This window comes from Duganella sp. GW821-FHT01E12 (assembly GCF_059422325.1).
Window position 1 is genome coordinate 286626 of the sequence record NZ_JBWKWR010000005.1, and the last position, 113165, is coordinate 399790.

Here is a 113165-nt window from a genome sequence, read left to right on the forward strand (position 1 = left end):
TGTTCTTCTTGCCCGATTGGTGCGTCACCTGCGGACGCTGCGCGGACGGGATCAGCGCCAGCGCGGCCGGCAGGTTGTCGTTCAGCGCCTTGGCGCCCAGGCTGCCGCCCACCACCAGGATGCGCAGCGGGCCTTCTCGGCCGAAGAAACGCAGGTCCGGCGCGGGCAGGTCGAGGATCTCCTTGCGCACCGGGTTGCCGGTGACGACGGCCTTGCTGGCGGCCTTGCCGAAGTTGGCCGGGAAGCCGAAGCACACGCGATCGGCGAACGGCACCAGCGTTTTATTCGACAGCAGCAGCGCGGCGTCGGCGTTGACCAGCACCAGTGGCACGCCGCGCAGGCGCGCCATCAGGCCGCCCGGCACGGTGACGTAGCCGCCCATGCCCAGCACCACGTCCGGCTTGCGGCTGCCGATGTAGCCGAAGCAGGCAGCGAAGGCCTTGACCATCTTCAGCGCGCCGCCCAGCGTGTGCGCCAGGCCCTTGCCGCGCATGCCGGTGAAGTCGATGCTGTCCATCGCGATGCCGTGCTTGGGCACCAGGTCCTGTTCCATGCCGGCGGCGGTGCCCAGCCAGGTCACTTCCCAGCCGCGCGCGCGCAAGGTCTGCGCGATCGCCAGGCCGGGGAAAATGTGGCCGCCGGTGCCGGCCGCCATGATCATCAGTCGTTTCATAATCTGCCACCACGCATCAGGACCCGGTTCTCGTAGTCGATCCGGAGCAGGATCGCGAGTCCGATGCAGTTAATAACCACGCCCGTGCCGCCATAGCTCATCAGCGGCAGGGTCAAGCCCTTGGTCGGCAGCAGGCCAAGGTTGACGCCCATATTGATAAATGTCTGCACGCCGATCCAGATGCCGATGCCCTTGGCCGTCAGGCCGGCGAAGGTCTGGTCGATGGCGATGGCCTGGCGACCGATGTCGAAGGCACGCTTGATCAGCCAGTAGAACATGGCGATCACCACCAGCACGCCGGCCAGGCCAAGTTCCTCGCCGATCACCGCCAGCAGGAAGTCGGTGTGCGCTTCCGGCAGGTAGTGCAGCTTCTCGACGCTGCCGCCCAGGCCAACGCCAAAAATCTCGCCGCGCCCGAAGGCGATCAGCGAGTGGGTCAGCTGGTAGGCCTTGTTCAAGGCGTTGTCCTCTTCCCACGGATTGAGGTAGGCGAAGTAGCGCTCGCGGCGGAATTTCGACAGCGCGATGATGGAGCCGAAGATCACCACCAGCACCGCGCCGATGCCGCCGAACCAGATGGCGTTGATCCCGCCCAGGAACAGGATGCCCATGGCGATGCAGACGATCACACCGAAGGCGCCCAGGTCGGGCTCGAGCAGCAGCAACAGGCCGACGAAGCCGACCGCCGCCGCCATCGGCATGAAGCCCTTGGTCAGCTTGTGCATATACTCCTGCTTGCGCACGGTGTAGTCGGCGGCGTACAGCACCGCCACGACTTTCATCAGTTCCGACGGCTGCACGTTGATCACCTTGAGCGAGAGCCAACGGCGGCCGCCGTTGACCACCACGCCCAGGCCGGGGATCAGCACCAGCACCAGCAGCACCAGGGTGCCGATGAACAGGTACGGCGCGGCCTTCTGCAGGTCGCAGATACGGATGCGGAACACGAACAGGCCGGCCAGCAGCGACACGCCGATGAACATCGCCTGCCGTTGCAGGAAGTAGGTGTTCTGCCAGCGCGCGTAGTTGGCGAACTTGGGCGAATCGGGCAGCGAGATCGAGGCCGAATACACCATCACCATCCCGAGCAGCATCAATAGCAGCGTGACCCAGACCAGCGGCTGGTCGTACTCCATCATCTTCGATTGCCGCGCGCGGCTGTCCATCGACGGGGGCGTCGACTTGTCAGCAAAGCGGAACGGCATCTGGAAGGCCATCAGAGCTCCTGTCCTGCGTCGAGGGCGATTTCGCGCACGGTGTCGATGAACACCTGGGCGCGATGCGCGTAGTTCTTGAACATGTCCATGCTGGCGCAGGCTGGCGAGAGCAGCACGGCGTCGCCGGCTTGCGCCAGTTCGCCGGCGCGCTTGACGGCTTGCGGCAGGTCGGTGCCGCAGTCTTCGATGTCATAGCCCAGGTCCGCCGAGGCTTCCAGCGCGGCGCGGATCTGCGGCGCGTCGCGGCCGATCAGCAGCACGGCGCGCACATAGCGCGATACCGGCTCGGCCAGCGGCGCGAAGTCCTGGCCCTTGCCGTCGCCGCCCATGATGACCACCAGGCGCTGGCTGGCGCCGGTGAAGGCCTTGCCCAAGCCGTTCAAGGCGGCCACGGTGGCGCCGACGTTGGTGCCCTTGCTGTCGTCGTAGTATTCGACGCCGTTGATGGCGCTAACCAGTTCCACGCGGTGCGGCTGGCCGCGGTACTCGCGCAGGCCATGCAGCAGCGGCGCCAGCGGAAGGTCGATGGCGCGGCACAGCGCCAGCGCGGCCAGCGCGTTGGACGCGTTGTGCACGCCGCGGATCTGCAGCGCGTCGGCCGGCATCAGGTTCTTGACCATGCATTCAACCGGTGGCGGCGGCGGATCGTTCTTCTTGCGTTTCTTCGGTTCGCCCTCTTCCTCGGCCGGGACGGCGGTGGCGAGCCACAGCACGCCGCGTTCGCTGTTCAGGCCAAAATCGTCGCGCTGCGTGGGTGCGTCGATGCCGAAGGTGACGTTATGGCCGGTGGCGCTGGCCATGCGCATCACGGTGGCGTCGTCACGGTTCAATACGCGCACGGTGTCGGCGGCGAAGATGCGGTGCTTGGCGGCGGCGTAGGACGGCATGTCGCCGTGCCAGTCCAGGTGGTCCTGGGTCACGTTCAATACGGTGGCGGCGTCCGCCTCCAGCGTGAAGGTGGTCTGCAGCTGGAAGGACGACAGTTCCAGCACCCACACCTCGGGCAGCTCACCGGCGTCGATCACTTCGCGCAGTACGTCCAGCGCGGCGGGACTGATGTTGCCGGCCACGCGCACGGTCTTGCCGGCGCGTTCGCACAGCTGGCCGACCAGCGTCGTGACGGTGGTCTTGCCGTTGGTGCCGGTGATGGCGATGACCTTGGGCGTGTAGCCGCGCTCCTGCTCCAGCGCTTCCAGCGCCTGCGCGAACAGTTCGATCTCGCCCCACACCGGCACGCCGGCGGCGGTGGCGGCGGGCGCGATCTCTTTCAGTTCGCGGTACGGCGCCAGGCCGGGGCTGACGGCGACGAAGTCCACGCCTTCGAGCAGCGCGGCGCCGAACGGGCCGGCGACGAAGTCCGCCTCCGGCACGGCGGCGCGCAGCGCCGGCAGGCGCTCGGGCGCTTCGCGGGTGTCGGCCACGCGCACGCGCGCGCCGCTGCGGGCGAGCCACAGCGCCATCGCCAGACCGGATTCACCCAGTCCCAGTACCAGTGCGTTTTTGCCTTCGTAGATCATCAGCGCAGTTTCAAAGTAGAGAGTCCGACCAGCACCAGCATCATCGTGATAATCCAGAAGCGCACGACGACCTGGGTCTCTTTCCAGCCTTTTTGTTCGAAGTGGTGGTGCAATGGCGCCATCAGGAACACGCGGCGGCCGACGCCGAAGCGCTTCTTGGTGATCTTGAACCAGCCCACCTGGATAATCACCGACACCGTCTCGGCGACGAAGATGCCGCCCATGATGAACAGGACGATTTCCTGGCGCACGATGACGGCGATGGTGCCCAGCGCGCCGCCCAGCGCCAGCGCGCCGACGTCGCCCATGAACACCTGGGCCGGGTGGGTGTTAAACCACAGGAAGGCCAGGCCGGCGCCGGCCAGCGCGCCGCAGAAGATAATCAGTTCGCCCGCGCCGGGAATGTGCGGGATGAACAGGTACTTCGAATAGGTGGCGCTGCCGGTCAGGTAGGCGAACAGGCCGAGCGCCGAGCCGACCATAATCGTCGGCATGATCGCCAGGCCATCCAGGCCGTCCGTGAAGTTAACGGCGTTGCTGGTGCCGACGATGACACAGTAGGTCAGCGCGATGAAGCCCCACACGCCCAGCGGGTAGCTGATGGTCTTGAAGAACGGGACGATCAGGTCGGCCTTGGGCGGCAGGTCCATCGAGAAGCCGGACTGCACCCAGGCGAAGAACAGCTCGAACACCTTGCCGGCGTTGGGCGCGGACACCGAGAACGCCAGGTACAGCGCGGCGCCGATGCCGACCAGCGACTGCCAGAAGTATTTTTCCGCCGAGCGCATGCCTTCCGGGTCCTGACGCACCACCTTGCGGTAGTCGTCCACCCAGCCGACGGCGCCGAAGCCCAGCGTGACGATCAGCACGGGCCAGATCAAGCGGTTCGACAGGTCGCACCACAGCAGCGTGGAGACGCCGATGGCGATCAGGAGCAGCACGCCGCCCATGGTCGGGGTGCCGTGTTTTTTCAGATGGGTCTGGGGACCGTCGGTGCGCACGGCCTGGCCGTACTTCATGGCGGTCAGCTTGCGGATCACGGCGGGACCGGCCGACAGGCCGATGAGCAGCGCCGTCGCGGTGGCGAACACCGCGCGGAAGGTGATGAAGTTGAAGACCCGGAGCGGCCCGAGGTCCTGCTGAAAATACTGAGCGAGCCAAAGCAGCATGATTAGTGACTTTCCTTGTTAGCTTGTTGCGATCCAATCAAATGCTGCACGACCCGTTCCATTTTCATGAAGCGGGAGCCCTTGATTAATACGGTTGCATCCGGCGTGACGGCTGCTTCCACAGCAGCCAGCAAATCGCCGAAGTTTTCAAAATGACGGATGGCGTTCCCACGCATGTGGGACGCCAATTCGCCGGTTACCAGCACCTGTTCGATGCCTTTGCTCTGCGCGTAAGCGCCGATTTCTTCGTGAAACTCGCGGCCCTGGGTGCCGACTTCGCCCATATCGCCCAGCACCAGCACGCGCGGGGCGGCGGCTTTGGACAGCACGTCGATGGCGGCGCGCACCGAATCCGGGTTGGCGTTGTAGCTGTCGTCGATGACGACGGCGCCGTTGGCCGCGGCCTTTTTCTGCAGTCGGCCGCTGACCGGCGCGAAGGTGTCGAGGCCCAGCTTGATCTTGTCGAGCGCGATGCCGGCGGCGTAGGTGCAGGCCACGGCGGCCAGCGCGTTGCGCACGTTATGGTCGCCCGCCGCCTGCAGGTTGACGAAGAACTGTTCGGCCTCGCCCGCGCCTTCGCGGATGGTGACGAACATCTCGTTGCCGAAATCGTTGGCGCGGAAGGTGCAGCTTACTTCCGCCTCCTTGGTCAGGCCGAAGCGCAGCACGCGGCGGCCGGCCGACAGTTCTTCCCACACCGGCGTGAACTCGTCGCCATGCGGGAACACGGCCACGCCGTCGGCCGGCAGGCTGGCCAGCACGGCGCCGTTCTCGCGCGCCACCGCTTCCACGGTGTGCATGAATTCCTGGTGCTCGCGCTGGGCGTTGTTGACCATGGCGATGGTGGGCGCGGCGATGGCGCTCAGGCGGCCGATCTCGCCGGGATGGTTCATGCCCAGTTCCACCACGGCCGACTGCTGCCTCGCCTCCATGCGGAACAGCGTCAAAGGCACGCCGATTTCGTTATTCAGGTTGCCGCGCGTGGCCAGGCGGCCTTCTTCGCCGTGGGCGGCGGCCAGGATGGCGGCGATCATTTCCTTGACCGTGGTCTTGCCGTTGCTGCCGGTGACGCCGATGACGGGCATGGCGAACTGGCGACGCCAGTGGTTGGCGATCTGGCCCAGCGCGACCAGCGTGTTGGGCACGACGATGGCCGCGACCTTGGCCGCATCCCAGCCTTCCGGCAGTTCTTCAACAACGACGGCGGCGGCGCCCTTCTCCGCGACCTGCGCGAGGAAGTCGTGGGCGTCGAACACCTCGCCGCGCAGGGCGACGAACAGCGAACCTGCAAATACGTTGCGGCTGTCGGTGGAGACGCCGCTGAATACAACTTCGCCGGAGCCGATCAATGCGGCGCCGGTTACGGAAGGCAGAATCTGTGCGAGTGCTGCACGCATCAATTCGTCCTCATCATGGTTAAGCGGGCCGACAGCGCCAGCTGCGCGTGGTCGGCGTCGGAGAATGGCAGTTTCTTGCCCTTGATTTCCTGGTACGGCTCGTGGCCTTTACCGGCCAACAGGATCACGTCCGGTTTGCCGGCGTGCTTGATGGCCGACAGGATGGCGGCGGCGCGGTCGTCCAGCGTCTGCACGGTCGATGCCGGGTTGCTGCGGTCCATGCCGGCGACGATCTGCTCGATGATGGCGTGCGGGTCTTCGCTGCGCGGGTTGTCGCTGGTGACCAGCACGTGGTCGGCCATCTGCGCGATCCTGCCCATCTGCGGGCGCTTGCCCGGATCGCGGTCGCCGCCGCAGCCGAACACGCACCACAGCTGGCCGCCGCGGTCGGTGGCCACGGGGCGCAGCGCGGCCAGCGTTTTTTCCAATGCGTCCGGCGTGTGCGCGTAGTCGATGACGATCATCGGCGCGTCCTGGCCGCCGACCTGCTGCATGCGGCCCGGCGCCGGCTGCAGCGCTTCGACCGCCTCGATGGCGGCGCGCAGGCCCAGGCCCTTGGCCAGCATCGCGCCCATCACGCCCAGCGCGTTGCTGATGTTGAAGTTGCCGACCAAATGCGTCTTGATCAGCGCCACGCCGAGCGCGCACTCCAGGTGGAATTCGGTGCCCAGGCTGCGGCTGGCGCGCATCTGGCTGGCGCGCAGCATCAGCACGCCCTCGATGTCCGGCTGCGCGGCGGCGTCCTGCAGCGTGTAGCCGATCAAAGGAATGTCGCCGGCCAGCGGCGCCTTCGCCTTCAGGTGCGCGATCAGGCGCAGGCCCATCGGGTCGTCCAGGTTGACCACCGCCGTCTTCAGGCCGGGCCAGTCGAACAGTTTGGTCTTGGCGGCCTCGTAGGCCTCCATGGTGCCGTGGTAGTCCAGGTGGTCGCGGGTCAGGTTGGTGAACAGCGCGACGTCGAAGTGCATGCCGGCCACGCGGCCCTGTTCCAGCCCGATCGACGACACCTCGATCGCCAGCGAGGCCGCGCCCTGCGTGCGCAGGTCGGCCAGCGTGCGCGCCAGCAGCACCGCGTCCGGCGTGGTGTAGCCGGTGACGTCGTATTCCACGTCGCCGCGCGCGCGGAACAGGCCCACGCCCAGCGTGCCGACGGCGGCGGCCGGCTCGGCGCCGCGCGAGAGCGCGTGGCCCAGCCACACGGCGCTGGAGGTCTTGCCGTTGGTGCCGGTGACGCCGACGGTGAACATCGCCGCATCCGGCTGCTCATAAAACGCGTGGGCGATCACGCCGGCGTGCCGCTTGAGTTGCTCGACGGTGATGTAGGGGACGGTCCAGCCGGCGTTCCATGTGAAGCCGGCCGGGTCGAGCACCACCAGCGCGGCGCCCTGCTCGATGGCGCTGTCGATGAAGCTGCGGCCGTCGCCGGCGTCGCCGGGGTAAGCGAAAAACACATCGCCCAGCTTGATGCGGCGCGAATCCGAAGCCAGCTGCGCGGTCGGCGCGAGCTTGCGGATGGCGGCGGCGATTGCCAGCGGGTCGAAGTCAGAAGTGGTCACTGGTTCTCCTGTGATGCATTATCAGGAATGATGATATGGGTAAGGGTCGAATCGGGCGTGATGTTCTTGGCGCGCAGCGCGTTGGCGGCCAGCGCGGAGAACACGGGGCCGGCCACGTCGCCGCCGACGTGCACCGGGCCGCCCGGCTCGTCGATCATGACGGCGATGATGAAGCGCGGGTTCGACATCGGCGCCATGCCGACGAAGTTGCCGATGTATTTGGATTGCGAATAGTGCCCGTTCAGGAACTTCTGCGCGGTGCCGGTCTTGCCGCCCACGCGGTAGCCCGGCACCTGGGCCTTGACGGCGGAGCCGCCCGGCTGCGTGACCATCTCCAGCATCTCGCGCATCTCGGCCGCGGTCTTGGCGCTGACCACCTGGGTGCCGTGCGGTGCCTCGGTCACCTTCTGGAACGACAGCGGGATGATGTCGCCGTCGCGGGCGTAGATCATGTAGGCGCGCGCCAGCTGGATCAGCGACACCGAGATGCCCTGGCCGAAGCTCATGTTGGCCTGCTCGATCGGGCGCCACGATTTGTACGGGCGCACGCGGCCGGCCACGGCGCCGGGGAAGCCCCACTTGGGCTGCTGGCCGAAGCCGACCTTGGTGAACATTTCCCACATCTCCTGCGGCGGCATGCCCAGCGCGATCTTCGAGGTGCCGATGTTGGACGATTTCTGGATGATGCCCTGCACGTCGATCATGTAGTGCGGGTGGGTGTCGTGGACCACGTGGTCGGCGATCACCATGGCGCCGGCGCCGGTGTCGAACATGGTGTGCGGGGTGATGCGCTTCTCGTCGAGCGCCAGGCCGACCGTGAACGGCTTGAGCGAGGAACCCGGCTCGAAGGTGTCGGTCATCACGCGGTTGCGCAGCTGCTCGCCGGTCAGCTTGGAGCGGTCGTTGGGGTTGTAGGTCGGCCAGTTGGCCAGCGCCAGCACCTCGCCGGTGTGCACGTCCAGCACCACGGCGGCGCCGGCCTTGGCGTGGAACTTCTCCACCGACTCCTTCACCTGGGTGTAGGCGATGTACTGGATCTTGCTGTCGATCGACAGCGTCAGGTCCTTGCCGTCGTGCGGCTCGCGCACCGATTCGATGTCCTCGACGATGCGGCCCAGGCGGTCCTTGATCACGCGGCGGCTGCCCGGCTGGCCCACCAGCGTCTTCTGCTGCGCCAGTTCCATCGATTCCTGGCCCACGTCCTCGACGTTGGTGAAGCCCACCACGTGGGTGGTCACCTCGCCCTGCGGGTAGAAGCGCTTGTATTCCTTGCGGGTCTGGATGCCGTCGATACCGAGCTTGGTGATCTGGTCGGCCACGTCCTGCTCCACCTGGCGCTTCAGGTAGACGAAGCCGCGGTCGGAGTCGAGTTTTTTCTGCAGCTCGGCGTTGCTCATGTCGAGCAGGCGCGCCAGCTCTTTCAATTTGGCCGGCGGCGCGTCCTGGACGTCGTCCGGGATCGCCCAGATGGCCTTGACCGGCACCGACGACGCCAGCACCTGGCCGTCGCGGTCGGTGATCTTGCCGCGCGTGGCCGGCAGGTCCAATGTGCGGGCGTAGCGGATCTCGCCCTGCTTTTGCAGGAACTGGGTCGACAGGCCTTGCAGCCACAGGGCGCGCGCGGCCAGGCCGGCGAAGGCGGCGAACAATACGAACAAGACCACGCGCGAGCGCCATACCGGCAGGCGCACCGCCAGCACCGGGTTCTTCGAGAACGGCACGCCCTTGGAGGCGGCCACGCGCGAGGTGTTCACATTGCTGGCGCGGCTCATTTCGATCCTTCCGGCGTCAGGTACTGGGTGCGCGCCGCGGTCAGCGGCGTCATGTTCAGGTCGCGGCGGGCGATCTCCTCGATGCGGGCGTGCTTGCCCAAGGTCGACTGGTCCAGCTGCAGCTGCGCCCATTCGATGTCGAGCTGGCGCGCCTGCGACTGCGTGCGTTCCAGTTCGATGAACAGGTGGCGCGCCTGGTACTGGGCGTTCACCAGCGACAGCCCGCAGGCCACCAGCAGGGCCGCCAGCACCAGGTTGATCTTGCCGCTCATGCCGCGCCCTTCGCCGTGGCGGTGAAAGGCAGGCGGCGCGCGACCCGCATCACGGCCGAGCGGGCGCGCGGGTTGGCGTCGATCTCGGCGTCGGACGGCTTGAACTTGGCCAGCAGCTTCAGTTCCGGCTGCGGCAGGTCGACCGCGCGGATCGGCAGCCGGCGGTCGGGCTGCTCGACGTTGGCCTTGGACGCGAAGAAGCGCTTGACCATGCGGTCTTCCAGCGAGTGGAAGCTGATGATGGCGATGATGCCGCCCGGCGCCAGGCTGTTCCAGGCTTGCGTCAGGCCGATCTCGAGGTCTTCAAGCTCTTTATTGATGAAAATCCGGATAGCCTGAAAGGTGCGGGTGGCCGGGTCCTTGCCCTTTTCCCGAGTCTTGACCGCGCCTGCCACGATGCCGGCAAGCTGTCGTGTGCTTGAAATTGGTTCGACTGCCCGGCGAGCAACAATCGCCTTTGCAATCTGAAAAGCAAACCGTTCTTCCCCATATTCTTTGATCACCTTTTCCAGTGTCTGTTCGGTTTCTGTGGCAAGCCACTCCGCCGCCGACATGCCGCGCGTGGTGTCCATGCGCATGTCGAGCGGGCCGTCGTTGCGGAAGCTGAAGCCGCGCGCGGCGTCGTCCACCTGCGGCGACGAGATGCCCAGGTCGAGCAAAATGCCGTCGGCCCGCGCCACGCCGCGCTCGGCCAGCGCCGCCTGCATGGTGGCGAAGCTGTCGTGGACGATGGTGAAGCGCGGGTCGGCGATCTGTTCGGCGGTGGCGATCGCCTGCAGGTCCTTGTCGAAGGCGATCAGGCGCGCGTTGGCGCCCAGTTTGGACAGGATCAGGCGCGAGTGCCCGCCGCGGCCGAAGGTGCCGTCCACGTAGACGCCGTCGGCGCGCGCGCCGGCGATGTCGAGCGCGTCGACCGCTTCGTCCAGCAGCACCGTCCGATGCTGAAATTCCGGCACCGATGTAGTAGTCATCACGGGGCCTTAGAAGGAGAAATTGGCGAGGACATCGGGGGTGCCGGCTTCGATCGCCTGCTGCTCTTTTTCCGCCATCTTGGCGGCATCCCAGATTTCAAAGTGCGAACCCATGCCCATCATCATGACCTCGCGCTCCAGGCCGACGGCGGTGCGCAGCTCGGGGGCGATCAGGATGCGGCCGGCCGTGTCCATTTCCACGTCGGTGGCGTAGCCGAGGAAGATGCGCTGCCAGGCGCGGGCCTGCAGCGGCCACTGGGCGATCTGCTGGCGGTGCTGCTCCCACACCGGGCGGGGGAACAGCATGACGCAGCCGTCGGGATGGCGGGTCAGCGTGAGGCGGCCTTCGCACTGGATCGACAGCGCGTCACGGTGCTTGGCAGGGATGGACATCCTGCCTTTGGCATCGAGATTGATTGCGGACGCGCCTTGAAACACGGGATTACCTTTTGACCTCAGTAGGGTTAGCGGAGCATGATCGGCGTTTTCTGCTTTGCATCTCCCCCGCCGCTAAGTCGGGTGAAATTTCCCACAAAAAGACACTTTTTCACACAGATGCCCACTTTAGAGGAAGCAAGAATGGTGGTCAAGCGCTTTCCGGCAAACGAAACAGCGATTTTAGTAATGAAATTAAGGACTTAGCGCGATTCCTTGAAGCCGGGTAGAAATAAAATAGTCAGGTAAATTAAGTACTTATGTCAAAGTGTGAATGTGCTACCTCATCTGCGCACATGTGTTTGACGGCGCGCCAGGGCTGAAAAAGGCCGCATAAAATAATTGAATTAAATGCATAAAGTTGCAAAGCGCCAACATTGCAATAGCAAATAGATATCGGTGGCGGGCGGGCGGGAATGTGCGTGCGGAGGGGATTTCTTGCGGCAAGTCGCGCCGGCGGCGCGCTGAAGCGGAAAGCAAAACCTGGGTGCGTCGAGGGACATCGCCGCGGCATGGCTCAACTTGTATAGACAATTTGAGCCACCACCGCCAGCCGGTATTATACGAAATCCGCCGGCCGAAAACGAAAACGGCAGCCGTGCGGCCGCCGTTTTAAGTGCATCTTAATCAAGCATCAATCGTAGGTGGCGTACACCGCGACGCCGCTGAAGGGGGTTTTGGCGTTCAGCATGATGTAGTACCAGTGGCCGGCCACCGGATTGGGCAGGTACAGGTTTTCCGCGTTGCCGGCGGTGGCCGACACCATGTCGAACGAGGCCACGCTCGGGTAGCGGTCCAGCGCCAGGTACAGGTCGACGTCGCCGGTGCCGCCGCGGCTGTAGACCTTGACGTTCTTGGCGCCGGCCGGCACCATCAGGTAGACATACGCCTGGCCGCTCGAGGACAGGCCGGTGATGCCGCAGTTCTTGCCCAGGTAGCTGGTCGACGAGCAGCGCGGCAGTTGCGGCTCCGGCATCGGCGGCTGGCCGGCGGTGGTGGCGTTGTTCACCCAGTCGGCGAACTCGGCGTCGTAGCCGGTGCCGATGCGGTTCATGAAGCCCTGGTAGCCGCTGTAGTCGCCGACGCGGAACTGGCCCAGCACGGCGTCGACGTCGGAACGGTGGCGCTCGATCATGAAGCGGGTCGCCATGTAGCCCCAGCGGTAGGCGCGCGGCACATAGTCGGCCATGCTGTAGGTGTTGCCGAAGATCTGGCTCAGGCGGTAGGTGCCGGTCTTGGCCATGTCGATCGCGACCTGGTTGTTATTCTTGAGCGACATGTATTCCGCGATGCCCTCGATCCACCACACGGTCGGCACCGAGGTGGCCTGCGCGAAGTCGCCCAGCATGTCGAAGCGGCCGTCCAGGTAGTGGACGAACTCGTGCTCCAGGTTCCACACCTGGAAGGTCGGGCGCAGCCACGAGGCCTCGTGCGCGATGAAGCGCGCCTGGTTGCCCGGCTGGTCAGGCTCGCCCTCCAGGTACATGCCGCCGTTGTTGGTGCTGATGCCGTAGATGACCGAGGCGTACTTGCTGTAGTTGGCGTAGTCGTCGAACACCACCAGTTCCAGCGAGGTGTTGTAGTCGTTGGCCACCGGCGTGCGGTTGGTCTTCAACATCTCGTGCACATAGCCCTCCTCCACCGCCAGCTTGTCGCAGCTGTCCTGCAGCTGCTCCGGCGTCATGTCCTGGGCGCGGATGTGCAGCGTCGGGCTGCAGTCCTTGCTGTACTTGAGCACGGTGTTGGCCAGTTGGGTGACATAGTCGCAGGTGCCGTACTCGGAGCAGTTGGCGTTGTCGTAGTACTTGACGGCCGAGGCGGCCGCCAGCCACAGGTCGCTGTCGGCGCCGGTCATGCTGGAGCTGGCCAGCATGGCTTTCACCATCGGCTTGATGCCGTCCTTCAGCGCCGGGTACTGCATGAAGCGGAACGCCTCGTTGGTCGCATCGTTGAGCTCGTAACCGTAGTAGTCGCCCAGCAGCACCGCCTTGTTGGAGGTGACGAAGGCGTTCAGCGCGGTCGCGTACGACAGGTCGTTCTGCAGCAGCGGCACGCCGTCGGCGCGGAAGTGCGAATAGAAGAACACCGTCAACGCCGAGGTGAAGGCGCCGGCGGTGCTGGGGTTGCGCAGCGCGTCGACCGCGTGCGGATTGGTGGCGCTGTTGGTGTAGCGCTGCACCAGCGCCTTCATGCTGGGCAGGTAGTACGGCTCGTCATGCATATTGGTGATCAGGCGCAGCGCCTCGCCGGCGGTGCTGCTGGCCACCGTGTTGGGCGCATACAGCGCCGTGCCGTCGGCCAGCTGCTTGATCGGCGTGCGCAGCGCCGTCTTCAGCGAGTCGGCCGGATAGGAGATGGTGCCGCCCTCGGCCAGGTAGTAGCCGGCGCGCAGGTACAGCGTCAGGTTGACCAGCGCCATGTTGCTGGCGTTGTAGTTGCGGGCTTCCTGCGTGAAGCGGCTGGCGATGGCGCTCATGTTGGCGGCCGAGTAGACCGTCGCGCCCTGCTCCGGCGTCAGCGAGAACAGGCCATAGGTGCATTCGTAGTCCGGCAGGTTGACCAGGTAGTCGGCCAGCGCGGCGCCGCTGTAGCTGGCCAGCTTGCCCATGTCCTTGCATTCCGGCGTCGCGCTCAGCGGCGTCAGGCTGTTGCGCTGCGAGCGCGGCAGCAGGTCGTAGCGCGGCTTGGTGGTCGGCGCCACCTGGTACTTCTGCTGCTCGATCGACGGCGGCAGGTTTTGGCGCTGGTGCGGCATGGGCGCCTGCTTCAGGCGGCCGTGGTGGTCGGCGGCCGGATCGCCAACCTGGTCCGCGTGGGCGGCGATGCTCAGGCTGGCGATGCATAGGCCGCCCAGATACAGGATATTCCTCGATAACGACATGTCTGCCTCTCTTCTTCAAGAATAGTTATAGGTCTGTTGCCGCACTGTTTGGGCGGCTAGGAAATACTATCTTGATGAGTTTGCAAGGCATTGCGCGCACCGGACGGTGGCCGGCGGTTCGCTCTATTTAAACAGCCGGGGGTGCGGGATCGGCACAGCGTTTGCGCGGAAATACCACACTTTGCGCGCTCACGCGCCCAATTCCTGCCACAGCGACACCGCCGGCGCGGCCTGCGCGCGCGCGCCGTGGTGCTGCGCGCGGTACTGCACCGGCGTCATGCCGGTCAGCGCCTTGAACTGGCGGCTGAAGGCGCTGTGGTCGGAATAGCCGCAATCGTTGGCGATGTCGGCGATGCTGCGCGTCTGGTCGGCCTCGATCAGCGCCAGCGCGCCGTTCAGCCGCGATTGCAGCAGCAGCTGGCGCGGACTGTAGTGGAACACGCGCTGGAACAGCCGCTCCACGCGCGCCAGCGGCAGGCCGGCCTCCTGCGCCAGCTGGTTCAGGCACAGGGGTTCCTTGTAGTTGTCGCGGATGTGCTGGGCGATGCTGGCGATCTGCCGGTACACCGGATGGTGGTCGTCGGCCAGCCCGAGGTCGTGCGAGGTGCCCACCAGGCCGACGATGGCGCCGGCGTCGTCGCGCAGCGGGGTCTTGTGGGTCAGGCACCAGCCGTGGCGGCGGTTGGGATACAGGTGCAGCTCCAGATGCTTGCTGATGGTGTGGCCGGCCTCGATCACCTCGCGGTCCTGCGCCATGTAGTTCTGCGCCAGGTGGCGCGGATGCACCTCCAGCACCGTCTTGCCGACGATTTCCTGCTTGGTGCGCAGGCCGCAGCGGCGCACCAGCGTGCGGTTGGCGGCCAGGTAGCGGCCGTCGCGGTCCTTGACGAAAAACGCGACATCGCTCAGTTCATCGAACAGGATTTCGATCGCATTCAGCTCGACATTTTGCATCGCTGCTCCAGTTGCTTAGGTGACAAGACAACCAATATTACCTTATCCTTGAGCACACTGGAACCTTGCCGTGAGAATACATACCCAGGGGGTATTGGCACGGCCCTTCTAGCAAACCTGCTGCAACGGCCCTCTGAAAACTTCTGAAATTGGCGGAGTCTCGCTGCAATTGGCCGCGCCGCTCCAGCAGAAGGAAGCGATCAATTTCAGCACGTTTCAGGAGGCGATTGCAGCAAGCTTCGGCGAAGGTCCGTGCCGGCCTTCCCCCGCACCCTACCTGCCGTCGGCCCAGCCGCGCGAGCGCTCGACCGCGCGGCCCCACTGCCCCAGCAGCTCGGCGCGGCGCCCGGCCGACATGGCCGGCTCGAAGCGGCGCTCGCACGACCACTGCGCCGCGATCTCCTCCTGCGTCTCCCAGAAGCCCACCGCCAGCCCGGCCAGATAAGCGGCGCCCAGCGCCGTGGTCTCGGTCACCTTGGGCCGCAGCACCGGCACGCCCAGCAGGTCGGCCTGGAACTGCATCAGCAGATCGTTGCGGGCCGCGCCGCCGTCCGCGCGCACCTCGGTCAGCGGAATGGCGCGGTGCGACGCCTGCACATCCTTCTGCATGGCCGCCATCAGCTCCGCGCTCTGATAGGCGATCGCCTCCAGCGCCGCGCGGGCGATGTGGCCGCGGTTGCTGCCCCGGCTCAGGCCGACCAGCGCGCCGCGCGCATACGGATCCCAGTGCGGCGCGCCAAGTCCGACAAAGGCCGGCACCATGAACACGCCGCCGTTATCGGGCACGCTGGCGGCCAGCGCCTCGACGTCGCTGGAGCGCTCGATGATGCCCAGCCCGTCGCGCAGCCACTGCACCGTGGCGCCGCCCATGAACACGCTGCCCTCCAGCAGATAGTCGGTGGCGCCGTCGACCCGCCAGCCGACCGTGGTCAGCAGCCGGTTGTGCGAGGCCACCGGATGCCGCCCCAGATGCATCAGCATGAAGCAGCCGGTGCCGTAGGTGTTCTTGACCATGCCCGGCGTGTGGCAAGCCTGGCCGAAGGTGGCGGCCTGCTGGTCGCCGGCGATGCCGGCCACCGGAATCTCGGCGCCGAACAGCGCGGCCTTGGTGTGGCCCACCTCCTCGCTGGACGACACCACCTGCGGCAGCATCTGCTCGGGAATATCGAACAGCTGCAGCAGGTCGTGGTCCCAGCGCATCAGGTGTATGTTGAACAGCATGGTGCGCGAGGCGTTGCTGACGTCCGTGACGTGGCGCCCGGTCAGCTTGTAGGTCAGCCAGCTGTCGATGGTGCCGAAGGCCAGCGCGCCGTGGCGCGCCCGCTCGCGCGCGCCCGGCACATGGTCGAGCAGCCATTTGAGCTTGGTGGCGGAAAAATAGGCGTCCAGCTCCAGGCCGGTGATGTCGGTGATCTTCCTGGCCTTGCCGTCGGCGCGCAGCGCCTCGCAGGTGTCGGCCGTGCGGCGGTCCTGCCAGACGATGGCCGGCGCGATCGGCTCGCCGCTTTTGCGGTCCCACACCACCGTGGTCTCGCGCTGGTTGGCGATGCCGATCGCCAGGATCTGGCTGCCCTCGACGTGGTTGTCGTGCAGGACCTTGCGCGCCACGGTCAGCTGGCTGTTCCAGATTTCGTTGGGGTCGTGCTCGACCCAGCCGGGCTGCGGGAAATGCTGCGGGAATTCCTGCGCCGCGCTGCCGCAGATATCGCCGTGATGGTCGAACAGGATGGCGCGCGAGCTGGTGGTGCCTTGATCCAAGGCCAGTATGTATTTTTTCATCGGCAAAGTCCCCGGGGGTGCCGCGGCGTGCGCGTCGGTCCCGCGGCAGCCGCGAACATCGTTATTAGTTGAAGCAAGCCGATAGGCCGGATTTTGTTACGGCGCAGGCGAACCTGCGCTATGACAGCCATTCCTCTAGGCGCTGGATTACTCCAGCGCTCAAGCTTCCTACCCGCACGCTCCGCGAGCAGCATCATCGCGTGCCTATTTGGAATTGCACCAGGTGGAGGTTACCGCGTTTCACCGTAACTTAATACGCTCGTCTCTGTGGCCCTATTCCTCGCCTTATGTCCCGAAGGATTTTCAGCGGACGGCCGTTAACCGTCACCCCGCTCTGTGGAGTCCGGACCTTCCTCCCGCCAGGCATTACGCGCTGGCCAGCGGCTGTCTGGCTTGCTTCAACCGCTATTGTAACAGCCCGCCCCCTTAATTCTGAAATTTGGTGTCGCCATTAGAAAAGCCGGCCCCTGCGACCGGCCGTAGAATGCGCTATACCTATACCCATAAGGCCAGACATGACGCAACCATCCCGCACCGGCGGCCAGATCCTGGTCGACGCCCTGAAGATCCACGGCGTGGACACCGCCTTCGGCGTGCCCGGCGAAAGCTACCTCGACGTGCTCGACGCGCTGCACGACTCCGACATCCGCTTCATCATCAACCGCCAGGAGGGCGGCGCCGCCTTCATGGCCGACGCCTACGGCAAGATGACCGGCAAGCCGGGCATCTGCTTCGTCACCCGCGGCCCGGGCGCCACCAACGCCTCGATCGGCGTGCACACCGCGTACCAGGACTCGACCCCGATGATTTTGTTCATCGGCCAGGTCGGCAACGACTTCGTCGACCGCGAAGCGTTCCAGGAGATCGACTACCGCCGCATGTACGGCCAGATGGCCAAGTGGGTGGCGCAGATCGACCGCGCCGACCGCGTGCCCGAATACATCGCGCGCGCCTTCCAGATCGCCACCAGCGGCCGTCCCGGCCCGGTGGTGCTGGCGCTGCCGGAGGACATGCTGACCGCCGTCGCGACCGTGGCCGACACCCGCCGCTACCAGCCGGTGCAGGCGTCGCCGTCGGCCGCGCAGATCGCGCAGGTGCGCGCGCTGCTGGCCGGCGCCAAAAAACCACTGGTGCTGCTGGGCGGCGGCGGCTGGAACGCGCAAGCCTGCGCCGACCTGCAAGCCTTCGCCGAAGCCAACCACCTGCCGGTGGCCTGCGCCTTCCGCTTCCAGGACCTGCTCGACAACGCCCACCCCAACTACATCGGCGACGTCGGCATCGGCATCAACCCCAAGCTGGCCGCGCGCGTGCGCGAGGCCGACGTCATCCTGGCGATCGGCCCGCGCCTGGGCGAGATGACCACCGGCGGCTACGCGCTGATCGCCGCGCCGGTGCCGGCCCAGCGCCTGATCCACGTGCACGCCGACGCCGAGGAACTGGGCAGCGTCTACCAGGCCGAGCTGATGATCAACAGCGGCATGCCGCAGATGACCGCCATGCTGGCCGCGATGGCGCCGCTCGATGCAGGCGCCTGGCAGGGCACGGTGGCCGAGGCCAAGGCCGACCTGGCCGCCTGGCAGCGCCAGCCGCCGATCTTCCAGGACGGCGCCGCGCCGCTCGACCTGTGGCAGGTGGTGCAGCAGATCGACAAGATCGCGCCGCACGACACCATCATCACCAACGGCGCCGGCAACTACGCCACCTGGGCGCACCGCTTCCACAGCTACGGCGGCATGCGCACCCAGCTGGCGCCCACCAGCGGCGCCATGGGCTACAGCGTGCCGGCCGGCGTGGCGGCCAAGATCGTCGATCCGGCGCGCACCGTGATCACCTTCGCCGGCGACGGCGAGTACATGATGAACGGCCAGGAGCTGGCCACCGCCGTGCAGTACCGGGCGGGCGTGGTCATCATCGTGTTCAACAACGGCATGTTCGGCACCATCCGCATGCACCAGGAGCTGCACTACCCCGGCCGCGTGTCCGGCACCCAGCTGCACAACCCGGACTTCGCCGCGCTGGCCGCGGCCTATGGCGGCCACGGCGAGGTGGTCACCACCACGGCCGGATTCGCGCCGGCGCTGGAACGCGCGCTGGCCTACGCCAACGCCAAACAGCTGCCGGCCGTGATCGAGCTGCGCTACGACGGCAACCTGATCACGCCGGGCGCCACGCTGGAGACCATCCGCAAGAACGCGCAGGCCGCCAAGGCCGCGAAGTAAGCGACCATAAAAAAACCGCCGGCTCACAGGCCGGCGGTGGTGGTCTGGCCGGCGTCGATGGACGGCGCCGGCGTTTCCTCTTCCTTCTCTTTTTCCTGATCCTTGTGCGGCTTGGGCGCCGGACAGGCGCGGCAGGCGCCGGCCTTGCGGCCGAAGTCCGTCACCCGCGTCAGCCGCATCGGCACCGCCGCGTCGCCGCAGTAGCCGCCGTCCAGCACCAGCGTGTTGCCGCCGTCGGCCAGCTTGCCGCTGATGGTGCGCTCGTCCTCGTCCGGCGGCTGCACCGTGAAGTACAGCTGCCGCCCGCGCGGATCGATGTTGACGTCGCTGGCCACCACCGGCCAGCTCAGGCCGCCGGCCGTGTATTCATACAGCACCGTGTCCACTTCTGAAAACCGTTGCAGCGTGATGCGCTGCCCGCCGAACTCGCCGCTGTCCGGATGGATGCACAGGTCCGAGTACACCACCATGCCGTAGCGCGGCAGGCCGCCGGCCGGCGCGGCAGGCTTGCGCGCCAGCCTGGGCGCGGCGAACACGGCGCAGGAAGCGAGCAAAATGGCGCCGGCCAGCACGGCGCGTCGGGTAGTGGTCATGGTAACGGCTTTCAGAAATGAACAACGGCTGCACCAGGCAGCCGTTGTGGGTACTAACTGATCAGATCAGATTAGAACGAGTGACGCATGCCGATGTTGAAGGCCTTGTCGCCCGAACCAGCTTCGGTGTTGTTACCAACGGTGTAGCTGGCGCCGTTCTTGTTCTTGATCTTAGCGTAAGCAACGTAGGTGCTGGTGCGCTTCGACAGAGCGTACGAGTAGCCAACTGCCCACTGGTCTGCATCGTGGTTAGCGACTTCTTTGTCGTTCTTGCGGGTGTACGACGCCATCAGGGTGCCGTTAGGACCGATAGGAGCGGTGGCGCCGATCAGAGCAACGCTGCTGTCGCGGGTAGCGGTAGGAGCGACTGCGTAGCCGAATGGGTTGCTGGTGTTAGCCAGAGCCGAGCTGTTGGTGCCCTTGTCTTTGCTGTAAGCAGCGAAAGCCTTAGCCACGCCGAAGTCGTAGTTGGCAGCGATCAGGGTGTTGCGGCCGATGTCGGTGCTCAGCTTAGGAGCCACGGTGTCGTTGTTGCGTGCATTGTAAGCAACGCGAACGTTCAGAGGACCGTTCGAGTAGCCGATCCAGGTGCCCAGTTGACGTTGTGCCGACGCGTCGCCAGCCTGCTCGCCCACCGAGTAGGACACTTCGCCCTGGAAGCCTTCGATCGATGGCGACAGGTACACGACGGCGTTGCTGTTGCGGGTGTTGTTGCCAGCCACGCCGAACAGGTTCTTGGCGGTACCAGCGTAGCCCAGTGCGAACGGGTCAGCCACGTCGCGCAGGGTTTCGTAGTACGGGGTGTACTGACGGCCCAGGGTCAGCTGGCCGGCGGTGGTCGACTTCAGACCAACGTAGGACTGACGGTTGGCGATCGAGCCAGCAACATCGGACTCACCGGTGTCAACTTTAACGCCCGATTCCAGAACGAAGACAGCGCTCAGACCGCCGCCCAGATCTTCCGTACCTTTGAAACCCAGACGGGAGGCCGAGCCCACGCCGCTGGTGACTTTGGTGGTGTTGGCAACGCCGCCGCGCTCGCTCACGATACCGGCATCGACGATACCGTAGATCGTTACGTTCGATTGTGCGAACGCTGCGGAGCTCATTGCGCCCAGGACGGCCATGGCGATAAGGGATTTTTTCATTACGTGTTTCCTTCAGTTGTGTTGCTGTAAAAAGGTAAAGCTAGTATTACGGCGTGTTCGGTTCTGTGCGTGAGGGCAAACTCCCCAGCTGCCACTATGCGATCCCGACTGTGGGACGCGTTCACTTAAATTGCGGCCGATTCTATCGACGCCGGCTTTATCGCAGCGCAAAATGCGCCAGAGGCGGCACTATACTGATGCTTTGCTTGTCGATCAAGTGTAAAAGCGCTCATATTGGCCGCCCTCACCCCCGTCCGTTTTCAAAACAACAGTATTTTACTGCATCGCAATATTTCCTGCCGAGTCAGCCAACTAGCCCGGTATTTCCGCCCGATGCATCCATTGCAGCAGCCCGTTGTGCGGGCCACCCGAGTGGCCAATGCAAGCGCGACTACATCGTTGTCGGACCAAGTAAAAATAGCCACTTTGCTATTTCTGACGCCATTTTATACTGAAGTGCCCCGCCGCCCGCCTCGACGCAATGGTAATAAGCTTACAACTCCAGACTTTGTTCAGAGTTTTCCGGGGGCAAAATAGCCCTCAGACCAACTTTGCTCATAGTGTAAACGCTTTATAAGTGTAGGAAATTTTGTCGCGCGCGCCGGGTGTTGCGCTGCATCAGCAATTTGTAAGAAATTGCTACCTGTTGCGAATAGGAGACAAATTCCTGCGCGCCCCTTGCAAAATCCGCCGGAATGCCGCGCGTATCGCACGCGTCAACATGAATCCCATGCATGCGGCGTCGCGCTTGATCCAGCGCACAATCGGCAGCCCAAACCGGCCGTCCAGGCTAGGCCCGCATTGAAATGTTGCTGGCAGCGACAGTTTTTTTGTATTGCTGCAAATTATCTTGTCCAAGACAAAACAAGGGGAAAGTCGATAAACAGTTCATTAGTTCTGTATGTCAACTGTGTGTCGTGGACAAGGTCTTTCCCATAGGGCAAACCGGGCAAAACCCGATTGGCGGCGCCATACTTTCGGGCGCAAATCGAATGTAAAATGCAGGTCGCGCACCCCGGCCATGGCCGCGGCCGCACAGTGCACCCGGACCCCGTGCCAACCCTCGCGACTGCCCAATAAATGGCCGCCGCTTAAGCCTGATGACTATTAACGTTTCTACACAAACAGTTCCGAGCACGATCAGCGACGTCGAACGCGACACCGGCGTCGCCAAGGAAACCCTGCGCGTGTGGGAGCGGCGCTACGACTTCCCCCAGCCCATGCGCGACCCGAACGGCGAACGGGTCTATCCGATCGAGCAGGTGCACAAGCTGCGCCTGGTGAAACGCCTGATCGACCTGGGCTACCGTCCGGGCAAGGTGATCCAGTACAGCACCAGCGAGCTGCAGGCGCTGACCGGCCAGGCCACCGGCAGCCTGCACGGCGCCAGCGTGCCGCCGCCCGCCCTGCAAAGCTACCTCGACCTGTGCAAGAGCCACCAGATGGAGGCGCTGCGCCGCAAGCTGTCGCAGGCGCTCTTGATGATGGGCCTGAAAAGCTTCGTGATCGAACTGGTGGCGCCGCTGACCGCGCTGATCGGCGAAGCCTGGGCCAGCGGCGCGCTGGCCACCTTCGAGGAACATCTATATACCGAATCGTTGACGGTGGTCATGCGCAGCGCCATCTTCGCCATGCCGCAGGCCAACGCCAGCAACCTGGGCGCGCCGCGCATCATGCTCACCACGCTGCCGCAGGAACGCGACGGCCTGGGCCTGCTGATGGCCGAGGCCATGTGCGTGGCCGAGGGCGCCCACTGCATCTCGCTGGGCGTGCAGACGCCGCTGCTCGACATCGTCGAGGCGGCCCGCGTGCAGCGCATCGACATCATCGCGCTGTCGTTCTCGGTCGGCATGAACGCGCGCCAGGCGCTGGACGCGCTGGCCGAGCTGCACACCCGCCTGGGCGGCAGCATCGAACTGTGGGCCGGCGGCGGCAACGCCGCGTTCAAGCGCCGCCGCCCGCCCTACGTGCGGGTCTACGCGCTGGCCGACATCAGCGCCGCCATCGGCGAATGGCGCCAGCGCCACGCCGCCGCGGCCGGCTGAAATCTTGTCATTCGGGTAGCATGGCCGGGCGGGGGCGCCGCGCTCTGGTAAAATAGCGGCATTTTCCCCGTGTCCGGCGCTGCCGGCCATCTGCTTGAAGCGCCCCCAACCACATGTCCATGTTTAGTTTCTTCAAGAAAAAACCCGTCGCCCCGGAAGTGCCGCAGGTTCACGCCCCGGCACCGGCCCCCACCCCCGCCGCTGAACCGTCCGTCCTGCCCGAGCTGCTGCCCATCGAGGAGCCGGCGCCCAAGCTGTCGTGGATGTCGCGCCTGAAGGCCGGCCTGTCCAAGACCTCGAACAACCTGTCCATCCTGTTCGTCGGCGCCAAGATCGACGACGACCTGTACGACGAGCTGGAGGCGGCCCTGCTGATGTCCGACGCCGGCGTCGACGCCACCCAGTACCTGCTCGACGCGCTCAAGCAAAAGGTCAAGGACGACAAGCTGCTGGACGCGGCCGCCGTCAAGGCCGCGCTGAAGCAGCTGCTGATCGAGCTGCTGACCCCGCTGCAGCGTCCGTTCGAGCTGGGCCGCCACCAGCCCACCGTGATGATGATCTCCGGCGTCAACGGCGCCGGCAAGACCACCACCATCGGCAAGCTGGCCAAGCACATGCAGACGCACGGCCAGTCGGTGCTGCTGGCCGCCGGCGACACCTTCCGCGCCGCCGCCCGCGAGCAGCTGATGGTCTGGGGCCAGCGCAACAACATCACCGTGATCTCGCAAGCCTCGGGCGACCCGGCCGCCGTCTCGTTCGACGCCGTGCAGTCCGGCAAGGCCAAGGGCCTGGACGTGGTGATGATCGACACCGCCGGCCGCCTGCCGACCCAGCTGCACCTGATGGAGGAGCTGAAAAAGGTCCAGCGCGTCATCGGCAAGGGCATGGAGGGCGCGCCGCACGAAACGCTGCTGGTCATCGACGGCAACACCGGGCAGAACGCGCTGGCCCAGGTCAAGGCCTTCGACGACGCCCTCAAGCTGACCGGCCTGGTGATCACCAAGCTCGACGGCACGGCCAAGGGCGGCGTGCTGGCCGCCATCGCCCGCGTGCGCCCGGTGCCGGTGTACTTCATCGGCATCGGCGAGAAGATCGAGGACTTGCAGCCCTTCGTCGCGGCCGAGTTTGTCGAAGCCCTGCTGGGCTAACCCCAACGATAAGCGCCCCATGATCGAATTCCGCAACGTCTCGAAACAATATTCCCCCGACGCGACGGCGCTGCGCGACGTCTCGTTCACCGTGGCCAAGGGCGAGCTGGTGTTCCTGGCCGGCCCCTCGGGCGCCGGCAAGTCCACCCTGCTCAAGATGATCGCCGCCGTCGAGCGCCCCAGCGCCGGCCACGTGATCGTCAACGGCCAGGACATCGCCCGCATCAAGCCGGCCGCCGTGCCCTTCCTGCGGCGCAACCTGGGCCTGATCTTCCAGCAGCAACGGCTGCTGACCGACCGCTCCATCCTGGCCAACGTCATGCTGCCGCTGCTGGTGACGGGCGCCTCGCGCGCCCAGGCCGAGCAGCGCGCCCGCGCCGCCCTCGACAAGGTGGGCCTGCTGGAACGGGCCGGCGCCCAGCCGCTGGCCCTGTCCGGTGGCGAACAGCAGCGCGTGTCGATCGCGCGCGCCATCGTCAACCGCCCGCAGGTGATCCTGGCCGACGAACCCACCGCCAACCTGGACCGCGCCAGCGCCAACCAGGTGCTCGACGCGCTCAAGGCCTTCCATTCGGTGGGCGTGACCTGCCTGATCTCCAGCCACGACGAACAGATGCTGGACGCCGCCGCGCGCGTCATCCATCTCAAGCACGGCCAGCTGGAGGTGGCGGCATGACGCTCTGGTTCCGGCAACACCGCTACGCGCTGGCCGCGGCCCTGGTGCACCTGCGCCGCTCGCCCGGCGGCTTTGTGTTCAACATCCTGGTGGTGGCGATCGCATTGGCGCTGCCGTTCACCGGCGTCACCCTGCTCGACAACGTGCGCCCCATGTCCGAGCAGCTGTCGGTCGATCCCGAGATCAGCGTCTTCCTCAAGCAGGACACCCCGCGCGAGCAGGCCGAGGCGCTGGCCGTGTCGCTGCGCCAGACGGTGCGCGACAAGCAGGCCAGGATCGTCTTCACCCCGCGCGAAAAGGCGCTCGACCAGCTCAAGGACAAGAGCGGCCTGGCCGACGTGCTGACCACGCTGGGCGAGAACCCGCTGCCCGACAGCTACGTGCTCAAGCTCGACGCCTTCCGCAACGCCCAGGCCGGCGGCGACGTCGACCAGCTGGCCGAGCAGATCCGCGCCCTGCCCGGCGTCGACACGGTGCAGGTCGATTCGGCCTGGGTCAAGCGCCTGGCCGCGCTGCTCAACGTGCTGCGCCTGGCGCTGCTGCTGCTGGCGGCCACGCTGGGCACGGTGGTGGTGGCGGTGATCTTCAACACCATCCGCCTGCAGGTGATGACCCAGCGCGAGGAAATCCTGGTGTCCAAGCTGATCGGCGCCACCGACAGCTTCATCCACCGCCCCTTCTACTACACCGGCGCGCTGCTGGGCCTGTGCGCGGGCGGCGTGGCGCTGGGCGCGGTGTCGCTGGCGCTGCGTCCGCTCAACGTGGCGATCGCCGAATTCGCCCGGCTGTACGCCTCCGAATTCCAGCTGGCGCCGCTGCCGCCGCTGGCCATGGCCGGCCTGCTGGCCCTGTCGGCCGGCCTCGGCCTCATCGGCGCCCTGCTGTCCGTGCAGCGCCACCTGTCCCGCCTGAACTGATCCCTCCACCCTTCCGTGCGTCCGCGCACGGAAGGGCCCATCCAGCCCCCTTAGCATTAAGGCCGGCCTAAGCTCCAACGCGCATGCTTGATATTGCAGAAGCCATGATGCTTAAAAACGTCATAGTATTTTTACTATCAAAGCGATAAATATCTGGCGATTGGCACTCAAGCAAGGAGAGTGCTAATATATGGCAACTGAAGAGAAAAACAATTCTCTTCGGAACCAAGCAACATTGAGATTAAGCAACATCTTCGAGCGAAGGAATGAAAATGACTATGATGTCCGCACCGACCGCATTGGTACCCGCCACCAATCGCGCCCTGGGACTCGGGTTCACTGGCAACCTGGGCAACCTGGACGCCTACATTTCGGCCGTCAACCGCCTGCCGATGCTGACGCACGACGATGAAATCTCGCTGGCCAAGCGCCTCAAGGAAAAGAACGACCTGGGCGCCGCCCAGGAGCTGGTGCTGTCGCACCTGCGCCTGGTGGTGTCGATCGCGCGCGGCTATCTGGGCTACGGCCTGCCGCACGCCGACCTGATCCAGGAAGGCAACATCGGCCTGATGAAAGCGGTCAAGCGCTTCGACCCGGACCAGGGCGTGCGCCTGGTGTCGTACGCCATGCACTGGATCAAGGCCGAGATGCACGAGTACATCCTGAAGAACTGGCGCCTGGTCAAGGTGGCCACCACCAAGGCCCAGCGCAAGCTGTTCTTCAACCTGCGCAGCCACAAGACCGGCCTGGACGCGATGACCCCGACCCAGATCGACAGCCTGGCCAAGATGCTGGACGTCAAGCGCGAGGAAGTGATCGAGATGGAAACCCGGTTGAGCGGGCGCGACATCGCGCTGGAATCGCCCAACGACGACGAGGACGACAAGTTCGCGCCGATCGCCTACCTGTCGTCCGAGGCCAGCGAGCCGACCCGCGTGCTGGAGGCCGAACAGGTGACCCGCCTGCAATCGGAAGGGCTGGAGGAAGCGCTGGGCAAGCTGGACGCCCGCTCGCGCCGCATCGTGGAAAGCCGCTGGCTGGCCAACGACGACGGCTCCGGCGCCACCTTGCACACGTTGGCGGAAGAGTTCGGCGTCTCGGCCGAGCGCATCCGCCAGATCGAAGTGGCCGCGCTGAAGAAAATGAAGGGCGCGCTGGCCGCCTACGTGTAAGCGGCCGCGCCCTGAGGAAAGCCCCGTCCGGGGCTTTTTTTACGTTTTACGCCGCACCCAGGCCTTGCGCCAGCAGCTCGCCGACCAGCTGGTTCAGGTCGACGTCGCGCTCCTTCGCCCTGGCGTGCAGCTGCTGCACCAGCTCGCCGTTGAGCTTGACCGCGAACGGCACCAGCCCCAACGCCTGGTCGCGCTTGCGCTGTTCCCGCTTGTCGACCACCTCGGCCACCTTGCCGAAGCTGGCGGCGCCAGGGGCGGACATCTGGCCCATTAATTTTTTAGCGTCGCTTTTCGCCATGCCGGTCTTTTTCATTTTGTTCGATCTATGTGATTCAGGGCCCCCATTCTACGGCACATAGTTTGACCCAGCGCTGCAAAGCTGCGGTTCGTGCGACATCGACGTGATCTTTTTGCTAAGCTTGCCGTCTACTCTGAAGGAAGAGGATGCCAATGAAATCCACACTCGCCAGGCAGTTGATCATCCTGCCGCTGCTGGCCGCCGTGCTGGCCATGCTGCACGCCTGCGGTTCGGCGTCGGCCGTCGGCCGCGCCGGCGCCGCGCCGCAGCCGCAGCCGTTCAACCAGACCTACGTGCTGACGCAGGGCGCCAGCGTCGCCCTCGCGCCGGCCGCCATGCCCGGCGTCAGCGGCGCCACCGCCAGCGCGCCCAGCCTCAAGCTCGAGCGCGTCAACGACAGCCGCTGCCGCGTCGGCGCCGTCTGTGTATGGGCCGGCTACATCAGCTACAGCTTCGCGCTGACCGCGCCCGACGGCACCACCAGCAACTTCGTGCTGTCCGACAGCATGCCCAACGCCAGCCCCAGCGTCACGCAGAACGGCCTGACCTTCACGCTGACCGGCGTCGAACCGCAGGCGGTCCCCGCCAAGAATGAAGCTACGCCGGATTATCGGGTAAGCTTGAGGGTGAGCAACGCCCCCTCATCCTAACCCGGACCCGCGCCCATGATCCTGTCCCGCCGCCCCGCCCGCACCGTTCTCGTCTCCACCATCATCCTCACGCTGATCCTGCCGCCGGCGGCCTGGGCCAAGACCCCGGTCGCCACCGGCAGCGGCGGCGCGGTCGCCACCATCAGCGAGCCGGCGTCCAAGGCCGCGCTGGCCATCCTCAACCAGGGCGGCAACGCCATCGACGCCGCCGTCGCGGCGGCCGCCACGCTGGGCGTGACCGACCCGTTCAGCTGCGGCATCGGCGGCGGCGGCTTCATGGTCATCTACCTGGCCAGGGACAAGCGCGTGATCACCGTCGACCACCGCGAAACCGCGCCGGCCAGCTTCACGCCCACCGTGTTCCAGCACGACGGCAAGGAAATGGACTTCGACACCGTGGTCGCCAGCGGCATGTCGGTCGGCGTGCCGGGCACCGTGCGCGGCTGGCACGAGGCGCTGGACCGCTACGGCTCGATGACGTTCAAGCAGGTGCTGGCGCCGGCCATCGCCGTGGCCAGCGACGGCTTCACCGTCAACGCCAACTTCTCGCGCCTGGTCGAAGAGAGCCAGGTCAAGTTCAGCATGTTCCCCGACACCGCCGCGCTCTACCTGCGCAACGGCAAGGCCATCCAGCCCGGCAGCATCCTGCGCAACCCCGGCATGGCCAAGGCCTACCGCGAGCTGGCGGCCGGCGGCGTCAAGGTCTTCTACGAGGGCAAGATCGGCCGCGCCGTGGTCGACGCCGTCAACCAGCCGAAAGTCGCCAACGGCGTGCAGGTGCGCGCCGGCCGGATGACGATGGCCGACCTGGCCAACTACGAGGCGCGCCTGCGCCAGCCGGTGCACAGCACCTACCGCGGCTACGACCTGTACGGCATGCCGCTGCCGAGCAGCGGCGGCATCGCCATTGCCGAGGCGCTCAACATCCTCGAAGGCTACGACCTCAAGGCCATGCCCAGGGACCAGGCCGAACACCTGTACCTGGAGGCGAGCCGCCTGGCCTTCGCCGACCGCAACGCCTACCTGGCCGATCCCGAGTTCGTCGAAGCGCCGGTGGCCGGCCTGCTGAGCAAGGACTACGCCGCCCGCCGCCGCGAGCTGATCAACCAGAACCAGGCCAGCGTGCAGGCCCCGGCCGGCGATCCGTATCCGTTCCAGAACGACGTCAGCGTGCCGCTGCGCCCCAACGCCAACAAGCTGCTGGCCGAAGGCGCACACACCACCCACCTGACCGTGTCGGACAAGGACGGCAACATCGTCTCCTACACCTACACCATCGAATCGTGGGGCGGCAGCGGCATCGTGGTGCCGGGCTACGGCTTCCTGTTGAACAACGAGATGACCGACTTCAACTTCTCCGGCCCCGCGCCCAACGTGCCGGAAGCGGGCAAGCGGCCGCGCAGCAGCATGTCGCCGACTCTGGCCTTCCGGAACGGCAAGCCGGCGTTCTCGATCGGCAGCCCCGGCGGCGCGACCATCATCACCACCGTGCTGCAGACCATCTTCAACTACGTCGACCTGGGCCTGAGCATGCCCGACGCGCTCAACGCGCCGCGCCTGTCCGAGCGCAACGGCCTGGCGACCGACGTCGAGCCGGGCTTCGCCGGCACCGCACAGGCCAGGGCGCTGGAGAAACGCGGCCAGCACTGGAACAAGCCGGAGGAAATCGGCGCCGCCAACGCGCTGGTGTTCAACCCGGACGGCACCGTCACCGCCGTCAGCGAAGGCCACCGCCACGGCGCCGGCAGCGCGCTGGTGCAGAAGTCGGCGCACTAGCGCCCCCTGCGAGGTCTAACCCGGATGGCGCCGCAACTCGCTGTCGCTCAAGACGTAGTCCGGGTTGTCGGCCAGACGCTCCACCGCCAAATCCACAAACGCGCGGGCGCGCGCCGGTTGCGAAGTCTTGCTGCCGAAGTAGACGAAGTAGCCGGCGATGTCCGGCATGTGCTCGACCAGGATGGGCATCAAGCGCCCCGCCCGGATGTGCGGCGCCGCCGTGACGCCGGCAAGCTGGCCCAGCGCCTTGCCCGCGAGCACAGCCTGGAGTTCGAACAACTCATCGTTGCTGCACAACGCCGGCACCACCGGCTGGTCCACCGTCTGCCCGTCCAGCTTCACATGCCACGGCACCACCTTGCCCGTGCCGGGATGGCGGAAAGCGCTGCAGCGGTGCGCCGCCAGCGCCGCCAGGGTCTCCGGCACGCCGTGCCGCTCGAAATAGGCCGGCGCGCCGCAGATCACCATCTGCAACGGAAACAGCCGGCGCGCAATGACGCCCTCGTGAGGCGAAGCCGCCAGGCGGAATCCCACATCGACGCGGTCTTCCACCCAGTTGCCGACCCGGTCCTCCAGCAGCACATCGGGCTGGATGCCCGGATGCAGGTCGCAGAACTCCTCGACCAGCCGCCAGAGTATCGGCTGGAAGGTGGTCCGGGGACCGGCGATGCGCAACGGCCCGGCGAATTCGTCCTTTGCCGTCCGGGCGTTGGTCAGCGCGCGCTGCATGCCGAGCACGGCCGGCTGCACCTCCTCGAGCAGGCGCAAGCCCGCATCGGTCAGCGACATCACCCGCGTCGTCCGATGGAACAGGCGCGCGTCCAGGTGGGATTCCAGCTGGGCCAGCGCCTTGCTCGCCGCCTGCGGGCTGACGCCCAGATCCTGCGCCGCCTTGCGCAGGCTGCCCAGTTCCGCCGCCCTGATGAAGGTCGTGATAGACCTAAGCTCGTTGATCGCCATAAAGGGCCTCCTCCCCGATTATCCCCAATTGAATGCGGATAAATCAACCGATTTGTCACTATTCAGATGTCGGTCGTTTGTCTAAAGTGAATCCAGACCAACCACCGAAGGCAGCGCCCCATGAAACATGTCACCCTGAACAACAATCTGCAGATGCCCCTGGTCGGCTACGGCGTGTTCCAGATCGCCGACGCCAACGAGTGCCAGCGCAGCGTCATCGACGCCATCGACACCGGCTACCGGCTGATCGACACCGCCGCCTCCTACATGAACGAGGAAGCCGTGGGCCTGGGCCTGCGGGCAAGCGGCGTCGCGCGCGAAGAGCTGTTCGTGACCAGCAAGCTGTGGGTCCAGGAAACCGGCTACGAACGCACGCAGCAAGCCATCGAGAAATCGCTGCGCCGGCTGCGCCTCGACTATCTGGACCTGTACCTGATCCACCAACCCTTCGGCGACGTCCACGGCTCGTGGCGCGCCATGGAGGATGCCTACCGCGCCGGCAAGCTGCGCGCCATCGGCGTCAGCAACTTCCACCCCGACCGCCTGATGGACATCATCGCGTTCAACCAGATCGCGCCCGCGGTCAACCAGATCGAGGTGAATCCCTTCCAGCAGCAGCTCGAGAGCGCAGCCTTCATGAAGGAGGTCGGCGTGCAGGCGGAAGCCTGGGCGCCGTTCGCCGAAGGTCGCAACGGCCTGTTCCAGAACGCCGCGCTGCTGGCCATCGCCGCGCGCCACGGCAAGACGGTGGGCCAGGTCGTGCTGCGCTGGCTGGTGCAACGCGGCATCGTGGCCCTGGCGAAGTCCGTGCGCAAGGAACGCATGGCCGAGAACATCGCCATCTTCGACTTCGAACTCGACGACACGGACATGGCCGCCATCACCGCGCTCGACACCAACACCAGCAGCTTCTTCTCGCATCGCGATCCAGCCATCGTCAAGTGGATGTCCGAACGCAAGCTGGACATCTGAGCGCGGGCCATGCACAACACCGCCGCCCTTGCTCCGACGCGACACGCCAACATGGTGCTGGCCATCATCGTCGCCAGCTACCTGATGATCGTGGTCGACATCTCCATCGTCATCACCGGCCTGCCGCGCATCCAGGCCAGCCTGGGTTTCAGCGCCGCGCAGCTTTCGTGGGTGACCAACGCCTACACGCTGGCCTTTGGCGGCCTGCTGTTGCTGGGCGCGCGGGCGGGCGACATCCTGGGCCGGCGCCGCATGTACATCGCCGGCCTGGCGCTGTTCACCGTGGCTTCGATGGCGATAGGCCTGGCGCAGTCGGCGCCGTGGCTGCTCGCGGCCCGCGCCATCCAGGGCGTGGGCGCGGCGGTGCTGGCGCCGTCCACGCTGGCGTTGCTGTCCACCCATTTCGCCGAAGGGCCGGCGCGCACGCGCGCCCTGTCGATGTACGCCGCGGCGGCCGGCGTGGGCGCCACGCTGGGCCTGGTGCTGGGCGGCCTGTTCGCCGACCTGGTGTCGTGGCGGGCGGGGTTCTTTATCAACCTTCCCATCGGCCTGCTGCTGATCGCCGCCGCGCGACGGCACATCGCGGAAACGCCCGTGCATCCCGGCCGTTTCGACGTGGCGGGCGCGGCCAGCTCCACCGCCGGCATGAGCGCGCTGGTCTACGGCCTGGTGCGCGCGGCGGAGGCCGGCTGGCATGACGCCATGGCGCAAGCCTCGCTGCTCGCCGGCGTGGCGTTGACCATCGTCTTCGTCCTGATCGAGCGCCACGTCCGGCAGCCCATCCTGCCGCTGCGCCTGCTGGCCAACCGCGCACGCGCGGGAGCCTATCTGTCCCGCATGCTGTTCCTCGGCGGCGCCGTGGGCTTCTGGTTCTTTTCCACCCAGTTCCTGCAGGGCGTGCTGCACCTGCGGCCGATGCAGGCCGGCCTCGCCTTCCTGCCGGTCACGCTGCCCAACTTCGCCTCGGCGATGGCCGTCCCCAGGCTGGCGCGCCGCCTCGACGCCCACTGGCTCATCCTCGCCGGCTTGTCGCTGGGCGCCGCCGGCCTGTTCTGGCTGGGCCATGCCGACGCCGGCGCCAGCTACTGGACGGACGTGGCGCCGCCCATGCTGCTGATCGGACTGGGCCAGGGCTTGCTGCTGGGCCCCTTGACCGCCGCCGGCGTGGCAGGCGTGGCCCGCGACGATGCCGGCGCCGCCTCCGGCCTGGTCAACGTCGCCCATCAACTGGGCGGCGCCTTGGGGCTGGGCTTGCTGGTGCTGGTGTTCGCCAGCGCCGCACCTGCCGCCATCCACGACAGCCAGGCGCTCGCGCATCAAATATCGGCGGTCATGAACGCCGCCGGCCTGTTGCTCGTGTTGGCGATGATCGTGTCCTGCGCTTTCATCGTCCTGCCCCACCGTAAAATCAAATCGCAGCGGCAGGAGGGTTACTCGTGAAATCGATGCTGTACATCGCGCTGGGCGCCATGGCGGCCGTCGCCGGCGCAAACGCCACGCAGGCGCCGGTCCTCCCGCAAGTCCTTGTAGTGCGCCCGGCCGCAGCCCAGCCGACCGCCACCGGATCGGCGGAAACCTTTACAGGCATCGTCCACATCGGCACACCGTTCCAGGCGCTGCCGCCTGGACGCGCGGGTGGCGCCACCGTCACCTTCGAGGCGGGCGCCCGGTCGGCGTGGCACACGCATCCTCTGGGCCAGACCTTGATCGTCACCGCCGGCCTCGGACTGGTTCAGCAGCAAGGGCAAGCCGCTCGCCTGATCCGTCCTGGCGACGTCGTCGCCATCCCGGCCAACGTGCGCCACTGGCACGGCGCCGGCCCCACAGAACCGATGACGCACATCGCCATCGCCGAAAAATCCGACGGCAACTCGGTGGCCTGGCAGGGCAAGGTCGCCGACCAGGAGTACCAGGCCGCGCTGACCAGCACCGGCCTCGCGCCGGCCACCGCAGCGAGGCAGATCGGCGACGTCGACAGGAACGCCCCATCGGATCAGCTGTCCGCCAGGCAGCAGGCCATTCCCCTGATCGCATTCTTCGCGGCGGCCAGCGACATGCCGCGACTGCGCACCGCCTTGAACCACGGGCTCGATGCAGGATTGACCATCAGCGAAGCCAAAGAAATCCTGGTGCAGCTCTACGCCTACGCGGGTTTTCCGAAAAGCCTGAACGCGCTTGGCGAACTGATGCAAGTTGTCGAAGCACGCAAACAGCGCGGAATTCACGACGCGCCTGGCCGCGAACCAAGCAAAGCCGTCGCGACCGGAAACGCGCTGGCCGTGATCGGCAAAGCGAACCAGTCCGAGATTTCCGGCGGCCCGGTAACGGGTCCCGTGTTCGACTTCGCGCCCATCATCAACCAGTATCTCCAGACGCATTTGTTCGGCGATATTTTCGAACGCGACAACCTTGACTGGCAGAGCCGCGAACTGGCCACGCTCGGCGCGCTCGCCGCCATGCCCGGCGTCGAGGCGCAACTGCGTTCGCACATGCGGGCCGGCATGCGCGCAGGCCTGAGCGCCGCACAGCTGCGCCAAACGATACAAGTCCTCTTCAATCAAGGCAGCCACGAGGCCGCCAGCCGCGCGGATGATGCGCTGACGCAGGCCCTTGCCGGCGGCCCTATGCTGATCCAGGCACAGGGCAGCTTCGCGGCGGGCGGGACGGAACTCCGGCAAGGCGCGGATGGACCGAGCTTCCACGGAGATCACCTCTACGCCTTTTACCAGATTCCACAGCACCCCAAGGCTCTGCCCATCGTCATGCTGCACGGCGCATACCAGTCGGCGCGCAGTTGGGAAAGCACGCCGGATGGACGGGAAGGCTTCCAGAACTTGTTTTTGCGCCGCGGCTTTCCGGTCTATCTCGTGGACCAGCCGCGCCGGGGACGAGCCGGCAACAGCACCGTCGCCGCATCGGTCGAACCTACGCCGAACGACCAACTGTTCTTCGACCAGTTCCGCATCGGCAAATGGCCCAACTACTACGACAACGTGCAGTTCGACCGCAAGCCACAGACGCTCGACCAGTTCTTCCGCTCGGTGACGCCCAACACCGGCCCTTATGACGCCGGCGTCGTTTCCGATGCCATGTCGGCCTTGTTCACCAGGGTCGGGCCGGCGATCCTGTTCACCCATTCGCAGGGCGGCGGCCCGGGCTGGCTGACAGCGATCAAGAACCCCAATGTGAAAGCGATAGTCGCCTTCGAACCCGGCAGCGGCTTCATCTTCCCGCAGGGCGAGGCGCCGCCGGCGATGCCGAGCGCCGCCGGAACACTGTCGCCCGAGACAGTGCAGCCGTCCGATTTCCAGAAGCTCACCCGCCTGCCGATCGTCATCTACTACGGCGACAACTTCCCGGAACAGCCAAGCAAGGAACGCGGCCAGGACAACTGGCGGGTACGGCTCGCCATGGCGCGGCTCTGGGTCGACGCCATCAACAAGCATGGAGGCGATGCCCGCCTGGTCCACCTCCCGGAGATCGGAGTTCGCGGCAACACGCATTTCTTGATGTCCGACCTGAACAACGTCCAGATCGCGGATCTGGTGTCCCGGTTCCTCGCGGAGAAGAAGCTGGACGCGCTTCCCTAGCCGGCCGGTGGACCAGCCTTCAGCCCAAACACAGGTATGCGCGCATTGGGCGAGCGGCGATAGGTCCAGTCCAATGTCCGCAGCAGATCCGGGTATGCCTGCCCGGCCATCAGCGCCTCCATTGCGCCGGTAGCGAAGGCGCAGGCCAGCGCCTGCCCCGGACAGGCGTGCGCGCCGTGGCCGAAGCCGAACTCGCGCCCCTCGCCGCGCGGGTCGCGGTTGGCGGCGGCCAGCACCAGCAACACCGATTGCCCCGCCAGCAAAGGCACGCCGCCGATCTCGCAATCGCGCGCCACGAAGCGGCGCGTGTTCTGGATCGGCGGGTCAAGACGGCTGACCATCCGCACCAACGCGGCCGCATCCTCCACCCCGCCGCGCTCCTCCCCCGGCTGACGCGCCAGCGCCAGCACGCAATTGCCGACCAAGCCGGCGCTGGCCTCATACGTCTGCGACAGCAAGCCGACCAGATTGGCCAGCAAGCCATGCGACTCGCTCCAGCCCACCGCCTCCGCCTCGGCGACCACCTGCGACAGCAAGCTGCCCGGCGCCGCCGACAACGAAGCGGCGCGCAGCAGCTCCTCGAACCCCGCCAGCAGCGACAGCGCCGCCGCATGCGCGCGCCCGATCTGCGACGCGTCGCTGTACGGCGACAGACAAGCCACGAACTCGCCCATCCATGCCGCCACCGCCGGCAATTGCTTGTCCGCGAAACCGAGCAGGCTGGCCATCGCCGACACCGGCGCCTCGAACATCCACGACGCCAGGCCATCATCGCGCCACAAGCTGCCGCCGAGCCGCCGCGCGCACCGCCGGGCCATCTGCGTGTCCACGCCGGCCAGCGCCCGCTGCAACGCCAGCTTCGGTTGCGCATGCCGTTCGCCGTCGTTCATGCGCACCAGCGCGCCGAACACCTGCCCGGCCGCGCCGCCCGCGATCGCCGCCGGCACCGGCTCGGCCAGCGGACGCACGCGGCAATCGGGATGCCGCATCACCGCCATCACATCGGCGGCGCTGGCGGCGATCCACAGGCCCAGGCCTGAATCGAAACGCAAGCCTTGTTCCGCCGCCAAACCGGCGTAATATGGATAAGGATCGGCGTGCGTCACCGCGGCCAGCGCGTGTTGGGGATAGGTAGTATTCATGCGACAAGCATGCCACCAATTTCGCCGCGATAGTTAGGCCGGCGCCGAAGTAAAGCCGCCGCTAAGCCATGTTTAAGAATCAGTCAACAAACTGAGTCACCTTTACCACTCCGGGAACCGCAATGAAAAACTGGGCGCGCGCCAACAAAGGCTTCTTACTGTTCCTGATGCTGTTCGGGATCTTCCGCACCGCCATCGCCGACTGGAACCCCATCCCGTCCGCCTCCATGCACCCCAACCTGCTGGAGGGCGACGTGGTGTTCGTCAACCGCCTGGCCTACAACGTCAAGCTGCCGCTGACCGACGTCGTCCTCGGCACCACCGGCGAACCGCAACGCGGCGACATCGTCACCTTCTCGTCGCCGAAGGACGGCACGCGGCTGATCAAGCGCGTGATCGCGCTGCCCGGCGACCGCGTCGAGATGCGCAACGAACAGCTGATCATCAACGGCCGGCAGGCCGGCTACGCGGCCCTCGGCCACGCCACCGAAAACGTCAACGGCTTGGGCGAGCTCGCCGCGCTGCGCCTGGGCGAGTCCATCGCCGACGCCCGCGCCCATTCGATCCAGCTGATGCCGCAGGTGCAGGCCCGCCGCGATTTCGCGCCGCTCACCGTGCCGCCCGGCGAATACATGATGTTGGGCGATAACCGCGACAACAGCGCCGACTCGCGCTACATCGGCCTGGTGCCGCGCGCCCTGCTGATCGGCCGCGCCGAGCGCGTGCTGGCCTCGGCCGACATCACCGGCAACTGGCATCCGCGCACCGAACGCTTCGGCATGAGCCTCTACCCGACGCCGTAAGCCCGCCCTCGCCGCCGCATCCCGGCAATGCTATGATTGGTAGAAAATCTCATAACATTGTCGGGACCAACATGATCGAATTCCAGGGACTGTCCAAAGTCTACGGTGGCTTCAACGCCGTCAAACCCCTGAACCTGACCGTCAAGCGCGGCGAGGTATTCGGCTTCCTCGGCCCCAACGGCGCCGGCAAGACCACCACCATCCGCATGATGATGGGCATCCTGGTGCCGAGCGCCGGCCACGTGCTGATCGACGGCCTCGATTGCCACAGCGAGCCGGCCGAAGTCAAACGCCGCGTGGGCTACCTGCCCGACACGCCGATCTTCTACGACTACCTGCGCGGCCGCGAGATCCTGCAGTTCGTCGGCGAGATGCACGGCTATCCGCGCGCCGAGGCGATGGAGCGCAGCGCGCGCCTGCTGAGCGAATTCGGATTGGAAGAAGCGGCCGAAGACTACGCCGTCAACTACTCGCTGGGCATGAAGAAGCGCCTCGGCCTGGCCTGCGCTCTGATCCACGATCCGGCGGTGCTGATCCTCGATGAACCGATCAACGGCCTCGATCCGCGCGCCTCGCGCGACGTGCAGGAACGCCTGCTGGCGGCGGCTGCGCGCGGCGTCACCATCTTCGTCTCCACCCACTTGCTGGACATGGCCGAAAAGCTGTGCGACCGCGTCGGCATCATCCACCATGGCCAGCTGGTGGCCACCGGCACGCTCGACGAGATCCGCGCCGAAGCCTCGGCCAGCGGCTCGCTGGAAGACGTGTTCCTGAAGATCACCGACGAAACCGCAGCGGAGCGCGCACAATGACGCAGCAGGCGGCCCAGCCAGTGACGCAGGCGCGCGCCATCTGGCTGATGACCAAAATGCGCCTGACCCGCCAGCGCAATATGCTGGCCAATAACCTGTTCCGCAAATTCCGCAAGAAGAAGGCGCGCGACGGCATCGCCGGCAAGAAGAGCAGCCTGTGGGTGCTGACTGCGGTGATGGTGCTGTTCATGTCGTTCTCCTTCGTCAGCCTGTCGCGCAACGTGCTGCTCAACATGGACTGCCACCTGGTAGCCGGCAGCCACTGCAACGTGGTCGACAAGGACCACGACCACTATCAGAATATCGAACTGGCCGCCGCCGAACTGCACCAGGCGCCGTTCCAGCCGGAGCTGGCGCGCGGCCTGACGATGGTGCTCACGCTGCTGTTCGGGCTTGCCGTCCTGCTCCCGCTGGGCAGCAAGGAACTGGCGCAACCCGACTGGGATCTGGAGTGGCTAGTGACGATGCCGGTCGAACGTCCCACGCTGTTGTGGGGACGCCTGCTGGAGCGCAGCGCGGCCAACTTCAGTGGCGTGTTCGCGTTGATGCCGCCGCTGGGCATCATCGGCTGGTACTCGGGCCTGGGCTGGTTCGCGCCGCTGGCGGCGCTGGCGGCCTTGCTGGTGCTGCTGCCGTTGGCCGCCCTGCTGCACACGCTGGCCGACACCGGACTGCGTATGTGGCTGCCCGCGTCGCAGCTGCGCAACCTTCAAGCCGTCACCGGCTTATTCAGCATGCCCCTGATTTACTTCGTCATGGCGCTCGGCATGCCCAACGCCAGCGGCTTCGTGATGGACTGGGCGCGCGCCTTCCCCGCATGGACCGGCTGGACGCCGCCGGGACTGGTGCTGCAAGCGATGCAGGCATCCAGCCCGGCGCAGGCAGGACTGGCCATCGCACTGCTGCTGGCGCAGACCGCCGTGCTGCTGTGGGCCGGCGTGGCGCTGATGCGCTACCAGCTGCGCAACGGCGTGGTCAACGCCGGCTCGCGGGAAAGCGTGCGGCGCAAACCGCAGGCCGCGCCCACCGCCGGCAGCTGGCTTTCCGAGGCGTTCACGCCGATCAAGCGCCGCGAGCTGCGGCTGTTGAGCCGCGACCGCAACTTCCTGGTCCAGACCTTGCTGCTGCCGGTGATTATCGTGGTCAGCCAGCTGGTCTTCAACGGCAAGCTGAATAGCTTCGCGGAGCTGGGCGTCAATCACATCACCGCCGCCACCATCGCCTTCGGCATCGGCGTCTACATGCTGATGCTGTCGGCCTTCCAGACCCTGAACAACGAAGGCCAGGTGCTCTGGCTGCTGTACACCGTGCCGCGCTCCATCGAAAGCGTGTTGAAGGAAAAGGCGCAGCTGTGGGGCATGCTGACGTTGATCTACCCGCTGATCATCGTCGGCATCAGCGCCTGGTACACAACGCACTTCGAATGGAGCATGCTGGCGCTGCTGCTGATCGTCTTCGCCGGCATCCCGATCTACTCGCTGATCGCCGTCTCGCTCGGCGTGTTCGCCTGCGATCCGCAAGCGGTCGATGCCCGCGCCCGCGTGCGGCCAACCTACATCTACCTGTACATGCTGCTGGCCAGCTTCTACACCTGGTCGATCTACAGCAACGTGTGGTCGCAAAAGCTGGTCGTGATGGTGCTGGTGGGATCGTTGGCGCTGGCGCTGTGGCAGAAGGCGCGCGACGCCCTGCCCTATCTGCTCGATCCCGCCGCCGCGCCGCCGCCGCGCGTGTCCACCTCCGACGGTCTGATCGCCGCCACCGCGTTCTTCATCATGCAGGGACTGATCGCGCTGTTCCTGGTACAAGGCATGGAGCAACCCGCGCTGCAAGCGGTGACGATAGCCTTCGCCGCATCCGGCCTGCTGGTCTATGTGCTGATGCGCTTCGTCTACTGGCGCAGCAAGACCGCCGGCGTGCCGGCCATTCTGCGCGGCGGCGACCTCACGCTGACGCTGGGCTACGGCGCGATGGCGGCCTTCGTGGCCTGCGTCGTGGGGCTGGCCTACCTGACCGGCTTGCACCATTCGGCGCTGTGGGCGGACGTCGCCAAACAGTCGGCGGCATCGGCCGGCACGCGCGGCTGGCTGCTGGCGTTGGCCGTGCTGGCCGCGCCGCTGTGCGAAGAGTTCATCTTCCGCGGTCTGATCTACGGCGGCCTGCGCCGCTCGATGTCCGCCGTGCCGGCCATGGCGATGAGCGCCGCCATCTTCGCCGTCGTGCATCCGCCGATGTCGATGCTGCCGGTCTTCGTGCTCGGCCTGTGCGCCGCATGGACGTATGAGCGCAGCAAAACCCTGCTCGGCCCCATGCTGGTCCACGCGGTGTACAACGCCATCGTCCTCTCCTGGCAGTTCTGGATGATCTAGACGCCAGGACCGCCGTGGCAGGAATTGACTGTTTTATGTCATCCTGCCACGATGCGCGCGCCGGATAATCCCTGTCAGACCACGAAGACAGGAACATCCAGATGCGCAAACTGATTTATCTCCTCCTGCTGATCGGCCAATTGGCCACCGCCGGCGAACTTCCCGCCTACCAGGACCGCTTCGGCCGCGCCAAGCCGGTGATCGCCGTCGTCGGCGAAAACAGCGGCACCGAACTGACCGATTTCGTCATCCCCTACGGCGTGCTGGCCCGCTCCGGCGCGGCGCAATTGATGAGCGTCGCCACCCAAGCCGGCCCGCTGTCCATGCGGCCGGCACTGAAGCTCCAGCCGGATGCCACCACCAGCGAATTCGACCAGCGCTTCCCGCAGGGCGCCGACTATGTGATCGTGCCGGCCGTCGTCAAGCCGGACGACGCGGCGCTGGTGGCATGGGTCGCCGCGCAGGGCGCCAAGGGCGCCACCATCGTCAGCATCTGCGACGGCGCGCTGGTGGTCGCCAACGCCGGTCTGTTCAAGAACCGCCGCGCCACCGCGCACTGGGCCACCGAATCCTATCGCAAGGAGCACTACCCGGACACGCAATGGGTCGGCAACATCCGCTACGTCGCCGACGGCAAGGTCGTCTCCAGCGCCGGCGTCAGCGCCGCCATGCCGACCGCGCTGGCGCTGATCGAAGCCATCGCCGGCACCGAACGCGCCGGCGTAGTGGCGCGGCAGATCGGCGTCGGCGACTGGAGCACCACCCACAACAGCGACATCTTCCGTCCGCGCCTGGGCACCAACCTCACCGCCTATATCGCCGGCTACACCAACCAATGGTTCCACTCGCGCGACGACATCGGCGTTGCGGTGGCGCCGGGCGTCGATGAGATCACGCTGGCCTTCACCGCCGACGCGTGGTCGCGCTCCAAGCGCAGCAAGGTCTACTCGGTCGCCGCCACCGCCGGGCCGGTGCAGTCGCGCTCCGGCCTGACCATCGCGCCGGATCGCGTCCAGGGCGCGGCCGACGCGCCCGAACTGCTGCCCGCCACCGCCGCCGAGGCCCTGCCCGGCCAGGCGCTCGACCGTGCGCTGGAAGGATTGAACCAGCGCTACGGCCACCGCACCGCGCTGCTGGTGGCGCTGGAATTCGAGTATCCTTCCTACCACTGAAGATCATCGACCACGTACCGCCATGCCACCGAAGAAAACCCTGCGCGTCGTGCTGCTCGCCTACGACGACATGAACCTGCTGGACCTGTGCGGCCCCTTGCAGGCGCTCGCCACCGCCAGCAAGCGGCACAGCGGTGCTGGTCCGGCGCTGTACGAAACCATCGTCGCCTCGGCGGACGGCGGCATGATCACCACCAGCGCCGGCCTGCCGGTGATGACCGTGGCCATCGACACGCTGGACGGCCTGGCCATCGACACGCTGATCGCGCCGGGCGGCTGCAAGGGACAGGTGTATTACGCGCCGCCGGCGCTGGTGGGCTGGGTCGCGCGCCAGGCGCCCCTGGTGCGCCGCCTGTGTTCCGTCTGCACCGGCGCCTTCCTGCTGGCCGCCGCCGGACAACTGGAGGGCAGGCGCGTCGCCACGCATTGGGAATGGGTGGACCGCCTGCACGCGCTGCATCCAGGCATAGACATCGACGCCGATAAAATCTTCATCAAGGATGGTTCGATATGGACCTCGGCCGGCGTCAGCGCCGGCATCGACCTGACGCTGGCGCTGATCGAGGAAGACTACGGCCATCATGTCGCCATCGAAACGGCGCGCCAGCTGGTGATGTTCATCAAGCGCACCGGCGGCCAGTCGCAATTCAGCGTGCCGCTGGCGGCGCAGGCGCACGACGGCGGACGCTTCGACGAACTGCACGCATGGGTCGCCGCCAACCTGCACGAAAACCTGACCGTGGACCGGCTGGCCGAAAAAGCCGGCATGACGCCACGCACCTTCGCCCGCAGCTATGCCAGCCAATTAGGACGCACGCCGGCCAAGATGGTGGAGGCGATGCGGCTGGAGGCCGCATGCCGCGCGTTGGAGAAGACCGCATTGCCGCTGAAGGCCATCGCGGCCAACACCGGCTATGTGGAAGAGCAGAATTTGCGGCGCGTGTTCCAGCGCCAGCTGGGCGTGAGCCCCGGCCAGTACCGCAGCCGCTTCTCCGGCCACGGCGCCGCCGCGAACTAGTCCTTGTACTGCGGGCCGGACATCAGGAATCCACCGCCCTGGTAGATCGTCGCCACGTCGTCCCTCGGCGGATAGGCGCCGGTGTCCGGGAATTTGGCGGCAAACCGCGTCGAGCTGTCCTTCGGCTTGAAGCCCAGATGCGAGGCCTTGCTGTTGTCCCACCAGCTGCCCGGATTGGCCGAAGCGCCGAACAAAATCGTATGGCCCACGCGCGGCGTGAACAGCGCGCAGCGCAGCGATTCCACCAGGTCGTCGTAACTGAACCACGTCACCATCATGCGCGGATTGACCGGCTCCGGGAACGAGGAACCGATGCGCAGGCAGACCGTCTCGATGCCGGTGCGGTCGTAGTAGTAGCGCGACAGCGACTCGCCGAAGCACTTGCTTACGCCGTACAGGCTGTCCGGACGCATCGGGCTGTCGGCGTCGATGTAGTCGGTGGTCTTGTAGTAGCCGATGGTGTGGTTGGAGCTGGCGAACACCACGCGCTTGACCCCGTGCTTGTGCGCCGCCTCATACAGGTTGTAGGTACCGGCGATATTGGCCGCCATGATGTTCTCGAACGTGTTCTCGGTCGAGATGCCGCCGAAGTGCAGCACCGCGTCCACGCCCTCCAGCAGCTGGAACACGGCGGCCTTGTCGGCCAGGTCGCACTGGACGATCTCCTCGCCCTCGCGCACCGCGCCCATGTCGCCGATGTCGGACAGGCGCACCACATCGGCCCAGGGCTTGATGCGGTCGCGCAGGATTTTACCCAGGCCGCCGGCGGCGCCGGTCAGCAGCAATCGTTTGAATGGCTTGGTCATGTCTCAGTCTCTGTTTTCTAGTTTTAATCAGGTCACCGGGGCCGGGTTGAACAGCACCAGTGCGTTATGCAGCTTCCATTTTTCCGCCCACGTACGGCGTCCGCTGGCGACATCGAGCAGCAGCTGGAACAGCTCCCAGCCGACATCGGCGATGCTCGCCTCGCCGCTGGCGATGCGGCCGGCGTTGATGTCCATCAGGTCGTGCCAACGTGCGGCCAGCTCGTTGCGCGTGGCGACTTTAATCACCGGCACTTCGGCCAGGCCATACGGCGTGCCGCGGCCGGTGGTGAAGACGTGCAGGTTCATGCCCGCTGCCACCTGCAGCGTGCCGCAAATGAAATCGCTGGCCGGCGTGGCGGCGTAGATCAGGCCCTTCTGCGTCAGCTTCTCGCCCGGAGCCAGCACGCCGGATATCGGGCTGCTGCCGGATTTGACGATGGAGCCCATGGCCTTCTCGACGATGTTCGACAGCCCGCCCTTTTTGTTGCCTGGCGTGGTGTTGGCGCTGCGGTCCACGCCGCCGCGCTTGAGGTAACTGTCGTACCACTCCATCTCGCGTATCATCGCCTGCGCCACTTCCGGCGTGGCCGCGCGCGAGGTCAGTTGATCGATCCCGTCGCGCACCTCGGTCACCTCGGAGAACATCACCGTGGCGCCGGCGCGCACCAGCAGGTCGGTGGCGTAGCCAACGGCCGGATTGGCGGTCACGCCGGAGAAGGCGTCGCTGCCGCCGCACTGCACGCCTACCACCAGCTCGGAGGCGGGCACGGTCTCGCGGCGGCGCTGGTCCAGCGCGGCCAGGTTGATCTCGGCCTGCTTCATGATCGACTCGATCATCGACATGAAGCCGACGTGGGCCGCGTCCTGCAGGCAGACCAGCGCCGGCTCGGCGCCGCCGCCGTTCTGGATCGGGATCGAGCCTTTGGGGAACAGGCGCGCCGGCTGCAGCTTCTCGCAACCGAGGCTCACCACCATGGCCTGCCCGCCGAAATTCGGATTGAGGCTGATATTGCGCAGGGTACGGATAGGCACCATCGCGCCCGGCGCGTCGATCGCCACGCCGCAGCCGTAGGTGTGCTCCAGCCCCACCACGTCGTCGACGTTGGGATACTTCGGCAGCAGCTCCTCCTTGATGCGCTTGACCGCGAACTCCACCACCCCGGCCACGCACTGCACGGTGGTGGTGATGGCCAGGATGTTGCGCGTGCCGACGCTGCCGTCCGGATTGCGGAAGCCTTCGAACGTATAGCCTTCCAGCGGCTCGGGCGGCGGCGGCAGGTTGGTCGATATCGGCAGGTTGACCAGTTCGCGCGCGGGCGGCATCTCCACCTGCGGCTCGGCGACCCAGCTGCCGGCGGCGATGTCGCACGCCGCATAACCGATGGTGACGTTGTAGCGCCGCACCGGATCGCCCTTGGCGATGGCGCACAGCGCCACCTTGTGCCCCTGCGGCACGGCCTCCAGCAGCGCCAGGCCGCTGGCGAAAACCGCGCCGGCCGGCAGGCCGCCATCGTTGACGACAATGGCCACGTTATCGTTGTCGTGCATAAGGATGTAACGCGGCGTGCCTGCGCTGGTCGGTGTCGTCATTTGTCTTCCTTTTCCGGGCCCTGGGTCCCGGCGAACGTTGTTTTTTCGCGTAGTCTGATGCGCTGCAAAAGTGGTCAGGCCACTTTCCGGGCGGCCGGCCAGGCGCTGTTTGTGGCCTTGGCGCCACAGGCGGAACTGGCTTGTTTGCGGGGCTACGGCCCTGTAAACTCGCTCTTCCCGCAGCTGCATGACGATTTTAGTATGACAGCTAAAAATTAATTTGGCTAGTCCACATTGCATATTTGGTCTGACCACCTTAGAATGGCCTGACCAGATGGCAATATCAAAGCCACCCCACGAAGACGAGACACCGATGCTGAAAAAGACTTCCGTCCCTGCCGACAGCAATGCCCACGAACCGCGCCTGTACCGCGTGGTGGCGGATCGCATCCAGCAGCTGATCCGCGACGAGCACATTGCCGGCGGCGAGCGGCTGCCGTCCGAGCGCGACCTGGCCACCAAGTTGAGCGTCAGCCGCGCCTCCCTGCGCGAAGCGTTGATCGCGCTGGAGCTGGGCGGCGTGATCGAAGTGCGCGGCGGCTCCGGCGTCTACGTCAGCGAAGTGCCGGAACCGTCGGCGGCCGACCTGCCGGAAGCGGGCCCCGGCCCGTTCGAAGTGCTGTCCGCGCGCCGCCTGATCGAATCCGAAATCGCCGCCATCGCCGCCCGCGTCGCCACCGACGGCGCCATCGACGCCATCCTCAAGGCGGTGGTCGAGATGGAACAGAACCACGCCAACTATTCGAGCAACGAGCAGGCCGACCGCAACTTCCACCTGGCCATCGCGCGCGCCACCGGCAACAGCGCGCTGGTCGGATCGCTGAACTACCTGTGGGACCAGCGCGGCCGCCTGTGGCACAAACTCAAAGAACACTTCCAGACCGAGGAACTGCGGCAGGAAACGCTGAAGGACCACCGCCGCATCCTGGAGGCGATCGCCGCCCACGATCCGGCGGCGGCGCGCAAAGCCATGCGCGCCCACCTCGAACGCGTGACCCGCACCTTCTCGCGCGGATGACAAAGCAGTCGTAGCACAGCAGCACCGCAGGACCGGCCTCGATGCCGGTTCGCGAACAAAGCAATAAGTTATCGACCGTCTTGGACCTCGGCCCGTGCTCACCATCGCGGCCCTCGTCTCAACGGCACGGAGTACGCGAGGTGCTCCACTCACGTCCAGTGCTTTTCCAGCACGGCGCATAACTTTATTCAAAAAGACGAAGGAGACACGCATGAACACGTCCGATCACTCGGTCCAAAACCGTTCCGCCCAACCCCGCCTGCTGCTGTCGGCCATCACCGTCGCCGTGCTGACGCTGGCCAACCAGGCGTCCGCGCAGCAGAGCGGAGAAGCGGCGATGACCCGCGTCGAAGTGACCGGCTCCAGCATCAAACGCCTGGCCACCGAGGCATCGCTGCCGGTCAGCACCGTCAAGGCCGAGGACTTCATCAAGCAGGGCATCACCACGCTGGCCGACGTCATGATGTCGCTGCCGCAGTCCGCGTCGCTGGCGCCGTCCAACGCCGGTTCCGGCACCAACATCAACCTGCGCGGCCTGGGCGTGAACCGCACCCTGGTGCTGCTCAACGGCCGCCGCATGGCCAACGAGGCCATCGCCGACGGCTACGCTAACCTGGACGTGATTCCGATGAGCGCCCTGTCGCGCGTCGAGATCCTGCGCGACGGCGCCTCCTCGATCTACGGCTCCGACGCCATCGGCGGCGTGGTCAACTTCATCACCAAGACCTCGTTCGAAGGCCTGTCGCTGACCGGCCAGGAAGTCCAGCCGGAGAAGCACGGCGGCGGCGACGAGCAGCGCGCCAGCATCACCTGGGGCAAGGGCAACCTGGAACGCGACGGCTGGAGCATCTACGGCACCATCGACGCCCACCAGCGCACCCGCCTGGCCGCGCGCGACCGCGCCGACCTGAGCTCCGCCGACCTGCTGGCCGCCATCGGCCGCGCGCCGACGCTGGGCACCGGCGGCAACGCCACCCCGGCCAACTTCACCACTTCCACCAACAAGACCGCGCAGAACCCGTACGCAGCGAGCGGCTGCCTGGCGCCCTACTCCATCGTCGGCCAGAAGGGCACCTGCGTCCTCGACGCCAACGAATACGGCACCGCGCTGTACGCCAACCAGCAGGTCACGTTCTACGCCCGCGCAGCCAAGAAGCTGAGCGAAGACCACGTCATCTCCGTCGATTACTCGCGCGGCGAGGAATTCATCCTCGGCACCAAGAACCCGACCAACGCGCTGGCGGTCAACGGCGTCAACGCCACGCTGCCATCGACCAGCAAATGGTATCCGGGTAAAAGCGGCGGCGTGCCCGCCGTCGCGGGCCTGAACAACGCGCCGCTGACCGTCACCTGGGCCGTGGCCGACCTGGGCCTGGCCACCACCAAGGACGTGCAGCTGAACCAGCGCCTGTCCGTCATGGACGAAGGCACGCTGGCGGGCTGGGACTACAAGGCCGGCCTGGTGGTCGGCATTTCGCAGCGCGACAACTACTACCAGTCCGGCTACGCGCGCGGCCAGGGCCTGCTGGACGGCCTGAAAAGCGGCGCGCTCAATCCCTTCGGCCTGCAGGACGCCGCCGGCCAGGCCTACCTCGACACCATCAAGGTCGATGGCGCCAAGAACCGCACCTCCAAGTCGACCTTCACCGGTGTCGACCTGACCGCCAGCCGCGCGCTGATGGAACTGGAAGGCGGCTCGCTGGCGCTGGCGCTGGGCGCGGACTTCCATCGCGACACCACCGAAGACACCAAGCTGCCTATCAGCGCCGACGTCACCTACGCCAATGCGTCGCCGTCGCACGGCGAAGGTTCGCGCAACGTGGCCGCGCTGTTCGCGGAGCTGAATGTACCGATCACCAAGAAGCTGGAGCTGAACGCCGCCGTGCGCGACGACCATTTCAGCGACTTCGGCAACACCATCAATCCGAAGATCAGCTTCCGCTACGAGCCGACCAAGCAGCTGATGTTCCGCGGTTCGGCCAACACCGGCTTCCGCGCACCGACGCTGTTCGACCGCTACGGCTACCGCCTGCCCGGCGCCACCGGCCTGACCGCAGCCAAATGGGACGATCCTGTCCTCTGCCCCGGCGGCACGCCAGGCGTGGCCGGCACCGGCAAGCCGCTGCCTGGCTATGTCGCGTCGACCGTCTGCAACACCACGCTGCCAAAACAGACCGGCTCCAATCCGGACCTGGTGCCGGAAAAGTCCAAGGGCTTCACGCTGGGCACCGTGTTCGAGCCGACCAAGTCGTCGATGGTGTCGATCGACTACTGGAACATCAAGATGACCAATATGCTGGCGAACTTGCCGGAGCAGGTCTACTTCCTCGATCCGGTCAAGTACGCGTCGTACTTCGTGCGTAACGCCGACCGCACCATCAGCTACATCAAGAACACCACGATGAACCTGGGCGGCCAGAAGGCGGCCGGCATCGACGTCTCGGGATCGTACGCCTTCCCGCACACCTCGTACGGCGACTTCAAGGTCTCTATCGACGGCACCTACCTGACGCAGTTCGACAACCAGCTCGATAACGGCAGCCCTTACGTGTCGAACATCGGCCAGTTCGGCCTGGCCAGCAACGGCACCACCAGCAGCCTGCCCATCATCACCTTCCGCTGGAAGCACACGCTGAAGCTGAACTGGGCCGCCGGCAACTGGAACACCCAGCTGACCCAGAACTACAACTCCAAGTACACCGACCAGAACCTGGTGGCGCAGCAGTACTGGCGCAACATCAACTCGTACAAGGTATGGAACTGGACCACGACCTACAACGGCTTCAAGAACATCCAGGTCACGGCCGGCGTCACCAACCTGTTCAACGTGAATCCGCCAGTGACCAACAGCAGCCTGTATAACTTCGGATATCTGAGCAGCGCCGCCAGCCCGATCGGCCGCGCCTACAACGTCCGCGCCACCTACACCTTCTGATGAGAGCACAGATGCGTAAAGACGAACAGCAAGGCAGTGGCCTCGGCCGCCGCCGCTTCCTGCAAGCCTTGTCGGCGGCCGGCCTGACCGGCGCCGCCGGCCCTGCCGCGCTGGCGGCCGGCGCCAGGGCGGCCGATCCGTGGAAGGAGGCGCAAGCCATCATCGACCGCTTCAAGAAGCCGTTGAAGTTCCGCGACGAGGACTTCGTGGTGACCGCCTTCGGCGCCGCCACCTGCGAAGTCAAGCCGGTGACGGCGTGGACCTCGTTCACCGAATCGGCCACGCTGCAAACCCCGGTGGCAGGTTCGCACGACTGCTACCCGGCGATCGCCAAAGCCATCGCGGCCTGCCACAAGGCCGGCGGCGGCCGCGTGGTGATCCCGGCCGGGAACTGGCTGTGCGCAGGCCCGATTGTGCTGCTGTCGGACGTGAACGTGCATCTGAAGGCCGGCGCCCACGTCTACTTCAGCAACAACCCGGCCGACTACGCCAAGTACGGCGCCTACGACTGCGGCGCCAACGGCAAGCTGTCGATCACGCGCTGGGAAGGCAACGACCTGCTGAACTACTCGTCGATGGTGTACGCGCACGGCCAGGACAACATCGCCCTGACCGGCGAGGACTGGACCAGCATCCTTGACGGCCAGGCCGGCGTGGCCTTCGACGGCGACCCGGATTGCTGGTGGTCGTGGAAGGGCCGTGAGAAACCGAATTGGGCCGGCGACATCGCCGCCGGCGCGGGCAACTACGTCAAGCACACCAAGGGCAAGACCGAAGTGCACGTCAATCCGGCCAACCCGGTCTCGCTGCGCGAAGTCGCGCCGCACTTGAGCGAAGCGGAGGCGCAGTTCATCCAGGGCCCGAACGACAAGTGGCGCACCGACTCCTACTATCTGCGCTCGCTGGCGGAAGCCCGCGTGCCGGTGGAGAAGCGCATCTTCGGCATCGGCCACTACCTGCGGCCGCACATGGTGCAGTTCATCAGCTGCACCAACGTGCTGTTCGAGGGCTACCAGACCACCAACACGCCGTTCTGGCAGCACAATCCGGTCAACTGCCACAACATGCACGTGAAGAAGGTCTATGCCAACAGCATGGGGCCGAACAGCGACGGCTTCGATCCCGAATCGTGCACCAGGGTGCTGATCGAAGACTGCCACTTCAACACCGGCGACGACTGCATCGCCATCGACTCGGGCAAGGGTCCGGACATCCAGTTCGGCCCCGCCAAGGACATCGTGATCCAGAACTGCAAAATGCAGAGCGGCCATGGTGCGCTTACGCTGGGCAGCATCATGTCCGGCGGGATCGAGAACATCTACGCGCAGAACCTGGTGTTCGAGAACAGCAACTGGAAAACCGATCCGCTGAACATCGCCATCCGCCTCAAAACCAATATGAGCCGCGGCGGCTACCTGCGCAATATGCATGTGCGTAATGTGCAGATCCCGAACGGCATCCGCACCACGCCGGCGTTCTATTCCACGCTGCCAGGTTCGCTGATCCCGACCAAATCGGTGGCCACGTCGGCGGGCGGCATCATCACCATCGACTGCGGCTACGATCCGGTCAACGACAACGTGCGTATCCGTCCGCCGAGCGTCAGCCATGTGCGGATCTCGAACGTCACTTGCGCCAACGTCGAGACCAAGGCCGGCAGCCATTCCTGCTACCAGGCCATCGTGATCCTGGGGCCGGTGGCGTCGGACTACAATGGTCCGGGCAAGCCGGTGGTGCTGCCGGTGTCCGACATCGAAGTCAGCGACTGCGACCTGGGCACGCCGGTCAATGCCGAGAAGCCCATGTACCTGTACAACGTCAAGGGACTGAAACTGAAGAACGTCAAAATCGGCGGCAAGGCCGTCAATCAAAGCTTCTCCGCCTGAGTCCAGGCGCCGAGCCGCGATGCGGCCGGCGCCTTTTTTTTGCCCCGGATATCCAATGAACTTCAAGAGCCTCACCATCGCCGCCGCCCTGATGCTGGCCGGCGCCAGCCACGCCGCCGAAGTGACGGCCAAGCCTATCCGCGTGATCCTGGTCGGCGATTCGACGATGGCCAACAGCAGCGGCTACGGCGACGCCTTCTGCGCGCGCATCAACCGCGCCAACACCTGCCTCAATCTGGCCAAGGGTGGCCGCAGTTCCTCCAGCTTCCGCGCCGAAGGACGCTGGGACGAAGTGGAAGGCCTGCTGCGCGGCTCCACCGCCTATCGCGCCACCTATGTGCTGATCCAGTTCGGCCACAACGACCAGCCGGGCAAACCTGGCCGCTCGACCGACCTGAAAACCGAATTCCCCGTCAACATGACGCGCTACGTGCAGGAGGTCAAGGCGCTGGGCGGCATCCCGGTACTGGTCACGCCGCTGACGCGCCGCAGCTTCACCAACAAGGTCCTGGAAAACAACCTGCTGCCATGGGCCGATGCCATACGCGCCACTGCCGCCGCGCAGCACGTCGCGCTGCTGGACCTGAACGCCGACAGCTACGCCGCCGTGCAGGCCATGGGCGAGGACGAAGCCGACACGCTCGCCGTGGCGCCGCGTCCGGAAAAAATCACCGAGACCGCGCTGGCGGCCGGCAAAGTGGAAGTCGCCGGCGCAGCCAAATCCGCGTTCGACCGCACGCACGTCGGCGCCAAGGGCGCGGCCTACTTCTCGCGCATGGTGATGGAAGAGATGAAGCGCGCATTGCCGGAAACGGCCGGCCAGTTCAAGCCAGAGAGCGAGCAATGACGAATCGCTTGTCCAAGGCGGGCATCGCCTTCCTGCTGGCCGCTTCCGGCGCCGGCGCTGTCCACGCGCAGGACACGCGCAAGGTCGTGGAACCGGTCGCACCAACAGTCTGCGCCACCCTGATGGCAGCCGACGAAGCCCCCGGCAAGGACGATACCGCGCGCATCCAGAACGCCATCGACAAATGCGCCGCCGGTAAGGCGGTGCAGCTGTCCTCTCCGAACGGGAAGCACGGTTTCGTCGCCGGCCCGCTCGTTCTGCGCAATGGCGCCAGCCTGCTGATCGATGCTGCGGCCACGCTCTACGCCAGCACCAATCCGAAACTGTTCGACCGCGGCGCAGGCACTTGCGGCACGGTGGACAAGCAGGGCAAAGGCTGCAAGCCCTTCATCTCCGCCGACAAAACCAGGGGCAGCGGCATCTTCGGCGAAGGCGCAATTGATGGTCAGGGCGGCCACGTGGTCGATGGCGCCAGCGAATCGTGGTGGCAGCTTGCCCGCCGCGCCCAGAAGGAAGAGGCGCGCCAGAACGTGCCGCGCCTGATCGAAGTCACCGGCTCGCAGGACTTCACGCTGCACAAGATCACGTTGCGCAATTCGCCCAACTTCCACGTCACGCTGAACAATGTGGACGGCTTCACCGCGTGGGACATGCGCATCGATACGCCGGCCACCGCGCGCAACACCGACGGCATCGATCCCATCTCGTCCCGCAACATCACCATCGCCTACAGCCATATCCGCACCGGCGACGACAATGTCGCCATCAAGGCCGGCAGCGGTGGGCCGACGGAAAACATCTCCATCCTGCACAACCTTTTCTACAGCGGCCATGGCATGTCCATCGGCAGCGAGACCAACGGCGGCGTGCGCCGCGTGCTGGTGGAGGACCTGAGCATGGATGGCACCACCTCCGGCCTGCGCATCAAGAGCGACGTCTCGCGCGGCGGGGTGGTGGACCAGGTCAGCTACCGGAACGTCTGCCTGCGCGACGTCAAGGCGCCGATCGACATCAGCACCCACTACAACCCGGGCGCCGAAGGCACACAGATCCCGGTCTACACCAACATCGCCTTCGACGGCGTGCATAGCGTAACGCCGGGGCGCGTGATCATGCAGGGCTACGATGCGCAGCATCCGCTGCAGGCCACGCTGCGCGATGTGGGCATCGCCGGCAAAGCCGACCGGCGGATCGAATTCGCGGCGCTCACCGGCGACATCGCCGCCGCACCGGCAGCCGCCTGCACCGGCCGATTTACCGCCTTCCCCGCCGCCGCAACGACCACCACCCGACCGCAACTCAGCATCGAACAATCCAGGCAGTATGCGTATAGCGAAGTGCTGAAATACGTCGGCGCCGCCGGCAAGGAATCCATCGACCCGTGGGATCCGCTGGCGGACCCGCTGGCAAAGGACGCGGCCTTCAATCCCGACTATATCGTCGACAAGGCCGCCAAGGCCGATGGCGTCAAACTGTTCCACACCGTGCAGGAAGCCGTCAGCCGCGCGGTCGCCGACAGCAAGAACCATCCCGCCAAACGGCTTTACATGCTGCTTAAGCCTGGGACCTATCAGGAACTGGTCTACATTCCCGCCTCCGCCGCGCCGATCACCATGTACGGAGAAGGCAAGGACGCAAGCGCCACCAAGATCACCGCCAAACTGGACGCCTCCAACACCGGCGCCGACTACGTCCGCCAATACGACGCACAATTTGCCAAGGCCGCGCCGGCCGTGCAGGCAATGTACGCGACCATCAAGGACCGCGCACAGATCGGCACCTTCGGCACCGCCACCGTCTGGGTTCAGGACAACGGCTTCCAGGCCCGCAACCTGACGTTCGAAAACGGCTACAACAAAGACACCGGCAACGCCCGCGCCGAGGCGCTCCCCAACATCAACAACATCCACCACCAGGCGCTGGCGCTGCAGGTGGACGGCGCCGACAAGGCGCAATTCGAGAACATCCGCCTGATCGGCTTCCAGGACACGCTGTACCTGAAGTCCCCGCAGATCGCGACGACATCGCGCAGCTTCTTCAACAAGTCCTACATCGAAGGCGACGTCGATTTCATCTTCGGCGACAGCACCGCCTACTTCCACCAGACCGAAATCAGATCGCTGGGCGACCGTGGCCTGTCCTACGCCGCCGCGCCGGACACCCACGTCAAAACCCGCTACGGCTTCGTCTTCGACAACTGCCGCTTCACGCGCGACGGCTCGCCCAATGCGCGCCCCGGCGCGTTCCACCTGCTGCGCCAATGGTTCCACAACTCGCGCTGCACGCCCTACGACAAAGTTCCCGTCGACGGCTACGCCTGCACCTTCGGCCCAACCAACGGCTACCAGGCACCGAAAGGCACCATCGCCAGGAACTCGCTGGAAGCCGTCGGCAAAATGGTGGTCATGAACTCACGCATCGGCGCGCACATCAACCGCACTTCGCCCTGGTCGGACTGGAACAAGAAAGGAACGCTGGCCTACCGCCCGGTCCAATTCAACTCCGACGACCATTGGAACAACCTGGTCAACGCCGGCATCGATCCCGTCACGGATCTCGGCTACACCGCAAAGCCAACGCCGGCGGAAGTCTTCCTCGGTGAGTTCAACAATTCGGATGAATAGGAATCACCGCATGACTATCAACACCCAGCGCCGCAAGCTGATGAAAGCCCTGCCCGCAGCCGCCGGCCTGTCGCTCGGCGTGCCGGCACGCTCCGCCACCGCGCCCGATCCGTGGCTGCAGGCGCAAGCCATCATCGACCACGTCTCCCAACCACTCACCTTCCGCAAGCAGGACTACACCGTCACCGCCTACGGCGCGCGCACCTGCAAGATGACCAAGGTCAAAGCCTGGATCTCGTTCGAGGAGCAGGACACCGTCGACACCCCGGCCGCCCGATCGCACGATTGCTATGCCGCCTTCAAGGCCGCCATCGCCGCCTGCCATAACGCGGGCGGCGGCCGTGTGCTGGTCCCCGCAGGGAACTGGTACTGCGCCGGCCCGATCGTGCTGCGCTCGAACGTCAACCTGCACCTGAGCGCCGGCGCGCATATCTACTTCAGCAACAACCCCGCGGACTACGCCAAGTACGGCGACATCGATTGCGGAAAACAAGGCAAGCTGTCGATCTCGCGCTGGCAGAGCAACGACTGCCTGAACTTCTCGTCGATGATCTACGCCTACGGCCAGGACAACATCGCCCTGACCGGCGACGACTGGACCAGCACCCTGAACGGCCAGGGCGGCGTGCCGTTCAACGAGCAAGGCGACTGCTGGTGGACCTGGAAGGGCAAGCTCAAAACGCTGAACGCGGTGGCGCAAGGCTCGACGCCCAATTTCACCAAAGGGAAAATGTCGGAGAACACCGAGAACCCGATGAACGCCGAATCGCTGTCCGCCATCGCGCCGCAGCTCACCGAAGCGGAACGCCTGCTGATACAAGGCGAAGGCGCCCGCTGGCGCGCGGACGCGCAGTACCTGCCGGCGCTGTCGGAGGCCGGCGTGGCGCTGTCGCGCCGCGTGTTCGGCCTGGGGCACTATCTGCGGCCGCCGATGATACAGCTGATCGGCTGCACCAACGTGCTGCTGCAGGGCTACCACGTCACGCATACGCCGTTCTGGCAACACCACCCTGTCCACTGCCGCAACATCGTCATCCGCAAAGTGCACTGCGAAAGCCTGGGGCCCAACAGCGACGGCTTCGATCCGGAGGCCTGCGACCATGTGCTGATCGACGGCTGCATCTTCGACACCGGCGACGACTGCATCGCCATCAAGGCCGGCAAGGATCTCGATACGCAGTATGGGCCGTCGCAGAACATCGTGATCCAGAACTGCACCATGCAGAGCGGCCACGGCGCCGTCACGCTGGGCAGCGAGATGGCGGGCGGCATCCAGAACGTGTTCGCGCAAAGGCTGGTTTTCCAGAACATCAACTGGGCCACCAATCCGCTCAACACGGCGATTCGTCTAAAGACCAACCTCAATCGCGGCGGCTACCTGCGCAACTTCTACGTGCGCGATATCTCGATACCGAACGGCGTGCAAACCAGTCCTTCGTTCTACGCATCGCTGCCAGGATCGCCGATACAATCGAAGACCGTCGCCACGGCGGCCGGCGCCATCGTCACCTTCGATTGCGACTACACGCCGATCAGCGACAACGTCCGCACACGGCCGCCGGTGGTCAGCAACGTCCACATCTCCAACGTCAGGGTCGGCGACGTGAAGACCAAGGACGGCAAGGTGGTCTCGTGCTACCAGGCCATCGTGATACTCGGCCCGGTGGCCTCGGACTACAACGGCCCGCTGCCGGTGCCCACCGTCGTCCCCGTCACCGCCGTCACCATCTCCGACTGCGACTTCGGCACGCCGGCCAACATGGAGCAGCCCTGGTACCTCTACAACGTGCAGGGCTTGAAGCTGAACAATGTCACCATCGGCGGCAAGGTCCACAACACCACGCTGTCCGCCTGAACTGCAACCGATATGCAGCGCCCCCGCCGGCACCGCCCGGTGCGGGGCGGCATCGCTATTTTTTTCGCGCGCGCGCCGCGCATACGCCCAATCCCCCGCCGCGTCAATCAAATCCCCAACCGTGTCATTACCAAATCGTAATCATTTATTTATTGACCACATAAATGGCAAAAAAATAGAATAAATTCATTGCAATAAATGCATCTAAATAATTCGGCGCGGTAACTCTTTACCTGAGGGGAATGGCTATGTCGCAAGCAGAAAAAACCGAAATCGAAGTGCTCCGCAATAAGATCAACGACCACTGCATCTTCCGCGTTCCACACAAGTCGAAGGAGCTGCCGGCCATGAACGGCGGCGGCTTCTACACCTGGCAGTTCTATCTGCGCGCCGCCCTGCTCGACGCCCGCAGCCTGGCCACCATCAGCCGCGACTTCTGGAACCGCTACGAAGCCGTCTACGCCAACCAGCCGTTCCAGATCGCCGGCGTGGAATCGGCGGCGGTGCCCATCATCACGGCGCTGGTCTGCTCGGGCGCGGAGCGCGGCATCACGCTCAACGCCTTCACCATCCGCAAGGACCGCAAGGAATACGGCCGCCGGAACCTGATCGAGGGCGCGCCAAACGAGCTGCCGGTGCTGTTCGTCGACGACCTCACCTCGCCGCAGCACAACGCCTTCTGGCACGGCGTGTACGCGATCGGCATGCACGGCCTGGTGCTGGCGGAAGACGCCTACGTCCTGGTGCGCAAGCAGGAGCGCGAGGTGTCCGCATTTATCGAAACCTCCATCGGCACGGTCCAGGTGCAAAGCCTGTTCACACTCGACGACTTCGAGCTTGAGCAATCCGCCTACGACTCCGCGCGGCGCGCCGCCACCATCGCCCCGGCGCTGGCCGCCTGACCATCACCGTCCCGACAAGGAAACGGCCATGCCCGATGATCGCCAACCGACCGTGGCGCAGGCGTCCCTGCTGCGTCCCGAGGCGCTGGCCGAAGCGCGCTCGCGCCTGGGCGCACCGGTCAAGCTGTTGGGCGTCTCCGGTTGGGCGCTGACGCTGTTCTTCCTGGTCCTGCTGGTCGCCGCCACGGTCTTCGCCTGCACCACGCAGTACGCGCACAAGGAAAACGTGTACGGCCAGGTCACGCCGATGGAAGGCAGCCTGCGCGTCATCGCCGGCCGCAGCGGCATCGCCCAGCAGGTGCTGGTGCATGAAGGCCAACAGGTAGTGGCCGGCCAGGAGCTGATCGGCATCTCGTCGGCGCCCCGGCTGCAGGTCGGCGGCACCTTGAGCGAGAACCTGCGCCACACCCAGGACAGCCAGTTGCGCGCGCAGCGCCAGCAGGCGCTGGCCCACCTCGATCAGCTGCAGCGCCAGCTCGATGAAGTGGAGGAGCGCCGCCGCAGCATCGCGGTCGACATCGTCAAGCTGCAGGAGGCGCGGCGTTTGCAGGAGTCGCGCATCCAGATCCAGGAGCAGGCGGTGAGCGCCGCGCACACGCTGTCCGCGCAAGGCATGCTGTCGCCGCTGGCGATGCGCAGCCGCGACGACGACCTGATCGCCGCCCGCCAGACGCTGGCCGCGCTGGAGCGCGAGGCGGAGCAGCAGAAAAGCCTGTTGGTGCAGCTGGCGGCGCAGGCCGCGCGGCTGAACGCCGAGTCGCGCATGGCGCGTTCGGAAACCGAGAACACCGAGGCGCAGACGGCCGAGCGGCAGATGATGTCCGAAGCCACCTATGCCGACCACCTGACCGCGCCCACCGACGGCATCGTGACGGCTCTGCAGGCCCGCGCCGGCGCCCCGGTCACCGCCAACGAGACGCTGGCGATCATCATCCCGAAGGGGCACGATCCGCGCCAGGCGCCGCTGGAGGTGGAGCTGTGGGCGCCGTCGCGCGCGATCGGCATGCTCAAGCCCGGAGCGCGCGTGCACCTGATGTACGACGCCTTCCCCTACCAGACCTTCGGCATCTCGCACGGCATGGTGCGCGACATCGCCAGCGCGCCGCTGATGCCCAACGAATTGCCGGTGCCGATAGACACCAAGGAGCAGGTGTTCCGCATCCGCGTGGCGCTCGACCGCACGGCGCTCAACGCCTATGGCCGCGATTGGCCGCTCACGCCCGGCATGCGCCTCAGCGCGGACCTGATCCTGGAGGAACGCACGCTGCTCGAATGGCTGCTCGATCCGCTGCGCGCCAACAAGCAGCGCGGCGGTTGACGCCCCCCTATCTGGTAACGGACGAATCGCTCGTCCGCTGTTGGATCCCTGTCCCTTGAGCGCTCACTGGACGGGAGTGCATCACGATTTTTTTATTAACCCAATCGGAGTAAACATGCGAGTTTTGAACGACGAGGAAATGACCGCCATCGCTGGCGGCCAAGCGCACTCGGTTGCGGCCCATACTGGCGCGCCGGTCAAGGTGAAATCGAAAACCAAGGCCCACCCTGGCCTGCATGCGCTGGAAGAGGAAGAGCCGGGCGACGGCGGCGGCGGCGGTGACGGTGGCGGCGGCGATGGCGGTGGCGGCGATGGCGGTGGCGATGGCGGCGGCGATGGTGGCGGCGACGGCGGCAGCGATAGCGGCGGTGAGCACGACAGCGGCGATACCGGCTCCGAAGGCGGCGACGATCCGGTCGATCCGAACGCCAGCGGCGAAACCGATGGCTCGTCCACCGACGGCAATACCGCGGCGGCGCAGAACGGCATCGACGTCAAGCCAGGTGCCGACATCACCAATCTGAACTCCAAGATCACCGACAAATTCGGCGACATCAAAGACGCATTTGCCAACCACACCGACAACAAGCCGGTGATCACGTCCGGCAATGACTCGACCCACATGGAAGGCTCGCTGCACTACACCGACAATGCGATCGATATGCGCGCCAACAATATCTCGGCTGCGCAGGCAAACGCCATCGTCGCCGATTTGAAGTCGTCGCTGGGCAGCAGCTACTTCGTGCAGTATGAAACGTTCGCCAACGCGTCGAACAATCATATTCACATCCAGTACAACGGCCACTAAGCTGTGAGGGTAACGGCGGCGTAGTTCGCCATTCAATCAGCGCGAGCGCCGGCTGCCGCCGTGCGGCGCTCGCCACAACGTATCGAGGTAGCACATGTTTAAATTGTCGCAACACCTGAAACGCGCCGGCCTGGCGGCGAGCCTGCTGCTGGCCCTGTCGTCCGCCGGCCATGCCTACGCCAACGAGGCGATCGCCAAGCAGCTTCCCCAGGGCTGGACGCCGCTCGCGGCGGACGCCGGCCTGACGCTGTCCGGCAAATTCCAACAGCCGGGCAACACCGACACCGCGATCGTGGTGCAGAACGGCCAGGGCGGCGCCTACGGCCTGGCCGTGGTGCCGGGTACGGGGGCCGGCGGCGGCGCCAGCATCGTCAAGACCTTCAAGGACATCAAGGCCAATCCGCCGCGCCTGTCGTTGGTCCAGCCGGGCAGCTACCAGCCCGTGTGCCACGGCGGCGAAAGCTGCGCGCCGCTCAGCATCGCGCATGAATCGATCGGCTTGTGCTTCGGCGAAGCGAGCTGCGAGATCATCTACTACGCCAACGGCGCTTACCACGAGGTCTACATAACGGATTAAACCCGCCCGCGGCCTGGGCGCCGCGGTGTCCCGTTTCAACCAGCACAGGAAGCGACGCATGTATCAGGCATTTCAATCCGAATCCACCGAATGCGGACTGGCGTGCATCGCCATCGCGCTCGACATCTACGGCGCGCCGGTGGACCTGGCGGAACTGCGCCGCAAGCACCATGTGTCCTCGCGCGGCCTGACGCTCAAAGAAGTGGTCGACATCGCCGCCGCCAATGGCCTGGTCGGACGCGCCGTGCGCTGCGACCTGGACGAGCTGCGCGAACTGCGCTGCCCGGCCATTCTGCATTGGGGCCTGCATCACTACGTGGTGCTGGAGCGGGTCAAGGGCAAGACGGTGCGCATCAGCGATCCCGCCAGTGGCCGCAGCGACCTTGGCATGGACGAGGTGTCGCGCTTCTTCACCGGCGTGGCGCTGGAGCTGGCGCCGGCGCCAGGCTTCAGGCGCCGGCGGCAAAAGAGTCCACTCAGCCTGTGGTCCTGGTTCCGCCTGGAGCCGGCCATGTACGGCAGCCTGCTGCAGATCCTGCTGCTGTCGCTGCTGCTGCAGGTGTACGTGGTGGCCAGCCCGTTCTACATGCAGCTGGCGATCGACCAGGCCGCGCTCAAGGGCGACCACGGCCTGCTGATGTCGCTGGCGCTGGGCTTTGGCTTGTTCGGATTGTTCAACGTCTGCGCCGAGGGCTTGCGCGGCGTGGTTACGCTGCGGCTGTCCGCGCTGCTCAACTGGGACATGACGCTGCGCCTGTTCCGCCACATGGTGCGCCTGCCGCTGCCCTGGTTCCAGCGCCGCAAGCTGGCCGACGTGCTGTCGCGCTTCGACGCGATCACGCCGGTGCGCGAACTGATCTCCGGCACGCTGGTGGCCACCGCCGTCGACGGCCTGCTGGCCGTGGTCACGCTGGTGATGATGTACGTGCTGGCGCCACGCCTGGCCAACGTGGTGCTGGCCGCGGTGGTGCTGTACATGGCGCTGCGCATGGCGATGCTGCCGATCTCCATCCGGCTGGGCATGGAGGCGCTGGGCGCGCGCATCGCCGAAAGCGGCAAGCGCATCGAAACCGTGCGCGCCATCCAGACGCTGAAGGTGATGGGCGCCGAGAACACGCGCGAAGGCGACTGGGCCAACAAGTTCGCCGCCACCATCAAGCGCGAACAGTCGGTCAATGTCGCCAACCTGTCGTTCACGTCCATCCATGGCCTGCTCGACGCCAGCGTCAATGTGATCCTGGTCTACATGGGCGCGCGCGCCGTCATGGATTCCAGCATGACGGTCGGGCTGTTGTATGCCTTCATGGCCTATCACACCCAGTTCTCCAACCGCGCCAGCGCCCTGTTCGACCAGATCATCCACTGGCGCCTGACCGATATGTATTCCTACCGGCTGGCCGATATCGTGCTCACGCCGAAGGAAGACCGCATCGACGAAATCAGCGTGGCGCAGCCGCATATCCAGGGCGCGCTGGAATTCAACGGCATGAGCTTCGCCTACGCGCCGCAGGAGCCGCCGATACTGCGCGATGTATCGTTCGCCATCGAGCCGGGCGAGTTCGTCGCCATCGTCGGGCCTTCGGGCGCGGGCAAGTCCACGCTGCTCAAGGTGCTGTGCGGGCTGTATCCCGCCAGCGCCGGCCAGGTGCTGCTCGACGGCCGCTCGCTCGAATCGTGGGGGCCCAAGGCCACGCGGCGCGCGCTCGGCGTCGTCATGCAGGACGACGAGCTGCTGGCCGGGACCATCGCCGAAAACGTCGCCTTCTTCGACGAGCAGATCGACATCCACCGGGTCTGGACCTGTCTGGAGCAGGCGGCGATCGCGCAGGACATCCTGAAGATGCCGATGCGGGTCGAGACCTTCATCGGCGAGATGGGCGCCACGCTGTCGGGAGGCCAGAAGCAGCGCATCCTGCTGGCGCGGGCGCTGTACCGCGAGCCGCGCGTCCTGGTGCTGGACGAGGCGACCTCGCACCTGGACATGCGGCGCGAGTCCGAGATCAACGCCGCGCTGAAGGCGCTGACGATCACGCGGGTGATCGTGGCGCATCGCAGCGAGACCATTGCGGCGGCCGACCGCATCATCACCATCGACCGTGGCACGGTGGTGTGCGACCAACGCAATCCGGCCCGGCGGCTGGTGGAGCTGACCGACGGCGAGGCGCCGCCGCCCGCCTGAACGGCGCCGTGGTATCGGCGCAACCGGCCAATTGCGGCGGGGCGTGATTCGCCTATACTGGTGCGAGTTCAACGTCCTTGCGGGGTCCGTCATGCGTCCAGTGTTCATGCTGCTGTTGCTGTCTTCCGCCGCCACGCAGGCGGCTCCCGTTGAAGCGCTCAAGCCGATGGGCTTCCTCGCTGGGCATTGCTGGAAAGGCGATTTCCCGGAGGGGAAGCAGAGCGACGAGCATTGCTTCCAGTGGCAATATGAAGGCAATGTGCTGCGCGACGTGCATACGGTGCGCACGCCGGGCAAGCCGGATTATGTCGGCGAGACGATTTACTACTACGATTCGGCGGCCAGACAGGTGGCCTTCCTGTACGTGGAGAACGGCGGCGGCTACAGCCGCGGCACGATGACGCCCTCCGCCACCGGCCTGGAATTCCCCGCCACGCAATACGTCGCCGACGGACAGTCCCTCACCTACCGCGTCCGCTGGACGCCCTCCGGGCCGGACGCCTATGAAGCCTTCAGCGAAATGTACCTCAAGGATAAATGGGTGACGCAGTTCAAGCTGGTGCTGAAGAAGCAGTAACTTGTAGCGTTCACTTCTTGGAGCCGTTAGGAAAATAAAACGAGATGACCAACGTTACGATTGGCAGCGAGCCGATCTTTACCAATTCGGAGAGCTGTGCCAACGCTCTGTTCTCCGGGTAGCAAGCATATCCGGCAATGATTCCCGAGGAAATGATCGCGATTCCCAGCAATACCTGCTTGGCGAATTTCAGACGATCGCTGGCAGAGACTTCGACACTAGGGTGATCGCGAAACACACTACCAGGGATGTCGATGTCGTGCTGTTCTGGCGTGGACATCAGATCCCCGTCACGATGCCTACTGCTTGCAACGTATTGTCCGGCAAGCGACGAACCAAACCAAGCGACGAGCCATCACCCTTCTGTTTCTCATCATAAGCAACCTTTAGCAAAGCAAATGCCCGTAGCATCGCTTCGCCTTTACTGATCCCTCTGGCACAAGCAATCATGGTCAAGGTGTCGTCGATTTCCGGGGACATTTCCACAGTCATGCTTCTCATGATGCACCTCCGTCGCAGCACATTTGATGAAAATTATACTGCGCCTTTTTTAGCCGGTTTGTTTGAGAAAAACCAAACGGACGGACTAGGGTGTGACGTGGAAATAGTCGATGTCGACGTGGCCGCCGCTGGTGGCGAACAGGCCCATTTGCGCGCCTACCCAACGGCCCATGCGGGCCGTGAAAGGCTTGCCGATGATGGTGTAGTTCCGCTCATCGCGGCTGTACGAGAAGGTCGTTACGCCGCCCGGCCGCACCTGCATGCGCAGCCATATCTGCGGACCCGCCAGCTCGGCGCTGGCCTCCTCCTGCTCGCCGCACGCGGTCTCGGTCTTGTAGCAGCTGACCAGCGCCAGCCTGGTCTTGCCACCTTCGCGGCGCGCGCCCAGCCAGGCGTAATCGGCACCGTACATGATCAGACCCGCCTTGCCGCCGTCACTCAATGCGCCCACGTCCATCCGCGTCGTGGCGGCAAAGGATTCGGCCGGCAGCTTTTGTAGCAGCAGCGACGGCGTATCCCACAGACTGCGCCCACCCGGCTCCGGCTGGCCGTACAGACGCAGATATCCAGCGCGTGCCGACAGCGAATACCACTCCGGCTTCCAGTTCGCATTCCACTGCCATTGCAGGCCTAGCGACGCGCCGTCGAATTCATCGCTGGTGGCGGGCGCCGTGGCGGCATGGCCCGCGACCGGCTTGCGATACCGCGGGACCGGTTGACCGGTGCCGCTGCCAGCGACGTCCTCGCCGATCACCGGCCAGCCATCGCGCCAGCGCATCGGCTGCAGATGCACCACGCGGCCGTAGGCGCGCTTGTCCTGGAAGTGGATGAACCAATCGTCGCCCGCCGGCGTGCGCACCCATGCGCCTTGATGCGGGCCGTTGACCGGCGTGCGTCCTTGCGCCATCACGATCCTGTCCTCATACGGGCCGTCGATGCTGCGCGCGCGGAACACAGACTGCCAGCCGAATTCCACGCCGCCCGCCGGCGCGAACACGTAGTAGTAGCCATCGTGCTTGTACAGCTTCGGCCCTTCCAGCGTGGTGTAGTTGGGCAGGCGGTTGCCGTCGATGACGGTCTTGCCCGCGTCGTCCAGCATGCGGCTGGCGTCGGGCGCCATGCGGCGCAACGTCAGCTGGTTGGCGATGCCGGCGCGGCTCTTGGCCCACGCATGCAGCAGATAGGCCTGGCCATCGTCGTCCCACAGCGGGGTGGGATCGATGATGCCTTTGCCCGCCAGCAGAAGGCGTGGCGCGGTCCACGGGCCGGCGAATTCGGTCGCCGTCGTCACGTAGACGCCGAAGTCGGGATCGGGGTAGAAGATCCAGAATTTTCCGTCATGGTAGCGCAGGCACGGCGCCCACACGCCCTTGCCGTGCTGCGGCGACGCGAAGACTTCCGACGGCACCTGCTGCGCCAAGGCGTGGCCGATCAACGTCCAGTTCACCATGTCCGGCGATTGCAGCAGCGGCAGGCCGGGCGCGTTGTTGAAGCTGGAGGAAATCAGGTAGTACATGTCGCCGACGCGTATCGCGTCGGGATCGGAATAGTCGGCGTGCAGCACCGGGTTTTGATATTGGCCGTCGCCCATATCGGGCATCCACGCCTGCCGCGCAACCGGGGCGGTGCCGCAGGCGGCCAGCAAGGCCGCAAACAACAAGGGCAGTAGCCTGTTCAGCGCCTGCCCTGTCATTACAGTCCGAACGGCGTTTCCGCCACGCCCTGCACGCCAGGCCGCAGCAGCACGACCGCACCGCCCCACTCCGCGTCCTCCGGTTTGCCGGAGACGATGGAGGTGACCATCAGCGTATCGAGATCCTTGCCGCCGAACGCGCACATGGCCGGCTTGAGCATCGGCACGTCGATGCGGCGATCCAGCTTGCCCTCCGGCGTGAAGCGCAGCACATAGCCGCCGTCGTTCCCGCAGATCCAGTAGCAACCGTCGCTGTCAATGGCGGCGCCGTCGGGACGACCCGCGTACGCCGCGAGGTCCGCAAACACGCGGCGGCCGGTAGGCACGCCGTCGTCGATGTCGTAATCGAAGGCCCACACCATGCGCCGCGACGGGTGCGAATCCGACAGGTACATGGTGCGCCCATCCGGCGAGAACGCCAGGCCGTTCTGCGTGATCAGCTCCGACACCATCGGCGCCGAAATGCCGCGCGCGGCGTCGTAGCGATACAGCTCGCCGACCGCGCGCGCGGCCGACATGTCCATGAACATGGTGCCGCTCCAGAAGCGCCCCTGACGGTCGCAGCGGCCATCGTTGAAGCGCATGCCTGCTCCCAGGCCGGCGGCGGGCTTGGCCAGCTTGGTCTGTGCGGCGGCTTCCGCCTCGCCCAGTTCAAGGCTGAAGATGCCCGTCTCCATACCGGCGATCAGGCCACCGCCCGCCTTGGCCGCCACGCAGGCGGCCATTTCGGTGGTGCTCCAGAAGCGCGCCGCGCCGCTGGCGCCATCAAGGCGCCAGATGCGTTTGGCGGGGATATCGACCCAGTACCAGGCCGATTCCGCCCTGCTCCACGTTGGGCTTTCGCCCACCGTGCAGCGGATGTCGCTTACCCGTTCCATGCCAGGTCGCCGTTGACCACGCGCGGAATGTTTTGCGGGTTGGCGTCGGCCAGCGCTTCAGGCAGCAGGTAGGACGGCACGTCCTGGTAGCACACAGGGCGCAGGAAGCGGTCGATGGCCGATGCGCCGACCGAGGTGGTGCGACTGTCCGAGGTCGATGGGAACGGGCCGCCGTGCACCATTGCGTGCGACACTTCCACGCCGGTGCCGAAGCCGTTGAACAGGATGCGGCCCACTTTGCGTTCCAGCACAGGCATCAGGCGCGCGGCCAGTTCGCGGTCGTCGGCGGTGGCGTGGACGGCCGCGGTCAGCTGGCCTTCCACGTGTTCGGCCACGGCCAGCATCTGCGCTTCGTCGTCGCAGACGACCAGCAGCGAGGTCGGTCCAAAGATCTCGCCTTCCAGCGCGGTGTTGGTCAGGAAGGACTTCGCGTCCACCTGGTACAGGAAGGCTTGCGCCGCGCATGGCGCGTCGGTGCCCTGGCCGGCGGCTACCTGCTGCACGCCGTCGACGGCGGCCAGGCCGCTGACGCCGGAAACGTAGGCCTTGTGGATGCCCGGGGTCAGCATGGTGGTCGCGCTTTTCGCGCCCAGGGTACCGGCGGTGGCGGCGACGAAGGCCTGCAGCTTGTCGCTCTTCAGGCCAACCAGCAGGCCAGGGTTGGTGCAGAACTGGCCCGAACCCAGCGTCAGCGAATCGGCGAAGGCTTGCGGCAGCTTGGCGTTATCCAGTGCGCCCGGCAGCAGGAACACCGGATTGATCGAGCTCATTTCGGCGTAGACCGGGATCGGTTCCTTGCGCGCGGCGGCGGTGCGCATCAGCGCCAGGCCGCCGGAACGCGAACCGGTGAAGCCCACCGCCTTGATGGCCGGATGGCTGACCAGGTTCTGGCCGATGGTCTGGCCGGAGCCGATCAGCATCGAGAACACGCCTTCCGGCATGCCGCATTCCTCGGCGGCTTTGGCGACTGCCTTGCCGACCAGTTCAGAGGTGCCCAGGTGGGCCGAGTGGGCCTTGACCACGACCGGGCAGCCGGCCGCCAGTGCCGACGCGGTGTCGCCGCCGGCCACCGAGAACGCCAGCGGGAAGTTCGAGGCGCCGAACACGGCGACCGGGCCCAGGCCGATCTTGCGCAGGCGCAGATCGCTGCGCGGTGGCGTGCGTTCCGGCAGCGCGCTGTCCAGCGTGGCCGATTGGAAGCGGCCGTCGCGCACCACTTTCGCGAACAGGCGCAGTTGGTTGCAGGTGCGTCCGCGCTCGCCTTCCAGGCGCGCTTGCGGCAGGCCGCTTTCCTGCATCGCGCGTTCGATCAGCGCCGGGCCGATGTCCATGATGCGGTCGGCGATGGTTTCGAGGAATCGTGCGCGCGCTTCCAGGCCGGTGGCGCGGTAGACGTCGAACGCCTGGTCGGCCAGTTCGCAGGCGCGCTGCAGGTCGGCGGCGCTTGCCAGGCCGAAGGCCGGTTCGATTTCCGCGTTACGCGACGGATCGATCGCCTTCATCGTGCCTTCTTTACCCATGACCGCGCTGCGGCCGATAACCATTTCGCCAGCAATTTGCATAATGACTCCTCAAAGTGTGAAAAGCGCGGACGAGCCGCGCTTGTTTTATATGTGTCGCCGCCGCAGGGATTACTGAGCGCCCTGTTTGCGGATCAGTTTATCCAGCATGTCGCATTCTTCCGCCGTCAGATCGGTCAGCGGTGCGCGCACCGGGCCTGCGTCGTGGCCCACCAGGCGTGCACCCGCTTTCACGATACTCACTGCGTAGCCGGCCTTGCGGTTGCGTATCTCCAGGTATGGCAGGAAGAACTCGTCCAGCATGCGGTTTTGTTCGGCGTGGTTGTCCGACGCGACGGCATGGTAAAAGTCCATCGCCAGTTTCGGCATGAAGTTGAATACCGCCGACGAGTATACCGGAGTACCCAAAGCCTTGTACGCGGCGGCGTAAACTTCGGCGGTCGGCAGGCCGCCCAGGTAGCTGAAGCGGTCGCCCAGCTTGCGCCAGATCGAGACCATCAGCTCGATGTCGCCGACGCCGTCCTTGAAGCCGATCAGGTTCGGGCAGCGGTCGGCCAGCTTGGCCAGCGAGTCCGGCGTCAGGCGGCAGTTGGCGCGGTTGTAGACCACCACGCCCAGCTTGGTGGCGGCGCAGACCTGGGCCACGTGTTCGACCAGGCCGTCCTGGCTCGCTTCGGTCAGGTAGTGCGGCAGCAGCAGCAGGCCTTGCGCGCCAACGCGCTCGGCCTCCCTGGCGTAGGCCGCGGCCACGCGGGTCGGGCCGCCGACGCCGGCCAGGATGGGCACCTGCCCGGCGCAGGTATCGACCGCGGTCTTGATGATGTCGGTGTATTCGTTGGGGGTCAGCGAGAAGAACTCGCCGGTGCCGCCGGCGGCGAACAGCGCGCTGGCGCCGTAGGGAGCCAGCCATTCCAGGCGCTTGACGTAGGTCGACTTGCGGAAGTTACCTTCGGCGTCGAAGTCGGTGACCGGGAACGACAGCAGGCCGGAGGAAAGAATTTTTTTAAGGTCATTCGGTTGCATAAGGTCTCCAATAATCGACTGCTCAGGACGGGAATTCGACAGCCTTGCGCCATCTGTTGTATGACATCGTACAACTATAAGCGTTTGTGGGCAAGCGATTTAGCGAAATCCGCCGAATCGCCCTGCCGTCGTGGTTTTTATGCCGTCTGGTCGGCGACGATGCCTTCTTGTGCGCGGCGCAGGCGCTCGCGGCTGTTGCTCAGGTGGGTGCGCATGGCGGCGCGGGCCGCCTCGGCGTCCTTGCGCAGGATGGCGTTGTAGATGTCGTCGTGCTCGCGGTTCAGGCGTTCCAGGTACACGGCCGGATCGTCATGCGCCAGCTGGGCCGAATTGACGCGCGCGCGCGGGATGATGGCGTTGCCCAGGTCGCTGAGGATGTCGACGAAATAACGGTTGCCGGTGGCCTGGGCGATCAGCAGGTGGAAGGCCACGTCCGACTCGACCGAGCCGGGACGGCCCTGCGAGTGCTGGATGCGCTTGAGCACGGCGCCCATCTGCTGCACCTGCTCCTCGGTGCGGCGGGTGGCCGCCAGCCAGGCCGCCTCGGTTTCCAGGCTGATGCGCAGCTCCAGGATGGCCAGCACGTCGCCGATGGTGCGGATGGTGTCGGCCGAGATGCGCAGGTTGGCCGGCTGCGGCTCCAGCACGAAGGTGCCGATGCCGTGGCGGGTCTGCACCAGGCCGGCCGCCTGCAGGTGCGAGATGGCCTCGCGCACCACGGTGCGGCTGACGCCGTGCATCTCCATGATGACCGATTCGGTCGGCAACTTTTCGCCCGGCTTGAGCGTGCCGGCCTGGATGCTGCCGGTGAACGCCTCGACCACGCCCTGGGCGAGGTTGCGGTGTTTCTTCTTCGGCACGAGGACGGTGGGAGCGGTCATGGTGGCTGCGGCGGTATGGTTCATGTTTTTTAGTTGTTGTATGACGACTGTTAGCATACACGTTTAAGACGTGTCGTACGATCCGCATATTGCCAGACTTTTGGCAACAATTGTGCCTTAGACATTATTTTTGACACAATTAGTGTCTGGAGACTAGTTCGGAAACAACGCTAAACAACACTCAGGCCAGCAGCGCGGCGCTCATAGAGGCGGCCTCGTCGGCCGATTCGAACAGAATCTGCTCCAGCGCGGCGTTATCGTCGACAAAGCCGGCCAGGCTGGCGTGTTCCCGTTGCGGGGCCAGCGGCGACGGCACGGGGGCCAGGTGCTTGGCGATCAGCAGGGTATCGCGCAGGCCCAGCGGGGGCGGCGTCAGCGTGGCGCCGCGCAGCGAGACGATGGCCTGGCTGACCGGCTCCGGGATCGCCATCTTCTTCATGATTTCGCGGGTGATGATTTCCTGGGCCGCGCCCATCCAGTCTTCCGGATCGTCGAGCAGGCCGGGGATATCGTCGGCGCGCGCCAGCAGGTAGAAGCCCCCTGCCTCGTGCACGATGCCGGCGAACAGCGCGGTATCGGCGTCGGTGCGGGTGAGTTTGCGGGCGATCACATGGGCCAGCGCGGCCACGTGGGCCGAGTGGCGCCACAGTTGTTCGGCCTGGGCGCGCAGGGCGGCGTCGCGGATGCGGCTGCCGAACTGGCGCACCACCATGGCGGCCGCCATCGTGTACAGGTTGCGGAAGCCGACCCGCTGCACCGCCGCGCGCACGCTGGTGACGGGCGCGCCGCCGCGGTTGAACACCACCGCGTTGGCCAGCGCCACGGTGCGCGCGGCCAGCAGCGGCTCGCCGAGCACCTTGCGGATCACGTCCTCGGTATCGCAATCGGGATCGGCCAGCGCCAGCTGCAGGCGCAGCGCGGCGTTGACGCTCGTAGGAAAAACCAGCTCCCCTTTCGAAGCCTGGGCAACAATCTCGGCATAGTCTCGTAGTTTTTCCATGGAAACATTATACCGCGTTGGGGTCAAGTCTGACATTCGGACACGAGCTCTTCCGTAGCTGCCACTACGGAAGAGCTCGTGTCCGAATGTCAGACTTGACCCCAAATTGCCGGCGTTACAGGTGGGCGGCGATTTGCGGCAGCAGTTCGTCGAAGGTGCGGCCTTTGCCGTTTTCGCCGATGGCGTGCATCTTCCATTCGCCGTTGTGGCGGTACAGCTTGGCCATGATCTGCGCCGAGTGCGGCCCCTGCACCGACAGGTTAAAACGCGCCACCTCCTGGCCGCCGCTGGCGTCCAGCAGTCGGCAGTAGGCGTTCTCCACCTGCGCGAAGGTCTGGCCGGTGAAGCTGTTGACCGTGAACACCAGGCTCTTGACCGTGGCCGGCACCGCGTTCAGGTCGACGTTGATCTGCTCGTCGTCACCGTCGCCGGCGCCGGTGCGGTTGTCGCCGGTGTGCTGGATGCTGCCATCCCTGCTCTTCAACTGGCGGAACCAGATCACGTCCACCGGCGCGCCCGATTCGTTGAACATCACGCACGAGGCGTCCAGGTCGACCGCCTCGGTCTTGGCGCCGAAGCCTAAAAAGCCCTTGCTCTTGATCGCGTCCCAACCCAGGCCCATGGTCACGCGGCCCAATGCGCCGCCCGATTCCTTGGCCAGCGAAATTTTCTGGCCCTTGCTCAAACTGACTGTCATCTTGAATCTCCTGTGAAGTTACTGCGCAACGCCGCGCTGCGCCCAGGCCTGGAACGCCGCGCCGTTGCGCGAGCAGATCAGGATCTTTCCCTGGCCGGAAAAACGCAGCACCATGCCTTCGCCGCTGGTCTGGCTGTTGACCAGATTGCTCAGAAAGCCGCTGTTGCCGCCGGTGGTGACCGAGATTTCGTAGCGCAGCGCGCTGTCCCATGCCACCACATGCGAGTTATCGATAATCACGTCGCGACCCGGCGTGACGTCCAGCTGCGAGATCGAGCCGAAGCCCGATACCGCAACCTGCCCCACGCCTGCGGTCTCGGTGATGAAAAAGCCGCCGCTCTGCGCGAACAGCGCATTGCCCAGGCTTTGGGTACGCACCTTCAGCTCGACGCTGGAGGTGGCGGCGACAAAGGCGCCGTCGCTCAGCATGTACTGCCGCTGGCCGACGTCGAGCACCTGCATCGCTCCGGGCAGGCGCGGCGCGAGCAGGCAATCGCCCTCGCCGCGCACCGCCTCGATGTGCTGCTGGAAGAAGGACTCGCCATTGGCGAAGCGCCGCATCAGCGCCGCGCCGATGCCGCCGGTGACCTTGCCCTTCAAATCGAGCGCCGCTTCCATCATCACCATCGCGTCCGACTCGCAGTAGATTTTTTCTCCGTGAGCCAGCGAGACATGCAGGAAGGGATCGATGTCGCCGGTGATCGAAAATTTAGGCATGATTGAGTCCTCTCTTATTCCATCAAATTAAACGCGCACGCCGAACGACGATGCCAACGGACCCAGGCCGCCCTTGAAGCCCTGGCCGACGGCCTTGAACTTCCAATCGGCGCCGTTGCGATACACCTCGCCGAAGATCATCGCCGATTCGGTCGAACCGTCTTCGGACAGGTCGTAGCGGGCGATCTCGCCGTTGCCGGCGCCGTTGACGCAGCGGATGAAGGCCTTCTGCACCATGCCGAAGTTCTGGCGGCGCTCGTCGCCCTCGTGGATGGTGGCGCAGATGGCGATGCGTTCCACATCGGCCGGCACGCGGGTCAGGTCGATGGTGACGGTTTCGTCGTCGCCATCGCCGGCGCCGGTGCGGTTGTCGCCGGAGTGGGTCACCGACTGGTCGGACGATTTCAGGTTGTTGTAGAAGATGAAGTCGTTGTCGGCGCGGACTTTGCCGTCCACCTTCAGCAGGAAGGCCGAGCCGTCCAGGTCGAAGTCCTTGCCGTCGGTGTTGCGTACGTCCCAGCCCAAACCAACCACGATTTTCGACAGGCCTGGAGCTTCCTTGCTCAGATTGACGTTGCCGCCTTTTTGCAGACTGATTGCCATGATGTGATGCTCCTAAAAAGAGAACCGGACTTTGGGTGCTACAGGCGGCGGGCCGTGTCCGTAATTGACGGCCCGCCGAATTCTTGAATACGTTTATGCTGCGATGGCGATGGCGGCTTCCTGCTTGCGGCGGTGCCGCACCGAGGACCACAGCGAGGCGCCGATGAAGGCCACGCCGATCAGACCGGTGAACAGTTCCGGGATGTGGAACTTCATACTCGCCAACATGATCGCGGCCAGGATACCGATCGCATAGTGCGCACCGTGCTCCAGGAAGACGAATTCGTCGAGCGTGCCTTTCTTCACCAGGTACACCGTCAGCGAGCGGACGAACATCGCGCCTATGGCCAGGCCCAGCATGATGATCACGACGTCGGTGGTGATGGCGAACGCGCCGATCACGCCGTCGAAGCTGAACGAGGCATCCAGCACTTCCAGGTACAGGAAACCACCGATACCGCCCTTCTTGACCAGGTCGCCGACATTGCTGCCTTCTTCTTCCTTCTCCAGCAGGTTGCTGACCGCGTCGACGCCGACGTAGATCAGGATGCCCCACAGGCCGGACACCAGCACCACCAGCTTCTGCGCTTCGCCTACCAGGCCCATGGAGCCCAGTAGGACAGCCAGCGCAATCATTACCGAGATCGAGGAGACCTTGCCCAGCGAGCCGAGTTTCTTCTCGACGTTGCCCAGCCAGTGGACTTCTTTCTCGTCATCGAACAGGAAGTTCAAGAACACCAGCAGCAGGAACATGCCGCCGAATGCCGCCACTTCCGCGTGGTGATTCGTCAGGTGCATCGAGTACGTTTTCGGGTCGTTCAGCGCCAGGTGCCACACGTCCATGATGCCGATGTCCGCGGCCACCGCCACGATCACCAGCGGGAACAGCAGGCGCATGCCGAACACCGCGATGATGATGCCGACGCCGAGGAACAGCTTCTGCCAGTAGGCGTCCCAGGTCTTGAGCACGGAGGCGTTGACCACCGCGTTGTCGAACGACAGCGACACTTCCATCGCGGCCAGGATCGCGGCGATACCCACGGCGGACAAGGCGCCGCTCCATCCGGTCAGTTCGTAGCCCCACCAGCCCGCAGCCGCAAGGCAGAGGAACGTGACGAGGAAAGACACTTTGAAGTGCTTCATGTTTTTCTCTCTTGGTTGTAAATCAATGGGATGCAGTGTAGAGAACAAACGGTTTTTAAAAAATAGAAGATAATTGAAGTATTACTTCGTAAAAACGGAAGATTATGAAAACCAGCGGACTCAATTTCCGGCATCTTTACTTCTTCTGGATGGTGGCCAAGGAAGGCGGCGTCACGCGCGCGGCCGAGCGCCTCGGGCTGGCCGTGCAGACCATCAGCATGCAACTGGCCTCGCTGGAACAATCGATCGGCAAGCAGCTGCTGGAGCCGCAGGGCCGGCGCCTGGTGCCCACCGAGGCGGGCAAGCTGGCGCTCAGCTATTGCGACCAGATTTTCCTGCTGGGCGACCAGCTGCAGGACGCGCTGGACGAAGCGGAGGCGGACAAGATGCGGCTGACGGTCGGCATCTCGGACTCGCTGCCCAAGCTGATCGCCTACCGCCTGCTGCAGGCGACGCAGCAGCTGGAGCAGCGGGTGCGGCTGGTGTGCATGGAGAACGAATTCGAATCGCTGCTGGCCGACCTGGCGCTGGGCAAGCTGGATGTGGTGCTGACCGACCGCGCGGTGCGCGCCGGCGGCAGCCTGAAGGTGTTCAGCCACTTGCTGGGCGAAAGCGACATGAAGCTGTACGGCGTGCACAAGCTGGCGCGCAAGTACCGGCGCAACTTCCCGGCCAGCCTGCACGGCGCGCCGCTGCTGCTGCCGACCCGCAACAACGCGCTGCGCGGCCGCATCGACGCCTGGTTCGTGCAGCACCAGGTGCGGCCGGACATCGTCGGCGAGTTCGAGGACAACGCCATGCTCAACACCTTCGGCCGCAACGGCCTGGGGCTGTTCTTCGCGCCGTCGGCGCTGGCGCAGGACATCGAGGAACAGTTCGGCGCCGTGCTGGTGGGCGACGCGCCCGAGCTGCGCGAACAGTTCTACGCCATCTCCAACGCCCGCAAAATCACCCACCCGGCCATCGAGGCCATCCTGTCGGCGGTCCATAGCGGGCCCTTCGCCATCGCCGAATAATCGTTTTAATAACTCTGTTCTGTCTCAAATGTGCGGCTCTGCTCAAATTTAAAATGATGGAGCATTATTCGCGCGTGAATGGATGGTTATATTTGGAGAGAATTGAGCACTGAAAATTCCGATTATCTGGATGAAATGGGCAAATATGTTGCAGAATATTTTCTAATTTTATTAAACAACTTTCATAAGTTAAAAATTATTAGCCAAGCAACGGCGGATATGCGATTATATTGATTCAACGCAACATATTTGCCTAACCAATAACGGAGACTATCTTGAATGCAGTCGCCTCGCAGCGCCGTCCGCGCCGCCTTTCTCCGCAACTGACCGCTAAGTTGCTGTGCGCGGCAGTTTGCACCACCGTGGCCAGCGGCTGCGCAACCGACCCGCGCACCGGCCAGCCGTCGTTCCAGCAAACGTTCGCCAGCCAGGATCCATGCTCGAACAATGCCCGGAATATCGGCATTGCCGTCGGCGCCATCGCCGGCGCGATACTCGGCAACCAGGTCAAGCATTCGAACAGCGCCCGCGTCATAGGCGCTTTGGCCGGCGCCACCGTGGGCGGCCTGATCGGCCGCGATATGGACCAGCGCCGCTGCGAACTGTCCAGAATCGCAAAACAATATGATTTGGATCTGAAAACGTCGACCATCAGCGCCGATGGCGCCGTTATCGACGACGGCAGGCTGAATGCCTCGTCGAATGCCGACGCCATTAAAAAGAACGCGGTCGGCATGACGGTCGAACTACGCGAACAATCCGGCAAGGGCGGCCATTTCGAAACCAATTCCGATCAGTTAACCGAACAGGCTCAGCGCTATTTCTCGGCCATCGCAGATTCTTATAACGCCAGGATCATCGCCAATAACATCAGCGATCCGCAGGAAAAGGCCAGTTATATTGCCCAGGTCAGCCAACGTAAAATCTTGTTAATCGGCCATACCGACGATACCGGCAGTTCGCGCCTGAATGCCGACCTGTCGGAACGCCGCGCGCAGGCGGTGGCGGCCTACATGGAAAAACGCGGCATACCGAAGGATTCGCTATATTTCCAGGGCGCCGGCGAAGCCTATCCGATCGCCGACAATGGCAGCGAAGACGGCCGCGCCCAAAACCGCCGCGTGGAAATTGTCGAGATCGCCGGAGCGGCCAATTTCGACCGCTACCTGGCGGAGCGCAAGCCGCGCTACGAATTCTATCGGGGTAGCGAAACGCCGCCGCTGCCGGCCGCACGCGTGGCGGCGGCGACGCCCGCCGCTGCGCCGGCAAGCAAGCCGGCGCCGGCCAAGGCCATGCCATCACCTGCCGGCAAGGCGCCGGAAGTCAAGGTTGCAGCTGCGGCTCCGGCAGCGGCAGCCACCGCCATCTCCGACGGCATCGATTTCGGCGGCACGCCCTTGTCCACCGTGGCCGCCGTCGACATCGGCCAGATCAATTCAAAGTCCGGCGGCACGTTCCATCTGATCAGCAACGCCTACGCCGACGAGCCGCCCATCATGTCCGACTGTTCGCGCGACCGGCCGCGCGTGGCCCACGGCGTAAAGGCCCTGGCGGACGGCAAGAGCTACCGCACCAGCGAATACCTGCCCGGCCTGTATGGCAAGACCTGGACCGAACAGGTCAACGGCCACCAGATCGTGCTGAACAAGCTGACGGTCCTGGCCAGCAATGGCGCGGCCGCCAACCTGCCCGAGTTCAAGGTGTACACCAACTACAACCCCGCCAAGAACGCCAACCCGACGGCGGCGCTGGCCGTCAACCCCGAAGTGAACACCTACCTCGGCAACAAGGGCTTGTTGTATCGGATGTTCTTCAACGGCAAAGGCGGCCTGTCCTGCGCCGACGTCGTGTTCGGCAGCGACGGCGGCGCGTCGGCCAAGGGCGGACGGCTGATTTACGCGCGCGGCGCGCGGCTCATGTCCGCCGACTTCAAACCAACGTTATATCAAAAATAAAGGGATGAACTCATGAAGGAATTTATCAGCACATCTCCGGCGCTGGCCTGGAGCATCGTCAGCGTACTGCTGGCACTGACCGTCGTCGCCATCTTGTGGCAGCAGGTCAAATGGTGGTGGTTCAACACCTGGGTCAATTTCCCGCTGGTCGGCCGCATCGCCACGCTGGCGCGCGACGCCAACGAAGATGTCGCCTACCCGGGCTGGTTCTCCGGCGAGCGCACGCTGTGCCAGGAATACAAGAACTTCGTGCACGTGCAGGACGAGCATGACTTCAACGAAAAGATCACCTACCTGACCAAGGCCGGCGACAACGGCCGCCGCAGCACGCCCGGCTGGATCTGGCTGCTGACGGTGTCGATGGTGTTTGTCGAAGCGCTGGGCTTTTCCTACGTGCTGGCCGGCTACACCATTCCCGGCGCCAGCGAGAACCTGCAGCAGACCGGCGCCTACGGCATCGCCTTCCTCATCTCCGTGATCCTGGTGGCGTTCACCCACTTCGCCGGTCACGAGCTGTACAAATCCGGCCGCATCAAGAACGCCCGCCGCGAATGGGTGGAGGACAAGCGCCAGTCCAAGCTGTCGACCGGCACCATTCCGCTGGCGCGCCCGCAGAACAGCGACGACGGCCTGCCCGCCTACACGCAGCTGTGCAATCGCGTGGGGGCCCATCCGACCTACCTGGTGTCGATCGCCACGCTGGTGATCGTGCTGCTGATCGCCGGCGCCGCCACCTATGTGCGCGGCCAGGTGCTGGAAAAGGAACTGGTGGCGCGCGTCACCCAGGTCAACAAACAGATCGACAGCGGCAACCAGGCCGCCACCGACAGCCTGGACATGAGCAAGCCCGGCGTGACGCTGCCGGACGCCGACGTCGCCGCCAACCACAGCGCGGACAAGAAGGTCGCCGTCGAGGAGGCCGACATCGACCGCCACGGCGGCTGGGCCACCTTCATCGTGCTGGCCTTCGTGTTCGTGTTCCTGCAGCTGCTGGGCGTGATCTTCGGCTACCGCTGGGGCTTCGCCGGCGAGAACAGCGCCGAGGCGTTCCGCGACATCGGCGGCGGCCGCTACTCCAGCTACACGGCGGTGCGCGAGGCGTATCGCCGCGTGGCCGACACCGCGCAGGCGCGGCTGGCCGTGCTGCAGCAAAAGATCATGGCCAAGAACAGCCATGTCGGCACCTCGGGCCAACACCTGAGCAAGACGTTCCGCGACTACATCCAGGAAACCCGGATCGCGGACCAGGCCGAACGTCAGCAAGAACGCCATCATGCGCAGGCCGTCAAGGCGCATGCCGAAGCGCCCGCGCCAGCTGCGGCGCCCACTACGGCTGCAGCCGCGGCACCGGTTGCGGCCCCGGCTGCGGCGCCGGCATCGACCTCCGCCCCGCAGGCCGGATCGGCCGCCGAGGTGCTACAGCAGCTGAACGCGCTGGGCGACGACAAGCCCGCCAAGCTGGCCCTGCTCGCGGCCCTGCCGGACAGCCTGAACGCCGAAGTGGTCGCCGCACTGAAAGTGCAAAAGGAAGAGAAGGCCCGCCAGGCCCGCAACGCCGAGCTGGAGGATCTGCTGTGAAGTGGAGCGCCCTGCTGCTGCAACTCTGCCTGTCCGGCGCCGCGCTGGCGGCCAACACCAACGCCATCCAGGGCTGCCAGGACAAGTCGCTGCCGCCGTTTCCGCCGACGGCGCGCGAGCTGCTGGTGGTGATCGACCAGACCACGCCACTCAGCCCGGCGCTGCAACAACTGGTCGCAAACAACATAAAGCCCTTCCTGGCGCCTGGCAACCGCTTCAGCGTGGTGGTGTTCTCGGCCTACACGCAAGGGCACTACACCGAGCTGTTGGCGGCCGGCACGCTGGACGCGCAGCTGCCGGGCGAAGCCCGCAACGACATCGGCAAGCCCGCGCTGGCTAGGCTCGACCTGTGCCTGCAACGCCAGCCTCAGCAGGCCGCGCAGGCGGCCGGCCAGGCGCTGCGCGCCGCCTACCAGGGCACGAGCAGCAACATCGCCAAGTCCGACATCTTCGCCAGCCTGAAGTCCATCGCCAGCGTCATCAAGCAATCGCCGGCCCAGGACAAGGTGGTGCTGATCGTCTCCGACATGCTGGAAAACTCGTCGGTCGCTAACTTCTACGCCGAGCAGGGCAAGTCGGTGCGCAACGTGGTGCCGGCCAAGGAAATGCGCGCGGTGGAAGACAACCACCTGCTGGCCGACTTCGGCGGCGCGCGCACCTACGTGATCGGCGCCGGCCTGCTGGCGGACGACGCCGTCCACACCAAGAACTATCGTGATCCCAAGACCATGCAGTCGCTGAACGCTTTCTGGAGCGAGTATTTCAGCAAATCCAACGCCAAACTGGTGGAATTCGGCCAGCCGGCGTTGCTCAATCCGGTACGTTAGCCCCCTCCCCGGCGCCGGTCCCCGGCCGGCGCCGTACCGCTCGCGCCGCATATTTTGCGGTGCATCGGCGCGCTGTCGTTTAAGATAACCGTTTTCACTACCTGGGCCGACGCCCGGACCCTATGCAAAACCTTCTGCTTGTCGTGCTCGCCGTGTTCCTGGTCGCGCTCAATGGATTCTTCGTGGCGGCCGAGTTCGGCATCGTCACGCTGCGCAAGACGCGCGTGCGCGCCATCGCCAAGACGCAGGGGCTCAAGGGCCGCATCCTCGGCAAGGTGCACGGCGAACTGGACGCCTACCTGTCGGCCTGCCAGCTGGGCATCACGCTGGCCTCGCTGGGCCTGGGCTGGGTCGGCGAGCCGGCCTTCGCCGGCCTGCTGGAGCCCTTGCTGCATGCCATCGGCGTCAGCTCGCCGGAGGTGGTGCACGGCGTGGCCTTCGTGTTCGCGTTCTGCGTGATCTCCTTCCTGCACATCGTGGTCGGCGAGCTGGCGCCGAAGTCGCTGGCGATCCGCATGCCGGAGGCGATCGGCCTGTGGAGCGCGCTGCCGTTGTACGGCTTCTACTGGGCCATGTATCCCTTCATCTGGGTGCTCAACGCCAGCGCCGGCATGGTGCTAGGCCTGGCCGGCCTGGCCGGCAAGGGCGGCCATGATAGCCACTACTCGGTCGACGAGCTCAAGCTGATCCTGCGCACCAGCCAGCCGGGCGGCAAGTTCAACGAGGACGAGCGCAACATCCTGGCCCATTCGCTCGATTTCAGCGACCTGGCGGTGTCGGACCTGATGCGCCCGATCAACGAGGTGATCGGCCTGTACGCCAACCGTCCACTCAACGACAACCTGCAAACCATGCTGCGCAACCGTTTCAGCCGCTATCCCTACTACGACAAGGACGGTGAGACGGTGCTGGGCGTGGTGCACCTGAAAGACCTGTTCTTCGCCCAGCAGTCGGGCAAGCCGGTGACCGACCTGGTGCCCTTCCTGCGGCCGGTGGAGACCATCTCCGCCCGCACGCCGGCGCTGGAGCAGTTCCGCCGCTTCCGCGACGGCGCGCCGCACTTCGCGCTGATCGGCGAAAAAGGCAAGCGTCCGCTGGGCTTCATCACGCTCGACAACCTGCTCGGCGCGATGGTGGGCGAGATCCACGACGAGTTCCGCCTCAACGAGAACGACTGGCTCAAGCAGCCCGACGGCACGCTGGTCGGCAAGGCCAGCTTGCCTATCTTCTCGCTGGAGCGCACACTGGGCATCGATATCGAAAACGAAGAGCTGGGCCTGGAAGAGGTAGAATCCGTGGGCGGCCTGATCATGCTGAAGCTGGGCGACATCCCGAAACAGGGACAACGCATCAGCTTCCGCGGTTTCGACATCGTCGCCAAGAAGATGAACGGCCCGCGCATCCTGCTGGTCAAGGTCATTCCCAAGGATGACACCGAGGACAACGCGGACCAGGACTAAACCGGTAGGAGTAGCCGTGCTGAGCCGCCTGATCCTTTGCTGCGCCCTGCTCTGCCCCGCCATCCACGGCGCGGCGGCGCCGCGCGGCGGTTGCGACCATCTGCGCGTGGCCTTCTACGAGGACGGCGCGCTGTTCTACCGCGCCCCCGGCGGCGGCTGGACCGGCATCGACAAGGACGTGGTCGACGAGCTGGCCCGCCGGCTCGGTTGCACTCTGGAGGTCAGCGTCGATTCCAGGGTACGCATCTGGGCCGGGCTTGCCAGCGGCAACATCGACATGTCGGTGTCCGCGATTCCGCTGCCGGAGCGCGAGAAAATCGGCCGCTTCGTGCCCTATATGGTGGGCCGCAATTTCGTCCTGCTGCACAAGGGGCTCAGCGCGCGCCTGCGCGGCATGGACAGTTTCCTGGCCGATCCCCAATACAAGATTGCCGTCGTCAAGAGCTACAAGCACGGCCGCGCCTACGAAGCCTGGCTGGCCAAGCTGCGCGAACAGGGCCGCGTGTTCGAGACGCCCGACCACCTGTCGATGATGCGGCTGTTCAAACTGGGCCGGGTGGACGCGGTCATGGCCACGCCCACCAGCTGGTATCCGCTGGTCCAGCAGGAACAGCTGGCCGGCACCTACAGCGTGATGGATTGGGCGCCGCGCGAGAACATGGTGTCGGGCCTGGTGCTGTCGCGCCAGAATGTCGACGAGGCCACTGTGGCCCGCTTCCGCCAGGCGGTGCGGGCGATGCGCGAGGACGGCACGCTGCGCCGCATCTTCGAGCGCCACACGGACGCCGAGCGCGCCGCGCAGATGATCAATTTCTAAACTTCGGCGCCGGTCCAGTTGCGCAGCAGGCCCAGGCCCACGGCCAGCAGGGTCGGGCCGATGAACAGGCCGACGAAGCCAAACGCCAGCACGCCGCCCATCACGCCCAGCAGCACCAGGATGAACGGCAGGCTGCTGCCGCGGCTGATCAGCATGGGCTTGACGACGTTGTCGACCCCGCTGATCAGGAAGAAGCCCCACACCAGCATGAACACGCCCCAGCCGGTGCGCCCCTCGTTGAACAGCCAGGCCGCCGCGCCGCCCCAGATCAACGGCGGGCCGACCGGGATCAGCGAGAACAAAAAGGTCGCCACCGACAGCAGCGCCACGGCCGGCACGCCGGCGATCAGGAAGCCGACGGCGGCCACGCCGGCCTGCGCCAGCGCCGTGCCCAGCAGGCCGTACATGACGCCGCGCACGGTGCGGCTGACGGTGTCGGCCACGGCCGCGCCCTGCTCGCCGATCAGCTTGTCCAGGCCGGTGGCCAGCGCCGCCAGCAGCGCCTGGCCGTCGCGGTACAGGAAGAAGCTGACGAACACCGCCAGGCTGACCTGCGCCACGCCGCTGCCCAGCACCATCCCGCCGCCCAGCAGGAAGCGGCGCGCCGGTTCCAGCAGGTTTCTGGCGACGTTGAGCAATTCCTCGCGGCTGCCCAGCAGCTTGCGCAGATAGCTGTCGGCCGCCTCGCCCACCAGCGGAAATTCCTTCAGCCAGGCCGGCGGCAGCAGCGTGCCGCTGCCCAGGCTGGTCTTGATTTGTTCATAGAATTCGGTGGCATTGTCGGCAATGTTCCAGGTGACCAGCGCCAGCGGCACGATGATCAGCACGGTCAGGCCGGCGCTCATGGTGGCGGCGGCCAGCCAGCGGCGCTGCTTGCAGCGCGCCAGCAGCCGCAGGTACAAGGGCCAGCTGGAGATGGTGATGGCGGCGGCGAACAGGATGGCGGCCAGGAAGGGCCGCAGCACGGTCAGGCAGCCGATCACCAGCAGGACGATGGCGGCGAGCCGGGTGTAGGGCTGGAAGCGCGGATGCATGCGCGCGCCGTCAGGGCTGGGCCAGCAGCAGCTTCAGGTCGTGCACGATGGGCGCCGGGCCCTGGCCGCCGCGCACCAGCAGGCGGATCTTGCCCTGCTTGTCGAACACATAGCTGGCGGCCGTGTGGTCCATCGAATAGCTGCCCGGCGTCTTGCCCGGCACCTTGGCGTAGTACACCTTGAATTCCTTGCCGACGGCGGCGGTCTGCTCGGCCGTGCCGTACAGGCCCAGGAAGCGCTGGTCGAAGGCCGGCACGTATTCGGCCAGCAGCTGCTGCGTGTCGCGCTCGGGGTCGACGGTGACGAACAGCACCTGCACCTGGTCGGCCAGCGGGCCCAGCTCCTTCATCGCGGCCGACATCTCGGCCATCGTGGTCGGGCACACGTCCGGGCACTGGGTGTAGCCGAAGAACATCAGCACGACCTTGCCCTTGAAGTCGACCAGCGTGCGCGGCTTGCCGTTGTGGTCGGTCAGCGCGAAGTCCTTGGCGTACGGCAGGCCGGTCAGGTCGGTGTTGGTGAATTCCAGGCGCGGCGCGGCGGGCCTGCGCTCGCAGGCGGCCAGCAATACGGACAGGGCCATCAGGCCGACAGCGAGCAGTTTTTTCATCAGAATTTATAGTAGTGGTCCACCAGCAGCGCCACGAACAGCAGCGACAGGTAGATGATCGACCAGGTGAAGGCCTTGCGGGCGATCAGGTCGGTGTAGTGTCGGTAGATTTTCCAGGCGTGGTGCAGGAACACGGCGTTCAGCACGACGGCGCTGGCCAGGTAGATCAGGCCGCTCATGTGCACCGCGTACGGCAGCAAGGTGGTGGCGGCCAGCGCGATCGAGTACAGCCAGACGTGGAACTGCGTGAACTGCATGCCGTGCGTGACCGGCAGCATTGGCAGGCCGGATTTGGCGTAGTCGTCGCGGCGGTACATGGCCAGCGCCCAGAAGTGCGGCGGCGTCCAGACGAAGATGATCAGCACCAGCAGCCAGGCCTGCATCGGCACGTCGTTGGCGACCGCGGCCCAGCCCAGCGCCGGCGGCATCGCGCCGGACAGGCCGCCGATGACGATGTTCTGCGGCGTGGCCGGCTTGAGTATCATGGTGTAGATGATGGCGTAGCCGACGAAGGTGACGAAGGTCAGCCACATCGTCAGCGGGTTCACCAGCGCGTACAGTATCCACATGCCGGCGCCGCCGATGACGGTGGCGAACACCACGGTCTGCATGACGCTGATGTCGCCCATGGCCATCGGGCGGCGGGCGGTGCGCGCCATGCGGGCGTCGATCTCGCGCTCGGCCAGGCAGTTGACCGCGAAGGCGGCGCCGGCCAGCAGCCAGATGCCGACCGTGGCGGCCACCAGCAGGCGCCAGTCCGGCATGCCGTCGCTGGCGAGGAACATGCCGATCACGGCGCAAAAGACGGCCAGCTGGGTGACGCGGGGCTTGGTCAGCGCCCAGTATTGCGAGGCGCGGCTGGCGGGTTTGGAGGTGGCGGTGTGTGTGGTCATTAGCGGTGCTTAGTGGTGCCTAGTGGTGCTTACTTTTGCCGGGCAGCGGGTGTATGCGGGGATGCTGCGCCAGAGGCTGCCTTTTTGGCAAGATCGTATTGGTACTTAGCCTTGTAGTTTAACATGGTCAGCAACAGCACCAGCAGCGCCGCACCGGCGTTGTGCAGCACCGCGATCGCCAGCGGGAAGCTGAGGTAGATGGTGGCGACGCCGGTGGCGATCTGCGCGCCCAGCGTCAACGCCAGGTGGCGGGCGGTCTTGTGCAGCGCCGCGTGCTCCCACGCGCGCCAGGCCGTGTAGCCGGCCACCAGCGCCACCAGCAAGCCGAAGTTGCGGTGCACCCAGTGGATGGCCGTCAGCGCGGAGAACGGCAGGTAGTGGCCGGCCGCCGTCTTGCCCAGCTCGCGCCACAGGGTGAAGCCGTGTTCGAAGTCCATCTCCGGCACCAGCTTGCCGCCGCACAGCGGGAAGTCGGTGCAGGCCAAGGTGGCGTAGTTGGTGCTGGTCCAGCCGCCCAGCGCCAGCTGCGCCAGCAGCAGCACGGCCGAGGCGGCCGCCAGCAGGCGGATGTTGCGCATCGCCGGCGGCGAGGCCGTCACCGTGCGCACCGGCGCGATCAGCTGGTTCTGGCGGCCGCCGAACCAGGCCAGCAAGGCCAGCAGGCTCATGCCGAGCAGCAGGTGGATGGTGACGATCACCGGCTGCAGTTTCAATGTGACGGTCCACGCGCCGAACGCGCCCTGCACGCACACGCACAGGAAGGCCGCGGTCGGCAGCGCCGGCGCGTATTCGGTGCGCCGGGTCTTGAGCCAGCGGTACCAGGCTTGCGCCATCAGCGCCATGGTCAGCAGGCCGATGGTCATGGCCAGATAACGGTGGATCATCTCGATCCACGCCTTGAGCACGGTCACCGGGCCGGTCGGCAGCAGCGTCTCGGCCGCCGTGATCTGCTCGTGGGCCAGGAAGGGATTGGCCGCGCCGTAGCAGCCCGGCCAGTCCGGGCAGCCCAGGCCGGAGTCGGTCAGGCGCGTGAAGGCGCCGAACACGATCAGGTCGAAGGTGATGAAGACGCACACCCACACCAGCTTGCGGTATTTGTTGGCGTCGGACGAGGTCCACACCAGCGACAGCGGCAGCAGCGCGATCAGCACGGCCGTCACGGCCATTTGGGCGAGAGTGAGGTGCATGATGTCAGCCTATCGCGGAAGCCTTCAGCAGCTTGCTGATGTCCTTGTGGACCTTCTTGACCTTCTCGGTGTCGCTGGAGACGGCGCCTTTCGGGAAGCGCATCATCAGGTTGCCCAGCGGGTCGATCAGGTAGACGTGGTCGGACGCGCGGTCGCCGGCGGCCTGCTCCAGCGGCAGCCATTTTTCGATGACGGCGGCCGGCGCACGCAGCATGCGGGTGCCGTCGTTGACGCGCATGAGCAGCGTGTCGAGCGGCTGGTCGTCGGTGATCATCCACACGCGCTCGATGCGCTCCATCTCCTTGCCCTGCATGGTGCGCAGCTGGCGCATGGCGAACAGCTGGTCCTGGCAATCCTGCTGGCAGTCGGACGGGCCGACCTTGAGCATGATCCACTTGCCCTTGTAGTTCTCCAGCGTAGCCGGCTTGCCGTCCAGCGTGGTGCTGGCCATGGCCGGGATCGGATGGTCGCGCGGATCGATCAGCGCGCCGTAGTTGGTCACGCCGCCCTTGGGCTTGATGACGTAATACGTGAGATAGGAACCCACCAGCGGCGCGGCGCACACGGCCAGCACCAGCAACAGTTTCCAGCGTCCACGGCCTTGATTACTTTTGTTTTCCACGTCTGAATCCGTTCACCACAAAGAAGATAACAGCCATCGCCGACAGTGCGTACCACTGGAAGGCGTAGCCCTGATGTTTTTCCACGCCCAGCGCCGGCGCCGGCCAGTCGCGCACCATGCGCATATCGTCGCCGGCCGGCCTGGCCGGCGCGGCCTGTTCGATCACGAACGGCTGCATGGTCAGGCCGCTGTCCCTGGCCACCTGCAGCGGATCGGCGTTCTGCACGATGATGCCGGGCGTCAGCGGCGGCGCCTTGCCCAGCTCCATCACATGGCCGGCGTCGATGCGCGCCATGCCCTCCAGCGTGACGGGGCCGGACGGCGTGGCGTAGGCCGGCAGTTTGGCGCGGTCGGCCGGATCGCGCGGCAGCCAGCCGCGCGCCACCAGCACGTGCATGCCCGATCCCGCGATTTTAAACGGCATCAGCAGATAAAACCCGGAGCGGCCGGCCGACGGGCGGTTGTCCAGGTACAGCGGCCAGTTGGCGACGAATTCGCCGGTGACGGAAACGCGGCGGAATTCCACCGCCTCGGCCGCCAGCGGCGCGCCGTCCAGCACCACGGGCGCGCTGGCGTTGCCCTGGGCCAGCTTGGCCTGCAACACCAGCTTTTGCGCGGCGCGGCGCTCCTGCCAGTTGCCCAGCTGGATGCCCAGGCTGACCACCAGCACGGTCGCCATGAAAGGGATCAGTTTAAAACGGAACGCAATACCCATTACAATGGAACCTTCATCAATTCACTCCCCTGCCCGCCATGAAAATTGCTGTCGCCATCGCGTTCATCCTGATCATCGGCAGCCTGGCTTCCGCGTTCTTCTTCCTGATGCGCGACAAGGGCAAGAGCAACAACACCGTGCGCGCACTGGCGGTGCGGGTCGGGCTGTCGATCGCGCTGTTCATCGCGCTGCTGGTCGCCTACAAGCTCGGCTACATCCAGCCCACCGGCATCCGAAGCTAATAAAAAAGCCGCATCCGGTGTCTACCCGCATGCGGCTTTTTCTTCAGCGCCGCAGCAGCATCGCTGCGGCATTATAGCGTTGTTACAGCCAGTACACGACCACGTACAGGCCGAGCCAGACCACGTCCACAAAGTGCCAGTACCAGGCCGCGCCTTCGAAGGCGAAGTGGTGGTCGGCCGTGAAGTGGCCGCGCAGCACGCGGTACAGCACCACCGACAGCATGATCGCGCCCATCGTCACGTGGAAGCCGTGGAAACCGGTCAGCATGAAGAAGGTCGAGCCGTAGATGCCCGAGGTCAGCTTCAGGTTCAGCTCGGTGTACGCGTGGTGGTATTCGAAGGCCTGGAAGCCCATGAAGACCGCGCCCAGGGCGATGGTGGCGAACAGCCAGAACGCGGTCTGCGCGCGGTGGCCGGCGCGCAGCGCGTGGTGCGAGATGGTCAGCGTCAGGCCCGAGGTCAGCAGCAGCGCGGTGTTGATGGTCGGGATGGGGAACGGACCCATGGTCTTGAACTCCTGCACCGTGCCGGCCGGGCCGGTGTTGCCCCAGTGCGCGGCGAAGTCCGGCCAGATGAATTTGTGGTCCAGGTCGCCCAGCCACGGCATCGAGATCGAACGGGCGTAGAACAGCGCGCCGAAGAAGGCGCCGAAGAACATCACCTCCGAGAAGATGAACCAGGCCATCGACCAGCGGTAGGAATGGTCGACGCGCTGGCCGTATTGGCCGGCCTCGGATTCCTTGATGGCGTCGCCGAACCAGAAGTACAGCACCGAAATGATGGCGACCAGCCCCACCAGGTTCACGACCGGGCCCCACGAGACGTCATTGACCCAGGCCGACGCGCCGATCATGGTGGTCAGCAGGGACATGCCTGCCATCAGCGGCCATTTGGATGGACCAGGCACGAAGTAGTACGGTGCCGCGGCGTTTTGTGAACTCATCTTCATCTCCCTAAATTTATTTTGAAACTACAACCTTAACGATAGTGATCAGCAGTCCAATAAAACAAGCCACGCCGATCAAGGCCGCGATGATGATGTGCACCGGATTCAGCTTGGCCGAATCGGTATCGAAATCGCTCTTGCGGCGCAGGCCGAAAAACGACCAGAACACCGCTTTCATCGAATACATGAACGACGCCTGCTTTTTCTTTTCTTCCATTGCGTCCACCTTTACCTGGATGCGGTCTTGGGTTTGTCCAGACCGCCCACCTCGAAGAAGGTGTACGACAGCGTGATGGTCTTCACGTCCTTCGGCAGCGCCGGATCGATGAAGAACACCACCGGCATCTGCCGCGCTTCGTTCGGCTTCATGGTCTGCTGCTTGAAGCAGAAACACTCGACCTTCTTGAAGTGCGGCATCGCGCTTTGCGGCGCGTAGCTCGGGATGGCCTGCGCGCTCACTTCGCGGTTCTGGGTGTTGACCACCTCGTACATCACCGTCGCCAGCTCGCCCGGATGCACGCTCATGCTGTGCGTCACGGGGCGGAAACGCCACGGGCCCTGCGCGTTGCCGTCAAACTCGATCGTCACGCTGCGCGTCTGGTCGATCTGCGTGTTGGCGTCGACGCTGACCGTGCCGTCCTTCTGGGTCAGCACGTTGATGCCCAGCGCCTCGCAGATCTGGCGGTAGAACGGGTTGAGCGCGTACGCGAACCCGAACATCAACACCGCCACCACGATCAGCTTGCCCAGCAAGGTGCGGTTCAAGCCGCCTGTTTCCTTGTCGTCGCTCACGTCAGCTCAGCCACATCCGCTTGACGAACACGGACAGGAAAAAGAACAGGGCCACGCCGGCCAACAGCAGGCCGGTCCTCGCGTTATTCGGCTTTTTCTGTTCGCCCATGATCATTTGAACTGCGGCGGGGTTTCAAAGGTGTGGAACGGCGCCGGCGACGGCACGGTCCACTCCAGGCCCTCGGCGCCGTCCCATGGCTTGGCTTCGGCTTTCTTGCCGCCGCGGATGGTCGGCAGGATCACGAAGAACAGGAAGAACACCTGCGACAGGCCGAAACCGAAGGCGCCGATGGTGGCGATCATGTTGAAGTCGGTGAACTGCGCCGAGTAGTCGGCGTAGCGGCGCGGCATGCCGGCCAGGCCCAGGAAGTGCATCGGGAAGAAGGTGATGTTGAAGGTGATCAGCGACAGCCAGAAGTGGGTCTTGCCCAGCGCTTCGTTGTACATGTGGCCGGTCCACTTCGGCGACCAGTAGTAGAAGCCGGCGAACAGCGCGAACAGCGAGCCTGCCACCAGCACGTAGTGGAAGTGGGCCACGACGTAGTAGGTGTCCTGCAGCTGGATGTCGATCGGGGTCACGGCCAGGATCAGGCCGGTGAAGCCGCCGATGGTGAACACGAAGATGAAGCCCACGGCGAACAGCATCGGGGTTTCAAAGGTCATCGAACCCTTCCACATGGTGGCGATCCAGTTGAACACCTTGACGCCGGTCGGCACGGCGATCAGCATGGTCGCGTACATGAAGAACAGCTGCGAGGTCACCGGCATGCCGGTGGTGAACATGTGGTGGGCCCAGACGATGAACGACAGGATGGCGATCGAGGCGGTGGCGTACACCATCGAGGCGTAGCCGAACAGCTGCTTGCGGGCGAAGGCCGGCAGGATCTGCGAGACGATGCCGAAGGCCGGCAGAATCATGATGTAGACCTCGGGGTGGCCGAAGAACCAGAAGATGTGCTGGTACATGACCGGGTCGCCGCCGCCGGCGGCGTTGAAGAAGGAGGTGCCGAAGTGGCGGTCGGTCAGCGTCATGGTGATGGCGCCGGCCAGCACCGGCATCACGGCGATCAGCAGGTAGGCGGTGATCAGCCAGGTCCAGCAGAACATCGGCATTTTCATCAGGGTCATGCCGGGCGCGCGCATGTTGAGGATGGTGACGATGATGTTGATCGAACCCATGATCGACGAGGCGCCCATCAGGTGCATCGCGAAGATCGCCATGTCCATGCCGGGGCCCATCTGGGTCGACAGCGGCGCGTACAGCGTCCAGCCGGCCGCGGTGGCGCCGCCGGGGACCAGGAAGGAGGTCGCCAGCAGGATGGCCGCCGGTGGCAGCAGCCAGAACGAGAAGTTGTTCATGCGGGCGAAGGCCATGTCGGACGCGCCGATCTGCAGCGGGATCATCCAGTTGGCGAAGCCGACGAAGGCCGGCATGATGGCGCCGAACACCATCACCAGGCCGTGCATGGTGGTGAGCTGGTTGAAGAACTCGGGCTGGAAGAACTGCAGGCCCGGCTTGAACAGCTCGGTGCGTATCATCAGCGCCAGCACGCCGCCGGACAGCAGCATGATGAAGGAGAACCACAGGTACAGCGTACCGATGTCTTTGTGGTTGGTGGCGAACAACCAGCGCGACAGACCATGGGGATGGTCGTGAGCGTGATCGTGATCGTGTGCGTGATCCAAGGTGCTTGTGCTCATTTGTAACGCTCCTGATTACTTACGTGCAGCCACAACTTCGGCTGGTTGAACGATGTTTTCGGCGGCCTTGTTCGACCAGTTGTTACGGGTGTAGGTGATGACAGCCGCAATATCCGTATCCGACAGTTGCTTCCATGCGGGCATTTCCGAAGCGCCATACTTGCCGGTCTTCTTGCCGTGCAGCAGAACGTCGATCTGTTCCGCCTTGGGACCGTTGACCACGGGCGAACCGTCCAGCGGCGCGAACGCGCCCGGCACGCCCTTGCCGTTGGCCTGGTGGCAGACCACGCAGTTGGACGAGTAGACTTTTTCGCCCTTGGTTTTCAGCTCGTCGATGGTCCAGGTCTTGTTGGGATCGTCGGCCAGCGCGGCCATTTCTTTTTTCTTGCCCGCGACCCAGGCCGCGTAATCGTCGTCGCTGACCACGCGCACCACGATGGGCATGAAAGCGTGTTCCTTGCCGCACAATTCGGAGCAGAAGCCGCGATAGGTGCCGGTGTGCTCGGCCTTGAACCAGGTGTCGCGCACGAAGCCGGGGATCGCGTCCTGCTTGACGCCGAAGGCCGGGATGGACCACGAGTGGATCACGTCGTTGGCGGTGGTGACCAGGCGGATTTTTTTATTCACTGGAACGACGACTTCGTTGTCGACTTCCATCAGGTAGTTGTCGCCGCGCTTCTCGGTCGGCTCGAAGCCGGGCGAGCCCACTTGCGCGCGCGGGGTCGACAGCTTGGACAGGAAGGAAATGCCCTCGCCCTCGCCCTTCAGGTAGTCGTAGCCCCATTCCCACTGCATGCCGGTCACTTTGATGGTGATGTCGGCGTTGGAGGTGTCCTTCATGCCGACCACGGTGCGGGTGGCGGGCAGCGCCATGCCGATGACGATCAGGAAGGGCACGACGGTCCAGGCGATTTCCACCGCGGTCGATTCGTGGAAGGTGGCCGGCTTGTGGCCCAGCGACTTGCGGTGCTTGAAGATGGAGTAGAACATCACGCCGAACACGCCGACGAAGATGACCAGGCAGACCAGCATCATCCAGGTGTGCAGGCTGTAGATTTCTGAAGCGATCTGGGTCGCCGGAGGTTGCAGATTAAGCTCGCCGGCCGTGGGACCGCCGGTGCCGCCGGTCGCCGCAGTGTAGCTGCCTGCCGCGGATGCCGCCTTGTCAGCCGCCCACGCTGGGATACTTGCCGCCGTGACCGACAGCCCGAGCATCAACGATTGAAGTCGCTTCGCATGTTTCATGTTTTCCCCAACCACCCAAGAAATTAAAATATTTTTTTAACGACTCCGGATTTCGGTGAACTGAACCGGCGCCGCTCCTTAAACAACTTCAGGCCCCATGCCAGTCCCGTCTGAAAAAAAATCTTCATGACGCGACCCCGGCGGGACCTTGAGGCTTGCCGCGCCATCCCCAGATACTGCCCAGTGACAACGCGAAAGCCTGATTCTGCTTAATTCAACTGCTCGTTCGTGCTCGTCTTTGCCCGCTTATCGCTGCGCTCGCTGGTTTATAGCTGGCGACGTGATTTGCTGGCAAAATTAGTCAATGATTATATATAACAAAAACGATCCACATCAAGAAATAATCCAAATCACAACTATGGCGTAGCCCGTGGCGCCACAGAGTGCCCGCAAACCCGCTATTGGCGCGGCTTTCGCGGCAAATCAAAGCGGATGATGGCCTCGCCTTTGGAGGTCGTTTTGGGCGCCGGACGGAAGGCGTGGCCGTAAATCACCTCGAAAGTCAGGCCCAGCTTGCCATCGGCGCGGCGGCCTTTTTCCAGCGTGTCGAGCATGCGCCGCCACGCCTGTTTGCCCATCAGGCCGCGCCGCAGCGTGCTCAATGGATTGCCGCCCAGCGCGCGCACGTCGGCCAGCAGCGCTTGCGGCGTGTCGTAGGTGACGGTGATGACTTCCATGTCCAGCACCGGCGTCGAAAAGCCCACCTGCACCAGCTGGTCGCCGAAATCGTGCATGTCGACGAAGGGCAGCGCGTGCGGGGCCAGGTCGGCCTCGGCAAAGGCGGCGCGCAGTTCGCGCAGGGTGTCCGGGCCGAAGCAGGAGAACATCAGCAGGCTGTTCACGCGCAGCACGCGGCGCCATTCGGCAAACACGCGGTCGGGCTGGGGATGCCAGTGCAGCGCCAGGTTGGACCAGACCAGGTCCACCGAATTGGGGCCCAGCGGCAGCTCGGCGAAATCGCCGCACAGCGTATCGATGCCTGTCTTGGCCGGCAACAGCTTGCTCAACAGCTGGTTCAGCGACGACGGCTTCGCGGCCGGGCCCTGCGCGGCGCGCGCCATGGCTTCGGCCGCGTCGATGCCGAGGATGTGGGCGGCGGGATAGGATTTTTGCAATAGTGCGAGATCGGCACCGGCGCCGCAGCCGGCGTCCAGCACGCGCTGCGGCGCGACCTTGATCAGCTCCAGGCGGTCGAACATGCGCGCGGCGATTTCGCGGCGCAGGAAATCGGAGGGCGCGACACGCCCGGGGCGGGCAAACAGCGCGCGCACGCGCACCTGGTCGATGGGGGCGCTCAACTTCGGGGGATTTGCGGGGACTTGCATGATGTGGTTCGGTGTAGTGCGATAATGTCGGCAGTGTACATGGTTGAACGCAAACGCGTCCTGGAGCGTCGATGCTTGCTTCCCCGACAATCGGCACGATGCGCGCCCTGCTCCACCGCGGCGGCGCGGCCCTGTTGCGTGGCGCGTTGCCGGCCTCGTGCGCGTTGTGCGCGGCCGCCTGCGGCGAATTGCTGTGTCCAGCCTGCGCCGCGCAGTTCTTCGGCGGCGGCGCCGTGCGCTGCCCCCGCTGCGCCAATCCCTTGCCGGACTCGGCGCGCGGCCAGCTGTGCGGCGGCTGCCGCGCCCGGCCGCCCGCCTTCGATGTCACGCTGGCCGCGGCCGATTACGCCATGCCGCTGGACCAGTTGGTATTGCAGCTGAAATTCGGCCACCGTCTCGCGCTGGCAACACTGTTTGCCCGGCTGCTGCGCGACGCCGTCCTGCAGCAACCCGGCTTCACGCTGCCCGCCCTGCTCTGTCCGGTGCCGCTGGGGCCGCGCCGGCTGGCCGAACGCGGCTACAATCAAGCCCTGGAGATCGCGCGGCCGCTGGCGCGCAGCCTGGGCGTGGCGCTGCATCCGCAGCTGGCTTGCCGGGTGCGCGAGACGGCGGCGCAGAGCGGCGTCACGCCGGAGCGGCGGCGGCACAACCTGGCCGGCGCGTTCGCGATCCCGGACATGGCGCTGGTACAAGGGCGCCACGTCGGCGTGGTGGACGACGTGATGACCAGCGGCGCCACCTTGAACGAACTGGCGGCCACGCTCAAGCGCCACGGCGCGGCGCGCGTGAGCAACCTGGTGTTCGCCCGCACGCCGCCGCATTGAATTTGATAGAGGAGAACCGCTTTGTTTCATGTCGTACTAGTCCAACCCGAAATTCCACCGAACACCGGCAACGTGATCCGGCTGTGCGCCAACACCGGCGCGCAGCTGCACCTGATCGAGCCGCTGGGCTTCCCGCTGGAAGACTCCAAGCTCAAACGCGCCGGCCTGGACTATCACGAATACGCGCGGATGCAAGTCCACCCGGACTGGCCAGCCTTCCTGGCCGCCGTGCAGCCGGACCCGGCCCGCATGTTCGCCATGACCACGCACGGCTCGTCGCCGTTCGCGGACGCCGCCTTCCGGCCGGGCGACGTGTTCGTGTTCGGCTCGGAGACGCGCGGCCTCGACCCGGCCCTGCGCGAAAGCTTCCCGCCGGCCCAGCGCATCCGCCTGCCGATGCGTCCCGACAACCGCAGCCTGAACCTGTCGAACACGGTGGCCGTGGTGGTGTTCGAGGCCTGGCGACAGAACGGCTACGCCGGCGGAGCCTGAAGCCATGGTCATCCGCCCCGCCCTGTTGTGCCTGACGCTGCTGGTCAGCGCGCACGCGGCGGAGCCGGTGACCTTGTACACCGAGGACTACCCTCCCTTCAGCTGGGTCGACAAGGGCAGCGGCAAGGTGGTCGGGCTGTCGGCCGAGATCGTCGCCGAGCTGATGCAGCGGGCCGGCCTGCCGACCACGGCTCCCGTCGTCGCGCCGTGGGCGCGGGCGATGGTGCTGACCATGGCCACCGCCAATTCCTGCCTGTACACCACGGCCCGCGTGCCCGAGCGCGAGAACAACTACCAGTGGATAGGCCCGATCGGGCAGAACAACTGGGTGCTGTTCGCGCGGCGCGACGACCACATCAAGCTCAACAGCCTGGACGAGGCCGCCGGCTACCAGATCGGCACCTTCATTGGCGACGCCTCGGTCACCTTTCTGCGCGAGCACAAGCTGCGCGTGGCGACCGTGCCCAACGACAGGCTCAATCCGCCCAAGCTGCAAAAGCAGCGCATCCAGCTGTGGTCGGTGGGACGGATGTCGGGGCTGTTCCTGCAGCGCGAGCTGGGCATCGACGACTTCGAACAGGTGCTGGCCTTCGCGCACGCCGAGATGTACCTGGCCTGCCACAAGGACATGGACAAGGCCGAGGTGGCGCGCCTGAACGACATCCTGCACGGCATGTACCGCGACGGCACCATCCGCCGCATCTACGTGCAGTACGGCTACGAGAAGGAAATGCCGCGCTGACGGTGGGGTCAAGTCTGACATTCGGACACGAGCTCGGCCCTAGTGCGCGCACTACGGCCGAGCTCGTGTCCGAATGTCAGACTTGACCCCAGTTTCCTTGACCCCAGTTTCCCGCACGCCCAGATAGCCCTTGATCGATGCGATCACCAGCGGCACCGCGCCGAACAGGATGAACACCAGGTCGCCAGGCAGGCGCAGCCATTCAATCAGGCGCGAACGCTCGCTGCCGATGTAGTCGAGGCTGCGCGCGTGCCAGTAGCCGTTCTGCAGCACGTCCCACACCTGCAGCACGCCGCTGGGGAACAAGCTCATGGCCACCATCATCGCCAGGCCGCCGTTGCAACCCCAGAACGCGACCCGGATGTATTTTTCGATGCCGGCCCAGCGCGCATCGTCGCTGGTCTGGCGCAGCACGAACACCATCAGCGCGATCGCCAGCATGCCGAACACGCCCATCATCGCGGCGTGGCCGTGGCTCGGGGTCAGCTGCGTGCCGACCTCGTAGTAACTGACGATGGGCAGATTGATCAGGAATCCGCAAATGCCGGCCCCCACAAAGTTCCAGAAGCCCACCGCCATCAGGAAATAAAACGTCCATTGGTGCGGCAGGGCGATCGGCTTGCCGCCGGCGTCGCGGGCGCCGCGCGTGGTGCGCACGAAATCCCACGCGTCCAGAGTCAACAAGGTGAGCGGCACCACCTCGAGCACCGAGAACAGCGCCGAAAGGGACATGTTGACGTTGGTTTGTCCGCTGAAATACCAATGATGGCCGGTGCCCATCAGCCCGCCGAGGAAATACAGGATGGCGTCGAGATAGATCACGCGCAGCGCGACATTGCGGCGCGTCAGGCCAAGTTGATAGAACGTCAGTGCCACCACCGTCGTGGCGAAGAATTCGAAAAATCCTTCCACCCACAAGTGGATGATCCAGAAACGCCAGGTGTCGACCACGGTGAAATTGGTCTTGGCGCCAAAGAACAGCGCCGGCACATAGAACACCGGGATGGCCAGCGCGGCGATCAGGAACATCTGGACGATGGGCCGCACTGCCGGCTGCGCCGGCCGCACCAGTGTCCAGAGCAGGCCGAACCAGCCGAGCAAGCCCACCACCAGCAAATACTGCCACGCACGGCCGAGTTCCAGATACTCCCAACCCTGGTCGCCTAGCCAGAACCACCAGCTGCCAAGCAGCTGTGCAATGCCCAGCCATTCGCCCAGCAGGCTGCCGCCGATCACCAGCGCAAAGGCGGCGAACAATACGTGGATGGCGCCCGCCAGCCAGCCAGCGCGGCTCGTCGGTGCGCAGCGAACGGCCGAGAAACAGGGCGGCGGCGACATAGGCGGTGGCGATCCAGAAGATCGCCGTCTGCAAGTGCCAGGTACGCATCAGGTTGCTCGGAAAGACGCGCTCCAGCTGGAAGCCATAGAAACTGCCGGGATCCGCGCGGTAGTGGGCGACGGCGCCGCCCACCAGCGCTTGTGCCAGCAACAGCAGTGCCACGACCACGAAAAATTTCACCAAGGCGTTTTGTCCCCGGCTCGATGTCCCCGGCAGCAGCAGCGGGTGCACCTGATGGCCGCGTGTGATCCAGCCGAGGTAGTCGAACTTCCCGAACGCCAACAGCACGGCCGCAATGCCGGCCAGCAGAACCATCAGGCTCAGGGCGCTCCACAACAAGGCGCTGGACGTGGGCAGATTGCCGACGCTGGGATCATAGGGAAAATTGTTGGTATAGGAATAGTCCGCGCCCGGGCGCTCGGCCACCGAAGCCCAGGCCGTCCATATGACGAAGGCGGTGAATTGCCGCAATTCGGTGGCATCGGTGATCAGGTTGGCCTTGAGTCCGCCATTGCGCGAGGGTTCGCGGAAATACTCCGTCCAGTAAGCGATCTGCTGGTGGAAGGTCGCCGTCTGCGGTGCGGTAAATTGCAAGGTCGAGGTGGCCGCATCGTATCGGTTGGTCTTCAGCGCCAGCACGGTTTCGCCCTGCACCGCCGCTTGCTGCGGGCGCGACAACGCGGCAAAAGGCTGCTGGTAGCGTTGCCGCGCGATGTGTTCCGCGGTCTGCACGCCCATGCTGTGCAAGGTCGCGGCCGAAAAGTCCGGCCCCAGATAGGCGCCATGTCCCCAGATGCTGCCGTTGGCCATCAATCCATACTTGAGAAACACGGCCTGGCCGTTGCCGATGTCGTCGCCGGTGAACACCACGCCGTCTTGCGCATCGACGACCTGCGCCGGGACGGGCGGTGCGTTCCGATAGGACAGCAGAGTAATCGCGATCAATCCGGCAAACCCCAGCACCATCACGATCAGTATCGTGCGTATCCACCAGGGCGAGAGAGGGCCATCGTCTTCGGTTACCGGTAGTGCGGCTTCACTCATGATTGTGCCTTCGCCCGTTATAGCCTGCGTTATGCATCAATAAGGACCAGCGCCTCGTCCGCCTCCGTCCGTCAGCTCCCCAGAATATACCCTTGGCATCGTGGTTCTGTGCGTTAGCGCGCTCAGGAACCCGAACAGGGCGCGCGACGCATGGACCGCGGCGCCGCGCGCAAGCACACCGACCACGCCACGCCGGCAATCAACAGTACGATAGCTACCACCTCCAGCGGGCGCGGCGGCCCAGGCTTGCCATTTCATTAAAGTATACATTCTTGTCTAGTTCAGTTATTCTCGTTGCGCGCGCGGCTGCAGCGTCCTCTAAAAAATTGACTCCTACGGAACCCGAGAATGAACATATATGGCTTTTGCGTGTGCGCCTTGCTGGTGACGGCACTTCCCAAATTCGCGCTGGCGGACGACTGCGAAAAAGTGGCGCTGTCTGAAACATACGCCAAAATGCACCGGGACGATCAGGCCTTAAGGGGCAGGTATATCCAGATACTGGAGCAGGAAAATAGAAACGAGCACGTCGATCTGAAAGAAAAAGACCAGCTTGAAGTGACCATTTCAAATACCGACGAAAGCAATCAACTCACGCTGGACAAATTGATCGCGCGCTGCGGCTGGCCCGGAGGCCTGGACAAGAACCGCGCAGCCTTTTCGGCGTTCCTGATTGTTCAGCACGCCGAACTGGACTACCAGCTCAAGCATCTGGACTTGCTGAAGGCCGCAAACAAGCGGGGCGAGATCCCCAATCGCGTGTTTGCGATGCTGGTCGATCGTATCCTGGTCAAGCAAGGGAAGCCGCAACTGTACGGTACGGAATTTGAGTACGGAAGCAACAAGGTGGCCCCCATTGCCGATCCCCAAAATCTGAACCGGCGACGAAAAAAAATGGGCCTGCCTCCATTCCACGCTCCCTGACCCAGCGCGCGCCCTGGCGCTCGGCGTGGCGGCCGCGGTGCGGCAGCCTGCGCCATCAACGGAAGTACAGCAGGCGGGTGAAGTGGGTGTAGCCCGATTCCAGCCACATCAGCCAGGCCAGCACCAGCAGGCACAGCGGCGGCGCCAGCACCACGTAGATCAGCGCGGCGCGTTCCCAACGCAGGTGCATGAACACCGCCACGATCAGCCCGGCCTTGGCCAGCATCAGCAGCAGGATCAGCATCCAGCGCAGATAGCCTTCGGCGTGAAAGAAGTCGACCAGGTAGGAAAACGTGCTGAGCACGAACAGCAGCAGCCAAACCTTCAGGTACAGGCCGATCGGATGGGTGGCGGCTTGCATGACGGCTCCTACCAGAGATAAAACAGCGCGAAGATGAACACCCACACGAGGTCGACGAAGTGCCAGTACAGGCCGGCGATCTCGACGATGTCGTAGTTGCCGCCGCGCTCGTAGTGCCCGCGCAGCACGCGCCGCGCGACGATGGCCAGGTAGATCACGCCGGCCGTCACGTGCAGGCCGTGGAAGCCGGTGATCATGAAGAAGCAGGCGCCGAACTGCGCCGCGCCGTCGGGATTGATCCACGGCCGCACGCCCTCCCCGATCAGCTTGCTCCACTCGAAGGCCTGCATGCAGACGAAGGTCGCGCCCAGCGCGGCGGTCAGCAACATCAGCGCGGCGCAGCGGCCGCGCTCGCGCCGGTAGGCGTGGTTGACCGCCATCGCCATCGTGCCGCTGCTGGTGATCAGCACGAAGGTCATGATGGCGATCAGGATCAGCGGCAGCCTGGCGCCGCCGATGGTCAGCGCGAACACCTCGCTGGGGTTGGGCCAGGCCGCCGTGGTGGCGATGCGCACCGACATGTAGCCGGTCAGGAAGCTGCCGAAGATGAAGGTGTCGCTGAGCAGGAAGATCCACATCATCGCCTTGCCCCACGGGACGCGGAAGGCGGCGCGGTCGCCCGACCAGTCCGCCACCATGCCTTGCCAGCCGGCCGTTTCGCTAGCTTTGTTCATGGGCCGCCTCCGCAGATTTGATTCACCAGCTCCGGCGTCACGCCGAACAGCAGGCCGAACATGGCCAGCCACAGGGCCAGCAAAAAATGCCAGTAGCGCGCGCACAGCTGGACGGTCACGCTGTCGCGCCCAAGGTCGCGCCACGCCCAGCCGGCCGCGGCCAGGCCGCCTATCACGTGCACACCGTGCAGGCCGGTGATCAGGTAAAAGAAGCTGTTGGCCGGATTGGCGTCCAGCGTCAGCCTGGCCGCCTCCATGGCCCGCCACGCCCACAGCTGCGACGCCACGAAGGCCAGCGAACAGGCACAGGCCGCGACACAGGCGGTGCGCACCGCCCGCGCGCCCCGGCCGTGCGCGGCGCGCCGCCACGCCACGCTGGCGGCCACCAGCAGCGCCGTGCTCAGCCACAGCTGCGCCGGCACGAAGGGCAGCGGGCGCCAGTCGGACGCCGCCATGCGCATCAGGTAGGCGCTGCCGAACAGGAGGAACAGCATGCCGGCCACGCCCATGAACACCCACAAGCCGGTGCGCCGCCTGAGCGCGTCGGCGCGCTCGCCCACCAGGTAGAGACTGGGATTCATGGCGCCTCCCCGCGCGCCGGCCCGGCCTGGCGCACCTGATCCGGCGGCTGGTCCTGCGGCAGGTAGTCGCTGTCGCCGTCCTGCAGGCCATACTCGTAGGCGCCGCGATACGCCTGTGGCGTGCGCTCGCCCCAGTTGCCGTGCTCCGGCGGCGTCCGCGGCGTGTGCCACTCCAGGCTGGCCGCGCGCCACGGATTGCCGCCTGCCGCGCGCCCGCGCACCGCGCTCCAGCACAGGTTCAGCACGAACAGCAGCTGCGTCGCGCCCACCACCAGCGCGACGATGGTAATGAAGGCATTCAGCGCCTGGGCCGAGGCGGGAATGAAGGCGTAGTGGTCGTAGGCGTAGTAGCGCCTCGGCATGCCGAGCAGGCCCAGGTAGTGCATCGGGAAGAAGATCAGATACGTGCCGACAAAGGTGATCCAGAAATGCACGCGCCCCAGCATCGCGTCGTACATGCGCCCGCTGACCTTGGGGAACCAGTGATACAGGCCACCAAACACCGCCAGCACCGGCGACACGCCCATTACCATGTGGAAGTGCGCGACCACAAAATACGTGTTCGACAGTGGAATGTCGACGCTGACGTTCCCCAGGAACAGCCCGGTCAGGCCGCCGATGACGAAGGTGCTGATGAAGCCGACCGCGAACAGCATCGGCACGGTCAGGTGTATGTCGCCGCGCCACAGCGTCAGCGTCCAGTTGTAGACCTTGAGCGCGGTCGGCACGGCGATCACCAGCGTGGTGGTGGCGAAGAAGAAGCCGAAGTACGGGTGCATGCCGCTCACGTACATGTGGTGCGCCCAGACCACGAAGCTCAAGCCGCCGATCACGACGATGGCCCACACCATCATCTTGTAGCCGAAGATCTGCTTGCGCGCATGCACGCTGATCAGGTCGGAGATGATGCCGAACGCCGGCAGCGCCACGATGTACACCTCCGGATGACCGAAAAACCAGAACAGGTGCTGGAACAGCAGCGGACTGCCGCCCTGGTGCGGCAGGTGCCGCCCCATCGACACCACCGCCGGCACGAAGAAGCTGGTGCCCAGCGCCTTGTCGAACAACATCATCACGCCGCTGACGAACAGCGCCGGAAACGCGAACAGCGCCAGGATGGTGGCGGTGAAGATGCCCCACACCGTCAGCGGCATGCGCATCAAGGTCATGCCCTCGGTGCGCGCCTGCAGCACCGTGGTGACGTAGTTCAGCCCGCCCATGGTGGCGGCCGCGATGAACACCAGCAGCGACACCAGCATCACGACGATGCCCCACTCCGTGCCCGGCGTGCCGGGCAGGATGGCCTGCGGCGGATACAGCGTCCAGCCGGCGCCGGTCGGCCCGCCGGGCACGAAGAAGCTGGCCGCCAGGATCAGCACCGCCAGCAGGTAGAACCAGTAGCTGAGCATGTTCAGGAAGGGGAACACCATGTCGCGCGCGCCCACCATCAGCGGGATCAGGTAGTTGCCGAAGCCGCCCAGGAACAGCGCCGTCAGCAGATACACCACCATGATCATGCCGTGCATGGTCATGAACTGGTAGTAGCGGCCGGCGTCGATGAAGGCGAAGCGGCCCGGAAAGCCCAGCTGCAAGCGCATCAGGTCCGACAGCACCATGCCCACCAGCCCGATGACCAGCGCCGTGACGGTGTACTGGATCGCGATCACTTTATGGTCCTGGCTCCACACATAGCGGGTCCAGAAACTGTGAGGATGCTCGCCGCCATAGCCCATGCCCGCCTCCTATTTGATGGTCTTGATGTAGTCGACCAGCTGCGCCACCTCGGCCGCGCTCAGCTGCTGCGCCGGCATGATCGGTTGATAGCCTTTGACGATGCGCGCCGACGGCCTGGTAATCGATTCGCGCAGATAGGCCTCGTCCACGCGCACGCTGGCGCCGTCGTTCATTGTTTCGTTTTTGCCGAACAGCCCCTTCCAGCTCGGCCCCACGCCGGGCTTGCCGTCGACGCTGTGGCAGGCCGCGCAGCCGCGCGACTGCGCCAGCAGGCGCCCCTGCTTGCCGGGTTCGTCGCCGGCGGTGGTGGCCACGCCGGCAAAGGTCGGCTGCGCCGCCAGCCAGGCGCGGTACTCCGGCTCGTCGTCGACCGCCACGTAGCTGCGCATGTTGAAATGGCCGATGCCGCACAGCTGCGCGCACATCACCTCGAACCGGCCGACCCGCGACGGCGTGAACCAGAACGAGGTCACCATGCCGGGCACCATGTTCATGCGCACGCGGAATTCCGGCACGTAGAAATCGTGCAGCACGTCCTGCGCCCGCAGCAGCACGCGCACCGGCCGGCCAAGGGGAATATGCACCTCCTGTCCCTCGACCAGCACGTCGTCCTGGCCGGCGGGATCGGCGGGATCGAGGCCGTAGGGATTGCTGTTGCTGATGAAGCGCACATCGGTGCCGCCCAGCTTGCCGTCCTTGCCCGGCAGGCGGTAATGCCATTGCCATTGCTGGCCCAGCACTTCGAACACCAGCGCGCCGGGCGGCGGATCGATCAGCTTGGCGTACACCGACAAGCCCGGCGCAAGCAGCGCGACGATGCCCACCGTGGTGGCGCCCACCAGCCACCATTCCAGCCGCGTGCCGCTGTGCGTGGGCGCCGCGCGCACGCCTTCCCGGTGCCTGAACGTGACTACCGCGTATGCCACGAACAGGTTGATGGCAACGAAGGCCACGCCGGTGATGATAAAGGTCAGCAGCAAGGCCTCGTCCATCTGCCGCCAGTTGGAAGCGATGGGCGTGAGCCACCATGGACTCATGTAATGAAATTCCAGGGCGCCAACCACGATCAGGATCAGTATCAGTGCTAACGCCATGGTGCCTTCCGAAAGCTAACGCGGCCTGTCCGGCCTTTCCAGCTTGAGATAAATGAAGGCTGCGGTCATCCCGAAGATGACGTGGGCGATGGCTGTCGGCCACCCTCGCAGCGCTGCGAACCATGTATAGACCCCGACCATGCCGTAAAAGTTCAGCACATACAGCAAAAGGCCGAACGCCGCGCCGGCCGCCAGCGCCATCGGGATGCTGGAATCGAGCCGGAACGGCGCCATGATCGCGGCCAGCATGACGCCGAACGCCACGCCCAGCGCATAGTGGACCAGCAGCGCGGCCACCGTCACGCCCAGGCTGTAGCCGCTGGTCTGCAGCACGTCCCAGCTCATCACCATCGCGGCGATCATGTGGGTGGCCAGCCAGGGATCGGTGGCGCTGGTCAGGGACGACCAGCTCAGTTCCAGCAGCATCAGCATGCCGCCGGCGCCGAAGCCGGCGACCGCCGCGGCGCCCCAGTCCGGCCAGCGCGCTTGCCACTGATGTGATTGCAGATGCAGTTCCATGATGTCCTCCCGAAGCGACGTGTGGGAGGATCAGTCTAGGATTTTTTTCGGACCCTGTCAGCCGGCGCGCGATTGGAACGCGGGGAGAAACTCAGCAGCAAAGCCAGCGCGCCGGCGCCGGCCGCGCTGACGCAGACCGTGCTGGCGACGGCCAGCGCGGCCGGATTGCGCAGGCCGAGCAGGTCGGCCGCGAAGGCCAGCGAGACCGTGGCGATCAGCTGGGCCGGATACAGGAAGCGCAGCTGGCGGAAGGCGCGCGCGTCGCCGCGCCGCCAGCGGCGCAGCGCGACCGCGAACGCCGGCCCCCACAGCACGCCGAGGAACACCAACGCCGCGAAGGCGGCGATCAGGAGTCGCATATCAGGGTATCGGCAGAATATCAGGGACGCTGGGCGCGCACCTTGGTCAGCAGCTTGGTGGTCGAGCGGTCGTGCTCGAAGTCGATGGCGACTGCCTGGCCGCCGTAGGCCAGCACGGCCTGGCCTTCGGGGATGGCGTCCATCCGGTAGTCGCCGCCCTTGGCGTAGATTTCCGGCCGCGCCTGCCGCACCACCTCCAGCGCCGTATCCTCGTCGAAGTCCACCACCAGGCTCACCGATTCCAGCGCGGCCAGCACCGCCATGCGGTCGGCGCAGTTGTTGAGCGGACGGTCGTCGCCCTTGCCCAGCCGCTTGACGGAGGCGTCGGTGTTGGCGGCCACCACCAGCGAGGCGCCCAGCGCGCGCGCCTGCGCCAGATAGGTGACGTGGCCGCGGTGCAGGATGTCGAACACGCCGTTGGTCAGCACCACCGGCTTGGGCAGCGCGGCCACGCGCGCGGCCAGTTGTTCACGGGTGCAGATCTTGGATTCAAATTGAGGCATGGGGTTCTTCGGTTATTTGGTTTCTTCGTCTTCCGGCTCGTCGTCGATCTGCATGCTGAGCGTATCGGCGGTGGCCGGACTGTTGTCGCCGGGCTCCTTGCGGTCGCCGCGCAGCTTGATCTGCAGCCGCAGGCCGTTGGCCGAGTCGGCGTTGCGGATCGCCTCTTCGTAAGCGATATAGCCCTTATTATAAAGTTCGTACAGCGCCTGGTCGAAAGTGCACATGCCGAGCTCGCGCGACTTGTGCATGATTTCCTTGATCGCCTGGAAGTTCCCCTTGAAGATCATCTCGGCGATGGTCGGCGTGTTGAGCAGGATTTCTATCGCCGCCTTGCGGCCCTTGCCGTCCTCGGTGCGCACCAGCCGCTGCGAGACGATGGCGCGCAGGTTGGACGACAAATCCATCAGCAGCTGGTTGCGCCGCTCCTCCGGGAAGAAGTTGATGATGCGGTCCATGGTCTGGTTGGAGTTGTTCGCGTGCAGCGTGCCCAGGCACAGGTGGCCGGTCTCGGCGAACGCGATCGCGTGCTCCATGGTCTCGGTGTCGCGGATCTCGCCGATCAGGATCACGTCCGGCGCCTGGCGCAGCGTGTTCTTGAGCGCGTTGTGCCAGGACAGCGTGTCCACGCCCACCTCGCGGTGCGTGATCAGGCAGCCCTTGTTCTTGTGGACGTACTCGACCGGGTCCTCCACCGTGATGATGTGGCCGGCCGAGTTGGCGTTGCGGTAGTCGATCATGGCCGCCAGCGTGGTCGACTTGCCGGAGCCGGTGCCGCCCACCACCAGCACCAGCCCGCGCTTGGTCATGATCACTTCCTTCAGGACCTCGGGCAGGTCAAGCTTTTCGAAGTTCGGGATTTCCGAGGCGATGGTCCGTATCACCATCGCCACATTCTGCTGCTGCACGAAGACGTTGACGCGGAAGCGGCACACGTCCGGCAGCGAGATGGCGAAGTTGCATTCCAGCTCGGCCTCGAACTCGCGCTTCTGCTTCTCGTTCATGATCGACAGTGCCAGCGCGCGCGTCACGCTGCCGGTGAGCTTCTGCTGGCTCAGGGCCTTCATCGCGCCCTGCGACTTCATGCTCGGCGGGAAATCGGCGGAAATGAACAAATCCGAACCGCCGGTGTGATGCATCACCTTCAGCAGCTTGTGCAGATAGGCTTGCGCTTCTTCTGGACCAAATGTGGAGGACATGCTTGCCTTTCGATGGGTGGCGCCAACATACGCTGCATTATATCGACACCATTCGCTACAATACGGGTTAATTATTGCATCCCAGCATTGCCTGTGTTCAAATACATTCATGACACTGACCGAACTGAAATATATCGTCGCCGTTGCACGAGCGAAACACTTCGGACATGCGGCCGAAGCTTGTTACGTCGCCCAGCCGACGCTTTCGGTCGCCATCAAGAAACTGGAAGATGAGCTGGGCGTGGTGCTGTTCGAACGGGGCGGCGCCGAGATTTCCGTGACCCCGCTGGGCGCGCAGATCGTCGCCCAGGCCGAGCGCGTGCTGGAGCAGACCGCCGCCATCAAGGAACTCGCCAAGCAGAACAAGGACCCGCTGGCCGGCCCGCTGCGCCTGGGTGTGATCTACACCATCGGCCCCTACCTGCTGCCGCCGCTGGTCAAGGGCATGATCGACAAAGTCCCGCAGATGCCGCTGATCCTGCAGGAGAACTTCACCGTGCGCCTGATCGAGATGCTGCGCCAGGGCGAGCTGGACGCCGCCATCATGGCGCTGCCGCTGCCCGAGCACGGCATGGCCATGCAGGCGCTGTACGACGAGCCCTTCGTGGTGGCGATGCCATCCCAGCATGCGTGGACCAAGCGCCGCACCATCCCCGCCGACGACCTGAAGACCGAAAACATGCTGCTGCTTGGCAACGGACACTGTTTCCGCGACCAGGTGCTGGAGGTGTGCCCCGAAATGGCGCGTTTTTCCGCGCCGGGCAACGGCATGCAGCGCACCTTCGAGGGCTCGTCGCTGGAGACCATCCGCCACATGGTGGCCAGCGGCATCGGCCTGACCGTGCTGCCGCGCGCCTCGGTGCCGGACATGGACGCCAAGGACGGCATGCTGCAGTTCCGCCCGTTCGACGCGCCGGCGCCGTCGCGCCGGGTGGTCATCGTGTGGCGTAAAAGCTTCACCCGCAAGGCCGCCATCGACGCCGTGTGCGAAGTGGTGGCAGCCTGCAACCTGCCCGGCATCACCACCCTCTGCGCCGACGATTAGTGTAGCCACTGCGCCGGTCGCGCCAGGATTTGCGATAATCCTGATCTTTCCCTTCAAGCGGCACTATCCATGAACAAGCTGGAGTTGTATTTTCGCCTGGTCAGGCTGGACAAACCCATCGGCACGCTGCTGTTGCTGTGGCCGACCCTATGCGCACTGTGGCTGGCATCCAACGGCAAGCCCAGCCTGACGCTGGTGCTGATCTTCTCGCTCGGCACGCTGCTGATGCGCTCGGCCGGCTGCGCGATGAACGACTACGCCGACCAGGACTTCGACAAATTCGTCAAGCGCACGGCGCAGCGGCCCATCACCAGCGGGCGCATCAGCGGCAAGGAAGCGCTGGCGATCGCCGGGGCGCTGGCGGTGCTGTCGTTCTGCCTGATCCTGCCGCTGAACGCGCTGACCAAGCAGCTGTCGGTGGCGGCCGTCGTCATCGCCGGCACCTACCCCTACTTCAAGCGCTTCTTCGCGATCCCGCAAGCCTACCTGGGCATCGCCTTCGGCTTCGGCATCCCGATGGCGTTCGCCGCGATCCAGAACACGGTGCCGACTGTGGCCTGGGTGCTCTTGCTGGGCAACGTGTTCTGGGCCGTGGCCTACGACACCGAATACGCCATGGTCGACCGCGACGACGACCTGAAGATCGGCATCAAGACCTCGGCCATCACCTTCGGCCGCCACGACGTGGCGGCGGTGATGCTGTGCTACGCCGTGCATCTGGGCCTGTTGCTGGCCTGCGGCTGGCAGCTGGGCATGGGCGTGTGGTTTGCCGGCGGGGTGGCGGTGGCGGCGGGCATAGCCTGCTATCACTACACGCTGATCCGGGGCCGCGAGCGCGATCCCTGCTTCTACGCCTTCCGCCACAACAACTGGCTGGGCGCGGCGGTGTTCGCGGGCGTGGCGCTGGACTATGCGATGCGTTAGCCCGATTGAGGCAGCGCAAAGCGATTATGCGGCCGCTGCCTACAATGGCTATCCCCTTCCAACCGACACCCGATGAGGTCATCATGGATCAGATTCAACAGAACGGCAAAGGCGTGGCCGACAACCAGTCCGCCAGCGCCGCCGCGCGCGACAGGCTGATGAACGAATTGAAGCACGCCATCGGCGAGGCCGAGGATTGGCTGAAGGATGCCGCCAGGGAGCCGACGCCCACCTCGGAAAACCGCGCGCGGTTCGACGACACACTGCGCACCGCCAGGACCGACCTGCGCAAGCTGGAGGACAGCCTGATCGCCCGCAGCCGCGGCGCGGCCGAATCGGCCAACGTCTATGTGCGCGACAATCCGTGGAAATCGGTGGGCTTGGGCGCGGCGCTTGGCGTCGTCGTCGGGTTACTGATCGCCCGTAAGTAATTTCGCAGCATCTCTTGATATCCGCTCGCCGCCTGAACCACCAACAGCCAAGTGCCGCGAGCCGCCTTAAGTTCCTGTCAGCCGAACGAGGTACACCATCCGCCGGCGGCCACCAGCTTGCCGGGGAAGATGGCGCAGCCGCCCATGTTGTTCGGGCCGTCCTCGTAGATCTGGCACTTGCTGCATTGGTCGCCGGCCTTGAAGTCGGGGAATTTGTGCCCGTCCACCTTGGCGGCGTCAATCACATAGTTGAACTCCTTGGCCAGCGGCTCGTCTTCCTTGAGCGGCACGCGGTCCTCGGCCCAGGCCTTGCAGCCCAGCGTGGCAGCGGCCAGACCGGCGCAGGTGTTCAACAAAAAAACTCGGCGATTCGTCATCTTTTTTCCCTTTCCGTCGCTGTCGCGCCACATGGTACGAACCCGGCAATGATACGCGCTTGCTACCGAAAACATGCTGCTATACTCAATGTTGCCAAGCACTCTACATCTAATAATTAGCATGAGGGGACGACATGTACAAGGCCATACGCGCAGTTGCTCTTTGCGGTACGATCAGCGCCCTGCTGGGTGCTTGCGGCAAGACCGAGGCGCCCGTCTCGGCGGAACAAGCCAGCGCCGACGCGGCGTTCCAGAAGAAGCTGCAGGAGCAGCTGCTCGACGCCAAACCCGGCAGCGTGGTCGAGATCCCGGCCGGCACCTATCATCTCACTAGCGGCCTGACCCTGCGCGGCAACGGCGTCACGGTGCGCGGCGCCGGCATGGACAAGACCATCCTCTCGTTCAAGGGCCAGGTCACCGGACCCGAGGGCATGCTGGTCTACGCCAGCAACTTCACCATCGAGGGCCTGACCATCGAAGACTCCAAGGGTGACGGCCTGAAGATCAACGACGGCGACAACATCACCATCCGCAAGGTCAAGGTGCAGTGGACCGGCGGCTCCAAGGTCACCAACGGCGCCTACGGCATCTACCCGGTCAAGACGCGCAACGTGCTGATCGAGGACAGCGTGGCCATCGCCGCGTCCGACGCCGGCATCTACGTCGGCCAGTCCAACGGCGTCGTGGTGCGCCGCTGCCGCGCCGAGCAGAACGTGGCCGGCATCGAGATCGAGAACACCATCAACGCCGACGTCTACGACAACGTCGCCACCAACAACACCGGCGGCATCCTGGTGTTCAACATGCCCAACCTGTCGCAGCCGGGACACAGCACCCGCGTGTACAAGAACAAGGTCGACAAGAACAACCTCGGCAACTTCGCCGCGCGCGGCACGGCCGTGGCCAGCGTGCCGGCCGGTTCCGGCATCGTCATCAACTCCAACTCGAAAGTGGAGATCTTCGACAACGACGTCACCGACAACCAGACCGCCAACGTCATCATCTCCAGCTACCACTCCACCGGCTACTACACCGAGAAAGGCGTGGCCGCCGGCTACGACCCGTATCCCAAGGCGATCTACGTGTACGGCAACCGCTTCAAGGGCGGCGGCGATTCGCCCGACGGCCTCGATCTGAAGGCGCTGAAGATCGCCATGTACGGCATCGGCGGCCACCTGCCCGACGTGCTGTGGGACGGCTACGTCGACACCAAGCTGCTGGTCAAGGGCGTGCTGCCGGCCGAGCAGCGCATCTGCATCCAGGATGGCGTGGACGTGCTGAACGCCGACGGCCCGAACAAATACAAGAACCCCAGCAAGGACGCGGCGCCGTTCCGCTGCGCGTTGGCCAAGCTGCCGCCGGTGACCATCACGCAACTCGCCGCGCAGTCATGATGGCGAGATTGACCTCAGCGACGTGCGCGCTGCTGCTCGCGGCATGCACGCAGACCCAGGCTCCGGTGAGCTTTATCACCGACGGCAATCCGGCCAAGTTGAGCGACTGGCATTTGATGGCCGTCTCCGGCGGCCGCCTGATCCTGAACGCCGGCGTGGTGCCGTACGACCTGAACACGCCGCTGTTCACCGACTACGCGCAGAAGCTGCGTACCGTGTGGATGCCGAAGGGCCAGAGCGCCGTCTACAACGCCGACACCAGCTTCGAGTTCCCGGTCGGGACCATCATCAGCAAGACCTTCTACTATCCGAAGGCGGACGGTTCCGCCAAGGCGGTGCTGGCCACCTATGACACCGGCAAGAGCGGCGGCGACAAGCTCGATCTGGCCGATGTGCGGCTGATCGAAACGCGGCTGCTGGTGCGCCGCGCCGACGGCTGGATCGCCCTGCCCTACGTCTGGAACGCCGATCAGACCGAGGCCGTGCTGTCGCGCACCGGCGACCAGGTGCCGCTGGAAGTGGTGCATGAGGACCGCAGCCGCAAGCCGCTGACCTATGTGGTGCCGAACGTGAACCAGTGTGCGTCCTGCCACGTGGCCGATGTGAAGTCGCGCCAGTTCCAGCCCATCGGCCCGAAGGCGCGGCATATGAACCGCAGCTACAGCTACGACGGTGTGAGCGTCAACCAGCTCGATTACCTGGCGCGCATCGGTTATCTGACCGGCGTGCCGGCCAACGCGGCATCCAGCGCGCCGCACAACGCCAACTGGCGCGACCAGGGCCAGACGCTGGACGCCCGCGCCCGCGCCTACCTGGACATCAACTGCGCCCACTGCCACAACGACAAGGGCGCGGCCAACACCACGGCGCTGCATCTGAACATGGGCGCGCCGGCGGATCTGCATCTGGGTTTGTGCAAGCCGCCGGTGGCGGCCGGCGCCGGCACCGGCGGCCATGGCTACGGCATCGCGCCGGGCAAGCCGGACGAGTCGATCATGGTCTACCGGCTAAGCTCCGACCAGACCGGCATCATGATGCCGGAACTGGGGCGCGGCTCGGTGCACAAGGAAGGCGTGGAACTGATACGCGCCTGGATCGCGGCGATGAAGCAAGGCTGCGACGGCGCCTAGCGGCTCGTTCATGCAGTGAAGGCGGTGAGATGGCGCCCCATGACTTTCATGCGGTGATAAACGAGATACTCGGCCAGGCGGTTGGCACAGCACCTCCCTGATGATGGTAGTGCCCAACAGATATGCGCTCAAAACATATTCTCCGTCTGGGCGGGCATATCGTCCATGGCTGGAAACCGATCTTCCGGCCCAAGCGGAGCTTCCTACAGGAATCAGCACCGCCTGGCTACGGTTGTTGCGAAATAGCTTGGCCTCTTCAGGCTTGGATGGCCTCGATAGGGTAGCCATGGCATCACTCTCCGTTGTATGTGCCAAATGTATATGCCAGACCACAGCCGGGTCAGCCTTGTTTGGCAGAACAAGTTCGCCGCTTTAGTTGGAGGAACCCAGCTCGTCGCCCATTTCCTTGCCGCGCTGCTGGGCCGCCTTCATCGCCTGGATGATCGCGCCCTTCACACCGCCGGCCTCCATGCTGGTCAGCGCCGCGTAGGTGGTGCCGCCCTTCGACGTCACCCGCTCGCGCAGCAGCGACACCGGCTCGCTCGACTGCACCGCCAGCTGCGAGGCGCCGGCGAATGTGGCCAGCGCCAGCTGCCTGCCCTGCTCCGCGCTCAGGCCCATCTCCTGCGCGGCCTGCTGCATCGCCTCGATGAAGTAGAACACGTAGGCCGGGCCGCTGCCCGACACCGCCGTCACCGCGTCGATCTGCGACTCGTCGTCCAGCCACACGGTCTGGCCGACCGCGCTCAGGATATCGTCCGCCGCCTGCTTCTGCTGCGCGCTCACGCCGAGGGTGCACGCCATGCCGGTGATGCCCATGCCGATCAGCGCCGGCGTGTTGGGCATGCAGCGCACGATGGCGCTGTAGCCGCCCAGCCAGCGCGACAGGTCCACGATGCGGATGCCGGCCGCGATCGAGACGATCAGCGGCTGTTTGGATTTGTCGATCAGCGGCAGCAGCTGGGCCGCCACTTCGCGCATGCTTTGCGGTTTGACCGCCAGCACGATCACGTCCGCCGCCGACACGGCGGCATCGGCGCCGCTGGCCGTGGTCACGCCGAAGTGCTGGTGCAGGCGGGCCAGCGCCTGCGCGTTCGGGTCGGCCACATGGATGTTGGCGCCGGCGGTGAGTTTGTTGGCCAGTCCCGCGATCAGGGCGGTGGCCATGTTGCCGCCGCCGATAAATGCTATTTTCATCATCAAGCCTTGTGATAGTTTCGTGAACCAAAAATGGCGCTGCCGACGCGCACGATGGTCGCGCCCTCGGCGATGGCGGCGCGCAGATCGGCCGACATGCCCATCGACAGCGTGTCGAGCGCCAGGCCATCGGCGCGCAACTGCTCGTACAGCACGCGCAGCTGGGCGAACGCGGCCCGCTGCTGCGCAAAGTCTTCGGCCGGCTCGGGGATCGCCATCAGGCCGCGCAAGGTGAGGTTGGGCAGCGCAGCGACCTTGTGGGCCAGCGCCGCCAGTTCCGCCGGGGCCACGCCGCTCTTGCTGGCTTCCCCGCTGATATTCACCTGCAAGCAGATTTGCAGCGGCGCCATGCCGGCCGGCCGCTGCTCGGACAGCCGCTGCGCGATCTTCTCGCGCTCGACCGTATGCACCCAGTCGAAGTGCTCGGCGATGGGGCGCGTCTTGTTGCTCTGGATCGGGCCGATGAAATGCCACTCCAGCGCCGGCGCGCCGGCCGCCTTCAGGGCTTCGATCTTGTCGAGCGACTCCTGCAGGTAGTTCTCGCCGAAGGCGCGCTGGCCTGCCCGCACCGCCTCCAGCACCGCGTCCGGCCCGAAGGTCTTGGAGACGGCCAGCAACTGCACCGATTGCGGCGCACGGCCAACATCTTGGGCCGCGGCAACAATTGTCGAGGTGATTGCTTGCAAGTTCTGGGGGATCAGGGACATAATCATCGAGTAAAAATCGTTAAAAACAAAGACAGGCGCCGCAGCGGCACCTCACCCACGTCAGGCACAGGGATTATAAATGGACATCTCCGAACTTCTCGCATTCTCCGTCAAGAACAAGGCCTCGGACCTGCACCTGTCGGCCGGGCTGCCGCCCATGATACGGGTACACGGCGACGTGCGCCGCATCAACCTGCCGCCGCTGGAGCACAAGGACGTGCACGGCATGATCTATGACATCATGAACGACGGCCAGCGCAAGGCCTACGAAGAGATGCTGGAGTGCGACTTTTCGTTCGCCATTCCGGGCCTGGCGCGCTTCCGCGTCAACGCCTACAACCAGGAGCGCGGGGCGTCGGCGGTGCTGCGGACGATTCCGTCCAAGATCCTCAGCCTGGAGGATCTGAACGCGCCCAAGATTTTTGCCGAGTTCGCGCTCAAGCCGCGCGGGCTGGTGCTGGTGACGGGGCCGACCGGCTCGGGCAAGTCGACCACGCTGGCGGCGATGGTCAACCACCTCAACGAAAACGAGTACGGCCATATTTTGACGATCGAGGATCCGATCGAGTTCGTGCACGAATCGAAGAAATGCCTGATCAACCAGCGCGAGGTGGGGCCGCACACGCTGTCGTTCAACAACGCGCTGCGCTCGGCGCTGCGGGAGGATCCGGACGCCATCCTGGTCGGCGAGCTGCGCGACCTGGAGACCATCCGCCTGGCCCTGTCGGCGGCCGAGACCGGGCACCTGGTGTTCGGCACGCTGCACACCTCGTCGGCCGCCAAGACCATCGACCGCATCGTCGACGTGTTCCCGGCCGACGAGAAGGAGATGGTGCGGGCGATGCTGTCGGAGTCGCTGCAGGCGGTGATCTCGCAAACGCTGCTCAAGACCAAGGACGGCAACGGCCGCGTGGCGGCGCACGAGATCATGGTGGCGACGCCGGCGATCCGCAACCTGATCCGCGAAGCCAAGATCGCGCAGATGTACTCCGCGATCCAGACCGGCAGCAACGTCGGCATGCAGACCCTGGACCAGAACCTGACGGACCTGGTACGGCGCAACGTGATCAGCGCCGCCACCGCCCGCAACGCCGCCAAGACGCCGGACAACTTCCCCGGCTAAAAAATGGGGTCAAAAACAATGGGGTCAAGTCTGACATTCGGACACGGGCTCAACCCAAACAATGGGGTCAAGTCTGACATTCGGACACGAGCTCAACCGTAGGTGCTGCCTAGGGTTGAGCTCGTGTCCGAATGTCAGACTTGACCCCAAGCCCACGGCAGAGGTCGTGTCCGAATGTCAGACTTGACCCCAAAGTTGTTAATGAAAAAGGACACATCATGGAACGCGACCAGGCATCCAAATTCATGTTCGACCTGCTGCGGTTGATGACCAGCAAGAAGGGCTCGGACCTGTTCATCACCGCCGGCTTCCCGCCCGCCATCAAGATCGACGGCAAGATGACGCCGGTGTCCTCGCAGGTGCTGACCTCGGCCCACACCATGGACCTGGCCCGCTCCATCATGAACGACAAGCAAACCGCCTCCTTCGAGCTGACCAAGGAAGCCAACTTCGCCATCAGCCCCGGCGACCTGGGCCGCTTCCGGGTGTCGGCGTTTGTGCAGATGAGCTCGGTCGGCATGGTGCTGCGGACCATCACCAGCGAGATCCCCAAGCTCGAAGACCTCGGCCTGCCCGAGGTGCTCAAGGACGTGGTCATGTCCAAGCGCGGCCTGGTGATCATGGTCGGCGCCACCGGCTCGGGCAAGTCGACCACGCTGGCGGCCATGGTCGGCTACCGCAACGAGAACAGCTACGGCCACATCATCACCATCGAGGACCCGGTCGAGTACGTCCACCCGCACAAGAACTGCATCGTCACCCAGCGCGAGGTCGGCGTCGACACCGACGACTGGGCGGTGGCGCTGAAGAACACGCTGCGCCAGGCGCCGGACG

103 protein-coding genes, 1 other RNA gene and 3 pseudogenes (2 of these 107 cut by a window edge) are annotated in these 113165 nt (G+C 65.2%); 47 read left to right on the top strand and 60 right to left on the bottom strand.

The features are described from left to right. The 14 genes from murG to rnpB all read right to left on the bottom strand — a co-directional run. Positions 1–673, bottom strand: the 5' portion of a protein-coding gene (gene murG / locus AC07WS_RS17060; RefSeq protein ID WP_494730236.1) for an undecaprenyldiphospho-muramoylpentapeptide beta-N-acetylglucosaminyltransferase. 395 nt of this gene lie to the left of the window's left edge; the window shows 673 of its 1068 coding nt (coding positions 1–673); its start codon is at positions 671–673; its stop codon lies beyond the left edge, outside the window. Next, a complete protein-coding gene (gene ftsW / locus AC07WS_RS17065) occupies positions 670–1890 on the bottom strand; it encodes a putative lipid II flippase FtsW (RefSeq protein ID WP_494730237.1) in 1221 nt (406 codons plus the stop codon). The genes murG and ftsW overlap by 4 nt, the downstream gene beginning before the upstream one ends. Further along, complete coding sequence (gene murD / locus AC07WS_RS17070) at positions 1890–3407, bottom strand: UDP-N-acetylmuramoyl-L-alanine--D-glutamate ligase (RefSeq protein ID WP_494730238.1); 1518 nt, start codon at positions 3405–3407, stop codon at positions 1890–1892. Before murD ends, ftsW begins: the two co-directional genes overlap by 1 nt. Further along, complete coding sequence (gene mraY, locus AC07WS_RS17075; protein WP_070267200.1) at positions 3407–4576, bottom strand: phospho-N-acetylmuramoyl-pentapeptide-transferase; 1170 nt, start codon at positions 4574–4576, stop codon at positions 3407–3409. The genes murD and mraY overlap by 1 nt, the downstream gene beginning before the upstream one ends. A 2-nt stretch (positions 4577–4578) precedes the next feature. Continuing rightward, entirely contained in the window at positions 4579–5973 is a 1395-nt protein-coding gene (locus AC07WS_RS17080) for a UDP-N-acetylmuramoyl-tripeptide--D-alanyl-D-alanine ligase (protein ID WP_494730239.1), read from the bottom strand. Further along, positions 5973–7529, bottom strand: coding sequence for a UDP-N-acetylmuramoyl-L-alanyl-D-glutamate--2,6-diaminopimelate ligase (locus tag AC07WS_RS17085; protein WP_494730240.1), 1557 nt, complete (start codon positions 7527–7529; stop codon positions 5973–5975). The genes AC07WS_RS17080 and AC07WS_RS17085 overlap by 1 nt, the downstream gene beginning before the upstream one ends. Then, on the bottom strand, positions 7526–9301 hold the full coding sequence (locus AC07WS_RS17090) for a peptidoglycan D,D-transpeptidase FtsI family protein (RefSeq protein ID WP_494730241.1): 1776 nt from the start codon (positions 9299–9301) through the stop codon (positions 7526–7528). Before AC07WS_RS17090 ends, AC07WS_RS17085 begins: the two co-directional genes overlap by 4 nt. Next, positions 9298–9573, bottom strand: a complete 276-nt coding sequence (gene ftsL, locus AC07WS_RS17095; protein ID WP_020705059.1) for a cell division protein FtsL — start codon at positions 9571–9573, stop codon at positions 9298–9300. Before ftsL ends, AC07WS_RS17090 begins: the two co-directional genes overlap by 4 nt. Then, positions 9570–10544, bottom strand: a complete 975-nt coding sequence (gene rsmH, locus AC07WS_RS17100; protein ID WP_494730242.1) for a 16S rRNA (cytosine(1402)-N(4))-methyltransferase RsmH — start codon at positions 10542–10544, stop codon at positions 9570–9572. Before rsmH ends, ftsL begins: the two co-directional genes overlap by 4 nt. Before the next feature lie 9 nt (positions 10545–10553). Then, positions 10554–10982: a division/cell wall cluster transcriptional repressor MraZ gene (gene mraZ / locus AC07WS_RS17105; RefSeq protein ID WP_117013024.1), complete on the bottom strand. Its 429-nt coding sequence runs from the start codon at positions 10980–10982 to the stop codon at positions 10554–10556. Between the two features lie 631 nt (positions 10983–11613). Beyond that, the gene (locus AC07WS_RS17110) at positions 11614–13860 is read right to left on the bottom strand and encodes a M9 family metallopeptidase (protein WP_494730243.1); all 2247 of its coding nucleotides are present in this window, start codon (positions 13858–13860) and stop codon (positions 11614–11616) included. A gap of 189 nt (positions 13861–14049) precedes the next feature. Continuing rightward, the gene (locus AC07WS_RS17115; protein ID WP_492926788.1) at positions 14050–14814 is read right to left on the bottom strand and encodes a PAS domain-containing protein; all 765 of its coding nucleotides are present in this window, start codon (positions 14812–14814) and stop codon (positions 14050–14052) included. 273 nt (positions 14815–15087) lie between these two features. Then, entirely contained in the window at positions 15088–16593 is a 1506-nt protein-coding gene (glpK, locus tag AC07WS_RS17120; protein WP_494730244.1) for a glycerol kinase GlpK, read from the bottom strand. A gap of 66 nt (positions 16594–16659) precedes the next feature. Further along, positions 16660–16993: RNase P RNA component class A (rnpB, locus tag AC07WS_RS17125), an RNA gene on the bottom strand. Positions 16994–17108: 115 nt separating this feature from the next. Between rnpB and AC07WS_RS17130 the strand changes: the two genes are divergently transcribed. Next, positions 17109–18812, top strand: a complete 1704-nt coding sequence (locus AC07WS_RS17130) for a thiamine pyrophosphate-binding protein (protein WP_494730245.1) — start codon at positions 17109–17111, stop codon at positions 18810–18812. 23 nt (positions 18813–18835) lie between these two features. Here the strand turns inward: AC07WS_RS17130 and AC07WS_RS17135 are convergent, their stop codons facing one another. Then, complete coding sequence (locus tag AC07WS_RS17135; protein ID WP_494730246.1) at positions 18836–19405, bottom strand: hypothetical protein; 570 nt, start codon at positions 19403–19405, stop codon at positions 18836–18838. A gap of 71 nt (positions 19406–19476) precedes the next feature. After that, positions 19477–20553 (bottom strand): porin, encoded by a 1077-nt coding sequence (locus AC07WS_RS17140; RefSeq protein WP_494730247.1) that lies wholly within the window; start codon positions 20551–20553, stop codon positions 19477–19479. Between the two features lie 1100 nt (positions 20554–21653). Between AC07WS_RS17140 and AC07WS_RS17145 the strand changes: the two genes are divergently transcribed. The 5 genes from AC07WS_RS17145 to rpoH all read left to right on the top strand — a co-directional run bounded on the left by AC07WS_RS17145 (position 21654) and on the right by rpoH (position 26511). Then, the gene (locus tag AC07WS_RS17145; RefSeq protein ID WP_494730248.1) at positions 21654–22598 is read left to right on the top strand and encodes a MerR family transcriptional regulator; all 945 of its coding nucleotides are present in this window, start codon (positions 21654–21656) and stop codon (positions 22596–22598) included. Between the two features lie 119 nt (positions 22599–22717). Beyond that, positions 22718–23746, top strand: a complete 1029-nt coding sequence (gene ftsY / locus AC07WS_RS17150) for a signal recognition particle-docking protein FtsY (protein WP_494730340.1) — start codon at positions 22718–22720, stop codon at positions 23744–23746. Positions 23747–23765: 19 nt separating this feature from the next. Beyond that, positions 23766–24422, top strand: a complete 657-nt coding sequence (locus AC07WS_RS17155; protein WP_494730249.1) for a cell division ATP-binding protein FtsE — start codon at positions 23766–23768, stop codon at positions 24420–24422. Next, positions 24419–25339 carry a permease-like cell division protein FtsX gene (gene ftsX / locus AC07WS_RS17160; protein WP_494730250.1) on the top strand — a complete coding sequence of 307 codons (921 nt, stop codon included), beginning with the start codon at positions 24419–24421 and terminating at the stop codon, positions 25337–25339. The genes AC07WS_RS17155 and ftsX overlap by 4 nt, the downstream gene beginning before the upstream one ends. 272 nt (positions 25340–25611) lie before the next feature. Continuing rightward, positions 25612–26511 carry an RNA polymerase sigma factor RpoH gene (gene rpoH / locus AC07WS_RS17165; RefSeq protein WP_494730251.1) on the top strand — a complete coding sequence of 300 codons (900 nt, stop codon included), beginning with the start codon at positions 25612–25614 and terminating at the stop codon, positions 26509–26511. A gap of 46 nt (positions 26512–26557) precedes the next feature. On the opposite strand, the gene AC07WS_RS17170 is transcribed toward rpoH, so the two are convergent. Continuing rightward, positions 26558–26824: a hypothetical protein gene (locus AC07WS_RS17170; protein ID WP_494730252.1), complete on the bottom strand. Its 267-nt coding sequence runs from the start codon at positions 26822–26824 to the stop codon at positions 26558–26560. A gap of 137 nt (positions 26825–26961) precedes the next feature. Here AC07WS_RS17170 and AC07WS_RS17175 point away from each other — a divergent pair, with 137 nt between their 5' ends. Further along, on the top strand, positions 26962–27459 hold the full coding sequence (locus AC07WS_RS17175; protein ID WP_494730253.1) for a hypothetical protein: 498 nt from the start codon (positions 26962–26964) through the stop codon (positions 27457–27459). Positions 27460–27474: 15 nt separating this feature from the next. Beyond that, the gene (gene ggt, locus AC07WS_RS17180) at positions 27475–29235 is read left to right on the top strand and encodes a gamma-glutamyltransferase (protein WP_494730254.1); all 1761 of its coding nucleotides are present in this window, start codon (positions 27475–27477) and stop codon (positions 29233–29235) included. A gap of 15 nt (positions 29236–29250) precedes the next feature. On the opposite strand, the gene AC07WS_RS17185 is transcribed toward ggt, so the two are convergent. Next, positions 29251–30195: a LysR family transcriptional regulator gene (locus AC07WS_RS17185; RefSeq protein WP_494730255.1), complete on the bottom strand. Its 945-nt coding sequence runs from the start codon at positions 30193–30195 to the stop codon at positions 29251–29253. Between the two features lie 120 nt (positions 30196–30315). On the opposite strand from AC07WS_RS17185, the gene AC07WS_RS17190 reads away from it, so the two are divergent. The 4 genes and pseudogenes from AC07WS_RS17190 to AC07WS_RS17205 form a co-directional block, all read left to right on the top strand. Then, on the top strand, positions 30316–31167 hold the full coding sequence (locus tag AC07WS_RS17190; RefSeq protein WP_494730256.1) for an aldo/keto reductase: 852 nt from the start codon (positions 30316–30318) through the stop codon (positions 31165–31167). A 9-nt stretch (positions 31168–31176) separates the two neighbouring features. Next, positions 31177–32607, top strand: a complete 1431-nt coding sequence (locus AC07WS_RS17195; RefSeq protein ID WP_494730257.1) for an MFS transporter — start codon at positions 31177–31179, stop codon at positions 32605–32607. After that, positions 32604–33782: pseudogene (locus AC07WS_RS17200) on the top strand ((R)-mandelonitrile lyase); the annotation flags it as partial. The gene AC07WS_RS17195 and the pseudogene AC07WS_RS17200, both read left to right, overlap by 4 nt. Further along, positions 33780–34757: pseudogene (locus tag AC07WS_RS17205) on the top strand (alpha/beta hydrolase); the annotation flags it as partial. The pseudogenes AC07WS_RS17200 and AC07WS_RS17205, both read left to right, overlap by 3 nt. Here AC07WS_RS17205 and AC07WS_RS17210 read toward each other — a convergent pair. Next, the gene (locus AC07WS_RS17210) at positions 34754–35899 is read right to left on the bottom strand and encodes a cytochrome P450 (RefSeq protein WP_494730258.1); all 1146 of its coding nucleotides are present in this window, start codon (positions 35897–35899) and stop codon (positions 34754–34756) included. The pseudogene AC07WS_RS17205 and the gene AC07WS_RS17210 overlap by 4 nt on opposite strands. Positions 35900–36021: 122 nt before the next feature. Here AC07WS_RS17210 and lepB point away from each other — a divergent pair, with 122 nt between their 5' ends. The 5 genes from lepB (at position 36022) to AC07WS_RS17235 (ending at position 42073) form a co-directional block, all read left to right on the top strand. Continuing rightward, positions 36022–36702, top strand: a complete 681-nt coding sequence (lepB, locus tag AC07WS_RS17215; protein WP_494730259.1) for a signal peptidase I — start codon at positions 36022–36024, stop codon at positions 36700–36702. Between the two features lie 71 nt (positions 36703–36773). Continuing rightward, a complete protein-coding gene (locus tag AC07WS_RS17220) occupies positions 36774–37514 on the top strand; it encodes an ABC transporter ATP-binding protein (RefSeq protein WP_494730260.1) in 741 nt (246 codons plus the stop codon). Continuing rightward, positions 37511–39883: a CPBP family intramembrane glutamic endopeptidase gene (locus AC07WS_RS17225; RefSeq protein ID WP_494730261.1), complete on the top strand. Its 2373-nt coding sequence runs from the start codon at positions 37511–37513 to the stop codon at positions 39881–39883. The genes AC07WS_RS17220 and AC07WS_RS17225 overlap by 4 nt, the downstream gene beginning before the upstream one ends. Positions 39884–39984: 101 nt before the next feature. Then, positions 39985–41055, top strand: coding sequence for a DJ-1/PfpI family protein (locus tag AC07WS_RS17230; protein ID WP_494730262.1), 1071 nt, complete (start codon positions 39985–39987; stop codon positions 41053–41055). A gap of 22 nt (positions 41056–41077) precedes the next feature. Further along, positions 41078–42073: a GlxA family transcriptional regulator gene (locus AC07WS_RS17235; protein ID WP_494730263.1), complete on the top strand. Its 996-nt coding sequence runs from the start codon at positions 41078–41080 to the stop codon at positions 42071–42073. Here the strand turns inward: AC07WS_RS17235 and AC07WS_RS17240 are convergent. Together AC07WS_RS17240 and garD are read right to left on the bottom strand one after the other, a co-directional pair. Continuing rightward, the gene (locus tag AC07WS_RS17240; protein WP_494730264.1) at positions 42070–42879 is read right to left on the bottom strand and encodes an NAD-dependent epimerase/dehydratase family protein; all 810 of its coding nucleotides are present in this window, start codon (positions 42877–42879) and stop codon (positions 42070–42072) included. The genes AC07WS_RS17235 and AC07WS_RS17240 overlap by 4 nt on opposite strands. Before the next feature lie 27 nt (positions 42880–42906). Then, the gene (gene garD / locus AC07WS_RS17245) at positions 42907–44469 is read right to left on the bottom strand and encodes a galactarate dehydratase (RefSeq protein WP_494730265.1); all 1563 of its coding nucleotides are present in this window, start codon (positions 44467–44469) and stop codon (positions 42907–42909) included. Between the two features lie 274 nt (positions 44470–44743). Here garD and AC07WS_RS17250 point away from each other — a divergent pair, with 274 nt between their 5' ends. From AC07WS_RS17250 to AC07WS_RS17305, 12 genes are all read left to right on the top strand, one after another. Continuing rightward, on the top strand, positions 44744–45487 hold the full coding sequence (locus AC07WS_RS17250) for a FadR/GntR family transcriptional regulator (RefSeq protein WP_494730266.1): 744 nt from the start codon (positions 44744–44746) through the stop codon (positions 45485–45487). 211 nt (positions 45488–45698) lie between these two features. Further along, positions 45699–48422 carry a TonB-dependent receptor plug domain-containing protein gene (locus AC07WS_RS17255; RefSeq protein WP_494730267.1) on the top strand — a complete coding sequence of 908 codons (2724 nt, stop codon included), beginning with the start codon at positions 45699–45701 and terminating at the stop codon, positions 48420–48422. An 11-nt stretch (positions 48423–48433) separates the two neighbouring features. Beyond that, positions 48434–50308 (top strand): glycoside hydrolase family 28 protein, encoded by a 1875-nt coding sequence (locus tag AC07WS_RS17260; RefSeq protein ID WP_494730268.1) that lies wholly within the window; start codon positions 48434–48436, stop codon positions 50306–50308. 55 nt (positions 50309–50363) lie between these two features. Further along, positions 50364–51155 carry a rhamnogalacturonan acetylesterase gene (locus AC07WS_RS17265; protein WP_494730269.1) on the top strand — a complete coding sequence of 264 codons (792 nt, stop codon included), beginning with the start codon at positions 50364–50366 and terminating at the stop codon, positions 51153–51155. After that, the gene (locus AC07WS_RS17270; protein ID WP_494730270.1) at positions 51152–53779 is read left to right on the top strand and encodes a pectinesterase family protein; all 2628 of its coding nucleotides are present in this window, start codon (positions 51152–51154) and stop codon (positions 53777–53779) included. Before AC07WS_RS17265 ends, AC07WS_RS17270 begins: the two co-directional genes overlap by 4 nt. Positions 53780–53789: 10 nt before the next feature. Then, positions 53790–55634 carry a glycoside hydrolase family 28 protein gene (locus AC07WS_RS17275; RefSeq protein ID WP_494730271.1) on the top strand — a complete coding sequence of 615 codons (1845 nt, stop codon included), beginning with the start codon at positions 53790–53792 and terminating at the stop codon, positions 55632–55634. A 248-nt stretch (positions 55635–55882) separates the two neighbouring features. Next, complete coding sequence (locus tag AC07WS_RS17280; RefSeq protein WP_494730272.1) at positions 55883–56536, top strand: type I phosphoribosyltransferase; 654 nt, start codon at positions 55883–55885, stop codon at positions 56534–56536. Positions 56537–56564: 28 nt separating this feature from the next. Beyond that, the gene (locus tag AC07WS_RS17285; protein WP_494730273.1) at positions 56565–57854 is read left to right on the top strand and encodes a beta-barrel domain-containing protein; all 1290 of its coding nucleotides are present in this window, start codon (positions 56565–56567) and stop codon (positions 57852–57854) included. Between the two features lie 115 nt (positions 57855–57969). Beyond that, a complete protein-coding gene (locus tag AC07WS_RS17290; protein WP_494730274.1) occupies positions 57970–58662 on the top strand; it encodes a hypothetical protein in 693 nt (230 codons plus the stop codon). A 94-nt stretch (positions 58663–58756) separates the two neighbouring features. Beyond that, positions 58757–59239: a hypothetical protein gene (locus tag AC07WS_RS17295; RefSeq protein ID WP_494730275.1), complete on the top strand. Its 483-nt coding sequence runs from the start codon at positions 58757–58759 to the stop codon at positions 59237–59239. A gap of 58 nt (positions 59240–59297) precedes the next feature. Beyond that, positions 59298–61418, top strand: a complete 2121-nt coding sequence (locus tag AC07WS_RS17300) for a peptidase domain-containing ABC transporter (protein ID WP_494730276.1) — start codon at positions 59298–59300, stop codon at positions 61416–61418. A 91-nt stretch (positions 61419–61509) separates the two neighbouring features. Further along, a complete protein-coding gene (locus tag AC07WS_RS17305) occupies positions 61510–61995 on the top strand; it encodes a hypothetical protein (RefSeq protein WP_494730277.1) in 486 nt (161 codons plus the stop codon). Positions 61996–62005: 10 nt separating this feature from the next. Here the strand turns inward: AC07WS_RS17305 and AC07WS_RS17310 are convergent, their stop codons facing one another. From AC07WS_RS17310 to AC07WS_RS17365, 12 genes are all read right to left on the bottom strand, one after another. Beyond that, positions 62006–62275 carry a hypothetical protein gene (locus AC07WS_RS17310; protein ID WP_494730278.1) on the bottom strand — a complete coding sequence of 90 codons (270 nt, stop codon included), beginning with the start codon at positions 62273–62275 and terminating at the stop codon, positions 62006–62008. Then, positions 62275–62496, bottom strand: coding sequence for a hypothetical protein (locus AC07WS_RS17315; RefSeq protein ID WP_494730279.1), 222 nt, complete (start codon positions 62494–62496; stop codon positions 62275–62277). The genes AC07WS_RS17310 and AC07WS_RS17315 overlap by 1 nt, the downstream gene beginning before the upstream one ends. An 85-nt stretch (positions 62497–62581) precedes the next feature. Further along, a complete protein-coding gene (locus AC07WS_RS17320) occupies positions 62582–64189 on the bottom strand; it encodes a glycoside hydrolase family 43 protein (protein ID WP_494730280.1) in 1608 nt (535 codons plus the stop codon). Then, positions 64189–65067: an SMP-30/gluconolactonase/LRE family protein gene (locus tag AC07WS_RS17325; protein WP_494730281.1), complete on the bottom strand. Its 879-nt coding sequence runs from the start codon at positions 65065–65067 to the stop codon at positions 64189–64191. The genes AC07WS_RS17320 and AC07WS_RS17325 overlap by 1 nt, the downstream gene beginning before the upstream one ends. Further along, positions 65055–66629 (bottom strand): aldehyde dehydrogenase (NADP(+)), encoded by a 1575-nt coding sequence (locus AC07WS_RS17330; protein WP_494730282.1) that lies wholly within the window; start codon positions 66627–66629, stop codon positions 65055–65057. Before AC07WS_RS17330 ends, AC07WS_RS17325 begins: the two co-directional genes overlap by 13 nt. A 69-nt stretch (positions 66630–66698) precedes the next feature. Further along, on the bottom strand, positions 66699–67610 hold the full coding sequence (kdgD, locus tag AC07WS_RS17335) for a 5-dehydro-4-deoxyglucarate dehydratase (RefSeq protein WP_494730283.1): 912 nt from the start codon (positions 67608–67610) through the stop codon (positions 66699–66701). Between the two features lie 137 nt (positions 67611–67747). After that, a complete protein-coding gene (locus AC07WS_RS17340; protein ID WP_494730284.1) occupies positions 67748–68515 on the bottom strand; it encodes a FadR/GntR family transcriptional regulator in 768 nt (255 codons plus the stop codon). Positions 68516–68672: 157 nt separating this feature from the next. Continuing rightward, a complete protein-coding gene (locus AC07WS_RS17345) occupies positions 68673–69491 on the bottom strand; it encodes an HDOD domain-containing protein (protein ID WP_494730285.1) in 819 nt (272 codons plus the stop codon). 115 nt (positions 69492–69606) lie between these two features. Continuing rightward, on the bottom strand, positions 69607–70188 hold the full coding sequence (locus AC07WS_RS17350) for a TerD family protein (RefSeq protein ID WP_494730286.1): 582 nt from the start codon (positions 70186–70188) through the stop codon (positions 69607–69609). An 18-nt stretch (positions 70189–70206) separates the two neighbouring features. After that, positions 70207–70905 (bottom strand): TIGR00266 family protein, encoded by a 699-nt coding sequence (locus AC07WS_RS17355; protein WP_486068570.1) that lies wholly within the window; start codon positions 70903–70905, stop codon positions 70207–70209. Between the two features lie 27 nt (positions 70906–70932). After that, on the bottom strand, positions 70933–71508 hold the full coding sequence (locus AC07WS_RS17360; protein ID WP_494730287.1) for a TerD family protein: 576 nt from the start codon (positions 71506–71508) through the stop codon (positions 70933–70935). 93 nt (positions 71509–71601) lie between these two features. Next, on the bottom strand, positions 71602–72651 hold the full coding sequence (locus AC07WS_RS17365; RefSeq protein ID WP_494730288.1) for a DUF475 domain-containing protein: 1050 nt from the start codon (positions 72649–72651) through the stop codon (positions 71602–71604). A 104-nt stretch (positions 72652–72755) separates the two neighbouring features. Between AC07WS_RS17365 and nhaR the strand changes: the two genes are divergently transcribed. From nhaR to AC07WS_RS17395, 6 genes are all read left to right on the top strand, one after another. Next, entirely contained in the window at positions 72756–73667 is a 912-nt protein-coding gene (nhaR, locus tag AC07WS_RS17370) for a transcriptional activator NhaR (RefSeq protein WP_494730289.1), read from the top strand. Between the two features lie 275 nt (positions 73668–73942). Continuing rightward, a complete protein-coding gene (locus AC07WS_RS17375; RefSeq protein WP_494730290.1) occupies positions 73943–75622 on the top strand; it encodes an OmpA family protein in 1680 nt (559 codons plus the stop codon). A 12-nt stretch (positions 75623–75634) separates the two neighbouring features. Continuing rightward, positions 75635–77200 (top strand): hypothetical protein, encoded by a 1566-nt coding sequence (locus AC07WS_RS17380; RefSeq protein WP_494730291.1) that lies wholly within the window; start codon positions 75635–75637, stop codon positions 77198–77200. Continuing rightward, the gene (locus AC07WS_RS17385; RefSeq protein ID WP_494730292.1) at positions 77197–78027 is read left to right on the top strand and encodes a hypothetical protein; all 831 of its coding nucleotides are present in this window, start codon (positions 77197–77199) and stop codon (positions 78025–78027) included. The genes AC07WS_RS17380 and AC07WS_RS17385 overlap by 4 nt, the downstream gene beginning before the upstream one ends. A 122-nt stretch (positions 78028–78149) precedes the next feature. Continuing rightward, the gene (locus AC07WS_RS17390; RefSeq protein ID WP_494730293.1) at positions 78150–79487 is read left to right on the top strand and encodes a hemolysin family protein; all 1338 of its coding nucleotides are present in this window, start codon (positions 78150–78152) and stop codon (positions 79485–79487) included. A gap of 16 nt (positions 79488–79503) precedes the next feature. After that, a complete protein-coding gene (locus tag AC07WS_RS17395) occupies positions 79504–80304 on the top strand; it encodes a substrate-binding periplasmic protein (protein ID WP_494730294.1) in 801 nt (266 codons plus the stop codon). Here AC07WS_RS17395 and AC07WS_RS17400 read toward each other — a convergent pair. The 6 genes from AC07WS_RS17400 to AC07WS_RS17425 are packed head-to-tail and all read right to left on the bottom strand — an operon-like array spanning position 80301 to position 85365. After that, on the bottom strand, positions 80301–81338 hold the full coding sequence (locus AC07WS_RS17400) for an AI-2E family transporter (RefSeq protein ID WP_494730295.1): 1038 nt from the start codon (positions 81336–81338) through the stop codon (positions 80301–80303). The genes AC07WS_RS17395 and AC07WS_RS17400 overlap by 4 nt on opposite strands. A 10-nt stretch (positions 81339–81348) precedes the next feature. Continuing rightward, complete coding sequence (locus tag AC07WS_RS17405; protein WP_494730296.1) at positions 81349–81948, bottom strand: SCO family protein; 600 nt, start codon at positions 81946–81948, stop codon at positions 81349–81351. Further along, positions 81948–82841 carry a heme o synthase gene (cyoE, locus tag AC07WS_RS17410; RefSeq protein WP_494730297.1) on the bottom strand — a complete coding sequence of 298 codons (894 nt, stop codon included), beginning with the start codon at positions 82839–82841 and terminating at the stop codon, positions 81948–81950. The genes AC07WS_RS17405 and cyoE overlap by 1 nt, the downstream gene beginning before the upstream one ends. Before the next feature lie 29 nt (positions 82842–82870). Next, the gene (locus tag AC07WS_RS17415; protein WP_494730298.1) at positions 82871–84028 is read right to left on the bottom strand and encodes a COX15/CtaA family protein; all 1158 of its coding nucleotides are present in this window, start codon (positions 84026–84028) and stop codon (positions 82871–82873) included. A gap of 4 nt (positions 84029–84032) precedes the next feature. Further along, positions 84033–84650, bottom strand: coding sequence for an SCO family protein (locus AC07WS_RS17420; RefSeq protein ID WP_494730299.1), 618 nt, complete (start codon positions 84648–84650; stop codon positions 84033–84035). Continuing rightward, positions 84634–85365 carry an SURF1 family protein gene (locus AC07WS_RS17425; protein ID WP_494730300.1) on the bottom strand — a complete coding sequence of 244 codons (732 nt, stop codon included), beginning with the start codon at positions 85363–85365 and terminating at the stop codon, positions 84634–84636. Before AC07WS_RS17425 ends, AC07WS_RS17420 begins: the two co-directional genes overlap by 17 nt. A 38-nt stretch (positions 85366–85403) precedes the next feature. Between AC07WS_RS17425 and AC07WS_RS17430 the strand changes: the two genes are divergently transcribed. Beyond that, complete coding sequence (locus AC07WS_RS17430) at positions 85404–85607, top strand: twin transmembrane helix small protein (RefSeq protein WP_117012973.1); 204 nt, start codon at positions 85404–85406, stop codon at positions 85605–85607. 82 nt (positions 85608–85689) lie between these two features. On the opposite strand, the gene AC07WS_RS17435 is transcribed toward AC07WS_RS17430, so the two are convergent. From AC07WS_RS17435 to AC07WS_RS17465, 7 genes are all read right to left on the bottom strand, one after another. Further along, positions 85690–86550, bottom strand: coding sequence for a cytochrome c oxidase subunit 3 (locus tag AC07WS_RS17435; RefSeq protein WP_494730301.1), 861 nt, complete (start codon positions 86548–86550; stop codon positions 85690–85692). A 16-nt stretch (positions 86551–86566) separates the two neighbouring features. Continuing rightward, complete coding sequence (locus AC07WS_RS17440; RefSeq protein WP_116992540.1) at positions 86567–86770, bottom strand: DUF2970 domain-containing protein; 204 nt, start codon at positions 86768–86770, stop codon at positions 86567–86569. A gap of 11 nt (positions 86771–86781) precedes the next feature. Then, the gene (locus AC07WS_RS17445) at positions 86782–87345 is read right to left on the bottom strand and encodes a cytochrome c oxidase assembly protein (protein ID WP_494730302.1); all 564 of its coding nucleotides are present in this window, start codon (positions 87343–87345) and stop codon (positions 86782–86784) included. A 1-nt stretch (position 87346) separates the two neighbouring features. Next, positions 87347–87454, bottom strand: a complete 108-nt coding sequence (locus AC07WS_RS17450; protein WP_217430623.1) for a cytochrome oxidase small assembly protein — start codon at positions 87452–87454, stop codon at positions 87347–87349. Positions 87455–87456: 2 nt separating this feature from the next. Continuing rightward, on the bottom strand, positions 87457–89046 hold the full coding sequence (gene ctaD / locus AC07WS_RS17455; RefSeq protein WP_161097275.1) for a cytochrome c oxidase subunit I: 1590 nt from the start codon (positions 89044–89046) through the stop codon (positions 87457–87459). A 15-nt stretch (positions 89047–89061) separates the two neighbouring features. After that, the gene (gene coxB / locus AC07WS_RS17460; protein ID WP_494730303.1) at positions 89062–90291 is read right to left on the bottom strand and encodes a cytochrome c oxidase subunit II; all 1230 of its coding nucleotides are present in this window, start codon (positions 90289–90291) and stop codon (positions 89062–89064) included. A 398-nt stretch (positions 90292–90689) separates the two neighbouring features. Beyond that, complete coding sequence (locus tag AC07WS_RS17465) at positions 90690–91616, bottom strand: methyltransferase domain-containing protein (protein WP_494730304.1); 927 nt, start codon at positions 91614–91616, stop codon at positions 90690–90692. A gap of 71 nt (positions 91617–91687) precedes the next feature. On the opposite strand from AC07WS_RS17465, the gene AC07WS_RS17470 reads away from it, so the two are divergent. The 3 genes from AC07WS_RS17470 to AC07WS_RS17480 are packed head-to-tail and all read left to right on the top strand — an operon-like array spanning position 91688 to position 93674. After that, complete coding sequence (locus AC07WS_RS17470) at positions 91688–92440, top strand: ComF family protein (protein WP_494730305.1); 753 nt, start codon at positions 91688–91690, stop codon at positions 92438–92440. A 21-nt stretch (positions 92441–92461) separates the two neighbouring features. Next, on the top strand, positions 92462–92932 hold the full coding sequence (locus AC07WS_RS17475) for a tRNA (cytidine(34)-2'-O)-methyltransferase (protein ID WP_494730306.1): 471 nt from the start codon (positions 92462–92464) through the stop codon (positions 92930–92932). Positions 92933–92936: 4 nt separating this feature from the next. Next, positions 92937–93674, top strand: coding sequence for a substrate-binding periplasmic protein (locus AC07WS_RS17480; RefSeq protein WP_494730307.1), 738 nt, complete (start codon positions 92937–92939; stop codon positions 93672–93674). A 51-nt stretch (positions 93675–93725) separates the two neighbouring features. On the opposite strand, the gene AC07WS_RS17485 is transcribed toward AC07WS_RS17480, so the two are convergent. Beyond that, complete coding sequence (locus AC07WS_RS17485; protein ID WP_494730308.1) at positions 93726–94931, bottom strand: cbb3-type cytochrome c oxidase subunit I; 1206 nt, start codon at positions 94929–94931, stop codon at positions 93726–93728. A gap of 517 nt (positions 94932–95448) precedes the next feature. Continuing rightward, a pseudogene (locus AC07WS_RS17490) lies at positions 95449–96057 on the bottom strand (hypothetical protein); the annotation flags it as partial. A 348-nt stretch (positions 96058–96405) separates the two neighbouring features. Here AC07WS_RS17490 and AC07WS_RS17495 point away from each other — a divergent pair. Beyond that, a complete protein-coding gene (locus AC07WS_RS17495) occupies positions 96406–96981 on the top strand; it encodes a DUF6624 domain-containing protein (RefSeq protein WP_494730309.1) in 576 nt (191 codons plus the stop codon). Between the two features lie 55 nt (positions 96982–97036). On the opposite strand, the gene AC07WS_RS17500 is transcribed toward AC07WS_RS17495, so the two are convergent. From AC07WS_RS17500 to AC07WS_RS17540, 9 genes are read right to left on the bottom strand one after another with little or no spacing between them, the layout of a single operon-like run. Beyond that, positions 97037–97342 (bottom strand): cytochrome C oxidase subunit IV family protein, encoded by a 306-nt coding sequence (locus AC07WS_RS17500; protein WP_494730310.1) that lies wholly within the window; start codon positions 97340–97342, stop codon positions 97037–97039. Positions 97343–97350: 8 nt separating this feature from the next. Then, positions 97351–98016, bottom strand: a complete 666-nt coding sequence (locus AC07WS_RS17505) for a heme-copper oxidase subunit III family protein (RefSeq protein WP_494730311.1) — start codon at positions 98014–98016, stop codon at positions 97351–97353. After that, positions 98013–98597: a cytochrome c oxidase subunit 3 gene (locus tag AC07WS_RS17510; RefSeq protein WP_494730312.1), complete on the bottom strand. Its 585-nt coding sequence runs from the start codon at positions 98595–98597 to the stop codon at positions 98013–98015. The genes AC07WS_RS17505 and AC07WS_RS17510 overlap by 4 nt, the downstream gene beginning before the upstream one ends. After that, the gene (gene ctaD, locus AC07WS_RS17515) at positions 98594–100330 is read right to left on the bottom strand and encodes a cytochrome c oxidase subunit I (RefSeq protein WP_494730313.1); all 1737 of its coding nucleotides are present in this window, start codon (positions 100328–100330) and stop codon (positions 98594–98596) included. Before ctaD (AC07WS_RS17515) ends, AC07WS_RS17510 begins: the two co-directional genes overlap by 4 nt. A 9-nt stretch (positions 100331–100339) precedes the next feature. Continuing rightward, the gene (locus tag AC07WS_RS17520; RefSeq protein ID WP_494730314.1) at positions 100340–101425 is read right to left on the bottom strand and encodes a c-type cytochrome; all 1086 of its coding nucleotides are present in this window, start codon (positions 101423–101425) and stop codon (positions 100340–100342) included. Positions 101426–101440: 15 nt separating this feature from the next. Beyond that, entirely contained in the window at positions 101441–101944 is a 504-nt protein-coding gene (locus AC07WS_RS17525) for a hypothetical protein (protein WP_494730315.1), read from the bottom strand. A 35-nt stretch (positions 101945–101979) separates the two neighbouring features. Continuing rightward, positions 101980–102303, bottom strand: coding sequence for a hypothetical protein (locus tag AC07WS_RS17530; RefSeq protein WP_494730316.1), 324 nt, complete (start codon positions 102301–102303; stop codon positions 101980–101982). A gap of 20 nt (positions 102304–102323) precedes the next feature. After that, on the bottom strand, positions 102324–102806 hold the full coding sequence (rfaE2, locus tag AC07WS_RS17535; RefSeq protein WP_494730317.1) for a D-glycero-beta-D-manno-heptose 1-phosphate adenylyltransferase: 483 nt from the start codon (positions 102804–102806) through the stop codon (positions 102324–102326). A gap of 12 nt (positions 102807–102818) precedes the next feature. Beyond that, positions 102819–104003 (bottom strand): PilT/PilU family type 4a pilus ATPase, encoded by a 1185-nt coding sequence (locus AC07WS_RS17540; protein WP_494730318.1) that lies wholly within the window; start codon positions 104001–104003, stop codon positions 102819–102821. A 109-nt stretch (positions 104004–104112) separates the two neighbouring features. Here AC07WS_RS17540 and AC07WS_RS17545 point away from each other — a divergent pair, with 109 nt between their 5' ends. The 3 genes from AC07WS_RS17545 to AC07WS_RS17555 all read left to right on the top strand — a co-directional run bounded on the left by AC07WS_RS17545 (position 104113) and on the right by AC07WS_RS17555 (position 106403). After that, on the top strand, positions 104113–105048 hold the full coding sequence (locus tag AC07WS_RS17545) for a hydrogen peroxide-inducible genes activator (protein WP_494730319.1): 936 nt from the start codon (positions 104113–104115) through the stop codon (positions 105046–105048). 69 nt (positions 105049–105117) lie between these two features. Beyond that, positions 105118–105972 carry a 4-hydroxybenzoate octaprenyltransferase gene (ubiA, locus tag AC07WS_RS17550; protein WP_494730320.1) on the top strand — a complete coding sequence of 285 codons (855 nt, stop codon included), beginning with the start codon at positions 105118–105120 and terminating at the stop codon, positions 105970–105972. A gap of 83 nt (positions 105973–106055) precedes the next feature. After that, positions 106056–106403 (top strand): ElaB/YgaM/YqjD family protein, encoded by a 348-nt coding sequence (locus AC07WS_RS17555; protein ID WP_494730321.1) that lies wholly within the window; start codon positions 106056–106058, stop codon positions 106401–106403. 77 nt (positions 106404–106480) lie between these two features. On the opposite strand, the gene AC07WS_RS17560 is transcribed toward AC07WS_RS17555, so the two are convergent. Beyond that, positions 106481–106780 (bottom strand): high-potential iron-sulfur protein, encoded by a 300-nt coding sequence (locus AC07WS_RS17560; RefSeq protein WP_494730322.1) that lies wholly within the window; start codon positions 106778–106780, stop codon positions 106481–106483. Between the two features lie 134 nt (positions 106781–106914). On the opposite strand from AC07WS_RS17560, the gene AC07WS_RS17565 reads away from it, so the two are divergent. Then, positions 106915–108174 carry a parallel beta-helix domain-containing protein gene (locus AC07WS_RS17565; protein WP_494730323.1) on the top strand — a complete coding sequence of 420 codons (1260 nt, stop codon included), beginning with the start codon at positions 106915–106917 and terminating at the stop codon, positions 108172–108174. Between the two features lie 8 nt (positions 108175–108182). Further along, positions 108183–109304: an SO2930 family diheme c-type cytochrome gene (locus AC07WS_RS17570; RefSeq protein ID WP_494730324.1), complete on the top strand. Its 1122-nt coding sequence runs from the start codon at positions 108183–108185 to the stop codon at positions 109302–109304. Positions 109305–109676: 372 nt separating this feature from the next. On the opposite strand, the gene proC is transcribed toward AC07WS_RS17570, so the two are convergent. Continuing rightward, a complete protein-coding gene (gene proC, locus AC07WS_RS17575; RefSeq protein WP_494730325.1) occupies positions 109677–110501 on the bottom strand; it encodes a pyrroline-5-carboxylate reductase in 825 nt (274 codons plus the stop codon). A 2-nt stretch (positions 110502–110503) separates the two neighbouring features. Further along, the gene (locus AC07WS_RS17580; protein WP_494730326.1) at positions 110504–111208 is read right to left on the bottom strand and encodes a YggS family pyridoxal phosphate-dependent enzyme; all 705 of its coding nucleotides are present in this window, start codon (positions 111206–111208) and stop codon (positions 110504–110506) included. 79 nt (positions 111209–111287) lie between these two features. On the opposite strand from AC07WS_RS17580, the gene AC07WS_RS17585 reads away from it, so the two are divergent. Then, entirely contained in the window at positions 111288–112331 is a 1044-nt protein-coding gene (locus tag AC07WS_RS17585; protein ID WP_117012947.1) for a type IV pilus twitching motility protein PilT, read from the top strand. A gap of 218 nt (positions 112332–112549) precedes the next feature. Then, on the top strand, positions 112550–113165 hold the 5' portion of the coding sequence (locus AC07WS_RS17590) for a PilT/PilU family type 4a pilus ATPase (RefSeq protein ID WP_494730327.1). It continues 521 nt past the right edge of the window; the window shows 616 of its 1137 coding nt (coding positions 1–616); it begins with the start codon at positions 112550–112552; its stop codon lies beyond the right edge, outside the window.

What these genes read in the sequence shown, in the direction of transcription:
- ftsW (WP_494730237.1), bottom strand. Translation starts at nt 1,890, where the DNA reads ATGGCCTTCCAGATGCCGTTCCGCTTTGCTGACAAGTCGACGCCCCCG.
- murD (WP_494730238.1), bottom strand. Translation starts at nt 3,407, where the DNA reads ATGATCTACGAAGGCAAAAACGCACTGGTACTGGGACTGGGTGAATCC.
- mraY (WP_070267200.1), bottom strand. Translation starts at nt 4,576, where the DNA reads ATGCTGCTTTGGCTCGCTCAGTATTTTCAGCAGGACCTCGGGCCGCTC.
- AC07WS_RS17080 (WP_494730239.1), bottom strand. Translation starts at nt 5,973, where the DNA reads ATGCGTGCAGCACTCGCACAGATTCTGCCTTCCGTAACCGGCGCCGCA.
- AC07WS_RS17090 (WP_494730241.1), bottom strand. Translation starts at nt 9,301, where the DNA reads ATGAGCCGCGCCAGCAATGTGAACACCTCGCGCGTGGCCGCCTCCAAG.
- ftsL (WP_020705059.1), bottom strand. Translation starts at nt 9,573, where the DNA reads ATGAGCGGCAAGATCAACCTGGTGCTGGCGGCCCTGCTGGTGGCCTGC.
- rsmH (WP_494730242.1), bottom strand. Translation starts at nt 10,544, where the DNA reads ATGACTACTACATCGGTGCCGGAATTTCAGCATCGGACGGTGCTGCTG.
- AC07WS_RS17110 (WP_494730243.1), bottom strand. Translation starts at nt 13,860, where the DNA reads ATGTCGTTATCGAGGAATATCCTGTATCTGGGCGGCCTATGCATCGCC.
- AC07WS_RS17115 (WP_492926788.1), bottom strand. Translation starts at nt 14,814, where the DNA reads ATGCAAAATGTCGAGCTGAATGCGATCGAAATCCTGTTCGATGAACTG.
- glpK (WP_494730244.1), bottom strand. Translation starts at nt 16,593, where the DNA reads ATGAAAAAATACATACTGGCCTTGGATCAAGGCACCACCAGCTCGCGC.
- AC07WS_RS17130 (WP_494730245.1), top strand. Translation starts at nt 17,109, where the DNA reads ATGACGCAACCATCCCGCACCGGCGGCCAGATCCTGGTCGACGCCCTG.
- AC07WS_RS17135 (WP_494730246.1), bottom strand. Translation starts at nt 19,405, where the DNA reads ATGACCACTACCCGACGCGCCGTGCTGGCCGGCGCCATTTTGCTCGCT.
- AC07WS_RS17140 (WP_494730247.1), bottom strand. Translation starts at nt 20,553, where the DNA reads ATGAAAAAATCCCTTATCGCCATGGCCGTCCTGGGCGCAATGAGCTCC.
- AC07WS_RS17145 (WP_494730248.1), top strand. Translation starts at nt 21,654, where the DNA reads ATGACTATTAACGTTTCTACACAAACAGTTCCGAGCACGATCAGCGAC.
- ftsY (WP_494730340.1), top strand. Translation starts at nt 22,718, where the DNA reads ATGTTTAGTTTCTTCAAGAAAAAACCCGTCGCCCCGGAAGTGCCGCAG.
- AC07WS_RS17155 (WP_494730249.1), top strand. Translation starts at nt 23,766, where the DNA reads ATGATCGAATTCCGCAACGTCTCGAAACAATATTCCCCCGACGCGACG.
- ftsX (WP_494730250.1), top strand. Translation starts at nt 24,419, where the DNA reads ATGACGCTCTGGTTCCGGCAACACCGCTACGCGCTGGCCGCGGCCCTG.
- rpoH (WP_494730251.1), top strand. Translation starts at nt 25,612, where the DNA reads ATGACTATGATGTCCGCACCGACCGCATTGGTACCCGCCACCAATCGC.
- AC07WS_RS17170 (WP_494730252.1), bottom strand. Translation starts at nt 26,824, where the DNA reads ATGAAAAAGACCGGCATGGCGAAAAGCGACGCTAAAAAATTAATGGGC.
- AC07WS_RS17175 (WP_494730253.1), top strand. Translation starts at nt 26,962, where the DNA reads ATGAAATCCACACTCGCCAGGCAGTTGATCATCCTGCCGCTGCTGGCC.
- ggt (WP_494730254.1), top strand. Translation starts at nt 27,475, where the DNA reads ATGATCCTGTCCCGCCGCCCCGCCCGCACCGTTCTCGTCTCCACCATC.
- AC07WS_RS17185 (WP_494730255.1), bottom strand. Translation starts at nt 30,195, where the DNA reads ATGGCGATCAACGAGCTTAGGTCTATCACGACCTTCATCAGGGCGGCG.
- AC07WS_RS17190 (WP_494730256.1), top strand. Translation starts at nt 30,316, where the DNA reads ATGAAACATGTCACCCTGAACAACAATCTGCAGATGCCCCTGGTCGGC.
- AC07WS_RS17195 (WP_494730257.1), top strand. Translation starts at nt 31,177, where the DNA reads ATGCACAACACCGCCGCCCTTGCTCCGACGCGACACGCCAACATGGTG.
- AC07WS_RS17210 (WP_494730258.1), bottom strand. Translation starts at nt 35,899, where the DNA reads ATGAATACTACCTATCCCCAACACGCGCTGGCCGCGGTGACGCACGCC.
- lepB (WP_494730259.1), top strand. Translation starts at nt 36,022, where the DNA reads ATGAAAAACTGGGCGCGCGCCAACAAAGGCTTCTTACTGTTCCTGATG.
- AC07WS_RS17220 (WP_494730260.1), top strand. Translation starts at nt 36,774, where the DNA reads ATGATCGAATTCCAGGGACTGTCCAAAGTCTACGGTGGCTTCAACGCC.
- AC07WS_RS17225 (WP_494730261.1), top strand. Translation starts at nt 37,511, where the DNA reads ATGACGCAGCAGGCGGCCCAGCCAGTGACGCAGGCGCGCGCCATCTGG.
- AC07WS_RS17230 (WP_494730262.1), top strand. Translation starts at nt 39,985, where the DNA reads ATGCGCAAACTGATTTATCTCCTCCTGCTGATCGGCCAATTGGCCACC.
- AC07WS_RS17235 (WP_494730263.1), top strand. Translation starts at nt 41,078, where the DNA reads ATGCCACCGAAGAAAACCCTGCGCGTCGTGCTGCTCGCCTACGACGAC.
- AC07WS_RS17240 (WP_494730264.1), bottom strand. Translation starts at nt 42,879, where the DNA reads ATGACCAAGCCATTCAAACGATTGCTGCTGACCGGCGCCGCCGGCGGC.
- garD (WP_494730265.1), bottom strand. Translation starts at nt 44,469, where the DNA reads ATGACGACACCGACCAGCGCAGGCACGCCGCGTTACATCCTTATGCAC.
- AC07WS_RS17250 (WP_494730266.1), top strand. Translation starts at nt 44,744, where the DNA reads ATGGCAATATCAAAGCCACCCCACGAAGACGAGACACCGATGCTGAAA.
- AC07WS_RS17255 (WP_494730267.1), top strand. Translation starts at nt 45,699, where the DNA reads ATGAACACGTCCGATCACTCGGTCCAAAACCGTTCCGCCCAACCCCGC.
- AC07WS_RS17260 (WP_494730268.1), top strand. Translation starts at nt 48,434, where the DNA reads ATGCGTAAAGACGAACAGCAAGGCAGTGGCCTCGGCCGCCGCCGCTTC.
- AC07WS_RS17265 (WP_494730269.1), top strand. Translation starts at nt 50,364, where the DNA reads ATGAACTTCAAGAGCCTCACCATCGCCGCCGCCCTGATGCTGGCCGGC.
- AC07WS_RS17270 (WP_494730270.1), top strand. Translation starts at nt 51,152, where the DNA reads ATGACGAATCGCTTGTCCAAGGCGGGCATCGCCTTCCTGCTGGCCGCT.
- AC07WS_RS17275 (WP_494730271.1), top strand. Translation starts at nt 53,790, where the DNA reads ATGACTATCAACACCCAGCGCCGCAAGCTGATGAAAGCCCTGCCCGCA.
- AC07WS_RS17280 (WP_494730272.1), top strand. Translation starts at nt 55,883, where the DNA reads ATGTCGCAAGCAGAAAAAACCGAAATCGAAGTGCTCCGCAATAAGATC.
- AC07WS_RS17285 (WP_494730273.1), top strand. Translation starts at nt 56,565, where the DNA reads ATGCCCGATGATCGCCAACCGACCGTGGCGCAGGCGTCCCTGCTGCGT.
- AC07WS_RS17290 (WP_494730274.1), top strand. Translation starts at nt 57,970, where the DNA reads ATGCGAGTTTTGAACGACGAGGAAATGACCGCCATCGCTGGCGGCCAA.
- AC07WS_RS17295 (WP_494730275.1), top strand. Translation starts at nt 58,757, where the DNA reads ATGTTTAAATTGTCGCAACACCTGAAACGCGCCGGCCTGGCGGCGAGC.
- AC07WS_RS17300 (WP_494730276.1), top strand. Translation starts at nt 59,298, where the DNA reads ATGTATCAGGCATTTCAATCCGAATCCACCGAATGCGGACTGGCGTGC.
- AC07WS_RS17305 (WP_494730277.1), top strand. Translation starts at nt 61,510, where the DNA reads ATGCGTCCAGTGTTCATGCTGCTGTTGCTGTCTTCCGCCGCCACGCAG.
- AC07WS_RS17310 (WP_494730278.1), bottom strand. Translation starts at nt 62,275, where the DNA reads ATGTCCACGCCAGAACAGCACGACATCGACATCCCTGGTAGTGTGTTT.
- AC07WS_RS17315 (WP_494730279.1), bottom strand. Translation starts at nt 62,496, where the DNA reads ATGAGAAGCATGACTGTGGAAATGTCCCCGGAAATCGACGACACCTTG.
- AC07WS_RS17320 (WP_494730280.1), bottom strand. Translation starts at nt 64,189, where the DNA reads ATGACAGGGCAGGCGCTGAACAGGCTACTGCCCTTGTTGTTTGCGGCC.
- AC07WS_RS17325 (WP_494730281.1), bottom strand. Translation starts at nt 65,067, where the DNA reads ATGGAACGGGTAAGCGACATCCGCTGCACGGTGGGCGAAAGCCCAACG.
- AC07WS_RS17330 (WP_494730282.1), bottom strand. Translation starts at nt 66,629, where the DNA reads ATGCAAATTGCTGGCGAAATGGTTATCGGCCGCAGCGCGGTCATGGGT.
- kdgD (WP_494730283.1), bottom strand. Translation starts at nt 67,610, where the DNA reads ATGCAACCGAATGACCTTAAAAAAATTCTTTCCTCCGGCCTGCTGTCG.
- AC07WS_RS17340 (WP_494730284.1), bottom strand. Translation starts at nt 68,515, where the DNA reads ATGAACCATACCGCCGCAGCCACCATGACCGCTCCCACCGTCCTCGTG.
- AC07WS_RS17345 (WP_494730285.1), bottom strand. Translation starts at nt 69,491, where the DNA reads ATGGAAAAACTACGAGACTATGCCGAGATTGTTGCCCAGGCTTCGAAA.
- AC07WS_RS17350 (WP_494730286.1), bottom strand. Translation starts at nt 70,188, where the DNA reads ATGACAGTCAGTTTGAGCAAGGGCCAGAAAATTTCGCTGGCCAAGGAA.
- AC07WS_RS17355 (WP_486068570.1), bottom strand. Translation starts at nt 70,905, where the DNA reads ATGCCTAAATTTTCGATCACCGGCGACATCGATCCCTTCCTGCATGTC.
- AC07WS_RS17360 (WP_494730287.1), bottom strand. Translation starts at nt 71,508, where the DNA reads ATGGCAATCAGTCTGCAAAAAGGCGGCAACGTCAATCTGAGCAAGGAA.
- AC07WS_RS17365 (WP_494730288.1), bottom strand. Translation starts at nt 72,651, where the DNA reads ATGAAGCACTTCAAAGTGTCTTTCCTCGTCACGTTCCTCTGCCTTGCG.
- nhaR (WP_494730289.1), top strand. Translation starts at nt 72,756, where the DNA reads ATGAAAACCAGCGGACTCAATTTCCGGCATCTTTACTTCTTCTGGATG.
- AC07WS_RS17380 (WP_494730291.1), top strand. Translation starts at nt 75,635, where the DNA reads ATGAAGGAATTTATCAGCACATCTCCGGCGCTGGCCTGGAGCATCGTC.
- AC07WS_RS17390 (WP_494730293.1), top strand. Translation starts at nt 78,150, where the DNA reads ATGCAAAACCTTCTGCTTGTCGTGCTCGCCGTGTTCCTGGTCGCGCTC.
- AC07WS_RS17400 (WP_494730295.1), bottom strand. Translation starts at nt 81,338, where the DNA reads ATGCATCCGCGCTTCCAGCCCTACACCCGGCTCGCCGCCATCGTCCTG.
- AC07WS_RS17405 (WP_494730296.1), bottom strand. Translation starts at nt 81,948, where the DNA reads ATGAAAAAACTGCTCGCTGTCGGCCTGATGGCCCTGTCCGTATTGCTG.
- cyoE (WP_494730297.1), bottom strand. Translation starts at nt 82,841, where the DNA reads ATGACCACACACACCGCCACCTCCAAACCCGCCAGCCGCGCCTCGCAA.
- AC07WS_RS17415 (WP_494730298.1), bottom strand. Translation starts at nt 84,028, where the DNA reads ATGCACCTCACTCTCGCCCAAATGGCCGTGACGGCCGTGCTGATCGCG.
- AC07WS_RS17425 (WP_494730300.1), bottom strand. Translation starts at nt 85,365, where the DNA reads ATGGGTATTGCGTTCCGTTTTAAACTGATCCCTTTCATGGCGACCGTG.
- AC07WS_RS17430 (WP_117012973.1), top strand. Translation starts at nt 85,404, where the DNA reads ATGAAAATTGCTGTCGCCATCGCGTTCATCCTGATCATCGGCAGCCTG.
- AC07WS_RS17435 (WP_494730301.1), bottom strand. Translation starts at nt 86,550, where the DNA reads ATGAGTTCACAAAACGCCGCGGCACCGTACTACTTCGTGCCTGGTCCA.
- AC07WS_RS17440 (WP_116992540.1), bottom strand. Translation starts at nt 86,770, where the DNA reads ATGGAAGAAAAGAAAAAGCAGGCGTCGTTCATGTATTCGATGAAAGCG.
- AC07WS_RS17450 (WP_217430623.1), bottom strand. Translation starts at nt 87,454, where the DNA reads ATGGGCGAACAGAAAAAGCCGAATAACGCGAGGACCGGCCTGCTGTTG.
- ctaD (WP_161097275.1), bottom strand. Translation starts at nt 89,046, where the DNA reads ATGAGCACAAGCACCTTGGATCACGCACACGATCACGATCACGCTCAC.
- coxB (WP_494730303.1), bottom strand. Translation starts at nt 90,291, where the DNA reads ATGAAACATGCGAAGCGACTTCAATCGTTGATGCTCGGGCTGTCGGTC.
- AC07WS_RS17465 (WP_494730304.1), bottom strand. Translation starts at nt 91,616, where the DNA reads ATGCAAGTCCCCGCAAATCCCCCGAAGTTGAGCGCCCCCATCGACCAG.
- AC07WS_RS17470 (WP_494730305.1), top strand. Translation starts at nt 91,688, where the DNA reads ATGCTTGCTTCCCCGACAATCGGCACGATGCGCGCCCTGCTCCACCGC.
- AC07WS_RS17480 (WP_494730307.1), top strand. Translation starts at nt 92,937, where the DNA reads ATGGTCATCCGCCCCGCCCTGTTGTGCCTGACGCTGCTGGTCAGCGCG.
- AC07WS_RS17495 (WP_494730309.1), top strand. Translation starts at nt 96,406, where the DNA reads ATGAACATATATGGCTTTTGCGTGTGCGCCTTGCTGGTGACGGCACTT.
- AC07WS_RS17500 (WP_494730310.1), bottom strand. Translation starts at nt 97,342, where the DNA reads ATGCAAGCCGCCACCCATCCGATCGGCCTGTACCTGAAGGTTTGGCTG.
- AC07WS_RS17505 (WP_494730311.1), bottom strand. Translation starts at nt 98,016, where the DNA reads ATGAACAAAGCTAGCGAAACGGCCGGCTGGCAAGGCATGGTGGCGGAC.
- AC07WS_RS17510 (WP_494730312.1), bottom strand. Translation starts at nt 98,597, where the DNA reads ATGAATCCCAGTCTCTACCTGGTGGGCGAGCGCGCCGACGCGCTCAGG.
- ctaD (WP_494730313.1), bottom strand. Translation starts at nt 100,330, where the DNA reads ATGGGCTATGGCGGCGAGCATCCTCACAGTTTCTGGACCCGCTATGTG.
- AC07WS_RS17520 (WP_494730314.1), bottom strand. Translation starts at nt 101,425, where the DNA reads ATGGCGTTAGCACTGATACTGATCCTGATCGTGGTTGGCGCCCTGGAA.
- AC07WS_RS17525 (WP_494730315.1), bottom strand. Translation starts at nt 101,944, where the DNA reads ATGGAACTGCATCTGCAATCACATCAGTGGCAAGCGCGCTGGCCGGAC.
- AC07WS_RS17530 (WP_494730316.1), bottom strand. Translation starts at nt 102,303, where the DNA reads ATGCGACTCCTGATCGCCGCCTTCGCGGCGTTGGTGTTCCTCGGCGTG.
- rfaE2 (WP_494730317.1), bottom strand. Translation starts at nt 102,806, where the DNA reads ATGCCTCAATTTGAATCCAAGATCTGCACCCGTGAACAACTGGCCGCG.
- AC07WS_RS17540 (WP_494730318.1), bottom strand. Translation starts at nt 104,003, where the DNA reads ATGTCCTCCACATTTGGTCCAGAAGAAGCGCAAGCCTATCTGCACAAG.
- AC07WS_RS17545 (WP_494730319.1), top strand. Translation starts at nt 104,113, where the DNA reads ATGACACTGACCGAACTGAAATATATCGTCGCCGTTGCACGAGCGAAA.
- ubiA (WP_494730320.1), top strand. Translation starts at nt 105,118, where the DNA reads ATGAACAAGCTGGAGTTGTATTTTCGCCTGGTCAGGCTGGACAAACCC.
- AC07WS_RS17555 (WP_494730321.1), top strand. Translation starts at nt 106,056, where the DNA reads ATGGATCAGATTCAACAGAACGGCAAAGGCGTGGCCGACAACCAGTCC.
- AC07WS_RS17560 (WP_494730322.1), bottom strand. Translation starts at nt 106,780, where the DNA reads ATGACGAATCGCCGAGTTTTTTTGTTGAACACCTGCGCCGGTCTGGCC.
- AC07WS_RS17565 (WP_494730323.1), top strand. Translation starts at nt 106,915, where the DNA reads ATGTACAAGGCCATACGCGCAGTTGCTCTTTGCGGTACGATCAGCGCC.
- proC (WP_494730325.1), bottom strand. Translation starts at nt 110,501, where the DNA reads ATGAAAATAGCATTTATCGGCGGCGGCAACATGGCCACCGCCCTGATC.
- AC07WS_RS17580 (WP_494730326.1), bottom strand. Translation starts at nt 111,208, where the DNA reads ATGTCCCTGATCCCCCAGAACTTGCAAGCAATCACCTCGACAATTGTT.
- AC07WS_RS17585 (WP_117012947.1), top strand. Translation starts at nt 111,288, where the DNA reads ATGGACATCTCCGAACTTCTCGCATTCTCCGTCAAGAACAAGGCCTCG.